The sequence below is a fragment of the Kitasatospora sp. NBC_00070 genome (assembly GCF_045041205.1).
Lineage (GTDB): Bacteria > Actinomycetota > Actinomycetes > Streptomycetales > Streptomycetaceae > Kitasatospora.
Window position 1 is genome coordinate 7,003,535 of the sequence record NZ_CP108247.1, and the last position, 114,330, is coordinate 7,117,864.

General features: G+C 73.6%; 95 protein-coding genes (1 of these 95 running past the window's edge). 53 read left to right on the forward strand and 42 right to left on the reverse strand.

Annotated features, from left to right (window positions below):
- Positions 1–56: 56 nt before the first annotated feature.
- The gene (locus OHV05_RS31685) at positions 57–836 is read right to left on the reverse strand and encodes a lytic transglycosylase domain-containing protein (protein WP_405020740.1); all 780 of its coding nucleotides are present in this window, start codon (positions 834–836) and stop codon (positions 57–59) included.
- A 622-nt stretch (positions 837–1,458) separates the two neighbouring features.
- Here OHV05_RS31685 and OHV05_RS31690 point away from each other — a divergent pair.
- Both OHV05_RS31690 and OHV05_RS31695 read left to right on the forward strand, forming a co-directional pair.
- Positions 1,459–1,650: a hypothetical protein gene (locus OHV05_RS31690; protein WP_405020741.1), complete on the forward strand. Its 192-nt coding sequence runs from the start codon at positions 1,459–1,461 to the stop codon at positions 1,648–1,650.
- Between the two features lie 44 nt (positions 1,651–1,694).
- A complete protein-coding gene (locus OHV05_RS31695; protein ID WP_405020742.1) occupies positions 1,695–2,078 on the forward strand; it encodes a VOC family protein in 384 nt (127 codons plus the stop codon).
- 18 nt (positions 2,079–2,096) lie between these two features.
- On the opposite strand, the gene OHV05_RS31700 is transcribed toward OHV05_RS31695, so the two are convergent.
- From OHV05_RS31700 to OHV05_RS31740, 9 genes are all read right to left on the reverse strand, one after another.
- Positions 2,097–2,993 (reverse strand): ABC transporter ATP-binding protein, encoded by an 897-nt coding sequence (locus OHV05_RS31700; protein ID WP_405021590.1) that lies wholly within the window; start codon positions 2,991–2,993, stop codon positions 2,097–2,099.
- A 62-nt stretch (positions 2,994–3,055) separates the two neighbouring features.
- Positions 3,056–5,896 carry a hypothetical protein gene (locus tag OHV05_RS31705; protein ID WP_405020743.1) on the reverse strand — a complete coding sequence of 947 codons (2,841 nt, stop codon included), beginning with the start codon at positions 5,894–5,896 and terminating at the stop codon, positions 3,056–3,058.
- Between the two features lie 79 nt (positions 5,897–5,975).
- Complete coding sequence (locus OHV05_RS31710; protein WP_405020744.1) at positions 5,976–9,305, reverse strand: FtsX-like permease family protein; 3,330 nt, start codon at positions 9,303–9,305, stop codon at positions 5,976–5,978.
- A 122-nt stretch (positions 9,306–9,427) separates the two neighbouring features.
- Positions 9,428–9,961: a hypothetical protein gene (locus tag OHV05_RS31715; RefSeq protein WP_405020745.1), complete on the reverse strand. Its 534-nt coding sequence runs from the start codon at positions 9,959–9,961 to the stop codon at positions 9,428–9,430.
- 105 nt (positions 9,962–10,066) lie between these two features.
- Positions 10,067–11,287: a beta-ketoacyl-[acyl-carrier-protein] synthase family protein gene (locus tag OHV05_RS31720; RefSeq protein WP_405020746.1), complete on the reverse strand. Its 1,221-nt coding sequence runs from the start codon at positions 11,285–11,287 to the stop codon at positions 10,067–10,069.
- A 31-nt stretch (positions 11,288–11,318) separates the two neighbouring features.
- Positions 11,319–12,431, reverse strand: a complete 1,113-nt coding sequence (locus tag OHV05_RS31725) for a beta-ketoacyl-ACP synthase III (protein ID WP_405020747.1) — start codon at positions 12,429–12,431, stop codon at positions 11,319–11,321.
- Positions 12,428–13,282, reverse strand: a complete 855-nt coding sequence (locus OHV05_RS31730) for an SDR family NAD(P)-dependent oxidoreductase (protein WP_405020748.1) — start codon at positions 13,280–13,282, stop codon at positions 12,428–12,430. Before OHV05_RS31730 ends, OHV05_RS31725 begins: the two co-directional genes overlap by 4 nt.
- A complete protein-coding gene (locus tag OHV05_RS31735) occupies positions 13,279–14,304 on the reverse strand; it encodes a 3-oxoacyl-ACP synthase III family protein (RefSeq protein ID WP_405020749.1) in 1,026 nt (341 codons plus the stop codon). The genes OHV05_RS31730 and OHV05_RS31735 overlap by 4 nt, the downstream gene beginning before the upstream one ends.
- Complete coding sequence (locus OHV05_RS31740; RefSeq protein WP_405020750.1) at positions 14,301–16,202, reverse strand: acyl-CoA dehydrogenase; 1,902 nt, start codon at positions 16,200–16,202, stop codon at positions 14,301–14,303. Before OHV05_RS31740 ends, OHV05_RS31735 begins: the two co-directional genes overlap by 4 nt.
- Positions 16,203–16,462: 260 nt before the next feature.
- On the opposite strand from OHV05_RS31740, the gene OHV05_RS31745 reads away from it, so the two are divergent.
- The 11 genes from OHV05_RS31745 (at position 16,463) to OHV05_RS31795 (ending at position 29,383) form a co-directional block, all read left to right on the forward strand.
- On the forward strand, positions 16,463–17,629 hold the full coding sequence (locus OHV05_RS31745) for a metallophosphoesterase (RefSeq protein ID WP_405020751.1): 1,167 nt from the start codon (positions 16,463–16,465) through the stop codon (positions 17,627–17,629).
- Positions 17,630–17,853: 224 nt separating this feature from the next.
- Positions 17,854–18,255 (forward strand): YegP family protein, encoded by a 402-nt coding sequence (locus OHV05_RS31750; protein ID WP_405020752.1) that lies wholly within the window; start codon positions 17,854–17,856, stop codon positions 18,253–18,255.
- Positions 18,245–18,634, forward strand: a complete 390-nt coding sequence (locus OHV05_RS31755; RefSeq protein WP_405020753.1) for a hypothetical protein — start codon at positions 18,245–18,247, stop codon at positions 18,632–18,634. The genes OHV05_RS31750 and OHV05_RS31755 overlap by 11 nt, the downstream gene beginning before the upstream one ends.
- 315 nt (positions 18,635–18,949) lie before the next feature.
- Entirely contained in the window at positions 18,950–19,978 is a 1,029-nt protein-coding gene (locus OHV05_RS31760) for a substrate-binding domain-containing protein (protein ID WP_405020754.1), read from the forward strand.
- 107 nt (positions 19,979–20,085) lie between these two features.
- Positions 20,086–20,721: a hypothetical protein gene (locus OHV05_RS31765; RefSeq protein WP_405020755.1), complete on the forward strand. Its 636-nt coding sequence runs from the start codon at positions 20,086–20,088 to the stop codon at positions 20,719–20,721.
- A gap of 199 nt (positions 20,722–20,920) precedes the next feature.
- Positions 20,921–23,428, forward strand: a complete 2,508-nt coding sequence (locus OHV05_RS31770) for a hypothetical protein (RefSeq protein WP_405020756.1) — start codon at positions 20,921–20,923, stop codon at positions 23,426–23,428.
- A 109-nt stretch (positions 23,429–23,537) separates the two neighbouring features.
- Positions 23,538–24,533: a phosphate ABC transporter permease subunit PstC gene (gene pstC / locus OHV05_RS31775; protein WP_405020757.1), complete on the forward strand. Its 996-nt coding sequence runs from the start codon at positions 23,538–23,540 to the stop codon at positions 24,531–24,533.
- An 18-nt stretch (positions 24,534–24,551) separates the two neighbouring features.
- Entirely contained in the window at positions 24,552–25,805 is a 1,254-nt protein-coding gene (gene pstA, locus OHV05_RS31780; RefSeq protein WP_405020758.1) for a phosphate ABC transporter permease PstA, read from the forward strand.
- Between the two features lie 62 nt (positions 25,806–25,867).
- Positions 25,868–27,586, forward strand: coding sequence for a substrate-binding domain-containing protein (locus tag OHV05_RS31785; RefSeq protein WP_405020759.1), 1,719 nt, complete (start codon positions 25,868–25,870; stop codon positions 27,584–27,586).
- Entirely contained in the window at positions 27,583–28,530 is a 948-nt protein-coding gene (locus tag OHV05_RS31790) for a class E sortase (protein ID WP_405020760.1), read from the forward strand. Before OHV05_RS31785 ends, OHV05_RS31790 begins: the two co-directional genes overlap by 4 nt.
- A 31-nt stretch (positions 28,531–28,561) precedes the next feature.
- Positions 28,562–29,383: a phosphate ABC transporter ATP-binding protein gene (locus OHV05_RS31795; protein ID WP_403030761.1), complete on the forward strand. Its 822-nt coding sequence runs from the start codon at positions 28,562–28,564 to the stop codon at positions 29,381–29,383.
- Between the two features lie 13 nt (positions 29,384–29,396).
- Here OHV05_RS31795 and OHV05_RS31800 read toward each other — a convergent pair whose 3' ends face one another.
- The 3 genes from OHV05_RS31800 to OHV05_RS31810 form a co-directional block, all read right to left on the reverse strand.
- Entirely contained in the window at positions 29,397–30,272 is an 876-nt protein-coding gene (locus OHV05_RS31800) for a lysophospholipid acyltransferase family protein (protein WP_405020761.1), read from the reverse strand.
- A 7-nt stretch (positions 30,273–30,279) separates the two neighbouring features.
- Positions 30,280–31,101 carry a GNAT family N-acetyltransferase gene (locus tag OHV05_RS31805; protein WP_405020762.1) on the reverse strand — a complete coding sequence of 274 codons (822 nt, stop codon included), beginning with the start codon at positions 31,099–31,101 and terminating at the stop codon, positions 30,280–30,282.
- Positions 31,102–31,240: 139 nt separating this feature from the next.
- Positions 31,241–34,894, reverse strand: coding sequence for a hypothetical protein (locus tag OHV05_RS31810; RefSeq protein WP_405020763.1), 3,654 nt, complete (start codon positions 34,892–34,894; stop codon positions 31,241–31,243).
- A 403-nt stretch (positions 34,895–35,297) separates the two neighbouring features.
- Between OHV05_RS31810 and OHV05_RS31815 the strand changes: the two genes are divergently transcribed.
- Both OHV05_RS31815 and paaI read left to right on the forward strand, forming a co-directional pair.
- Positions 35,298–36,212, forward strand: coding sequence for a GNAT family N-acetyltransferase (locus tag OHV05_RS31815; RefSeq protein ID WP_405020764.1), 915 nt, complete (start codon positions 35,298–35,300; stop codon positions 36,210–36,212).
- 45 nt (positions 36,213–36,257) lie between these two features.
- A complete protein-coding gene (gene paaI, locus OHV05_RS31820) occupies positions 36,258–36,719 on the forward strand; it encodes a hydroxyphenylacetyl-CoA thioesterase PaaI (RefSeq protein WP_405020765.1) in 462 nt (153 codons plus the stop codon).
- Positions 36,720–36,908: 189 nt separating this feature from the next.
- Here the strand turns inward: paaI and OHV05_RS31825 are convergent, their stop codons facing one another.
- The 10 genes from OHV05_RS31825 to OHV05_RS31870 form a co-directional block, all read right to left on the reverse strand.
- Positions 36,909–38,165 carry a phenylacetate--CoA ligase family protein gene (locus OHV05_RS31825; protein ID WP_405020766.1) on the reverse strand — a complete coding sequence of 419 codons (1,257 nt, stop codon included), beginning with the start codon at positions 38,163–38,165 and terminating at the stop codon, positions 36,909–36,911.
- Between the two features lie 33 nt (positions 38,166–38,198).
- A complete protein-coding gene (locus tag OHV05_RS31830) occupies positions 38,199–39,068 on the reverse strand; it encodes an SDR family NAD(P)-dependent oxidoreductase (protein ID WP_405020767.1) in 870 nt (289 codons plus the stop codon).
- Positions 39,065–40,357 carry an MFS transporter gene (locus OHV05_RS31835; protein ID WP_405020768.1) on the reverse strand — a complete coding sequence of 431 codons (1,293 nt, stop codon included), beginning with the start codon at positions 40,355–40,357 and terminating at the stop codon, positions 39,065–39,067. The genes OHV05_RS31830 and OHV05_RS31835 overlap by 4 nt, the downstream gene beginning before the upstream one ends.
- Positions 40,354–41,577 (reverse strand): phenylacetate--CoA ligase family protein, encoded by a 1,224-nt coding sequence (locus OHV05_RS31840; protein WP_405020769.1) that lies wholly within the window; start codon positions 41,575–41,577, stop codon positions 40,354–40,356. Before OHV05_RS31840 ends, OHV05_RS31835 begins: the two co-directional genes overlap by 4 nt.
- A complete protein-coding gene (locus OHV05_RS31845; protein WP_405020770.1) occupies positions 41,574–42,593 on the reverse strand; it encodes a RimK family alpha-L-glutamate ligase in 1,020 nt (339 codons plus the stop codon). The genes OHV05_RS31840 and OHV05_RS31845 overlap by 4 nt, the downstream gene beginning before the upstream one ends.
- On the reverse strand, positions 42,590–44,008 hold the full coding sequence (locus tag OHV05_RS31850; RefSeq protein ID WP_405020771.1) for a KamA family radical SAM protein: 1,419 nt from the start codon (positions 44,006–44,008) through the stop codon (positions 42,590–42,592). Before OHV05_RS31850 ends, OHV05_RS31845 begins: the two co-directional genes overlap by 4 nt.
- Positions 44,009–44,016: 8 nt before the next feature.
- Positions 44,017–45,723: a class I adenylate-forming enzyme family protein gene (locus tag OHV05_RS31855; RefSeq protein ID WP_405020772.1), complete on the reverse strand. Its 1,707-nt coding sequence runs from the start codon at positions 45,721–45,723 to the stop codon at positions 44,017–44,019.
- 163 nt (positions 45,724–45,886) lie between these two features.
- Positions 45,887–47,248, reverse strand: coding sequence for a flavin monoamine oxidase family protein (locus tag OHV05_RS31860; RefSeq protein ID WP_405020773.1), 1,362 nt, complete (start codon positions 47,246–47,248; stop codon positions 45,887–45,889).
- 11 nt (positions 47,249–47,259) lie between these two features.
- On the reverse strand, positions 47,260–47,547 hold the full coding sequence (locus OHV05_RS31865) for an acyl carrier protein (protein ID WP_405020774.1): 288 nt from the start codon (positions 47,545–47,547) through the stop codon (positions 47,260–47,262).
- Between the two features lie 58 nt (positions 47,548–47,605).
- Complete coding sequence (locus OHV05_RS31870; RefSeq protein ID WP_405020775.1) at positions 47,606–49,198, reverse strand: amino acid adenylation domain-containing protein; 1,593 nt, start codon at positions 49,196–49,198, stop codon at positions 47,606–47,608.
- Between the two features lie 477 nt (positions 49,199–49,675).
- On the opposite strand from OHV05_RS31870, the gene OHV05_RS31875 reads away from it, so the two are divergent.
- Genes OHV05_RS31875 through OHV05_RS31885 form a run of 3 tightly spaced genes read left to right on the forward strand, consistent with a single transcriptional unit; the run spans position 49,676 to position 53,571 of the window.
- On the forward strand, positions 49,676–51,049 hold the full coding sequence (locus tag OHV05_RS31875) for a hypothetical protein (protein WP_405020776.1): 1,374 nt from the start codon (positions 49,676–49,678) through the stop codon (positions 51,047–51,049).
- A 48-nt stretch (positions 51,050–51,097) separates the two neighbouring features.
- Positions 51,098–52,324, forward strand: coding sequence for an AAA family ATPase (locus tag OHV05_RS31880; protein ID WP_405020777.1), 1,227 nt, complete (start codon positions 51,098–51,100; stop codon positions 52,322–52,324).
- The gene (locus tag OHV05_RS31885; protein ID WP_405020778.1) at positions 52,321–53,571 is read left to right on the forward strand and encodes a DUF2201 family putative metallopeptidase; all 1,251 of its coding nucleotides are present in this window, start codon (positions 52,321–52,323) and stop codon (positions 53,569–53,571) included. Before OHV05_RS31880 ends, OHV05_RS31885 begins: the two co-directional genes overlap by 4 nt.
- A gap of 18 nt (positions 53,572–53,589) precedes the next feature.
- On the opposite strand, the gene OHV05_RS31890 is transcribed toward OHV05_RS31885, so the two are convergent.
- Entirely contained in the window at positions 53,590–54,342 is a 753-nt protein-coding gene (locus OHV05_RS31890) for a histidine kinase dimerization/phosphoacceptor domain-containing protein (RefSeq protein ID WP_405020779.1), read from the reverse strand.
- A 259-nt stretch (positions 54,343–54,601) separates the two neighbouring features.
- On the opposite strand from OHV05_RS31890, the gene OHV05_RS31895 reads away from it, so the two are divergent.
- Positions 54,602–55,729 carry a nucleotide disphospho-sugar-binding domain-containing protein gene (locus OHV05_RS31895; protein ID WP_405020780.1) on the forward strand — a complete coding sequence of 376 codons (1,128 nt, stop codon included), beginning with the start codon at positions 54,602–54,604 and terminating at the stop codon, positions 55,727–55,729.
- A gap of 290 nt (positions 55,730–56,019) precedes the next feature.
- Here OHV05_RS31895 and OHV05_RS31900 read toward each other — a convergent pair whose 3' ends face one another.
- Entirely contained in the window at positions 56,020–57,720 is a 1,701-nt protein-coding gene (locus tag OHV05_RS31900) for a flavin monoamine oxidase family protein (RefSeq protein WP_405020781.1), read from the reverse strand.
- Between the two features lie 201 nt (positions 57,721–57,921).
- Entirely contained in the window at positions 57,922–58,617 is a 696-nt protein-coding gene (locus OHV05_RS31905) for a TetR/AcrR family transcriptional regulator (RefSeq protein WP_405020782.1), read from the reverse strand.
- Positions 58,618–58,741: 124 nt separating this feature from the next.
- On the opposite strand from OHV05_RS31905, the gene OHV05_RS31910 reads away from it, so the two are divergent.
- From OHV05_RS31910 to OHV05_RS31935, 6 genes are read left to right on the forward strand one after another with little or no spacing between them, the layout of a single operon-like run.
- Positions 58,742–60,442, forward strand: a complete 1,701-nt coding sequence (locus OHV05_RS31910; RefSeq protein WP_405020783.1) for an amidohydrolase — start codon at positions 58,742–58,744, stop codon at positions 60,440–60,442.
- Between the two features lie 27 nt (positions 60,443–60,469).
- The gene (locus tag OHV05_RS31915; protein WP_405020784.1) at positions 60,470–62,092 is read left to right on the forward strand and encodes an ABC transporter substrate-binding protein; all 1,623 of its coding nucleotides are present in this window, start codon (positions 60,470–60,472) and stop codon (positions 62,090–62,092) included.
- Positions 62,089–63,063 carry an ABC transporter permease gene (locus tag OHV05_RS31920; protein WP_405020785.1) on the forward strand — a complete coding sequence of 325 codons (975 nt, stop codon included), beginning with the start codon at positions 62,089–62,091 and terminating at the stop codon, positions 63,061–63,063. The genes OHV05_RS31915 and OHV05_RS31920 overlap by 4 nt, the downstream gene beginning before the upstream one ends.
- The gene (locus OHV05_RS31925; RefSeq protein WP_405020786.1) at positions 63,060–63,920 is read left to right on the forward strand and encodes an ABC transporter permease; all 861 of its coding nucleotides are present in this window, start codon (positions 63,060–63,062) and stop codon (positions 63,918–63,920) included. Before OHV05_RS31920 ends, OHV05_RS31925 begins: the two co-directional genes overlap by 4 nt.
- Entirely contained in the window at positions 63,920–64,903 is a 984-nt protein-coding gene (locus OHV05_RS31930) for an ABC transporter ATP-binding protein (RefSeq protein WP_405020787.1), read from the forward strand. Before OHV05_RS31925 ends, OHV05_RS31930 begins: the two co-directional genes overlap by 1 nt.
- On the forward strand, positions 64,900–65,733 hold the full coding sequence (locus OHV05_RS31935; protein WP_405020788.1) for an ABC transporter ATP-binding protein: 834 nt from the start codon (positions 64,900–64,902) through the stop codon (positions 65,731–65,733). Before OHV05_RS31930 ends, OHV05_RS31935 begins: the two co-directional genes overlap by 4 nt.
- Positions 65,734–65,778: 45 nt before the next feature.
- Here the strand turns inward: OHV05_RS31935 and OHV05_RS31940 are convergent, their stop codons facing one another.
- Both OHV05_RS31940 and OHV05_RS31945 read right to left on the reverse strand, forming a co-directional pair.
- Entirely contained in the window at positions 65,779–66,387 is a 609-nt protein-coding gene (locus OHV05_RS31940) for an SGNH/GDSL hydrolase family protein (RefSeq protein WP_405020789.1), read from the reverse strand.
- A 77-nt stretch (positions 66,388–66,464) separates the two neighbouring features.
- On the reverse strand, positions 66,465–66,863 hold the full coding sequence (locus OHV05_RS31945) for a hypothetical protein (protein WP_405020790.1): 399 nt from the start codon (positions 66,861–66,863) through the stop codon (positions 66,465–66,467).
- Positions 66,864–66,997: 134 nt separating this feature from the next.
- On the opposite strand from OHV05_RS31945, the gene sigJ reads away from it, so the two are divergent.
- From sigJ to OHV05_RS31960, 3 genes are read left to right on the forward strand one after another with little or no spacing between them, the layout of a single operon-like run.
- Complete coding sequence (sigJ, locus tag OHV05_RS31950) at positions 66,998–67,942, forward strand: RNA polymerase sigma factor SigJ (protein WP_405020791.1); 945 nt, start codon at positions 66,998–67,000, stop codon at positions 67,940–67,942.
- Positions 67,918–68,067, forward strand: a complete 150-nt coding sequence (locus OHV05_RS31955; protein ID WP_405020792.1) for a hypothetical protein — start codon at positions 67,918–67,920, stop codon at positions 68,065–68,067. Before sigJ ends, OHV05_RS31955 begins: the two co-directional genes overlap by 25 nt.
- 60 nt (positions 68,068–68,127) lie before the next feature.
- Entirely contained in the window at positions 68,128–68,997 is an 870-nt protein-coding gene (locus tag OHV05_RS31960; protein WP_405020793.1) for a hypothetical protein, read from the forward strand.
- A 43-nt stretch (positions 68,998–69,040) separates the two neighbouring features.
- Here the strand turns inward: OHV05_RS31960 and OHV05_RS31965 are convergent, their stop codons facing one another.
- Positions 69,041–70,246 (reverse strand): MFS transporter, encoded by a 1,206-nt coding sequence (locus tag OHV05_RS31965; RefSeq protein WP_405020794.1) that lies wholly within the window; start codon positions 70,244–70,246, stop codon positions 69,041–69,043.
- 175 nt (positions 70,247–70,421) lie between these two features.
- Here OHV05_RS31965 and OHV05_RS31970 point away from each other — a divergent pair, with 175 nt between their 5' ends.
- Both OHV05_RS31970 and OHV05_RS31975 read left to right on the forward strand, forming a co-directional pair.
- On the forward strand, positions 70,422–70,763 hold the full coding sequence (locus OHV05_RS31970) for a hypothetical protein (RefSeq protein ID WP_405020795.1): 342 nt from the start codon (positions 70,422–70,424) through the stop codon (positions 70,761–70,763).
- Positions 70,764–70,845: 82 nt separating this feature from the next.
- Positions 70,846–71,628, forward strand: a complete 783-nt coding sequence (locus OHV05_RS31975) for a sporulation protein (RefSeq protein WP_405020796.1) — start codon at positions 70,846–70,848, stop codon at positions 71,626–71,628.
- Positions 71,629–71,648: 20 nt separating this feature from the next.
- Here the strand turns inward: OHV05_RS31975 and OHV05_RS31980 are convergent, their stop codons facing one another.
- Complete coding sequence (locus OHV05_RS31980; protein WP_405020797.1) at positions 71,649–71,876, reverse strand: hypothetical protein; 228 nt, start codon at positions 71,874–71,876, stop codon at positions 71,649–71,651.
- A gap of 170 nt (positions 71,877–72,046) precedes the next feature.
- Here OHV05_RS31980 and OHV05_RS31985 point away from each other — a divergent pair, with 170 nt between their 5' ends.
- Entirely contained in the window at positions 72,047–74,431 is a 2,385-nt protein-coding gene (locus OHV05_RS31985) for a helix-turn-helix domain-containing protein (RefSeq protein WP_405020798.1), read from the forward strand.
- A 15-nt stretch (positions 74,432–74,446) separates the two neighbouring features.
- Here OHV05_RS31985 and OHV05_RS31990 read toward each other — a convergent pair whose 3' ends face one another.
- Complete coding sequence (locus OHV05_RS31990; RefSeq protein WP_405020799.1) at positions 74,447–75,511, reverse strand: alpha/beta hydrolase; 1,065 nt, start codon at positions 75,509–75,511, stop codon at positions 74,447–74,449.
- Positions 75,512–75,703: 192 nt separating this feature from the next.
- Here OHV05_RS31990 and OHV05_RS31995 point away from each other — a divergent pair, with 192 nt between their 5' ends.
- From OHV05_RS31995 to bla, 3 genes are all read left to right on the forward strand, one after another.
- Positions 75,704–76,669: a hypothetical protein gene (locus OHV05_RS31995; protein ID WP_405020800.1), complete on the forward strand. Its 966-nt coding sequence runs from the start codon at positions 75,704–75,706 to the stop codon at positions 76,667–76,669.
- A gap of 107 nt (positions 76,670–76,776) precedes the next feature.
- The gene (locus tag OHV05_RS32000) at positions 76,777–78,507 is read left to right on the forward strand and encodes a serine/threonine-protein kinase (RefSeq protein ID WP_405020801.1); all 1,731 of its coding nucleotides are present in this window, start codon (positions 76,777–76,779) and stop codon (positions 78,505–78,507) included.
- Positions 78,508–78,611: 104 nt separating this feature from the next.
- Complete coding sequence (gene bla / locus OHV05_RS32005) at positions 78,612–79,568, forward strand: class A beta-lactamase (RefSeq protein WP_405020802.1); 957 nt, start codon at positions 78,612–78,614, stop codon at positions 79,566–79,568.
- Between the two features lie 82 nt (positions 79,569–79,650).
- On the opposite strand, the gene OHV05_RS32010 is transcribed toward bla, so the two are convergent.
- Positions 79,651–80,100 carry a hypothetical protein gene (locus OHV05_RS32010; RefSeq protein ID WP_405020803.1) on the reverse strand — a complete coding sequence of 150 codons (450 nt, stop codon included), beginning with the start codon at positions 80,098–80,100 and terminating at the stop codon, positions 79,651–79,653.
- A 262-nt stretch (positions 80,101–80,362) separates the two neighbouring features.
- Here OHV05_RS32010 and OHV05_RS32015 point away from each other — a divergent pair, with 262 nt between their 5' ends.
- The 3 genes from OHV05_RS32015 to OHV05_RS32025 all read left to right on the forward strand — a co-directional run bounded on the left by OHV05_RS32015 (position 80,363) and on the right by OHV05_RS32025 (position 83,265).
- Positions 80,363–81,322 carry a Dyp-type peroxidase gene (locus OHV05_RS32015; RefSeq protein ID WP_405020804.1) on the forward strand — a complete coding sequence of 320 codons (960 nt, stop codon included), beginning with the start codon at positions 80,363–80,365 and terminating at the stop codon, positions 81,320–81,322.
- Positions 81,323–81,394: 72 nt separating this feature from the next.
- Positions 81,395–81,862, forward strand: a complete 468-nt coding sequence (locus OHV05_RS32020) for a GreA/GreB family elongation factor (protein WP_405020805.1) — start codon at positions 81,395–81,397, stop codon at positions 81,860–81,862.
- A gap of 149 nt (positions 81,863–82,011) precedes the next feature.
- The gene (locus tag OHV05_RS32025; protein ID WP_405020806.1) at positions 82,012–83,265 is read left to right on the forward strand and encodes an MFS transporter; all 1,254 of its coding nucleotides are present in this window, start codon (positions 82,012–82,014) and stop codon (positions 83,263–83,265) included.
- Between the two features lie 174 nt (positions 83,266–83,439).
- On the opposite strand, the gene OHV05_RS32030 is transcribed toward OHV05_RS32025, so the two are convergent.
- Positions 83,440–84,282, reverse strand: a complete 843-nt coding sequence (locus OHV05_RS32030) for a helix-turn-helix domain-containing protein (RefSeq protein WP_405020807.1) — start codon at positions 84,280–84,282, stop codon at positions 83,440–83,442.
- A gap of 287 nt (positions 84,283–84,569) precedes the next feature.
- Between OHV05_RS32030 and OHV05_RS32035 the strand changes: the two genes are divergently transcribed.
- The 4 genes from OHV05_RS32035 (at position 84,570) to OHV05_RS32050 (ending at position 88,371) form a co-directional block, all read left to right on the forward strand.
- Positions 84,570–84,926: a nuclear transport factor 2 family protein gene (locus OHV05_RS32035; RefSeq protein ID WP_405020808.1), complete on the forward strand. Its 357-nt coding sequence runs from the start codon at positions 84,570–84,572 to the stop codon at positions 84,924–84,926.
- A gap of 159 nt (positions 84,927–85,085) precedes the next feature.
- A complete protein-coding gene (locus OHV05_RS32040) occupies positions 85,086–86,570 on the forward strand; it encodes an FAD-dependent monooxygenase (protein ID WP_405020809.1) in 1,485 nt (494 codons plus the stop codon).
- Between the two features lie 26 nt (positions 86,571–86,596).
- A complete protein-coding gene (locus tag OHV05_RS32045) occupies positions 86,597–87,862 on the forward strand; it encodes an amidohydrolase family protein (protein WP_405020810.1) in 1,266 nt (421 codons plus the stop codon).
- Positions 87,863–87,864: 2 nt separating this feature from the next.
- On the forward strand, positions 87,865–88,371 hold the full coding sequence (locus OHV05_RS32050) for a VOC family protein (RefSeq protein ID WP_405020811.1): 507 nt from the start codon (positions 87,865–87,867) through the stop codon (positions 88,369–88,371).
- Here the strand turns inward: OHV05_RS32050 and OHV05_RS32055 are convergent.
- Positions 88,339–88,947 carry a TetR/AcrR family transcriptional regulator gene (locus OHV05_RS32055; protein ID WP_405020812.1) on the reverse strand — a complete coding sequence of 203 codons (609 nt, stop codon included), beginning with the start codon at positions 88,945–88,947 and terminating at the stop codon, positions 88,339–88,341. The two genes, OHV05_RS32050 and OHV05_RS32055, sit on opposite strands and share 33 nt — an antisense overlap.
- A gap of 488 nt (positions 88,948–89,435) precedes the next feature.
- On the opposite strand from OHV05_RS32055, the gene OHV05_RS32060 reads away from it, so the two are divergent.
- Together OHV05_RS32060 and OHV05_RS32065 are read left to right on the forward strand one after the other, a co-directional pair.
- On the forward strand, positions 89,436–89,627 hold the full coding sequence (locus OHV05_RS32060; protein ID WP_405020813.1) for a hypothetical protein: 192 nt from the start codon (positions 89,436–89,438) through the stop codon (positions 89,625–89,627).
- A 293-nt stretch (positions 89,628–89,920) separates the two neighbouring features.
- On the forward strand, positions 89,921–90,889 hold the full coding sequence (locus OHV05_RS32065) for an AraC family transcriptional regulator (RefSeq protein ID WP_405020814.1): 969 nt from the start codon (positions 89,921–89,923) through the stop codon (positions 90,887–90,889).
- Between the two features lie 125 nt (positions 90,890–91,014).
- On the opposite strand, the gene OHV05_RS32070 is transcribed toward OHV05_RS32065, so the two are convergent.
- On the reverse strand, positions 91,015–91,665 hold the full coding sequence (locus OHV05_RS32070) for a TetR/AcrR family transcriptional regulator (RefSeq protein WP_405020815.1): 651 nt from the start codon (positions 91,663–91,665) through the stop codon (positions 91,015–91,017).
- Between the two features lie 117 nt (positions 91,666–91,782).
- Here OHV05_RS32070 and OHV05_RS32075 point away from each other — a divergent pair, with 117 nt between their 5' ends.
- The 3 genes from OHV05_RS32075 to OHV05_RS32085 all read left to right on the forward strand — a co-directional run bounded on the left by OHV05_RS32075 (position 91,783) and on the right by OHV05_RS32085 (position 96,135).
- Positions 91,783–92,478 (forward strand): hypothetical protein, encoded by a 696-nt coding sequence (locus tag OHV05_RS32075; RefSeq protein ID WP_405020816.1) that lies wholly within the window; start codon positions 91,783–91,785, stop codon positions 92,476–92,478.
- Between the two features lie 68 nt (positions 92,479–92,546).
- Complete coding sequence (locus OHV05_RS32080) at positions 92,547–93,539, forward strand: hypothetical protein (protein WP_405020817.1); 993 nt, start codon at positions 92,547–92,549, stop codon at positions 93,537–93,539.
- A gap of 265 nt (positions 93,540–93,804) precedes the next feature.
- Positions 93,805–96,135, forward strand: coding sequence for a cytochrome P450 (locus tag OHV05_RS32085; RefSeq protein WP_405020818.1), 2,331 nt, complete (start codon positions 93,805–93,807; stop codon positions 96,133–96,135).
- Positions 96,136–96,240: 105 nt separating this feature from the next.
- Here OHV05_RS32085 and OHV05_RS32090 read toward each other — a convergent pair whose 3' ends face one another.
- Complete coding sequence (locus OHV05_RS32090; RefSeq protein ID WP_405020819.1) at positions 96,241–97,041, reverse strand: exodeoxyribonuclease III; 801 nt, start codon at positions 97,039–97,041, stop codon at positions 96,241–96,243.
- 248 nt (positions 97,042–97,289) lie between these two features.
- Between OHV05_RS32090 and OHV05_RS32095 the strand changes: the two genes are divergently transcribed.
- Entirely contained in the window at positions 97,290–98,072 is a 783-nt protein-coding gene (locus OHV05_RS32095) for a GntR family transcriptional regulator (protein ID WP_403030637.1), read from the forward strand.
- Positions 98,073–98,159: 87 nt separating this feature from the next.
- Here the strand turns inward: OHV05_RS32095 and OHV05_RS32100 are convergent, their stop codons facing one another.
- Positions 98,160–99,320, reverse strand: coding sequence for an ROK family protein (locus tag OHV05_RS32100; RefSeq protein WP_405020820.1), 1,161 nt, complete (start codon positions 99,318–99,320; stop codon positions 98,160–98,162).
- A gap of 338 nt (positions 99,321–99,658) precedes the next feature.
- Here OHV05_RS32100 and OHV05_RS32105 point away from each other — a divergent pair, with 338 nt between their 5' ends.
- On the forward strand, positions 99,659–100,333 hold the full coding sequence (locus tag OHV05_RS32105; RefSeq protein WP_405020821.1) for a class I SAM-dependent methyltransferase: 675 nt from the start codon (positions 99,659–99,661) through the stop codon (positions 100,331–100,333).
- Positions 100,334–100,388: 55 nt separating this feature from the next.
- Here the strand turns inward: OHV05_RS32105 and OHV05_RS32110 are convergent, their stop codons facing one another.
- Positions 100,389–100,817 (reverse strand): GNAT family N-acetyltransferase, encoded by a 429-nt coding sequence (locus OHV05_RS32110; protein ID WP_405020822.1) that lies wholly within the window; start codon positions 100,815–100,817, stop codon positions 100,389–100,391.
- Between the two features lie 624 nt (positions 100,818–101,441).
- Here OHV05_RS32110 and OHV05_RS32115 point away from each other — a divergent pair.
- Positions 101,442–101,966, forward strand: a complete 525-nt coding sequence (locus OHV05_RS32115) for a hypothetical protein (protein ID WP_405020823.1) — start codon at positions 101,442–101,444, stop codon at positions 101,964–101,966.
- A gap of 47 nt (positions 101,967–102,013) precedes the next feature.
- Here the strand turns inward: OHV05_RS32115 and OHV05_RS32120 are convergent, their stop codons facing one another.
- From OHV05_RS32120 to OHV05_RS32135, 4 genes are all read right to left on the reverse strand, one after another.
- Complete coding sequence (locus tag OHV05_RS32120; protein WP_405020824.1) at positions 102,014–104,434, reverse strand: glycoside hydrolase family 3 C-terminal domain-containing protein; 2,421 nt, start codon at positions 104,432–104,434, stop codon at positions 102,014–102,016.
- Positions 104,431–105,273 carry a carbohydrate ABC transporter permease gene (locus OHV05_RS32125; protein ID WP_405020825.1) on the reverse strand — a complete coding sequence of 281 codons (843 nt, stop codon included), beginning with the start codon at positions 105,271–105,273 and terminating at the stop codon, positions 104,431–104,433. The genes OHV05_RS32120 and OHV05_RS32125 overlap by 4 nt, the downstream gene beginning before the upstream one ends.
- The gene (locus OHV05_RS32130; RefSeq protein ID WP_405020826.1) at positions 105,270–106,229 is read right to left on the reverse strand and encodes a carbohydrate ABC transporter permease; all 960 of its coding nucleotides are present in this window, start codon (positions 106,227–106,229) and stop codon (positions 105,270–105,272) included. The genes OHV05_RS32125 and OHV05_RS32130 overlap by 4 nt, the downstream gene beginning before the upstream one ends.
- Positions 106,230–106,318: 89 nt before the next feature.
- Positions 106,319–107,608 carry an extracellular solute-binding protein gene (locus OHV05_RS32135; RefSeq protein WP_405020827.1) on the reverse strand — a complete coding sequence of 430 codons (1,290 nt, stop codon included), beginning with the start codon at positions 107,606–107,608 and terminating at the stop codon, positions 106,319–106,321.
- 446 nt (positions 107,609–108,054) lie between these two features.
- Here OHV05_RS32135 and OHV05_RS32140 point away from each other — a divergent pair, with 446 nt between their 5' ends.
- From OHV05_RS32140 to OHV05_RS32155, 4 genes are all read left to right on the forward strand, one after another.
- Entirely contained in the window at positions 108,055–111,399 is a 3,345-nt protein-coding gene (locus OHV05_RS32140) for a discoidin domain-containing protein (RefSeq protein ID WP_405021591.1), read from the forward strand.
- Between the two features lie 89 nt (positions 111,400–111,488).
- Positions 111,489–112,880 (forward strand): DUF1996 domain-containing protein, encoded by a 1,392-nt coding sequence (locus OHV05_RS32145; protein ID WP_405020828.1) that lies wholly within the window; start codon positions 111,489–111,491, stop codon positions 112,878–112,880.
- 80 nt (positions 112,881–112,960) lie between these two features.
- The gene (locus OHV05_RS32150; RefSeq protein WP_405020829.1) at positions 112,961–113,500 is read left to right on the forward strand and encodes a hypothetical protein; all 540 of its coding nucleotides are present in this window, start codon (positions 112,961–112,963) and stop codon (positions 113,498–113,500) included.
- A gap of 55 nt (positions 113,501–113,555) precedes the next feature.
- On the forward strand, positions 113,556–114,330 hold the 5' portion of the coding sequence (locus tag OHV05_RS32155; protein WP_405020830.1) for a LacI family DNA-binding transcriptional regulator. 287 nt of this gene lie beyond the right edge of the window; the window shows 775 of its 1,062 coding nt (coding positions 1–775); its start codon is at positions 113,556–113,558; its stop codon lies beyond the right edge, outside the window.

Consider the following 114,330-nt stretch of genomic DNA (forward strand, 5'->3'; position numbering starts at 1 on the left):
CGCCGAAGGGCGGCCACACCCGGTGGGGTGCGGCCGCCCTTCGGCGTGGTCCGGTTCTAGTACCAGTTGTGGGACTGCCAGAAGCTCCAGGCGGCGCACGGGCTGCCGTAGCGCTCGTTCATGTAGCTCAGGCCCCACTTGATCTGGGTGGCGGGGTTGGTCCGCCAGTCGGCGCCGGCCGAGGCCATCTTGGAGCCCGGCAGGGCCTGGACCAGGCCGTACGCGCCGGAGGAGGCGTTGGTCGCGGTGACGTTCCAGGTGCTCTCGTGCTCGACGATGTTGCTGAAGCACTGGAGCTGGCCGGCCGGGACGATCTGGGCGGCGATCTCCTTCGGCGAGCCGGTCGGCGCGGCCAGCGCCTGACGCTGCTGGCTGCGCGAGGCGGCCTCGGCGTCGGCCTTCGCCTTGGCGTCCGCCTTGGCCTTCGCGTCGGCGGCGGCCTTGGCCTTGGTGGCGGCGTCCGCCTCGGCCTTGGTGGCGGCGTCCGCCTCGGCCTTCGCCTTGGTGTCGGCGGCGGCCTGGGCGTCGGCGGCCGTCTTGGCGTCCGCGTCGGCCTGCGCCTTGGCGGCGGCAGCGTCGGCGGCGGCCTTGGCGTCGGCGTCCGCCTGGGCCTTGGCGGCGTCGGCGAGCGCCTGGGCCTGCGCCTCGCCGGACTGCTGGGCCTCGGCGGCGGCGCTGGCGGCGGCCGAGACGGCGACCGACTGCGGGGCGGCGGCCTGGGCGGTGGGGGTGTCCTGCGGCAGCGCCAGGGCGAGGGCGGCGGAGCCCGCCACGGCCAGGGTGGCGACACCGGTGATGATCGCGTTACGGCGGTTCTTCAGCTGCTGGAACTGCATGGAGGGAACAACCTCTTCCGTCGGGCGGGGCCGGAACGAGGCGCACGGGTACCGCGAAGCGTGTTCGAGGTGAACAGGCCCGGGTGCCGTGGACTCGGACGGCCGGGACGCCCCGTGGTTGAGACGGGGCTGGCGGGGGAGGGCGGGCCGGCTCTGCAGGACCGGTTGCTGCCTTACGACCTGGACATTCTTGGCAGACCGCTCCGGCGGAGGCAACGACCCCTGGTACGACTGCCGGTAGTAGACACGGCAGTGCGCCCGGCCTCGGCCGGACGCTTCGGGCACCTTTACCCCACTGATACCCCGGGCAAACCCCTCGTCGGCGATCCCCGGCCTGACCAGGGGAGTTCCGCCCCGTCCAGGCGTCCGGGCGGCCGGTCGGACCGGGGTGAGCGCCTTTACCCCGCGTTTATCAACTATCGGCGGCAGTAGGTCGCGCCATCCCTGTGGGCGGGCTCACAGGAACCGGCCGGCGAGGTCGGCGGAGCGCGACCGGGCGGTCACCGGAAACCCCCGGTCGGCGCGGGCTGCGCCGACGACGCGCGGTCGGCGGAGCTTGGCGCCCGCCCGCGCTGCTGGGAGGATCGGCCGACCCGGTACGAACGAGACAGGGGTGGGGACGATGGGTTTTCTGGTGGTGGGCGCACTGGTGCTGGCCGTCGGCGGGTGCGTCTGCGTGGTGTGGGCCGACCGTGGCGGGCCCCGCTGGGTGCGGCTGGTGGCGCGGGCGACGGTCGGGGCCGGGGAGCTGGTACGCCGGGCCGGGCGTAGCCGACGGCGCGGCGTGAGCCAGGGGGACAGCAGCGGCGACTGAGCCGGTGGTGGCGGACGGGGCGGAAGTCGGGAAGGGTGGCGGGCATGGTTTCAGTGGTGCAGAACGTGGCGATCGACTGTGCGGACGCCTATCAGCTGGCCTGGTTCTGGAGCACGGTGACCGGCCGTCCGCTCGACCCGGACTGCCGGCCGGGTGACCGGGAGACACAGGTGCTGCTGGCGGAGGGACCGGTGCTCTACTTCAACCAGGTGCCCGAGGCCAAGCAGGGCAAGAACCGGATCCACCTGTGCCTGCGCCCCGAGACCTCGCGCGACCAGGAGGTGGAGCGGCTGCTCGGGCTCGGGGCCGGCCTCGTCGCCGACCACCGCCGACCCGACGGCTCCGGCTGGGCGGTGCTGGCCGATCCCGAGGGCAACGAGTTCTGCGTGCTGCGCAGCGCGTCGGACCGGGCCGCGGCGGACTCCTGACGCTCGGGCCGGTCGGTCTCAGCCGTCGTCCTGGCCGTCCGGCCGGTCGTGGTCGGGCCAGACCGTGATGTGGTCGTGCTCCAGCACCAGCCGGACCCGGTGCGCCAGGCCCAGCGACCGGGTGAACTCGCTCGGCAGCTGGAGCCGGCCGACCCGGTCCAGCACGGTGTACTCCTGGGCGGTGAGCCCGCCGTCGGTACTGCTCAGGGCCTGCTGCCGGAGTACCTCGGTGGAGGTGCGCCCGTCCCGGATCCGGACCGTGCGGCGGACCTGGTCGGCCACCAGCGGGTCGTGGGTGACGATCAGCACGGTGGTGCCCAGCTCGGTGTTGGCGGCGCGCAGGGCGGCGAAGATCTCCTCGGAGGTGGCGGTGTCCAGCTCGCCGGTGGGCTCGTCGGCGAGCAGCAGGCGTGGCCGGTTGGCCAGCGCGACGGCGATCGCCACCCGTTGCTGCTCGCCGCCGGAGAGCGCGCCGGGGGTGCGGTCGGCGGCCCCGGCGATGCCCATCAGGTCGAGCAGTTCCAGTGCCCGGGCGGTGCGCGCGCGGCGCGGCACCCCGGTGTAGCCCATCGGCAGCTGCACGTTCTCACGGGCCGTCAGGTACGGCAGCAGGTTGCTCGCGGTCTGCTGCTGGATCACCCCGACGGTTCGGCGCCGGTAGGCGGTCCGCTCACGCTGCCTGAGCCTGCCCAGGTCGGTGCCGGCCACCTCGACGGTGCCGGCGCTCGGGGTGTCCTGACCGGCCAGGATGCCGAGCAGGGTGGACTTGCCGGAGCCCGAGGCGCCGACCAGGGCCAGCAGCTCGCCCTCCTGCACGGTCAGGTCGAGCCCCTGCAGGGCCTGCACCTCCCCGCTGCCCCGGCGGGCGTTCGCGCTGGTGCGGTAGATCCGCACCAGGCTCTCGCACCGCACCATGGGCCGGTCGGCACGGGTCGTGCTCCCCGCCCCGGTCACGGGCCGTTCGATCGGACGGACAGTCACAGGGCCTCCCCCAGTCGTAGTACGGCGCCCAGTCCGCGACGCCGGCTGATCACCGCTTCCAGCGCGGCCGCCCCCAGCACCAGCACCGCCATCGCGGCGCCGAGCAGCGCGGTGGCGGTCCAGTCGACGTGGATGGCGGGCTCGAACGACCCGCCGGTCAGGGTCCGGAGCTGCAGACCGGGGCCGAGGGCACCGGGCAGCAGCAGTCCCAGCCCACTGCCGCCGACCGTCGCCGCCAGCAACAGCGGTACCAGTTGCAGCAGTTGGAGTCCCAGTACGGCGCGCCCGCCGAGCCCCAGGGTGCGCAGGTAGGACGTGGTGCGGGCGCGTTCGGTGGCGCTGAGCACCAGTTCGAGGGCGACCGCGCCGAGGGCGAGCAGCAGGCCGATCCCGGTGCTGACCTGGAAGGCCAGCCGGACCGAGTGGACCAGCCCGTCGCCCCGCAGCACGTCGAGCTCCTCGGCCCGGTCCCGGAACTCCACCGGCAGCTCGCCCACGCCGGCCGGGGCGATCCGCTCGGCGGCGGTCCGTACGGCGGCCGGGTCCAGCGGGGGCCCACCGGCGGCCGGGAAGAGCAGCAGGGCGGACCGGGCGCCGCTCGGCACGGGCAGCAGCTGCCCGGACGGACCGGTGAGCACCAGCAGGGCGCCCGGCTGCCGCCCGTCGCCGAGCACCGGCCCGAGCACCGGGTCGCGCAGGGCGTCGGCGGGCAGGGCCCCCACCAGGCGGACCCGGACCTTGGTGGTGCCCACGCTGGCCACCTCGAAGACGGTGTCCGGGAACGACCGGGCCAGAGCCGGGTCGGCCAGCGCGGTGAGCACGGGGTCGGTGCCGCTCGCACCGGCCGGCTCGACGGGCGCGTTCGCCTCGGTGGCGGCCAGCAGGGCGGCCGCCAGCGGGGAGGACGGGTCGGCGGCACCGAGCGCGGCCGCGTCCAGCACGACCAGGTCGGCGTCCTGGACGGTGGTGCCGTCCTCCTGCGCGGTGAGCTCGCCGGTCACGTCGGTGACGGTCAGTTGGCGGCCCACGGTCCGGACCTGTGACAGGTCGTCGGGCAGCCGGTCGCGCGGGCCGACCAGCGCGGCGGGTGCCCCGCCGGTCCGCCGGTCGGCGCTGTGCACCCGGTCGTCCGCCAGGGTGCGCGAGACCATGCTGCCGAACACCCCGCCGCCCATCGCCAGCACCAGCACCAGCAGGGCGAGCGCGGCCGCGCCGCTGGTGGCACCGGCCCGGGCCATGGCCACCAGCGGGACCAGGCCGGAGGAGCGGCGCGCCCAGCGGGTGGTCCGGAGCAGTAGCGGGGGCAGCAGCCGAAGCAGGGCCAGCACCGCCACCAGCGCCAGCAGGACCGGCACCAGGGCGAGTTGGAAGTCGATGCCGGAGCCGGCGAAGGCACCGCGGGTGCGCAGCGCGGCCAGCCCCGCCCCGGCCACCAGCAGGGCCAGGGCCTCCAGGACCAGCCGACGTGCGCGCGGCAGGGACCCGGTCCGCCCGACCGAGCCGAGCAGGACGGCTGCGGGTGCGCACCAGACCGCCAGGGCGGCGACCAGCACCGGCGTCCAGGAGCCCAGGTCGGCGTCGGCCGGCGCGAGCGCACGGCCGAGGGCCCAGCCGACGGCGACACCGGCGCCGACCGGGAGCGCGGCCTCCACCAGCAGGCGGCCCGCGATCCCGGTCAGCCGTGCGCCGCGCGAGAGTTGGAGGGCGAAGGCGCCGGCCCGGCGGCGCACGCCGAGCCGGGCGGCCGCGACGGCGGTGGCCACCACCACGGTGAGCAGCCCGACCAGGGCGAAGCCCTGGAGCTGCTCGGTGCGCCCGCGCTGGGTGACGAAGGCGTCCAGCTCCGGGGTGAGCCGGTCGGTGAGATCGGGCTTGGTCACCCGGTGACCGGCCAGCTGGCAGGTGTCGGCGGACCCGGTCAGGCACAGCCGGTGCGCGTCGGCGGCCCGCAACCCGGCCAGCGCGGACCGCTGTTCGGCGATCGCGGCCTGGGTGGCGGACCGTCCGGAGCGGTCGACGGCCACCGGCAGGTCCCAGGCCAGCTCCAGCGGCACGGTGCCGCGGCTCTCGGCCTGCTCGATCCCGCCGGAGCTGGTCAGCAGCTGGCCGTTCAGCTGGCGGCCGATGCGGGAGGTCACGACCACCGGGGTGACCAGCATCGGGAACTGCTGCCAGAGCCGGGCTGCGCCGCGGTCGGTGCGGAAGGAGCCCACCAGCACCACCGGGGTGGCCCAGCGCTCGCCGGTCAGGTCGAACCGCTGACCGATCGTCAGGCCGAGCCCGGCCCGGGTGGCTTCGGAGACCGCGACCTCGATCGGGGTGGTGACCTCCTCGCGCGGGACCATCGGGTCGGCGGCGGGCTGGCTCGGGGGGCGGCCCTGGAGGTACTCGACCGGGCCGTCCGGTCCTGGCTGGGCGTACGCCAGGCTGACCCGGGGCGGCAGGCCCTCGAAGGTGGGTACCCCGGGCCCGTCCGCCGTCGCGGTGGGGGTGGCGGCACGCGCCGCGGCCGAGCCGATCGCGGTGGCCAACGGCCGCTCGGCGGCGCCGCGCAGACCCTTGCCGATCTCGTTCACATCCTGGTCGAGGGTGCCACGGGGCACCGGGAACTCGGTGGCGCCGTAGGGCATCCGCTCGGTGCCGGCCCGGGCCGAGAGCAGCGGCCCGGACAGCTGGGCGCGGTCCAGCCGGTCCGCGAGGGTGTCGGCCGCCAGCCGGTCGAACCGGGGCGGCCAGCTCAGCGACAGGGCGGTGAGCAGGACGGCGAGCAGCGCGAGTACGGCCGCGACCGGCCAACCGATCCGCGCCTCGCGCCGGATCAGGCGCAGTGTCAGCATCTGGAGTTCCCCCTGTCGGACCGTCCGGCCACGCGTACGCCGCCGTCCCGGGTCGGCCGCCGTCGATTGCCCACCGGGCTCATCCGTCGTCCCCGGCCCGCAGCGCCCGGACCAGGTCGACCCGGGCCAGCAGTCGGGTGAGGACCAGCACCGCGAGGGTCAGCAGCAGGCCGCCGGCCAGCGCCGCGAGCGCGGCGGCGGGCCGTCCCGGTGCGGCGCTCAGCGCCGGGAAGAGCGCGCCCGCGCCGTCGTCCAGCACCAGGACCGGCAGCAGCAGGGCCGCCAGCAGCAGGCCCAGCAGGCCGCCGAGCAACACCGGAATCACGGTCACCGCCACCTGTTCGGCGCGCAGCGCGGCGGTCAGTTCGCCGCGTCGTACGCCCAGGGCGCGGAGCACCGCGAACTCCCGTCGGCGGGCCCGGACCGCGCCCACCGCGTGCAGGGTCAGGGCGGTCACCGCGAACAGCGGCGCGGTGACCAGCACCAGCAGCCAGGCGCAGCGCAGGCCGGCCCGGAACGGGTCGGCGCTCAGCTCGGCGGCGACCTGCCGGGCACTCTCCACCCGGCCGAGCCGGTCGCCGGCGGCGGCGGCCGAGGTGGCCGCCGGGTCGTCGCTGCGCAGCAGCCAGCGGATGCCGGTGGGCGGCGCCGTCCCGGTGGCGGCGTGCTCGGCGGCGACGGCGCGCAGGTCCAGCAGCAGGTGACCGAGGTCGCGCGGGTAGCCGGGCAGGGCGTCGATCTCCCCGGTGATCAGGATCGGCCGGGTGGTCGGTGCGCCGCGCTCCCAGGTGAGCTGGATGGTGTCGCCGACCCCGGCGTGCACCGCGTCGAGCAGCGCGCGGTCGGCGACCGCGGGCAGGGCGGGACGGGGATCCGCCAGGTCGCTGGTCCCGGGCTGTACGGCGAGGACCACGTCCAGGCGGGCCGGGTCGAGGCCGGGCGCGGGGTCCTGCGAGCGCAGCACCGGGTGCAGCAGGTCGGTGCCGTCTCCCTGCCAGGTGCAGGCACCGGCCCAGGCGTCCTCGGGGAAGCCGCCGACCAGGTAGGAGGAGGACCGGTTGCCGGGGCAGCCCATGGCGGCCGGCGCGCCGAAGACCGTGCCGGAGCGGAACCAGACCTGCCCCGGCGGGAGCGCGAGGTCGGTGCGCTGCCCGGCGGTGACGGCGCTGATCCGGGGGATGCGCAGGTCGAGGGTGGTCCGCGAGGCCAGCTCGGCGGGGAAGTGCACCCCGAGCCGATTGACCGTCAGCGGATGGGTGCGCCGCTCGGTGTCGGCCAGCGGCAGGGTCAGGGTGTGCGGGAGGCCGTCGGCGGGCAGCGGCACCGTCAGCCGGTCGGTCAGCCCGTGGGCGTCCTGGACCCAGACCTGCAGCAGCAGGCCGGCGGCCGGGACCGGCCGGTCGGTGGTGGCCAGCACGGCCACCTCCAGCGCGCCGGGCCGGCCCGGCAGCGGGAGCCCCTCGGCCGGTACGGCGGCCAGCGGGGCCAGCAGCTCCCGGGGCGGCCGGTCGGCCTGGTCCGGGCGCAGGACGGGCAGGCCCAGGGCCGTCGCGACGGTGGTGTCGACGGCGACCGTCTGGACGACCGTGCTGCCCACCAGGGCCGACTGCTCGGCCACGGGGGTGAGCCCGGTGACGCCCGGCAGGGCGGCCAGTGTGGCCCGGCGCTGCTCCGCCGCGCCCGAAAGACCGGACACCCGGACGTCCGCACCGACCGCGAAGGCGGCCCGGTCCCGGTCGCTGGTCGGCAGTGCGCCCAGCACCCCGGCGGCCAGGCTGCCGGCGGCCACCGCCAGCAGCGTCACCAGGACCGGGACCGCCTGGCGTCCGGCGGCGCGGCTCAACTGCCAGCCGCCGAGCGGCAGGACCAGTCCGCGGGCCCGGCCGGCCGCCCGCTCCAGCAGCCGCCCGACCAGCGGGAACAGCCGGAGCAGCAGCACCGCGCCGGCCACCGCCATGGTCATCGGGGCGAGCACCAGGACCAGGTCGACCCCGGCGTCGAACCCGCTGCCGGAGCTCTGCACCAGCAGGCTCCGGTAGTGCCGCAGTTGGAGGAAGGCGAGGCCCGCCAGGACGAGCAGCGCCAGGTCCGCGCCGGCCTGCTGCGGTCCCAGCCGGCTCGACCGGCGCCCGCGCAGCGCCCGCTGGGCGCCCGGGTCCAGCGCCTGCAGGGCGAGCGGCAGCAGCAGGGCCGCGCCGTGCACCAGGAGCGCGAAGGCGGCGCTCCACCAGGCGGACCCGGCGCCGTCCGCCGCCAGGCCGGACACCCCCGCACCGCGCAGCACCGCCGCGAGCAGCGGTTCGGCCAGCAGCAGCCCGGCGGCGGCCGCCGGTACGGCGGCCAGCGCCCACTCGGCGGTGGTCGCCGCGAGCAGCCGTACCGAGCCGGCTCCCCGGGAGCGCTGGAGCGCCCGCTCGGCCGCGAGCGAGTCGGCCAGCCGACGGGCCGTCAGGATCAGTACCACCGCCGCCAGCACGGCGAGCAGGGCGAGCGGCACGGCGACCTCGGCCCGGGCCGTCAGGGCCGGGACCACCAGGCGGTCTACCGCCTCGGGCAGGCCGCTGCGCGCCGTGGTGTCGGCCAGGGCCGGCGGGCCGCCGCGGTAGACCGAGCGGGCGGTGTCCGCACCGGCGAAGGCGGCCACCCGGTCGCGCAGCGCGGCGAGTTCGGACAGGCTCAGCCGGTCGGTGTCGGGCAGGGCCAGCCAGACCTGCAGCAGCAGGCCGTCGAACGCGGGCAGCGCGGTCAGTTGGGCGCCGTCGGCCAGCAGCAGGTCCGGGTCCTCGCGGTCGGCGCCGCCGAGTGCGGACCAGACCGCGGCGGCGGCCGGGTCGGGCCGGTAGACGCCGGTCACGGTGAGCCGGAGCGGGCCGCCGGAGACCGGGGCGGTGACGATCGTGCTGGCACCGGTGTCCAGGCCGAGCCGGTCGGCCGCCGACTCGGGGAGGGCGACCCGGAGTCCGTCACCGGCCCCGGGGGTGCCGGCGGCGGGCCAGCTGCCGCTGCGCAGTTGGGCGTAGCGGCCCGGGTCGGACAGGGCGACCGGGAGTCCGGGGAGCTTGCCGTCGGTGACCTGCCGGCGTCCGGCGGGCGGCAGCGGCAGGTTCACGGCGCTGATCGAGCGCAGTGCGGTCTCGGTGCGGAACGGGGTGCTGCCCATCGTCCGGACCAGCGCGGTGTGCACCGCCCGGTCGGCGGCGGGCAGGCCCTTGGCGGTCCAGCGGGCGTCCACCTCGACCGAGCGGGCGGCGTCGGCCGCCAGCCGTGCGCGCACCCCCGCCGTGGCCGCCGCCCCGGCCAGGCCGGTCACCGCGGCCAGCACCGCCGTCGCCACCAGAATGCTCACCGCGACGGACGCGAGCACCAGCCCGTGCCGTCCGAATCGGCGCCCGACCCCCGCCAGTGCCATCCGCTGCTCCCCTCAGTGCCCCCCACCCCGAAGGGTCACCTGCCGCGTGATCGATCTGCGGCACGGAACTGACGTTCTATCACAGTGACCACACTTTGGTCTGTACCAATCCGATGGGTGGATCAGCCACCGGCGACGGCGGTCACCAGGGCGGCGACCAGGGTCAGCACGGCGCAGACGCCCAGGGTGACGGCGGCTCCGACGGCGATCCGCTCGGGGCGGCGGCTCCGGGTGAGGGGCCGGGCCAGGCCGAGCAGCAGCCGGACGCCCACGGCCGCCGCCGCGAGGGCGGCGAAGGTCGCGGCGGCCCAGGTGACCGCCACCGAGGGATCGACCAGGTGGCAGCTGCGGCCGGTGCAGCGGACCGCGACCTCGCGGCCGAGCTCGACCCGGCTGCCGACCCTGGCCTCGGCGACCCACGGCGTGTCACCCTCCGGATGGAAGGTGCCCCGGCAGTAGCTGACGGTGTTGGGCTCCGCCGGGTCCAGCTCGCAGGAGGCGGCGACCAGCCGGCCCGGCGCGCCGTGCAGGCCCGCCGAGTACCCGAAGTTGCTCCCGGAGATGACGGCGCCCCACAGGCCGAGCGCGCACAGCGCGAGCGCCGCCGCCGCGATGCCGAGCGCGCGCGTCAGCGCCCGGCGGATGTCCGGGTCCATCCCCACCCCTGTCCTCGGCCGTCCTCGCCCCGGCCGGCGGCCGGCCTGACGGTCCGAGGGATGGGACGCGCCCACCGGCGCCGGGGTTCCGCCGTGGGCGGTGCGTCACCGGGTGAAGGCCAGCACCGTGTTGTGGCCGCCGAAGCCGAGGGAGTGGCTCAGCGCCAGGTCGATCCGCTGCGGGCGGGCGGCTCCCGCGACGATGTCGAGGCCGTCGGTGTCCTGGTCCGGTGCGACGAAGTTGGCCGTCGGCGGCGCGAGTTGGCGACCCACGCTGAGCAGGGTCAGCACGGCCTCCACCGCCCCGGCGGCGCCCATGGTGTGGCCGAGCGAGCCCTTGGCGGAGGTCACGGTGGGCCGGTGGTGCGGGTAGAGCCGACGGATGGCGGCGGCCTCGGCCCGGTCGTTCAGCGGGGTGCTGGTGCCGTGGGCGTTGATGTGGTCGACGTCGGCGGGGCCGGCGCCGGCCATGGTCAGCGCGGTGGTCACGGCCCGGCGCAGCGCGGTGCCCTCGGGGTCGGGGGCGGTGGCGTGGTGGGCGTCGCCGGTGGCGGCGTAGCCGGCCAGGGTGGCCAGTGGGCGGGCCTGTCTGGCCCGGGCGTGCGCCGCGTGCTCCAGCACCAGGACGCCCGCGCCCTCCGCCAGTACGAAGCCGTCCCGGTCCCGGTCGAACGGCCGGGACGCGCGGGCCGGGTCGTCGTGCCGGCGGGACAGCGCACCCATCTTGGCGAAGGCGGCGGCGCACAGCGGGGTGACCATCGCGTCCGTACCGGCGGCCAGCGCGAGGTCGCACTGGCCGGTGGCGAGCAGCAGGGCGGCGGTGATCACGGCGGAGGCCCCGGAGGCGCAGGCCGTCGAGGTGTGCAGGGACGGTCCGGTGATGCCCAGCCGCAGGGCGAGGTGACCGGTCGTCATGTTGGGGAGGAACCCGGTCATGGTCAGCGGGGAGACGCTGCCCGGGCCGTCCGCCAGCAGCCGGCCGTGCTGCGCCTCCAGGGTGGCCACCCCGCCGGCGGCGGAGCCGACCACCAGGGCGACCCGGGTGCCGTCCCACTCGGTGCTGGAGAGCCCGGCGTCGGCGAGCGCCTCCTGCGCGGCGGCGAACAGCAGCAGGGTGCTGCGGTCGTAGCGCCACGGCTGACGCACGGTCAGCTGCTCGGGCCCGAGCTCGGGCACCCGGGCCGAGAAGGCGACCGGGAGCCCGTCCAGCCCGGGGTCGGGGCGGGCGGTGGGGCGTCCGGCGCAGACGCCGGCCCAGGTGGCCTCGGTGCCGATGCCGGCCGGGGTCACCAGGCCGGTGCCGGTGACCACGACGGGGCCGCGCACTACCCGGCTCCGGGTGCGGCCGCCGGTGGGGTCAGCCGCCGGTCGACGCGGTCCATGTGTGACTCCTTGCCAGATCGGGGCTGCTGAGCGGGGTCTGACCGAGCTCCGGGACGGCGGGCAGCCGCCGGGGCACGGCGGCGGGCCAGTTGAGGGCCACCGAGCCCCATGCGAGACCGCCGCCGAAGGCGGTGAGCAGGCAGCGCAGGCCCGGTTCGAGCGCCTGCTGGGTGACGGGGTCCGCCAGCACCAGCGGGATCGAGGCGGCGGCGGTGTTGCCGAGCTCGCGGATGTTGCCGTGGCAGTGCTTCGGGTCGATGCCGAGCCGCTGCGCCACCGCGTCCAGGATGCGCTGGTTGGCCTGGTGGCCGATGAAGGCCCGGACCGACCCGGCCGGCCAGTCGGCCCGGTCGAGCACGGTGCGGGAGGACTCCACCATCCGCCGGACGGCGTGCGCGTACACCTCGCGCCCGCGCATCCGGAAGTACGGCTCCGCCGGATCGGCGCGGTCCCACCGGGGGTGGCGGGAGCCGCCGCCGGGGACGGTGATCAGCCGGTCCCCGGCGCCGTCGGTGCCCAGGTCGACGGCCACGATCGCGCCCGGTGCGTCCGCCGGGCCCGGGCGCAGCAGGACGGCGGCGGCCCCGTCGCCGAACAGGGCGGCGGTGTCGCGGTCGGTGGGGTCGACGATGGTGGAGTAGGTGTCGGCGGCGACCACCAGCGGTGCCCGGCACAGGCCGCCGCGCAGCAGGGCGGTGGCGGTGGCCAGCGCGTACGGGAAGCCGGCGCAGACGGCGGCCAGGTCGAAGGCGGGCACCGGGCCCAGGCCGAGCCGGTGGGCGATCCGCGGCGCGGTGCCGGGGAGCGGGTGGTCGGGGGTGCTGGTGGCCAGGATCAGCAGGTCGGGCGGTGGGCCGCCGTCGGACTCGACGGCGGCCAGCCCGGCCGCGGTGGCCAGGTCACCGGTGCTCTGGCCGGTGGCGACCCGGCGGCGGTGGACGATGCCGGTGCGGGTCCTGATCCACTCGTCGGTGGTGCGCAGGTCCCCGGCGGCGATGACGTCCTCGTTGTCGAGCACCCGGTCCGGCAGACAGGCGCCGATGCCGGTGACGACGGCGGTGGTCCCGGTGAAGTGCGGGCCGGTCATGACGGGACGAACGGCGAGGCCGGCTTGGGGATGCCGGCCAGCCCGCCGTCGGGGACGCTCAGCCCGCCGTCCACCACCAGGGCCTGGCCGGTGACGAACGAGGCGGCCGGGGAGGCGAGGAACAGCGCCACCCGGGCGACCTCCTCCGGCTCGGCCCAACGCCCCATCGGCACATGGCTCATCAGCCAGTCGGAGAGCGGCGCGGTGTCGGCCGCGAACTCCGTCATCCCGGTCCGGGTCCACCCCGGGCAGAGCGCGTTGACCCGGATGCCCTGCCGGGCCCAGCCGACCGCGAGGCTGCGGGCCAGCGAGACCTGGGCGGCCTTGGTGACCGCGTACGCCTCCATCATCGGGGCGCCGATCAGGCCGGCCACCGAGGACATCAGCAGCAGGCTGGCCCGGTCCGAGGCGGCCAGGTGCGGGTGGGCGGCCCGGCAGAGGGCCGCGGTGGCGTCGAGGTTGACGGTCATCACCGCGTCCCAGTGGTGCGGTTCGGAGATCTGAAAAGGCATCAGGACCGGCGCCAGGTCCTCGGTGAGCGGCAGGGTGCCGGCGTTGTGGACGATGACGTCGAGCCCGCCGAGCGCGGCGGCGGCCTGGTCCACGCAGGCGGTGGCGGCCCCCGGGTCGGCGAGGTCGCCGATGACGGTGTGGGCCTTCCGGCCACGCCGGTGGACCCCCTCGACCACCTCCTCCAGGGCGGCGGCGGTGCGGGCCGCGACCGCGACGTCGCAGCCCGCGTCGGCCAGGGCCAGCGCGGTGGCCAGGCCGATGCCCCGGGAGGCGCCGGTGACCAGGGCGCGGGCACCGTCGAGCCGGAAACTGTCCAGGGTGGTGACTACGGCACTCATGGGGTCTGCCTCTCTGTGGTTCCGGTCCACCGGAGCAGTGCGCTGCCCCAGGTCATGCCGGCGCCGAACACGGTGATCAGGACGGTGTCGCCCGGGCGGAGCGAGCCCCGGGCGGCGGTGGCGAGCGCGTACGGGGAGCTGGCGGCGCCGATGTTGCCCACCCGGTCGCCGACCACGATCAACTGGCTCTCGGTGATGCCGAGTTCGCGGGCCAGGTCGCGCAGCAGGACGGGGTTGGGCTGGTGGGCGACCACGCAGGCGAGGTCGTCCAGCTTGAGCCGGTTGCGGTCGAGGCTCTCGTGCACCAGCCGGGGGAAGACCTCCTTGATGAACCGGCTGACGGAGCGTCCGTCCATCCGGATCAGGTGGCTGCCGTCCCGCAGGGTCGCGGCGCTGGCCGGGTGGCGGCTGCCGCCGGCCGGGATCAGCACGTAGTCGGCCAGCGAGCCGTCGGAGCCGAAGTGGAAGTCGGTGAAGCCGCCCGGCGCGGCGACCGGCCCCAGCACCGCGGCGGCGGCGCCGTCGGCGAACAGCACGGCGGTGCCCCGGTCGGCCGGGTCGAGGAACTTGGAGTACGCCTCGACCCCGACCACCGCCGCGCACCCCCGGGTGGGGTCCTCGCGCAGCCAGTCGTGCGCCACCTTCGCCGCGAACAGCCAGCCGGAGCAGGCCGCGCTGACGTCCAGGGCGACCGCGCGGGTGGCGCCCAGCAGGCCCTGCACCCGGCAGGCGGTGGACGGGCCCAACTCGTCGGGGGTGGAGGTGGCGAGGACCAGCAGGCCGAGGTCGGCCGGGTCGATCCCGGCCTCGGCGGCGGCCGACCGGACCGCCTCGGCGGCCAGGTCGGAGGCGGCCTGCCCGGCGGCGGCCACGTGCCGGGTGGTGACACCGGTGCGCTCGCGGATCCACTCGGGGCTGACCCCGACGGCCTCGGCCACCTCGGCGTTGTCGCGGATCCGTGCGGGGAGGTAGCTGCCGGTGCCCCAGACGCCGATCCTGGGCGGGGTCGGGCCGGTGCTCACGCGGTGCCTCCCCGGTGCCAGTCGAGGGAGTCGGAGAGCGCGCCGGTGAAGTCGGGCATCCCGAGCGGGGACGGCACGACGCTCTGCGGGTAGGCGAACGCCTGCTCCAGCAACGGGAGTCGGGGTATCAGCCGGTCGCACAGCAGGTCGGCCGCGACCAGCAGCCGCTGGACCTCGGCCGGCCGCAGGGTGCCCGCCGCGAGCAGCGAGCCGGCCAGCCGGCGGGCGCCGGCCACGCCGTAGAGGCCGGCCAGCGCCGACAGGGCGGTCGCGCTGTCCGGGTCCCGCTCGCCCGCCCGGGTCACGGCGCCGAGCAGGTCCTCGGCCACCAGCCGGGCGGCGTAGGTCTCGCCGAGCTCGCCCGCGTCCGCCAACAGCGGGTTCCAGCGCGCGAACTCGTCGTCCGGCCCGTCCGGCCCGTCCGCCCCGTCGGCCCGCTCGTCCCGCCGCGCGCGCAGCCGCACCGTCAGCCGGTGCTGGTGGGCGGCGAGCACGGCGGGCCACCAGCCGGGTTCGCCCGGCGCGGAGGTGACCCGGGGCGGGGCCGGCGCCGGGGCGTCCTCGGCCAGGGCGCGGCCGAGGTCGAAGAGGATCAGCTGACTGTCACCGCCGGCCGCGTCGAAGGCGTACGGGAAACCGTGGTACGCCACCAGCCAGTTGCCGTCCAGGTGCCCGGAGAACCCGCAGTGCCGCTGGCAGTCGGCCACCACCCGGGCCGCCGCGCGGACGGTGTGCGCCTTGTACGCCGAGAGCGGGCGGCTGACGGCGGTCCAGGGCGCGAAGGTCATCGAGCCCTCGCCGTCCGGGCCCCCGTCGGTCCGGCCCGGCCCGGTGCCGGACCACACCTCGAGGGCCCGGGAGGCCGCGCAGGTGAGGGCGAACGCCTCGGCGAGCGCGCCCAGCACCCCGTACTGCTGGGTGCGGTAGGCCAGCAGCGGGCGGCCGGGGGCCAGCCTGCTCTGGGTCCGGCGGCCGGCCGCGTAGCGCACGGCCAGCACCGCCGACTGCCGGGCCATCGCGGCCAGGCCGGACGGCAGCGCCGCCCACAGGGTCTGGCCCACGCAGAGCGTGCGCTGCAGGCGCAGGTCCGGGCTGCCGAGCGGGTCGTGGAAGGTGCCGTCCGCCGCGATGGCGGCGCTGTCGCGCAGCCAGTGCCCGTACGGGAGGCGGACGCCGTGGAACCGGAACTGCGCGTAGTTCAGCGGCAGTGCGCTGAGTTCGACCCCGGTGGACATCTCGACGCCCGGGCGAAGCCCGTCGTGGTCGGCCAGGTCGACCACGAAGGAGAACACCCCGCAGTCGGCGCCGCCGACCACCAGCCGGGCCAGCATGACGGCGATCAGCGGGCCGCCGTCCGCCGTCCCGCTGGTGAACTTGGTCGCCGCCCCGTCCGGCGTGCCGATCACGAACTCCCGGGTCACCGGGTCGAACTCGGCGGTGGTCCGGGTGTCCAGATGGCTGTTGGCCTGCCCGACCTCGGTGATCATGTAGACCCCCCTGGCCCGGCCCGACTCCAGTGCCTCGAAGTGCGCCTTGAGCAGGTCGGGTTCGGGGGCGAGCAGTTTCATCGAGCTGAGCACCAGCAGGTACTGGTACGCCAGCACCATCGCCATCGAGGGCTGGGACGCCGCCGTCCAGGCCAGTACCGCCCCCAACTGCTCGGGCGCGTCCAGCAGTTCGCGACCCGGTGGGACGGCCCCGGCGATCCGCAGCAGCCGGCGCCTGACCTGTGCCTCCCGGCCGGCCGGATCGGGGGTGGCGGGCATCGGGTCACCGTGCAGGGCCTCGCCCAGGGCGTGCAGGAGGGCGGGGGGTACCCGGCCGTGCACCAGTTCCTCCAGGGCGCTGAGGCCGGCCGGTGCGAGTGGCGGGGGAGATGACGTGCGGTCAGTGGGCATGGCGGAGCTCCAGAAGGGTCTCGGCACGGGACTGCGGAGGGTCGGCGGCACGGGCAGCGCGGAGCCTGCCCGGCGCGGGACTTCCTCGGGTGGGAGAGGAGGCGCTCGGAGGAACACTTCGAGACTGCCCGGTCCGGTGGGGCGCAGGCCACCGGCCGGGGCGGGTGGTCTGTTGAACGCCGCCCCGTGTTGAAGGCCGTCCGAGGGGCGGGTGACCACCCCGGTGCGGGGAGGGTCCGCCGATCTCCGATACTGGGTCGGTGATCATCGTGCCGATCCTGCTGACGGTTCTCGCCCTGCTCGTCCTGGTGCACCGGTACCTCTGGCGGCGGCTGGTCCGCGACGTGTCCGCGCCCGGCGGGTGGTACCGGCGGGTCGGGACGGCGCTGGCGGTGCTGCTGCCGCTGCTCTCGGTCGGTGCGGTGGCCGGCGGCCGGCTGCTGCCGCTGGCCGCCGAGCGCTGGCTGGCCTGGCCGGGGTACCTGTGGCTGGCGGTGCTGCTCTACCTGACCATGGCCCTGCTGGTGGGCGAGCCGGCCCGGGTGGTCTGGCTGCGGATCGCGGCGGCCCGGGAGCCGAAGGCGGCCGACCGACCTGAGGACCCGTCACGGCGGCTGTTCGTGGCCCGGACGGTGGCGATCGGCGCCGCCGGGGCGGCCGTCGCGGTGGTGGGCAACGGCGCGTACGGGGTGCTGCGCGGGCCGCGGCTGAAGCAGCTGACCGTCCCGCTGGCGAAGCTGCCCCGGCGGGCGCACGGTTACCGGATCGCGGTGGTCAGCGACATCCACCTCGGCCCGATCCTGGGCCGCTCGCACACCCGGCGGATCGTCGACACCATCAACGGCACCCAGCCCGACCTGATCGCGATCGTGGGTGACCTGGTGGACGGCACGGTGCCCGAACTCGGCCCGGCCGCGCTCCCGTTGCGCGAGCTGCGGGCCCGGGACGGCGCGTTCTTCGTGACCGGCAACCACGAGTACTTCTCCGGCGCCCAGCCGTGGGTGGAGTTCGTCCGCTCGCTCGGGGTGTTCCCGCTGGAGAACGACCGGATCGAGCTGCCCTGGTTCGACCTGGCCGGCGTGAACGACCTCGCGGGCACGGCCGAGGGCCAGGGGCCGGACTTCGAGCAGGCGCTCGGCGACCGGGACCGGCTGCGGGCGGCGGTGCTGCTCTCGCACCAGCCGGTGACCGTGCACGACGCCGTCCGGCACGGGGTCGACCTCCAGCTCTCCGGGCACACCCACGGCGGGCAGCTCTGGCCGGGCAACTACCTGGCCGAGCTCGCCAACCCGACCGTGGCCGGTCTGGAGCGGTACGGCGACACCCAGCTCTACGTCACCCGGGGTGCCGGGGCCTGGGGCCCGCCGGTCCGGGTCGGCGCCCCCTCCGACATCACGGTGCTGACGCTCGCCGCGCGGTCGGCCTGACCTGGCCCGCGCCCGATCCGGCGTCAGGGGGCAGGTCAGGCGGGGGAGTTGACGGATGTCGCTTCTGTCACCGACCCCTTTCGGCCGTACTTCGTGAACGAGGGAGAACATCGCGGCCAACAGCCCTGCCGAAGGATGATTGTCCCTTCAATGACTCCCGTGTGCACACGTAGCTTTGGGGTGCGCTGCCGGGGCGGCTCCGGTGCGAACGGGGAGGCACTCGGATGGCAGGGCAGCGGGTACGCGACGACGGGGTGGCCGAGCCGGTCCGCCGGGGATCGGTGCAGGCCGAGCGGGACGTGAACGGACGGTACCGCTGGTCCCTGAAGGCTCCGAACGGCCGGATCGTGGCGGTCTCCGCCTCGGTGTACGAGACCCCGGAGCAGGCCCGGCAGGTCTTCGAGGGATTACGCGGGGCGGCACCGGGCCTGGTGGTCCGGATCACCCACGTGCGGGACGGGATCGGCTGGATCTGGGTGGTGCCGGGACCGCGCGGGGTGCCGGACGCCCGGTCGCACCGCACCTACGAGCGCTACGCCACCTGTCAGAACGCCTTCCGTCGCTTCGTGGCGCTGCTGGAGCGCTCGGAGGGCGTCGAGATCTCGGTGCCGCGCGATGGGTTCTGACACCGGGTCGGGCCCCCGGAGAGGCCCGAGACTGGTCACCGTCCGGTTGGGCGGCGGGCGGGTCGGCTGGCTGCTGGCGGCCGCGAACGGCCGGCAGCTCGCCAGGTCGGCGGTGACGTACCGGAGCGAGGCGGAACTCGACGAGGCGGTCCGGCAGTTGTTGGTGGAGCGGGCCGCGCTGCGCTACCTGGTGCAGCAGGGCGGCGACCGGTCCTGGGGCTGGTCGGCGCTGCTGCCGGTGCGCAGCTCGGGGCAGGTGACCGGCGAGGCGGTGGCCCGCAGCGCGCGGGGCTATCTGCGCCAGGACCAGTGCCGGCAGGGGATGGCGAGCTTCCAGTCGATGCTCCAGCAGCTGCGTGCGGTCCGGGGCGCCGGGTGACCGGGAGGTTGCCGATCCCTCCCCGAACCGCCACCTGGAGAAGAACGGTCCACTCGTGAAGAGAAGTTGACAGAGTCGTGGTGAAGCCGAACCCACCCGGCCCGGCCTCGGGCTAAACCCCGGGGCCGGGCCGGATTCGGGTCGGCGGGCGGAACCGGCCCGGTCCGGAGGGACCTTCCACCGGCACGTGCCACCCGGCAAGTATCGGAGCCGCCGGACGGACGGCCGCCGAGTGCGGACGCCGCCGGTGCTCCCGACCGGGCCCCGGGCCGGGAGCGGATGAATTGATGCTCGCTCCTACCGGAGGAACACCAAATGCGTCACACCGCTGCCAAGCTGGTCGCCGCCGTCGCGGTCACCGCCGCCACCGTCCTCGCGGCAGTTCCCGCCCAGGCCGCCGACCCGAGCCCGATCCCGAACGCCGTCGACATCGTCGGCACCGGCTCGGACACCACCTCGACCTACCTGTCGCAGGTCTCGGCCGACTACAACGCCTCCATCGCGGGCGCTCCGGCCAGCACCCCGCGGCTGTACAGCTGGGAGCCGCTCGGCACCTCCCCGATCACCCCGAAGACGGGTGGGGCCAGCATCGCCCGTCCGAACGGCTCCGGCGCCGGCATCACCGCGCTGATCAACAACACCTCCGCCACGGTCGACTTCGCCCGCTCCTCGCGTGGCCGTCAGGCCAGCGACCCGGCCTCCATCCTGTTCGTGGCCTTCGCCAAGGACGCGGTGACCTGGTCCGCCAAGGCGACCGGCGGCCACGCTCCGGCCAACCTGACCACCGCCCAGCTCAAGGGCATCTACGAGTGCACCATCACCAACTGGAGCGCCGTCGGCGGCACCGCCGGCACCATCAAGCCCTTCCTGCCGCAGAACGGTTCGGGCACCCGCACCTTCTTCCTGCAGGCCATCGGTGGCGCCACCCCGGTCGTCCCGGGCGCCTGCGTGACCAGCGGCCCGCAGGAGAACACCGGCACCACCGCGGTGCTGGACGATGTCGACGCGATCTTCCCCTACTCGGTCGCGCACTACATCTCCCAGGTCTTCGGCGGCCACAGCACGGCCACCGACGCCCCCGGCCCGCTGACCCTGCGCAACGTGAACAGCGTCGTGCCGGTCAACCCCACCACCCACGTGATCAACGCCCCGTTCGCGGGCAGCGCCTACGGCCGCGTGATCAACAACGTCGTCCGGACCAACGACTGGAACACCGCCGGTGCCTACCAGACCACCCTCAAGGGCATCTTCGGCCCGGCCGGCTGGATCTGCACCCACCCGGCGACCATCACCAACTACGGCTTCCTGACCCTGCCGGGCACCGCCTGCGGTACCACCAGCTGATCACCACCCCGCACCACCCGACGGCCGAGCCCGCAGGGGCCCGGCCGTCGGCCTGCCCGGCCCCGCAGTGCCCTCAGCAGAACCGCCCGCACCCGAAGGAGCACGCCATGAACCGCCTCCGTACCCGTCTCGCCCTCGCCGGTGCCGCCGCGCTGGCCGCCGTGACCACCTTCTCCGGCCTGACCGGTACCGCCGTCGCCACCGAGGTGCAGGCCGCCCCGGCCACCCAGGCCCAGACCGCCCCGGTCACCTCGATCGGCACCGCGCTGATCCGCGAGGACAGCGACTTCCTGCGGCGCAGCGCCGAGGCCGGCATCTTCGTGGTGCCGCTGCCGCCGGGCACGGTCGGCTTCGACCCGGCCGCGGGCTTCTCGGGCACCTTCCCGGTCACCGGTGCGACCGGCGTGCTGCGGGAGTACTACGGCAACGTCCAGCTCGGCGGCAGCCTGCTGGCGGTCAACGTCCGCACCGGCCGCACGGTGCTGTTCCAGCAGCTGGCCTTCGACGTCGACAACTGGCAGCTGACCGGCGTGCCGCTGGGCAGCACCGCCCCGGTCGGTCTGCTGGAGCCCACCGAGAGCTCGCTCGTGGTGAACGGCGCCGTCAACTCGCTGACCTCCACCGGCCTGGCCGTGAACGCGTCGGGTGCGCAGTACCTGGACAGCAAGCTGGCCACTTCGTTCTTCGCGGCCGGCAGCCAGATTGGCTCATTCGCGCTGAACTACACCCAGCCCGCCGCCTGATCCGTCGTGCCGGAACGGGCCCGTGACGCCATTTTCGGTGTCACGGGCCGTCGGGCATTCCGGTACTGCGCTGGCAAGTTGGGGCCTTATACATCTGAATGGTCATCAACTGTCATATCCACATGGGGAAATACCGAAGTCTCGATCCCGGTGGGTCCGGTTTCGGACAGCGGTGATCGGATCAGCGAAAGGACACCCCATGAGGCTCCGCAGACCGGGCAACCCCGCGCGTCGGCGGCTGGCGAAGATCTTTGCCGCCGCCACCGTCGCCTGGGCGGCGGCACTCACGATGGTGGTGCTGCCCGGAGCCCTGGGCCCGGCGCCCGAGGCGCACGCGGCCGGTGGCGTGACGGTGCCGGGTCCGCCGGTGTGGAACCCGGCGGACTGGACCACCGGTGAGCGGGGTTCGGTCACCCTGGACACCACCGGCAACCTGGGCAACGAGCGGGTCCGGGTCCGCTGGGCCGGCTTCACCCCGAGCGCGTTCACCTGGGGCGACCCGGTGGACGTCGCGGTGGTGGGCTCCACCCAGATCCTGTACTCGGTCCGGGTCTACCAGTGCCGGGGCACCGACCCGAAGCCGACCGACTGCTACGGCAGCACGGTGTACAACGGCGATCAGGCCAAGGGCTTCGAGCAGGTGATGGCGCAGGGCGCCACCACCCCCGAGTTCCCGAGCAACATGGTGATCGCGGCGACCAGGCCGGACGGCACCGGCGAGGCCGAGATCGAGCTCTGGACCTCGCAGCAGAGCCAGACCCTGGGCTGCGACGCCGCGCACGCCTGCTCGCTGGTGGTGGAGCCGCAGTACGGCGGTGACGCGATCGGCGCCTACCAGAGCCCGGCCGGCACCATCAACTGCGACGACCACTCGGGCGACAACGACGGTTTCTTCAACACCGCCTCGGACGGTTCGTTCTGGAAGAACGTCGGCACGCCGTACAACACCGGCGAGACCTGCGCCTGGAACCAGCGGGCCGTGGTGCCGCTGCACTTCGCCGCCACGCCCAGTGACTGCAAGGCCGGCGGCGACGCGTTCGCGATGGCCGGTCTGGAGATGGCCAACCGGGCGGTGCAGCAGTGGCGGGCCGGATTCTGCGGCGGCGACCAGCCGCTGAACCTGGGCTACGTGTTCGGCGGGGGCGAGCCGCAGGCCCGGGCCGCCTTCCTGGAACGCCGGGGCGCCGACGTGGCGTTGACCGCGCGACCGGACCGGAGCCCGGCCGCGCGCCCGTACGTCTACGCGCCGCTGGCCACCACCGCGATCTCGGTGGTCTATGTGATCGACGACGCCACCAGCCGCCGTCAGATCCGTCAACTGAAGCTGAACGCACGGCTGTTGGCGAAACTGCTGACCCAGTCCTACGACCTGCAGTACGGCGCCTCGATCCCCTCGGTGGACGGCAACCCGAAGTGCGTCTTCCTGGACCCGGAGTTCCTCAAGCTCAACCCGGTGGACGCGGTGAACGGCCCGGTCTGGCCGGACTGCGGTTCGGGCGGGAACAAGGCCGAGACCACCCCGATCGTGATCGGCGGCACCTCCGACCTGGTGTACCAGCTGACCGCGTGGATCGCCGCCGACCCGGACGCGGCCCAGTTCCTCGGCGGTGCGAAGGACCCCTGGGGCATGCGGCTGAACTCCTACTACCTGCGCTCCAGCTTCGCCGGCTACCCGGTCGACAGCTTCGTGCCGCAGGACTTCAGCGGCCCCGGCAACTGGAAGCAGTACGAGTGGAACCCGCTCAGCGGCGGGCTCGGCGCGGTGTCCCGGAACGTGCTGGAGAACCGGGCCACCTGCAGTGACCCGAACATCGACAACACCGGCGCGCACCCGAAGTGCGCACCGGAGCCGATCGGCCAGCGCGCACTGTTCGCCGTGCTGGACGCCGGCCAGGCCAAGGCGTACTCGCTGCCCGAGGCCGCACTGGCCAACCCGGCCGGGGAGTTCGTCACCCCGTCGACCGGGGCGCTGCAGGCGGCGGTCGCGGTGATGCCCACCGATCCGGTCACCGGCACCCAGCAACTCCCGTACGGCGATGGCGGTTCGGCCTTCGCCGGGGCGAAGGCGGCCTACCCGCTGACCGCCGTGCAGTACGCGATGCTGCCCACCAGCGGTCTGGACGGCGGCAAGGCGGCGGCCGTGGCCAAGTTCGTCCGGCAGGCCACCGACCTCGGCGGCGGGCAGATCTACGGCACCGCGCCCGGACTGCTGGCGCCCGGCTTCCTGGCGCTGACCGAGGCCCAGTCCGCGCAGGCGAAGGCCGCGGCCGGTCATGTCGGCGCGCAGGACTCGGCGCTGCCGGGCAACCAGGTCACCTCGAGCGATCCCGGTGGCACCAGCGGCGGCGGCTCCGGCGGCACCACCACCGGTGGCCAGTCCGGCTCCACCGGCGGGAGCGGTTCCGGCGGCAGCTCCGGTGGCGACAGCACGGCCGGCACCGGCGGGACTTCGGGTGCGGCAGCGGCTGCGGGCGGTCCCGCCCCGGTGGCCAACCCGGCCCCCTCGAACTCCCCGATCGCGGTCGCCCCGGTGGCGGCCGGCCGCCCCGGGCAGGACCGGGCGGGCGCGGCCCGGCTGATGCTGCCGGTGCTGCTGGTGATCGGCGGGGTGCTGCTGGTGGGCGGCCCGACCACGCTGCTGCTCAGCGGCACCGCGGCCGGTGGGCGGATCGCGGGCTGGTTCCGCCGGCTGTTCGGCCGGAGCTGAGACCGGTCGGGCCGGTCCGGGCGAAGCCGCCCGGGCCGGCCCGGAAGCGGGCCGAACCATGCTGCCCGGAAGCCCAGTTGACCGTCCCGAACGCTGCGGAGAACCCGTCATGACAGCAACCCTCCCCGCCCCGGCGGACCTCGAAGACCGACCACGGCGGATCAGCGCGCCGGTCTCCCGGGGTGACCGGGTGTTCCGGATCCTGCTGACCGCAGCGGGGCTCTCGGTCTTCCTGATCATGGGCCTGATCGCCTTCTTCCTGCTGCTGCGCGGCGGACAGGCGCTCCGGGTCACCGGCTGGTCCTTCTTCACCGAGCAGCGCTGGAACACCGCCGCCTACCAGTTCGGCATCGCGGCGGTACTGCCCAACGGCGTGCTGATCGCCGTGGTGGCGCTGCTGATCGCGGTGCCGGTGGCACTCTGCGCGGCCGTGTTCATCTCCGAGTACGCACCCGTGCGGGCCCGGAAGGCACTGATCGCGGTGGTCGACCTGATGGCCGCGATCCCGAGCATCGTCTACGGCCTCTGGGGCCTGTTCTTCCTCCAGCCGAGGATCATCGGCCTGTCCCGCTGGGCCTCCAACCACCTCGGTGACACCCTGCCGTTCCTCAAGGTGCGCACCGGCGACGTCGGGGCCTCCTACACCTCCTCGACCTTCATCGCGGGCGTGGTGGTGTCGCTGATGATCATCCCGATCGTCACCGCGCTCAGCCGGGAGGTGTTCTCGCAGGCGCCGCAGGGCGAGCGGGAGGGCGCGTACGCGCTGGGCAGCACCCGCTGGGGGATGGTGCGCACGGTGGTGCTGCCGTTCGGCAAGGGCGGCGTGATCGGCGCGGTGATGCTCGGCTTCGGCCGGGCGATGGGCGAGACCATCGCGGTCGCGCTGATCATCTCGCCGGCCTTCGTCTTCAAGGGCCACCTGCTGGAGAACGGGGCGAACTCGATCTCGGCGCTGATCGCGCTGCGCTTCGGCGAATCCGACGAGCTGTCACTCTCCGCCCTGATGGCGGCCGGACTGGTGCTGTTCGCCCTGACGCTGCTGGTCAACGTGGTGGCCGGCGTCATCATCAACCGCTCGCGCTCCGGCGCGGCGACCTCCGACTGAGCACCGAGGACACGGCCGATGACCGATATTGCCGAAGACACCAGCCCCTCCCTGACCAAGGCCGCCGAGGAGCCCGAGACCCGGATCAGGTTCGGCGGCGTCACCCGGGCCGATCTGGCCACCGCCGTCGGTGCCGCCGGCGGATCGCTGGGGCTGGACTGGCTGCTGTACGAGCGGATCCTGCCGTTCAGCGGTGCGTTCGGCTTCCTGCTCAGCTGGTACCTGCTCTTCCTGGCCTTCTACGGCGGCGCCGTCGCCGTGCAGTGGAACGGCCGGCTGGTGCGCGAGCGGCTGGTCGCCGCGCTGGCCTGGAGCTCGGGCGCGCTGGTGCTCGGGACGATCCTGGAACAGCTCGGGTTCCTGCTGGTGCACGGGATCACCGCCGCCCGGCACGCGAACTTCTTCACCCAGTCGATGGAGACCACCGCCGCACTCTCCCCGATCACCTCGGGCGGCGCGCTGCACGCGATCATCGGCTCGGTCGAACAGCTCGGCCTGGCCACGCTGTTCTCCGTCCCGCTGGGCATCGCCGCCGCCGTCTACATGTCCGAGGTGGGCGGCCGGTTCGCCCGGCCGGTGCGCACCCTGGTCGAGGCGATGACCGCGCTGCCCTCGATCGTGGCCGGGCTGTTCGTGCTCGGCGTGGTGATCCTCACCTTCGGGATGGAGCGGTGCGGCTTCGCCGCGTCGCTGGCGCTCACCGTGATGATGATGCCGATCATCACCAGGGCGGCCGAGGTGGTGATCCGGCTGGTGCCCGGCACCCTGCGGGAGGCGTCCTACGCGCTCGGCGCCAGCCAGTGGCGCACGGTCTGGAACGTGGTGCTGCCCACCGCCCGGCCCGGGCTCTCCACCGCCGTGGTGCTCGGGATGGCCCGTGGCGTGGGCGAGACCTCGCCGGTGCTGCTCACCTCGGGGCTGACCGCCTACTTCAACCTCGACCCGTTCCACGGCCAGCAGGTCAGCCTGCCGTTGTACATCTGGAACTACGTCCGCCAGCCCTACGAGGACATGGTGGCCCGGGCGTTCGCCGCCGGGCTCACCCTGATGGGCGTGGTGCTGGTGCTCTTCCTCGCCGCCCGCGCCCTCGGCGGCCGCCGCCCCGGCGAGCTGAGCAGCCGTCAGCGCCGGCTGATCAGCCGGGACGCCGCCGCGCGGCGCCGCCCGGCCCGGCCCGCCGTGGCCCTGGCCCGGGTGCAGTCGCCCGCCCCGGACGTCGCCGTGGCGCGACGTCAACCGAACGCCCCGGAGATCGCCGTGGTGCGGCCATGACGCGCCCCCGGCGGTTGTCCGACCCCGCTCCCGTACCGACCGACCACCCCAGAGGAGTCCCCATGCCGTGGGCATCCGCTCACCGGCCGCAGCGGTCCGCCGCCCTGCTGCTCGTCCTGTTGCTGCTCGCCGCCTCGGCGGCGCTCGGCCGGGCGACCCCGGCGTACGCCGCGACCTCGCTCAACGCGGACGGCTCCAGCTGGGCCGGACCGGCCATCGACCAGTGGCGCCAGGACGTGGTGCCGCAGGGCATCCAGATCAACTTCAACCCGGTCGGCTCGGCCGCCGGACGGAAGAACTGGGCGGCCGGGCTCAACGACTTCACCGCCTCCGACGTGCCGTTCCGCTCCAAGCTGGACACCGGGGCGAGCGGCGCGGTCGGCGGCTCGGGCGCGGCCGGCGCGGAGCGGGCGGTGTACGGCTACTCCTACGTGCCGATCACCGCGGGCGGCACCGCGTTCATGTACAACCTGGTGCTGGCCGGGAAGCGGGTCACCGACCTGCGGCTCTCCTCGGACACCCTGGTGAAGATCTTCACCAGCAAGATCGCCTTCTGGGACGACCCGGCCGTCACCAAGGACTACGGCCGGGCGCTGCCGCACGTGCCGATCACCCCGGTGGTGCGCTCCGACGGCTCCGGCGCCACCGCCCAGTTCACCCGCTGGATGCAGCACACCCACCGGGCCGAGTGGGAGGCGTACTGCACCGGGATCAACAGCGTCACCTGCGGCGACTACACCGAGTTCTTCCCGACCTCGGGCCGGATGGTGGCGCAGAACGGGTCCGACGTGGTGGCCAACTACATCAAGTCCCCGTCCGGTCTCGGCACCATCGGCTACGACGAGTACGCCTTCGCCAAGCGCAGCAACTGGCCGGTGGTCAAGGTGCTGAACGCCGCCGGGTACTACACGCTGCCGACCGCCTCCAACGTCGCGGTCGCGCTGACCGCCGCGAAGATCAAGGGAGTCGACGACCCGACCCCGCCGACCGACCCCAACTTCCTGCAGCAGAACCTGGACGACGTCTACAACATGGCCGACAAGCGGGCCTACCCGGTGTCCAGCTACAGCTACCTGATCGTGCCGCGCCAGGGCGTCGCCGACCCGGTGCCGCCGCGCTTCAACGACGCCAAGGGCAACGCGCTGAGCCGGTTCATCTCCTACGTGCTGTGCGCGGGGCAGGGCCAGGCCGACAGTCTCGGCTACTCGCCGATCCCGCGCGGCCTGGTGCGCGGCGGGATGCTCCAGGTCGGTCACATCCCGGGCAACGCCAGCCCGGTGAACGCCGACACGCTCGCCAACTGCGCCAACCCCACCTTCAACAGCGCCGGTGAGCTCACCGTGCTGGCGAACGCCCCGCAGCCGAGCCCCTGCGACAAGCTCGGCACCCCGCTGGACTGTGTGGTCAAGGACGGCCAGCCGGTCAGCAGCGGCAGCGCCGGCGGCAGCAACTCCGGTGGCACCAAGGGCGGTTCGACCGGCAGCGGGACGACCGGCGGGACCGGTGGCACCGGCGGTGCGGCCGCGGCCGGCGGCACCGCGGCCGACCCGAACGCGGCACCCCCGGCGATCGACCCGCAGACCGGTGAGGTGGTCGGAGCGGGCGGGGCCGGCGGTGGCGGCGGCAACCTCCAGGCCAGTGTGGTGGAGGTCGGCAACCGCAAGGACGAGTGGCTGCTCAGCACGCTGACCGCGATCGAACTGCTCGCCCTGGTCGCCGTGCCGCCGCTGCTCGGCGGCTGGCTGGCGGCCCGGCGGCGGAACCGGGGAGTGACGCGATGAGCGCACCGACCAGTGTGCCACCGACGGTCAGGCCCGAGCCGGGACCTGACGCCCCGGCAGCCGCCGCGCCGAGGGACGCCGGACCGCCGCCCGCCGCGCCGAAGCGGGCCGCCGTCCGCCCGCCGCTCGGCACGGCCCGGCGCCGGCTGGTCCAGGCGGGCTGGGCGACCACCTCGCTGGCCGTGCTGGTGATCGGCTTCGGGGCGTTCCTGCCCACCCTGTCCGGGCTCCAGGAGCAGCACGCGCAGGCCGCCGCGTACAAGACCCTGCGCGAGCAGTTCGGCACCGCGGTGGCCCCGACCGGGCCCACCGTCGACGGTGCACCGGTGGCGATGATCGACATCCCGGCGCTCGGCCTGTACGAGACGGTGGTGGTCGAGGGCACCACCGGCCGCGACCTGATGCGGGGCCCCGGCCACCGGCGGGACACCGTGCTGCCGGGCCAACAGGGCGTCAGCGTGCTGTTCGGCCGCCGGGTCAGCTTCGGCGCCCCGTTCGCCCGGATCGCCGAGCTGCACGAGGGCGACCGGATCGACGTCACCACCGGCCAGGGGAAGTCCAGCTACGTCGTCAACGAGCACGGCGAGGGCGGCAACCCGCTGACCGACCAGGCCGAGAACCGGCTGGTGCTGGTCACCGGTGACTCGGACTGGATCTCCTCCTCGACCGTGATGGTCGGTGCCCGGCTGCTCGGCGAGCCGTACGCCGACGCCGGCACCCGGGGCGCGCTGCGCCCCACCGACAAGGCGCTGGCCGCCGACCGGTCCGCGCTCTCGGCGCTCCAGCTCTGGACGCTGGGCCTGCTCGGGTGCGTCACGCTGACCACCCTGGCGGTCCGGCTCTGGCACCGCTGGGCGGCGTACCTGTGCTCGGCACCGGTGCTCGGCGCGGTGCTCTGGAGCTGCTACGAGAACGCCGCCGCCCTGCTGCCCAACCTGTACTGAAGCGCCCAACCTCTACCGAAGGACCATCGGGATGACCGACGCCATCGACACCGCCGTACTGCCCAGGACCGACGACTCGCTGTACGGCATCGAGACCCGGGGCGTCTCGGCCTGGTTCGGTGACCACAAGGTGCTGGACCGGGTCTCGCTGAGCATGACGGCCGGTCAGGTCACCGCCCTGATCGGCCCGTCCGGCTGCGGCAAGTCCACCTACCTGCGGATCCTCAACCGGATGCACGAGATGGTCCGCGGCGCGGGCCTGTCCGGTGAGGTGCTGCTCGCGGGCACCGACATCTACGCCACCGGGCGGCGGCCCGCCGACGTCCGGCGGCGGATCGGCATGGTGTTCCAACGGCCCAACCCGTTCCCGGCGATGAGCATCTACGACAACGTCGCCAGCGGCCTCAAGCTGGCCGGGATCAAGACCGACCGCGAACAGCGGGACCACCTGGTGGAGAGCAGCCTGCAGGCCGCCGGCCTCTGGCAGGAGGTGAGCAACCGGCTGCGCTCGCCCGGCGGTTCGCTCTCCGGCGGGCAGCAGCAGCGGCTCTGCATCGCCCGCTCGCTGGCCGTCTCGCCGGACGTGCTGTTGATGGACGAGCCCTGCTCGGCGCTGGACCCGACCTCGACCCGGCGGGTCGAGGAGACCATCGCCGAGCTGCGCGGCCGGCTCACCATCGTGATCGTGACGCACAACATGCAGCAGGCGCAGCGGGTCTCGCAGTCCTGCGCGTTCTTCCTGGCCAGCCACGACACCCCGGGCCGGATCGTCGAGGCAGGCCCCACCGACCGGCTGTTCGGTGCGCCGGCCGACCAGCGGACGGCGGACTACGTGAACGGCCGGTTCGGGTAGGGCGTGTCCTCGGTCAGCGCCAGGCGGCGGTCCCGGCGACCTGCGGACGCTGCCGGGCCGGGACGTGCGGGCGGTCGACCACGTGGTCGACCTCCGGGCCGCTGCCGACGGCGGCCTGCGCCCGGCGGGCGAGCAGGCGGCGATCGGTGCCGTGGTCGGTGGGCATCGGGGAGTGGAAGGTGACCTCGGCGACCAGGCCCCGGGCGGCCACCACCCGGCGGATGGACGGCAGCAGTTCGTCGTCACCGACGTAGGCCGGGGCGGTGCAGAGCCGGCCGTCCGGCTGCCGGTAACGGATCGTCACGGGCTGGACCGGGGCCGCCGCGTCGATCGCCGCCTGGAACGCCGCCGGGCGGAACTTCCCGCCCGCCTCGCCGCACCAGGTGCTGCCCTCGGGGAACGCGGTGATCGGCCGCCCGGACCGCAGTACGGCGGCCATCTCGGCCACTCGGTCCGGGAGTTGGCGCAGGTTGTCGCGGTCGATGTAGACCGTGCCGCCCCGCCCGGTCAGCGGGCCGAGCACCGGCCAGTCCCGGACCTCGGTCTTGGCCAGCATCGGCCCGGGCCGTACGGCGGTGAACAGCACGATGTCCAGCCAGGAGATGTGGTTGGCCACCCGCAGCGCGGAGCCCGGGGCGGGCACCCCGACGACCCGCAGGCGGACGCCCATCGCGGTCAGCAGCGACCTGGTCCAGAACCGGAGCGCCGCGTCCCGGAGCCGGGGCGCCCGGTCCCAGCCCCGGACCAGCACGACCACGGCGATCCCGGTCAGCAGGACGCCGAAGCTGCCGGCCCCGCGCAGCAGGCGCAGCGGTGCGGGCACGGTCGGCCCGGGGTCGGCGAGACAACTCTCCGGCGTGCAGGGGGCGGTGGGGAGCCAGCCGCTCACGGCGCGGTCACCCGCCCGCGCCGGCCGGGGTGCCGGCCGAGAGGAAGTGCCGCAGGTAGCGCGGGTCGGTCCGCTCCAGCGAGAGCAGCACGTACAGGTCGGCCACCCCGAAGTCCGGGTCGTACGCGGGCTCGCCGCAGACCCAGGCGCCCAGCCGCAGGTAGCCGCGGAGCAGGGCCGGGATCGTGGTCCGCTCGGGCCGCACCACGCCGGTCGGGTCCCACGGGCGGTGCGGGGTGACCCGGTACTCGGCCGGGGCCAGGTGACGGGCCGTCATGGCGTCCCAGACCCCGGCCGCGGTGGCGCCGCCGTCGGCCAGCGGGACGGAGCAGCAGCCGGCCACCCAGCTGTTGCCGGTGTCGACCAGGTAGCGGGCGATGCCGCCCCACATCAGGTTGATCACGGCGCCGTTGTCGCGGTGCCGGATGTCGATGCAGGACCGGCCCACCTCGACCAGGCCGGGGCGGACGGCCGCCAGGTTGGTCAGGTCGAACTCGGTCTCGGAGTACAGCCGCCCGGCCCGGGCCGCCGCCTCCGGGCGGAGCAGCCGGTAGGTGCCGACCACCTCGCCGGTCTCGTTCTCGCGCACCAGCAGGTGGTCGCAGAACTGGTCGAACGGGTCGATGTCCAGGCCGGGCACGGGGGTGTCCAGGACGGCACCCATCCCGCCGGCGAAGACGTCGTGGCGCAGTCGCTGGGCCGCCCGGACGTCCGCCTCGTCGGAGGCCAGCGACACCGAGTAGGCGGGGGCGGCGGTCGGGTGGGCGGCGGGTCGCGTGACGGTGGGGCGGGTCACGGTGGGGGAGCTGAGCGCGGTACCAAGGGCCATGACGGGGTTCTCCCAGGGCTTGGGTCGAGCGTGGCGATCGGTGCTGCCCTATGTCTCTCCAGATTGGTTGGCGTTCGTATGACCAGCCGGGAGAGTGGAGATGTGGACCTGTTGAATGCACCGGTGTCGGCGGCCCGTTTCAGCGGCCCCGGTCGGCCGTCCTGAGAGCCAACACCCGGGCCAGTGCGAGGAGTTCGCGTACATCTGGGTCCTCGGAGCCGCCGCCGGCGGGCGCGCCGAGCACCGCCGACTCGGTGGCGGAGAGGGCGCCCGGCGGCCGGTGCAGCAGCGCGCCCGGGTGGTGCAGGTCGTGCAGCAGACCGGAGCCGTCCGGCGCGCCCGAGCCCGCCACCGGGCGGCCCGCGTACGCGACGTACCGGCCGTCCGGCGAGCAGCGGAGCACCCGGGGCCACTCGACCAGCTCGGCCAGGTGCGGCGGCACCGGTACCGGGGCCAGGGTGAGCTGGTCGTAGAAGTGCACCCGGCCCTCGCTCGGGGCCAGCCCGCCGACCACCTGCCAGGCCGGGACGGCGAACAGGTTGCGCAGCCGAGGGGTGTCCCGCCGGACGGTCGGCCGGGGTTCGGCGCCGGCCAGCTCCCAGAGCGTCAGACCGCCCTGGCGGCCCGAGCCGAGCAGGCGGTCGGGCCCGGCGAAGGTCAGGTCGAGCAGCCGGCCGGGCTCCTCGGGGACACCGGCCGTGCCGAGCACCGCCCGCAGGCCGGTGTCGGCGAGGACCAGCCGCCGGCCGTCGGAGAGCACCAGCAGGTCACCGCCGGGCGCGACCGCGAGCAGCTCGGCGTTGGCCAGGCCCCAGGGCTCCAGGCCGACCTGCCGCAGCTCCGAGCTCCCGTCGTCCACCAGCGCCCCGGGGCTGAGCCGGAGCCCCGCCACGTACCCGGTGCCGGTCGGCACCAGCCGGGCGGCGGCCACCGCGAAACCAGCCGCCAGCAGCTGCGGACCGGCCGCCGAGTGCCGGACCAGCTCGAAGTGCGGGTCGTCCCCGCCGACCCGGCGGGCGGCCACCACCTGGCCGGGGCCGAGGCAGACCACGGAGGAGTGGCCCGCCTCGCCCAGGTGCAGCGCGGTCCGGCGGTCGGTGCCGAGTTCGAGGGTCTCGATCAGCTCCTGCCGGGTGCCGTGGCCGGGGGTGGCCAGCGCCAGCGCGGGGCTGCCGTGGGCGAACGAGACGTGGTCGGCGTCGAGCAGGCGCAGCCCGGCGGGCAGCCGGACGGTGGCCGGCCCGACCGCGCGGGCGGCGGCGGCAGCCACCCGGTGGGTGTCCAGCGCGGTCAGCCGGCGCAGCAGCTCCCGGTCGGCGGCGGCCGGTGGGTGCCAGTCGGCGGCGAGCAGCCGGGCCGCCAGCGGGGCGGCGTCCACCACCGGTGCGGTGCAGGCGAGTTCCCAGTAGGCGGGCCAGTCCTGCTGCCGGGCGAGCTCGGCGGCGCGCACCTCCACCGGGACCGGCGGCGGGGACCAGAGCCCGCGCGCCGCCGGGGCGGGGCCGGCCCGCCGGTCGGCCGCCCGCAGGGTCTCCCGCTGCCCGTCCAGCGCCTCCAGCAGGGCGGCCCGGTACGTGGCGGGGGCACGCTGGGCGAGCCGCTGCCAGAGCGCCACCGCAGCCGCCCCGGCCCGCACGGCCTCGCCCGGCCGGCCGGCCGCGGTGAGCAGTCGGCGGAGTTCGCCGAGCGCGGCCGCCCGCTCCTGGTCGTCCGGCCCCTCGTCGACGGGCCCGGGCTCCGGGCAGAGTGCCACCAACTCCTCGGCGGCCCGCACCGCCTCGTCCCGACGCCCGGCCCGGGACAGGTCGTCGCGCAGGCCGAGCAGCGCCCGGGCCAGGTCGCCCCGGTGGCTGGCCGGGTCCTCGGCCGTTAACTCCCGCCAGTGTGCGACCGCCTCCCGGGCCGGGTCCAGGTCGTCGGCCGCGCCCAGGCCGCGCAGCGACAGCCCGGCCGCCGCGCTCAATGCCGCCGCCAGCCCGGCCCGGTGGGACCGGTCCTGCGCCACCAGCCGGCGGTAGCGCTGGACCGCCTGCCGGTTGGCCCGGTGCGCCTCGCCCCACCGCCCGGCGCGCTCAAGCAGCGTGCTGTGCGCGGCCAGCGCGGCGGCCAGCCCCGGTTCGAAGTCGGCCCGCCGCCCCAGCAGTTCGACCGCCCTGGCCTGGGCGGCGACCGCCTCGTCCAGCCGTCCGGCGACGGCCAGCCGGTCCGCCAGCGCGGCCAGCGACCGCGCCAACCGGTGCTCGTACCGGGCGGGTTCGGCGGCCACCAGGTGGCCGAGCAGCTGCACCGTCCGCCGGGCCGCCTCCACCGCCTGCTCGTCCCGGCCCAGCGCGCCCAACTGCTCGGCGTGCTCGGCGTGCAGGCGGGCGTGGGCCGCCGGATCGTCGGTCCGGCCCAGCCGGTGCGGCAGCAGACGCACCGTCAGGGCGGCCCGGCCGGGGACCAGGTCGGCCGGAGCCGGGGACGGTATCGCGGCGAGGATCCGCTCCAGCAGCGGTGGCTCGATGCCCGGGAGCGCGGCCAGCGCGGTCAGCCCGGGGCTGCCGGCCGCGACCGCGACGGCGGGATCGGCGGTCAGCAACGGGAAGAGGCAGTTCGGCCCGACATGCGGCCAGCGGGCCGCCGTCGCCGCCAGCACGGTGACGGCCCGGCCCGGCCGCCAGCCGCCCCGGGTCAGCACCGCCGCGATCGCCGGGGCCCAAGGCTGCGCCGGGTGGTCGGCCGGATGGCCGGGCAGGGTGAGGGCGAGGAAGTCCTCGGCCAGGCGGTCCGGGGCCAGCGCGGGCAGCACGGTACCGGGGACGGGTGGCGGGTAGCAGGTGGTGTGGTCGGCGAGCAGTGCGGCGGTCGGCTGCTCCAGGCCGAGCGACTCGATCAACTCGGCCCCGGTGTCCGGGGACTGCGGGCCGACCAGGGTGGCGGCGAACACGGTGCGGTTCATTACCCAGGGCGGGGAGCTGAACCCCCCGGGTCTGTGCTCCCGGTGCAGCCGGGCCCAGTTGAGCTGCTCCCGGTCGAGCAGGTGGACGGACAGCCCGGCCGGCTGGGTCGGGGCCCGACGACCGGTTGCGTACGCGTCGACCGTGACCAGCGCGGCCATCAGGACGGCCAGGGTGAGCCCGAAGTCGGGGTGGTCCAGCGCCACCGGATCGGCGGGCGGCCGGACGCCGTACCGCTCGGCGAAGGCGTCCACGGCGGCGCGGAACAGCGCGGGCCGGTCCGCCGTCGGGAGCGGGGGCAGAGTCCGGCGGGTGGTGTCCGGGAAGGCGGCCCGGAGCACGGTCGGCGCGTCGGCGCTCCGGGCGAGCAGCAACACCCGGGTCGGCAGGCCGCGCTGACGCAGCAGCGCGTTGCCGAGCAGCAGGGTGAGCCGGACCGGCGTCCAGTGGTCGGCCCGGTCGACCAGCAGCAGCAGGCCGACGGCGCCGGCCACCCGGAGGTCGGTACCGCCGGGGGGTGCCGGGAGGCCGTCGGGGCCCTCGTCGGCCGTGACCACCTGCCAGCCCGACTCCGCGAGCTCCCCGGCCAGCCGGTCGGCGATCCGGCTCTTCCCCTGCCCGCCCGGGGCGTGCAGCCAGCGGGCCGCCGCCGGCGGCCCGACCGCGCACCAGTCCCGCAGCTCGGCCAACTCCCGCTCCCGGCCGGTGAACCCGACCACGGCCGAGCGGGCGTCCAGCAGCCGGCTCGGCTGCTCGCCGAGCCAGACGTGGTCCAGCGGGGCCGGTGGACGCCAGCCGGCCAGCCGGTACAGCGGAACACCCTCGGCCGAGACGTGGAGGTCGGCGCCGAGCACCCCGTACGCCGTCCCCCCGGCCGGCGCACCCCCACTTCCGGCACGGTGAACCAAGGACGATCCGGACCCTCCGGTGATCGGGGGGCGGCGTCGCGACGCCGGGGCACGCACCTCGCCGGCTTCTCGTCGGTCGCCGATGCTCCGCATGGACTTCCTCCTCGGCGCCGCCGAGGCACGCACCCCGACGCCGCTCCTTCACCCACCCACCGATCACCGGAGGGTCTGACATCTGGGCCCCGATCAGATGTGCACGTGCGACCCGGACCATGCTGCCACCCGGCCCCCGCCGTCGCAGGCGAATGGGACGCCTGGTGCAGGGCGGGTGCACGATCGGTGTACGGCGACCGCCCGGCCGGAGTCGGCGGGTGGACAGCGGCGGTGCCGATGGCAGAGGGTTCACCGCATGTCAGACCACTTCCCGCAGGGCCTGCCCGCCGGCTACCGCACCCGAGCCGCCACCGCCGCCGACCTCTCGGCGATCCACCGGTTGGTGGCGGACTGCGAGCGGGCGCTGTACGGAGTCGCCGAGACCGACCTCGACACCGTCGCCGCCGACCTGGCCCGTCCCGGGCTGGTGCCGGAGCTGGACACCGTGCTGGTGCACGGCCCGAGCGGTGAACTGGCCGGCCGGGCCTGGGTGAACCGCCGCTCCGAGGTCGACGTGCACCCCGCCCACCGGGGCCTGGGCATCGGCCGTTCCCTGCTGGCCTGGGTCGACGAGCGGGCCCGCCGGGCCGGCACCGAGTGGGTGGCGCAGACCGTCCCGGACGGCGACCTGGCGGCGGTGGCGCTGGTGCAGGCGGACGGGTACCGGCCGATGGTCACCGCCTGGCTGCTGGGCATCGAGTTGCCGACCGAGCCGGTGGTCCCCGAGCCGGCACCCGGCATCACGGTGCGGTCGTTCCGGCCGGGCGACGAGCACCCGGCCCACCTGCTGACCGAGGACGCCTTCGACGAGTGGCAGTCCCGGCGGAAGTCCTACCAGGAGTGGGCACTGCTCGCCGTGGAGCGCAGCAGCTTCGCCCCCGCGATGTCCTCGCTGGCCTTCGCGGACGGCGAACTGGTCGGCGCGGTGCTGGCGTTGGACGTGCCGGGCGCCGACGAGGGGTACGTCGAGCGGGTCGCGGTGCGCGCCGACCAGCGCAACCGGGGGATCGCCCGGCTGCTGCTCCAGCACACCTTCCGGGGCTTCCACCGGCAGGGCCGGCGGGGCTGCACGCTCTGGACGCACTCCGACACCGGGGCGCTGACGCTGTACCAGCGGGTGGGCATGACGGTCCGTCGGAGCTCCACCGTGCACAGCAAGGCACTCGGGTAGCGGCCGTCATGGTTGCCGGGCCGTCCGGGGGGAAGGCAGGAGATCATGGGAACACTTGTCGGGCCGGACGTGGCGGCCCATCCGAGGATCGTCGCGCTGTACGAGCGCGACCAGACCTGCCAGACCCTGCGGATAGCCCTCGACGAGGTGTCCACCGGCCGGGCGCTGATGCGGATGCGGGTGACCGCGAGCATGGTGAACGGCCACGGGATGGCGCACGGCGGCTATCTGTTCCTGCTGGCCGACGCGGCGTTCAGCTACGCGTGCAACAGCTACGGCCCGGTCACCGTGGCGCAGGCGGCCCAGGTCACCTTCCTGTCCCCGGCGGCCGTCGACGACGAGCTGGTGGCCGAGGCGGTGGAGCGGGCCAGGTCCGGGCGGACCGGGGTGTACGACGTGACCGTCCGTCAGTCCACCGGCAGAGTGGTCGCCGAGTTCCGCGGTCAGAGCGTGATCCTGGCCGGTGAGACCGGCCGGCACATGGAGGGCGGCGTCGCGGGTCGATGACTCTCGCCCAGACGGCTTCTCCTCAGTCGCCAGGGCTCCGCCATGGCTCCTTCGTCGGCACCGCCCGGACTCGGCCCTCGACCCGCTCCTTCCCCCACCCTCCATGTGCCGGCCGGTCTGAACCACTGGACGACTGACCCGGTCGCCGCCGGTCCCGCCGGGGGCGGGGCGGGCGGCGACCGGACCGGCTCAGGCCGGCGGGCGCTCGTCCAGGACCTGCTGGAGCTTGCCGGTGCGCGGGTTGGTGACCAGCTCGGAGGTCGGCACCCACTCGATGCCGAGCGGGTGGATGGCGCCGTCCGCCACCTCCGCCGGGAAGACCGGGCGGGCGGCGTAGACCGCCTCGACCATCCGTTGCTCCAGGTCGGCGGGCGGCTCGTTGACGTACCCGAGCCGGAGGATCAGGCCGTCCCGGCCGTCCCACCGGCGGTGCACCATCTGCATCCCGACCATGTGCTGGTCCCGGTCGGCCTCGACCAGCACCGCGCGGATGTCCTCCAGCGGCATCGCGATCGTGCCGACCCGGCCGCCCTCCATCGACCGGCCGAGCAGCCGGAACCGCTGCCGCTCGGGGTCGACCCACTCGGCGCGGTCGCCGGCCGGGTAGCGGAGGACCGGCATCAGGGTACGGAACAGGTTGGTGACCAGCAGCCGACCGGGCACGCCCGGGGTGGTGATCGGCTCGCCGGTCACGTCGTCGACCAGCTCGACCAGGGTGCGGTCGGGGAACGCCTCGTGGACGCGGACGTCGTCGCCCGGCACCGGGCGGCCGACCAGTCCCGCGTCGATCGAGGCGTAGCCGACCGAGGCGACGGCCGCCTTCGGGAAGGCCCGGGACAGGATCGGCCGCAGGTCGGTGAAGAGCAGGTCACCGCCGAACAGCAGCAGTTCGACCGAGTCGGCGACCTGGCCGCGCTCCACCAGGTACTCGGCCACGGCGGCCAGCTTCATCGGCACGCCCGCCAGCACGTTCACGCCGAAGGTGGCGATCAGGTCGACGATGTACTCGCTGGAGGCGGCGGCGCCGACCGGCAGCCGGACGTTGTCCACCGGGGCGTGGTGCAGGGCGTTCTCGATGTACAGGAACCCGCCGTAGAGTTCACCGGCCCAGAACAGGTTGGCCACCCGGTGACCGGGCTTCAGCCCGGCCCGGACCATGCCCGCGCCGAACGCGGTCACCGAGTCGGCGTGCTCCGCGCGGGACCAGACCGAGAGCTTCGGGACACCGGTGGTGCCGCCGCTCTTGTAGACCCCCGCATCGGTCAACGGCCCGGTCAGCAGCCGGTTCTCGGGCCAGGTGTTGGCCGCCCAGAAGGCGGCCTGGTCGATGATCGGGAGCTGGGTGAGGTGCGAGACCACGGCGGGGACGTCGCGGTACGCCTCCGCGTAGAACGGCGAGCGGGTCCGGGCGTGGTCGACCAGCTGTTGCAGGGACAGCGCGGGCACGGTCACTCCTGTTCGGTCGAACGGGCTTGGGGATCAGGGGAGTTCGGGGCGGGCGAGCCAGCTCCGGGCCAGCGTCTGCACGGTCGAGCCGTCCCGGTCGGCGAGCTTGTGGTCCAGGTGGCCGGCCGCCCAGTCGTTGGTCGGCACCCGGAACGGCGGCCGGTCGGCGCGCAGGGTCCGCACCACCACCTCGGCCACCTCCTGGGCGGACTGGGCGCCGGAGGTCCAGCCCTGGCTGCCCAGCGAGGCCACGTAGTCGGCGAAGGTCGGCGCGTACGGGCCCGAAGCGGCCTCCACCGTCCGGCGGTTGACGTCCGGGAAGATCCCGAACGTGGTGCCCCGGACGAAGCCGGGCACCACGATCGAGACCAGGACGCCGTGCGCCTCGGCGACCGGGGCCAGGCTCTCCATGAACCCCTCGACGGCGAACTTCGCGGCGCAGTACGCCTCGTTGAAGGGCTGGCCGACCACGCCGTGCACGCTGCCGATGGTCACCAGCCGGCCCCCGCCGGCCCGGAGCAGCGGCAGCGCGGCCCGGCTGACCTCGACCACGCCGAAGAAGTTCACCTCCAGGTTGGCCCGGAGCGCCGCCGCGCCGGACATCTCCAGGGTGGGGTCGAAGTTGGAGATCCCGGCGTTGTTGACCACCGCGTCCAGCCGGCCGTACGTCCGCCGGACGCCGTCGACGCAGGCGGCGACGGACTCCGGGTAGGTGACGTCCAGGCGCCGGACGTCCAGCGTGACCCCGGCCTCCCCGGCCGCGGCCAGCAGCGCCCCGGCCCGGTCGGGCTCGCGTAGGGTGGCGACCGTGGTGTAGCCGGCCCGGGCCGCCGCCACGGCGGTGGCCAGGCCGATGCCGGAGGAGCAGCCGGTGATCAGCACGATCCCGTGTTCGGCCGTCATGACGCGTTGTCGGCCAGCGCCGGGGCGGCGTCGGCCGCCGCCTGCCGCTCCCGGGCGGCCGCGTCGAGGCGGGACTGGACGCCGAGCGCGGGCAGGAACGAGCAGGCCGCCAGCAGGGTGCCGCCCACCATGGTGACCCGGGCCGCGTCCAGGATGCCGAGCGGGCCGGTCAGCAGGGTGACGGCCACCCCGCCGACCAGCGCGGCCAGCGGGATCACGCCCCAGGTGAAGGTCCGGAACGCCGCGTGCATCGCGCCCTGGTGCTGGGCGGACATCCGGGACTGCCGGATCGGCGCGCTGCAGACGTTGATGCAGGACATGAAGAAGCCGTAGCAGCCCATCGTCGCGGCGATCACCGGGCCGGTGGGCAGCGCGGGGGCGGCGAGCACGCCGAGGCCGACCAGGCAGTGCAGCAGGAGCGCCCAGGCCAAGGTCCGTCCGGTGCCCAGCCGCTCACTGATCTTCGGGGCGACCACGGCGCCGACCAGCGCGCCCACCGCGGCGACCGACATGGCCGCGCCGAAGACGGCGACCGAGGCGCCGAGGCCCCGGTAGGCGAGCACCGGCAGCACGGTGACGAAGATCGGGCCGCCGCAGTTCAGCGTGACCGCCGCCAGCACCACCCGGCGCAGCACCGGGTCGGACCAGTTCAGCCGGAAGCCGATGGTCAGCCGCTCCCAGACCGAGCCGGTGGCGACGGTCCGTTCGCCCCAGGACGGCATCGAGCGGAAGCACAGCGCGGAGACCAGGTAGCTGGCCGCGTCCACCAGCAGGGCGGCCACGCCGAGCGCGCTGTACAGGCCGGCCGCGATCGAGGGCCCGGCCACCTCGGAGACCGAACGGCTGCCCTCCAGCCGGGAGTAGGCGCGGACCAGGTGCTCCTGCTCCACCACGGCGGGGACGGCGACCAGGTAGCCGACGGTGAAGAAGATCGTCGCGCCGCTGATCACCGCCACGCAGCCGAACAGCAGTGGGGTGGACAGCAGGTCCAGCCAGTAGGCCAGCGGGATCACCGCCACCGCGAGCAGCCGGACGAAGTCGCAGACCAGCATCGTCCGGCGCTTGTCCCAGCGGTCCACCAGCACGCCGGCCACCGGTCCGAGCAGCGGGATGCCCAGGTACTGGGCCATCGCCACGATCCCGACCTGGAGCGCACCGGCGTGCAGCACGAAGATCATCACGGTCGGCACCACGAAGACCGTGATCCGGTCGCCGACGGTGCTGATGGTCTGGCCGAACCAGTACAGGTTGAAGCCGCGTCCCAGCGAGAGCGGCCGGTGTGGTTTCACGAGTCCTCCCGGACCACGAGGTTGGCGGTCTTGCCGGTCCGGTCGTTGCTGATCAGCGCGCCCACCGCGCGGACCCGGAAGGACTCCGGGTCGTGCTGGAAGGCGGTGCTCAGGGTGAAGGTGGCGGACAGCAGGTCGGCGCGGATCCGCTCGACGTCCGGGGCGGGGCCGCCGGTGAGCAGCAGCAGGTCGACGCCGGTGGCCCGGCCGCCCTGTTCGGTGAGCACGAACTGGGCCCGGGTCACGCCCGGTTCGCGTTCCACCCGCCCGATGATCTCGTCCACGTGCAGACCCAGACCGCGCACCTGCACCACGCTGTCCCGGCGGCCCAGCACCCGCATCGACCGGCCCGGCCGGCCGCACGGGCAGCTCACCAACTCCCCGGCGTCGCCGGTCCGGTAGCGCAGCACCGGGTTGAGCATCTCCGGGTTGAGGGTGGTGAAGTCGAGCAGCCCGTCCGGGTCGACGTGCACCAGCTGCTCGGGCAGGGTGTGGAAGGTGTCCTCCGGACAGTCCGGGGTGTTGGTGCCCACCACCCAGGTCTCGGTGCTGCCGAACATGCCCCAGCGGCGCGCCTGCGGGGCCACCGCGGCCATGTCCTCGTCCAGTTGGGGCTGCCAGGCCTCGCCGAGCCAGAGCACCTTGCGCAGGGCCGGCAGCTTCACCCCGGCGGCCCGGGCGCTCGCGAACCACAGGCGCAGCACGCTCGGGGTGCCGCCGATCGCGGTCACCCGGCGGGTGGCGAAGAACGCCAGCCAGTCGGCGTACTCGTCCCTGGTGACCGAGCCCACCGAGAGCACCTGGCACCCGGACAGGTCGGCCAGCGCGGCGACCAGGAAGTGCGCGCCCCACATCCGGCCCGCACCCCAGGCGTTGACGAACACGTCGTCGCGGTCCAGTGGCCGCCACTGCGCGTACACCCCGGCCATGTAGAAGCCGGTCGGGGCGTAACCGACCTTCGGCGCACCGGTGCTGCCGCCGCTCTGGAACAGCCAGGTGGCGCCGACCTCGGCCTTCGGCTCCAGGTGCGCCAGCGCGGTGTTGAGGTCGTCCTTCATCATCGGCGGCAGCGCCGCCAGGTCGCCGAGCGTGCGCAGCCGGTCGACCCCGGTGTAGCGCTGGGCCAACTCCGGTACGGTCCGCAGCAGTTCGAGCGAGTTCCGGGCGACCCGGAGCTGCGGCTCGGCCGCCTCCGGGGTGAGCGAGAACGAGTCGGTCATCGGGTGCCCCCCTCGGGGTTGCGGTTGGCCCACCACTTGGCGTGGGCGTCCCGGTAGGCGGTGAACCGGGCCCGGGTGATGCCCCGTTGGACGGTCCGGTCCGGATCGTCCAGGTCGGGGGCGATCACCCCGTCGGGCTCCAGCTCGGAGAACCAGAACCGCTCGCCGTCGTGCAGGAAGTCCACGCAGAAGTACGGGATCGGCAGCCGCTCGGCGAAGTAGGCGGTGGCCGCCGCCAGTTCGGCCGGGATCTCGGCGAACTCCATGGTGCCGCCCCGGCTGGCGTTGGCCACCGGCGAACCGGCCTCCGGGGTCCGCTTCAGCACGGCGTACGGCTTGCCGTCGATCACGTAGACCCGGTAGTCGACCGTGCCGTCCCCGAGGTAGGGCTGCACCACCAGTGTGGTGTCACCGCCCTGGGCCAGGCTGGCCAGGCCCCGGACGTCCTCCGGGCCGCGGGCCAGGTTGATCCCGCCGCCACCGCACCAGCCGGCCGGCTTCACGATGGCGGGGTAGGTCATGTTCGCCAGTGCCACCTCGTAGAGGTGCTTGCCGACGTCCCGGCCGGTGCCGATCCGGACGGTCGGGATCGGCGGCACCGGGGAGCCGTTCAGGTGCAGGACGGTGGCCAGCTTGTCGTTGCCGATCAGCGACACCTGCGGCGGGAAGGGCAGGTGGAAGCCGGCCTCCTCCAGCACCGCGTACAGCGCGTACTGGTTGAAGATGTCCATCGACTGGTAGGGCAGCGAGTAGAGCGCGGTGACGAACAAGGTGTCCTGCGGATCGACCAGTTCGTCGTCCACGTAGACCCGGGGTGCGCCGCGCACGGTGCCGTCCACGGTGACCGCGTCGGGGGAGTGCCTGGTCCAGCTCATCCCCTGCTGCTCGGCGACCTCCTCGTAGAGGTCCCAGAAGTAGTGCTTCCACATCGCGCCGGTCCGGGTCGACTCCCGGTCCGGGAAGATCCAGCACATCCGGCGCAGCCGGCCGGCGTCGTTCTCAGGAGTGGGGTTCACCGAGGGTCCTTCCCAGGGATTCGGGAGCACGAGCCGCCGGGCTGCCCGGACCACCACCGGCGGCCGGGCTCCGGGAGGGTGTCCAGCGGGTCGTAGTAGGGGTGGCGCCGGTCGAGCGGTGCGGCCGGGCCGGCGTCCCCGGCCTGGCGGACCTCCCGCTCGGTGCGGTAGTTCTTGGTCCAGTACGAGATGCCGCGCACCCGGTCGTAGGCGACCGCCTGGTGCACCCAGCGCTTGCCGACGTCCGGTACGTCGCAGACGATCCGGGGCGTGGCGTAGCCCGGCAGGTAGCCCATGATCGCCTCCTGGAGCAGCTGGGCCTCGTGCATCGAGGTGCGCCAGTGCTCGGAGTTGGGGATCATGTCGCACAGGTAGAAGTAGTACGGCAGGATGTTCGCCTCGCCCTGGAGGGCGAAGCAGAGGTCGAGCAGGTCGGCCGGGGTGGCGTTCACCCCGCGCATCAGGACGCCCTGGTTGCGGACGTCCCGGACGCCCACGTCCAGCAGGGCCCGGGCCGCCTCGGCGACCAGCGGGGTGACCGACTGCACGTGGTTGGCGTGGGTGTGCACGGCCAGGTTGACCGACCGCCGGGCGGCCAGCGCCGCCACCCGGCCCAGCCCCGCCAGCACCTGCGGCTGGAGCCAGTGCTGCGGCAGGCCGACCACCGCCTTGCTGGCCAGCCGGATGTCGCGCACCGTGCCGAGGTCCAGCAACTGGAGCAGGAAAGACTCCAGTTGGGGCCACGGCACATTGGCCAGGTCACCGCCGGAGACCACCACGTCGCGCACCGCCGGGGTCCGCTTGAGGTAGTCGAGGATCTGTTCCTGCCGGTCGGCCGGCCGGAGCACCAGCCGGGTCTTGGTGAGCTGCGGGGTGGAGTTGCCGACCAGGTCCATCCGGGTGCAGTGCCCGCAGTACTGCGGGCAGGTGGAGACCAACTCGGCCAGCACCTTGGTGGGATAACGGTGCGTCAGGCCCTCCACCACCCACATCTCGGTCTCGTGCAGCGAGTCCCGTTCGGCGTTCGGGTGGCTCGGCCAGCGCGGGTGCCGGTCGGTGCGCACGGGCAGCATGTAGCGGCGGACCGGGTCGGCGAAGAACGCCTCGGTGAACGCCCCCGGTTCGGCCGGGGTGTGCGGCGCCATCGTGTTGAGCATCTGCGGGGGCAGCAGCATCGACATCATCGCGTACCCGGCCTGGTCGGCGGCCAGCTCCTGGTAGAACAGGTCGGTGAGCAACTCGCCCATCACGGCGCGCAGTTGCCGGATGTTCTTGACACAGTGCGCCCGCTGCCACTGGGCGTCCCGCCACTGTTGCGGCGTGACGTGGCGCCAGCCCGGCAGCCGACGCCAGTCCGGCTCGGCGAGCGGCGTCCGGACGTACTGGTACGGCTGCCGGATCGTCTGGAGACCCATCGGGGGTTCTACCGTCCGGTGAGCAGGGTGGCGAAGCGGGTCCGCAGTTCGCGCTTGAGCACCTTGCCGGTGGGCCCGAGCGGGAAGTCGGCCGGAGTGCGGGCGATGCTCACCCCGGCGAGCCCGGTCAGCCCCGCCCCGGCCAGCGCCTTGTTGGCGGCCTCCTGGACCTCCTCGGCGGTGCACTGCTCGGCCTCGGTCTGCAACCGCACCACGGCGAACGGGTGTTGGCCCGTACCGGCGGCCCCGGGCAGGCCGATCACCGAGCAGTCCTGCACCAGTTCGGCGCAGTCGGCCAGCAGCACCTCCTCGATCGGCAGGCTGTAGACCGGGCCGCTCGCGGTGTCGATCACGTCCACCGTGCGGTCGAGGTGGTAGAAGTTGCCGTCGGCGTCGCGCCGGGCCAGGTCGCCGGTGAGCCAGTGGCCGGCCAGCTCGAAGGTGCCGGTGAGCTTCGGGTTGTTCCAGTACCCGGGGGTGCGGGAGGGGGTGATCACGCCGAGCAGGCCGACCGTGCCGTCCGGGACCTCCGCGCCGTCCTCGTCCAGCACCGCGGCTCTGGTCACCACCTCGAGCGGCTTGCCGACGCACCGGTCGTTGCGGGTGCTCTCCACCGTGGTGACCTGGCCGAACAGCGCCATGCCCATCTCGGAGGAGCCCAGGCCGTCGATGAACTGCGAACCGGCCAGCGCCGGTTGATCGGCCGCCTCGCTCGGCAGCAGCCAGGGCTTGATCAGCCCGGCCGGGCGCTCGCCGAGCCGGACCAGCCGGCGGATGTGCCCGTAGTGCGCGCTGTCGCCGGTGTTGAACCAGGAGTGCACCCGGGCGGCGCCCTCGACCGGCAGCTCGCCGGTGGCCAGCTCGACGAAGGTGCGCGGGAAGGAGGCGACCATGGTGGGCCGGAACGCCCGCATCACCGGCTCCACCGTCACCCGCCGCCAGTCGGACATCACCACGGTCGGCAGACCGAGCAGGGTGGCTGTGAGGAAGTAGCTCAGACCGCCCGCGTGAGTGTGCGGCATCAGCGACATCAGGCGGTCGTAGGACTCGGCGGGGAAGCGGACCATCCGCGGCTGCTTGCCGTCCCAGAACTGACGGTGCGCCAGCATGGTGGACTTCGGCGTCCCGGTGGTGCCGGAGGAGTGGATCAGCGCCACCACGTCCTCGGCCGCGTGCCGGTACGGGTAGACCTCGGGGAGCGCGGCCGACTCGGCGTCGAACGCCTGGATCTCGGCCGCCATGGCGATGAAGCGCGGCCGGGAGCGCGGGGCCTCCCGGTAGGCGGCGGCCAGCCGGGTGGGGTCGTCCGCGACGATGCCGACCACGCCGACGTGGTCGAGGTAGCGGACCATCACGTCGTGCCGCATGGCGTCGTTGACCAGGGCCGGGACGGCGCCCAGCGCGGTCAGCGCGAAGAAGTGCAGCAGCGGCTCCAGGCCCTCGCCGACCACCACGCCGACCGGCTCGCCGGGGCGGACGCCGTTCGCCCAGTACCACTTGGCGTAACGGTCGCGCAGTGCGGCCAGGTCGAGCAGGCTGTGCCCGCGCAGCACCACGGCGCCGCGATGGTCGGTGTGGTGGCTGTAGGCGAACGGGACCGCGCGGTGGGGGTTGACCGCCAGGGCGTGGTCCAGGAAGTTGCCGGCCCCGAGGGTGGGCTCGGTCATCAGCTGCTGCCGGGCGGCGAGGGGTGCGATGGAACTCTGTTCGCTCATGGCGGTCTCCCGGTGCGGGTCGCCCCGGCGCGCGCTCTTGTGGAACGGCTGCCGGGTGAACTGGTCGAGGGGGTCTGGTGCTCGGCGGAACGGGGTGGTTCAGCGGAACGGAGTGGTTCGGCGGCGCAGGATGGTCCGTTGAAGCGGGTGACGCGGGCGGGCGCTAGCGACGGGCGAGGATCTCCGCGACCACGCGGTGGCCGGAACGGATGGCGCCTTCCATCAGCCCGAAGTACTCGGTGCTGGTCTCGGTACCGGCCCAGTGCACCCGGTGGTGCGGCGTGGTCAGCGTCGGGCCGAGCGCCGACCAGTCCCCGGGGCCGAGCAGCGCGGCGTAACAGCCCCGGCTGTACTGCTCGTTGACCCAGTCGGTGAGCCGGAAGCCGATCGGCTCCGGCAGCATCGGGAACAGCCGGGCGGCCTGTCCGACCGCCGCCGAGCGCTGCTCCGCCGGGGTCAGCGCCGCGTACCGGTGCGCCTCGGCGCCGGTGACGAAGCCGGTCAGCACGCCGACCCCGCCCTCGGCCGGTGAGTCGTCCACGGTGGAGAGCAGCGGCCCCTCGGCGTTGACCGACCAGCCGGAGAGGCCGTGGTCGCGCCAGAGCGGCGCCGGGTAGACCAGGTTGACCTTGACCGCGCAGCCCCGGGCGGTCCGCCCGGTCGCCCGGCGGACCGGCAGGGCCGGCCGGTGGTCGACGGCGTCGGCGAGCAGCGGCGGCAGCGCCAGCACCGCCAGGTCGGCCCGGTACTCGCCCCCCGGCGTGCCGACGGTGACCCCGTCCTGGTCCTGATGGACCGTCAGGACCGGTTCCCCGAGCCGGACCCGGCTGCCGAGCCGGTCGGCCAGCAGGTCGCACGCCTGGTGGGCGCCACCGGCGATCCGGTCCTGCTGGGCACCGCCCTCGAAGGCGTTCAGGTAGCGCAGACCGCCGCCCGAGCGCAGGTAGAACGCCAGGTGCAGGACGGAGACCTCGGCCGGGTCGGCGGCCATCATCTCGCCCAGGAAGAGCGGGAAGAACAGCCGGGCGTCCGGGTGGGTCAGGTGCTGATCGGCCCAGTCGGCGGCGGTCAGGGTGTCCAGCCGCGCGGCGTCCGGGGTGAGCCAGGGGGCCTCCGGCCGTACGGCGGTGGCGAGTTCGTCCAGCAGCTCGAACAGGTCGCCGAGCGCCACGGCGTTGAGCGGTGGGAACCGGCCGTCCCGGGTGGCCTGTTCGGCGCCGAGGGCGAAGCGGCTGGCGCCCTGCATCGTGGTCGGCGTGGTCTTGAGGCCCAACTCGGATATCAGGGCCAGCAGTTCGGTGTGCCGGTCGCCCAGGTAGGCGGCGCCGGCGTCGACCCAGGCGTCCGGTCCGACCCGGAGGCCGTGGGTACGGCCGCCGACCCGGTCGCGGGCCTCCAGCACGGTGACCTCGATCCCGTGTGCCGCCAGCCCGGTGGCGGCCGTGAGCCCGGCCAGTCCGGCCCCGACCACGACGGCGCTGGTGGCGCCCGGGCGGCCCTCGCCGACCGGGAGGCCGTCGCTCATCGGGCCGTCGCTCATCGGGCGGCCGCGATCCGGTCGGCGAGGCCCTGCGGGGTGGGTGCCAGGACGAAGTCGTCGAAGGTCAGCTCCACGCCGTGGCCCCGGGCGATCGCGCTCAGCACCCGGGTGGCGATCAGCGAGTCGCCGCCGAGCAGGAAGAAGTCGGAGTCCGGCGCGACCTCGGTGCTCTCCAGTACCCGACGGAAGATCGCCACCACGCTCTCGACCTCGGTTCCTGGGTCCGTCCCGGGATCGCCGGGCGTACCGCCCGGGGCGGTGGAAGTGGTGGTGTCAACGCTCATCGAAGGTCTCCTTTGACCTGTCAGCGGGCCTTGCCGGTGGGTGTGTCGGTGCGCTGTGTCAGTGCGCCGCGTGGCGCAGGTGCGAGCCCGCGCGGTCGACCTTTCCGGTTGCGGTGAGGACGAGTCGGGGGACGACGGTGATCCGGCTCGGCACCAGGTGGCCGGGCACCCGCCCGCGCAGATAGGACCGGACATCGGTGTCCAAGGTCCCGGCTGCGGCGGTGGTCCTGGGGACCAGGTAGGCGACGAGGGCGGACCGGCCGGCCAGCGTGGTGCCCACCACGGCCACCGCCTGGACCCCGGGGTGGCTCGCGATGTGGGCCTCGACCTCGCCCGGATCGACCCGGATGCCGCGCACCTTGATCTCGTGGTCGAGCCGGCCCAGGTGGGTGAGCAGGCCGTCCGGTGTGCTGCTCACCCGGTCGCCGGTGCGGAACCGCCGCTCGCCGTCGACCAGGGTGAACCGGGCTTCGGTGGCCTCGGGCAGCCCGAGGTAGCCGAGCGCCAGCGCGGGGCCGCCGATCAGCAACTCGCCCCGCTCACCGATCTGTTGGACGACGTGCGGGAGGGCCCGCCCGATCGGTGCCGGGGTGCCGGCCGCCCAGTCCCACCCGGGGGAGGGGGCCTCGGGGCCGTGCAGGTCGACGGCATGCGTGACCAGGGTGGTCTCGGTGCAGCCGTAGGTGTTGAGCAGCCGGATCCGGTCGGTGTCCAGCCGGCTCCAGTCGGCCAGCCGGGCCGGGCTCGCCGCTTCGCCGCCGATCACCAGCAGGCGTACGCAGTCCGGGAGGGCGAGCCGGTCCTCGGTGAGGTGCAGCACCAGCTCGTGCCAGAAGGCGGTCGGCAGGTCGAGGACGGTGATCCGCTCCCGTTCGACCATCCGCAGGAACCGGGGGAACGAACCCGAGTGCGCCTCGCGGTCCAGCACCAGGGCGGCACCGGCGGTGAGGGTCGGCAGGATCTCCTCGAAGCAGGTGTCCCAGTTCAGCGAGGCGAACTGGAGGACCCGGTCCTCGGGGGCCAAGCCGAACAGGTGCCGGAGCGAGTGGACGGCGGCGGAGATCGCCCGGCGGGGCGTGACGACGGGCTTCGGCTGCCCGGTCGAGCCCGAGGTGAAGAGGACATAGGCGGGTGCGTCGGCGGCCGGCGGCCGGAGGTCGGCCGTCGCCGCCGGGTGCTCGGCCGGCGTCTCGAGTCGGCTCAAATCGAGCTGTCTCAGGCCGAGTTGGTCCGCCGGTCCGGGATCGGCACCCAGCACGGTGCGGCAGTCGACCGCCGACAGCATGGCCTGTCGCCGGTCCGCCGGGAATGCCGGATCGACGGGGCAGTAGACCCCGCCGGCGGCCAGCACACCGAGCAGACCGACCACCGTTTCCGGGGTGTGCGTCGCCTGCACGGCAACCACGCCGGGATTGGAACCCAGTTGTGCGGCAAGCGTGTTCACCAGCTCGTCGAGCCGGCGGTAGCTGACGGTGCGTCCGTGGTGGATGAGTGCCGGACGATCCGGGAAGCGAAGAGTAGTTTGCCTGAACGCGTCAAAAAGGTCGGAACCGACCTCGCTGGCGCCGCGATTATTTGACATGCCCGCCCCAGGTAATGCTTCGCGAGCGCCCATTCGTGCTCGGCGATCCGGGACTCTACCTTCGAACATGTGTCGCCACAATGGTTGTTGAGGCTGTTTCCTCAAGGCCGCGTGGCGGACCCGTGAACGGGCCTGGCCTGCTCGGGAGGGTGGAATACCCCTGCCGCCGACTCCGCCTCGTGCGCGCCCGGCTGCATTGCGTCATGGCCCGGCGGACATACCGCCGCAGCGCTCCGTATGCGGAATTCACCGGCGGTCGACGTGCCGGCGGAAATGGCCGAGAACTGACACCTCGGCACCAGCTTCGCCGGTCACGGTAGTTCAACTTCCTTTACCCGCACCGGAGTCGGGTGTCCGGTTCCTGACGGGCCGGGCGAAGTCGGCGGGTGTTCCGACCCGGTTCGGCCGAGTACGCGGCGGAACGCCCGTCCCGGGGTCACCGGAAAAAGGTCCTGGCCGTTCGGAAGGCGGGGAGCTAGGGTCATCCGCGATGACTACTCACTCCGTTCAGAGATCGGGGGTCCCGTCCGCGCAAGGTGAGTGCTGATGCTCACTCGGATCGCGAATGGGGATTCCCGGCTGTCCCGCTGGCTGCGCGTGCGCGAGTTCGCTGTGCCGCCCGCGATGATCGAAACCGCCACCGCCCGCCGGCACGCCGGGGACTGGGCGGGTGCGTGCACCGCCGCAGGCGTCGACCTCGACTTCGGCCTGCGCGGCCTGACGCACCGTCACGGCCGCGAGCTCGCCTCCCAAGTACGGTCGGATCTGCGCCGGTTGGCACCGGATCTGCTGCGCTGGCACCTGCCGAGGATCGCCCCGGACGGGCTGCTCCGCCCGGGGCTGACCATCGCGCTGGCCCGGTACCGGACCGACGGGCGTCACCCGGTGCACCTGGTGGTCCGGACCCCGCCCGCCTGGGCGGACGCCGGCCAGCGGGTCAGCCTCGGGGTCTGGGACGGCTCCCGGGCCGCCCCGACCTCCTGGGGCCCGCCGCACCCCCGCCCGGACCCGCGGTTCCGCCTCGACCTGCACCGTCACCTCTGGGACGCGTGCCGGGCCGGTGAGCTGCGCAGCCGCTCCGGAGCCGACGGTGGTCCACCGGCGACTCCCGAGCTCACGGCCCTGGTGCCGCCCGGCTACTCGTGCGCCGTCGACCGCTGGGCGGCCGAGGCGGCCGTCCTGCTCCGGGCCGAGGGCCGGTCCACCGGCGCCGTCGGTGTCCGGCTCGGGGCCCGGCACCGGCTGCTTCTGGAGCTGGACGGAGCACAGGGCGCGACCCTGCGGCCCGCCGTCGCGTCCCGGGAGCGCGGGGCACCCCCGCCGCCCGTCCTGCCCGACGCGGCGACCTGGACGCTGCCCGACCTCGACCTGCTCCGGGCCGGACTGATCGAGGCCGACCGCCTGCACCCGCTGGTCGCCTCGGCGCTGGTCCCCGACCACCCGCCGACCGCCCCGTCCCACCGGCCGGACCCGGCGGGGCAGCCACAGCTGGTGGAGTGCCGGGGAGCCCGGCACCGGATCGGCCTGGTCGACGGCGTCCTGTCCGCCCTCGACCACGATCCGGCCGAGCTCCGGCGTGAGGAACTGCTGGTCGCACTCTCCGGCACCCCGCTGCCCTGCCTGCGGGCGATCGACCTGGCGCACCGTCACCCGGACTGCCTGGTCGGCGTCCGCGAACGCCTGGACCACGGCGACATCGCCGGCGCGCTCACGGTGGTCGAGGGCCTGCTCGGCCCCAACGCCCTGCTGCGCAGCGGCGACCTGCGGGACGAGCTGGAGACCGTCGCGCAGCGGCGGATCAGCTACGGCCTGTTCCGGGCGGGCCTGGCCGGACCCGGTGTCGGGCCGCTGCGCGGCCGGACGGACGGCCGCCGCACCGCCATGCGCCGCTCGCACCCGCGCCACGCGCTGAACCACTGAACCCCCGGGACCCCGTCCCGCACTTCGACAGACCACAGGTGATCAGACATGTCCACGTACTCCCAGCTCACCCAACTCGACGTCGCAGCAGAGCTGTTGACCCTGCTCCGCGACTCCACCACCGAACCCCGCCCGGACGTCCAACTGGAGGCGCTGACCCTCACCGTCGCCGCCGACCTGCCGGTGCTGCTCTGGGGCGAGCCCGGTATCGGGAAGACGGCGGCGATCACCCAGCTGGCGGCCTCGCTGGAGCTGCCGCTGACCACGGTGATCGCCAGCGTGCACGAACCTTCCGACTTCTCGGGGCTGCCCGTTCTCGGCCAGGACCCGGCCGAGCAGGGCGTGCCGATGGCGCCGCCGGACTGGGCCGTCCGGCTGGTCCGGGCCGGCCGAGGGCTGCTCTTCCTGGACGAGCTCTCCACCGCGCCGCCCGCCGTCCAGGCCGCGCTGCTTCGCCTGGTGCTCGAACGGCGCATCGGTGCGCTGCAACTGCCGCCCGGGGTAAGGATCGTGGCGGCCGCCAACCCGCGCGCCTCGGCGGCCGACGGCTGGGAGCTGAGCCCGCCGCTGGCCAACCGGTTCGTCCACCTGCAGTGGACCCACGACCACGAGGTGGTGGTGCGCGGCCTGGGCGGTACCTGGCCTCGGGCCACCCTGCCCCGGCTCGATCCCGAACGGCTGGCGACCGCAGTGGAGTTCGCCCGCCGGGCGGTCTGCGGTCTGCTTGCCGCCCGGCCCACCCTGGTGCACCGGCTGCCGTCCGGCGAGACCCGCCGCGGCGGTCCCTGGCCGTCGCCCCGGAGCTGGGAGATGACGCTGTGTCTGGTGGCCTTCGCGACGGCGGCCGGTTCGTCCAGGGAGGTGCTCTCGCTGCTGGTCCGTGGGACGGTCGGGGACGGCCCGGGGCTGGAACTGCTGGCGAGCCTGGACCGGTTGGACCTCCCCGATCCCGAGGAACTGCTCGCCGACCCGGCCGGTGCCGAGCTGCCCGAGCGGGGCGACCTGCGGCAGGCGGTGCTCGACGGCGTGGTGGCGGCGGTCCGCAACCGGCCGGAGAAGGGCCGCTGGGACTCCGCCTGGGCCCTGCTGGTCCGCGCGTTGGAGACCGGTGCGCCCGATCTGGTGGTGGTCCCCGCGACCACCCTGGCGGCGCTGCGCCGGGAGGACTGGGACGTGCCGCCGGCGATCGAGCGGCTGGCCGGGGTGGTGTCGCTCTCCCAGCGGGCCGACCGGACGGCGGCCCGGATCGCCGTCGGCGCGCAGGCGGGCCGGTGACCACCGTGCCTGAGCTCGACCGGGACAAGCTGTTCGCCGCCCGGCTGCACGCCGCCCGGGCCCGGCCGTACCTGGCGACGGCGCTGTTCGCGCTGCACGTGGTGCCCTCGCGCCGGGTCCCGACGATGGCCGTCGACCGGCACTGGCGGTGCTACGTCTCGCCCGCCTTCGTGGCCCGGACCCCGGAGGAGGAGCTGGCCGCGGTCTGGGTGCACGAGGTCTCGCACCTGCTCCGGGACCACCACGGGCGCAGTGACCGGTTCGCCCGCGAGCGCGGGCTGAGCGGCCCGGCGGAGCGGCTGCGGATGAACATCGCCGCCGACTGCGAGATCAACGACGACGCGTACGGTGACGGTCTGGTCCGCCCCGAAGGCGCTTTCGTGCCGGCGGACCTGAGCCTGCCCGAGGGCGAGCTGATGGAGGAGTACCTGACCCGGTTCCGGCTCGGCCCGCTGACCAAGCAGCTCGCCTGGCTGGACTGCGGCAGTGGCGCCGATGGGCTCGAGCGGGATTGGGAGACCGGTCCGGACGGCGCGCACGGACTCAGTCCGCAGGAGCGCGACGCGGTCCGGTTCCGGGTCGCGCAGGGCATCAGCGGCCGGCCCGGGGACGCCCCGGAGGGCTGGCAGCGCTGGGCCGAGGAGGCGTTCCAGGCTCCGCAGCAGTGGCGGGAGCTGCTGGGGGCGGCGGTCCGCTCCGCCGCCTCCGGTGCCGGCGCGGACGACTACAGCTACGGCCGCCCGGCGCGGCGCTCGGCCGCAGTTCCCGGCGCCGTTCTGCCGAGCCTGCGCCGCCGCCCGCCCCGGGTGGTCGTGATCATCGACACCTCCGGCTCGGTCAGCGACGCCGAACTGGGCAGCGCGCTCCTGGAGGTCGCCGCGATCTCCCGGGCCGTGGGCGGCCGGCGCGACCTGGTCAGCGTGCTGTGCTGCGATGCGGCGGCCGGGACGGTGCACCCGCTGTGCCGGGCCGAGGGCATCCCGCTGACGGGCGGCGGCGGTACGGATCTCCGGACCGGCTTCGCCGAAGCGCTCCGCACGGGGCCCCGGCCGGACGTAATCGTGGCCCTGACCGACGGTCAGACACCCTGGCCCGACAGGCGGCCACCGTGCCGCACCGTGGTGGGCCTGTTCCCCCGGCCACGGACGGCCCGGTCGTGGGACGAGGAAGACCCCGACTACGTACCGGACCCGCCACCCGACTGGGCCCGGGTGGTGGAGATCGGGTCGGCACCCGGTGGCCGGTGAGCCCCGGCGGCGTCGGAGTCAGGAGCTCAGCACCCGCTCCAGGCGGGCGAGTTCGGTCAGCACCCGGCGCCCCTGGTCGCCGATGCCGTGCACCGCCTCCCCGGCCAGGCGGGGGTTGACCGGCAGGACGTACCGGGCGCCGCCGGCCTGGACGGTCATCGCCGTCAGGTCGTGCGTGATCACGTCGTGCAACTCCTCGGCCATCCGGGCGCGGACGGCCTCCCGGGCCAGTGCGGCGCGGGCCGTCGCAGCCCGGTCGGCCAGGGCGGCCAGCTCCGCGCGACGGGCCCGGGACCACAGCCCCCAGGCCCAGCAGAGCAGGAAGGGGACCGGGTACGTCACGGAGACCAGCAGCAGCTGCCCGGCCGAGAAGGAGCCGAGACCGCCGTCGGCCAGCCCTCGCGCCACGGCCAGCGGCCCGACCGCCAGCGCCCCGGCCAACGCGGCCAGCGCCACCCGGGGTGACCCGAAGCAGCCGGCCCAGCGGGCCAGCACCAGGCAGCCGACCTGGAGCGGGCCGGGCCCGGCGCCCACCGCCAACTGCCCGAAGCCCAGGGCGATCCCGCCCAGCACGGCGAGGCCCGGGTGCCGGCGTCGGACCAGCATCAGGACGGCGAACCCGCAGCCGACCGCCAGGCAGCCGAGCTGCGGCGGCCCGACCGGCCCCGGCCGACCGGCCGCCGCCCACCAGCCCAGCAGGAACAGGCCCATCGCCCAGGCGCCGTCACCGATGCCGGGACGGCGGAGGAACCACGCGTGGAGTCGGTACACGTCGTCAGCGTAGGCAGCGGGCCGCGGTCGCCGAGTCGGCCGCAGTGCTGAGCCGCCCTCCTCCTCCGGGGGTACGGATCCTCCGGGGTACGGAGCGGGGCACCGCCGGCGCCGGCGGAGCACACCGCGCCCCGTCGGGCAAGACCCGGCGCAGAACGTCCGATTATCGACCATGCGGGGAACACGAACTGATCGTCCGTCGGTTGACGGAGCGGCGGGCCACCGGCCCGTGTGATCCGCTACCGAGCAGGAGACCACCGTGCGCATTCTCTTCACCGGCCCGGCCGCTCCCAGCCACCTGTTCCCGATGGTGCCGACCGCGCAGGCGTTGCGGGCCGCCGGGCACGAGGTGCTGTTCGCCAGCCCGAGGCCGATGGACCAGCTCCGGCAGGCGGGCTTCCCGATCGTCGAGATCGGCGACGGGCGGGGTCTGCTGGAGTCCTTCCAGGCGGTCAGCGGTGAGCAGCCGCGCTACGCCCGGCCGGATCTGACCGAGGACCAGCTCCTCGACATCGGTGCCCGCGCCTTCGCGCACGCCTCCCGGGCCACCGTGGACGGCCTGCTGACCGTGGCGGGGGAGTGGGAGGCGGACCTGCTGATCCACGACTCCTGCCTGGCCTCGGCCCAGTTGGTGGCGGCCAAGCTCAAGATCCCGGCGGCGCTGCAGAACTTCGGCGTCAGCTCCGGCCTCGAGATGGCCGCCCGGCTGGCCGGTCACTTCACCGAGGTCTACGAGGCGTACGGCGTGGCCGGCCCGGCCGAGACCACCCCGCTGAACATCGTGCCGGCCTCGCTCGGCGGGGACCAGGGCGGACTGCGGATGCGCTACCTCCCGTACAACGGCGGCGGGGTGGTCCCCACCGACCTGCTGCGCCGGGGCACCCGGCCGCGGGTCGCGGTCACCCTGGGCACCGTGATCGCCGGGGTGGACGGGGTGCAGGCGATCACCCGGCTGATCGAGGCGGCCGCCTCGGTGGACGCCGAGTTCCTGCTCGCCGTCGGGGACGCCGACCTGAGTGATCTCGGTACGCTTCCGGCCAACGTCCGCCCGCTGCCGTGGGTCCCGCTGGCGGAGCTGCTGCGGGTCTGCGACGCGGTGGTCCACCACGGCGGCTCGGGCAGTTCGCTGACCGGACTGCAGGTCGGCATCCCCCAGTTGCTGCTGCCGCAGGGCGCCGACAACTTCAGCACCGCCGACACCTTCGCCGCCACCGGCGCCGCCCTGCAGGCCCGCTCCGGCGAGGTCGACACCGCGCTGCTGGTCCGCCTGGTCACCGACCCGGCGCTGCGCGAGGCCGCCGTCCGGCTCCGGGCCGAGAACGACGCCCTCCCCACCCCGGCGGCGCTGGTCCCCGCCATCGAGGCCCTGGCGACCGCCGCCCGCTGAGACCGCCCGGGAGCTGTCACGTCGGCGGGCGGGGGGTGTAACCCTCGCCCCGGTCGGAGGGGCGGTCCGGACGGCAGCCGGCGGTCGGCAGTGGGTGCGTCCGCCGTCCGGCCAGGGTGGCGGATCTTCGACGGCGTAAGGGCAGACGGAACCACACCGCGCTGAGGGCGGCGCTCAGTTGAGGGCGCATGGCCGTCACCCTAGGGTGACGGCCCCACCCCGGGGCAACCGAATTCGGTCCGCCCCGTCGCGGTGCGGCCCGGGCGGGGCCGCACCGCTCTGACGGGTGGTCAGATCTGTGCGGTGATCTCGCCGGCCGCGCGGGCGCCGGAGGCCACCGCGGCGTTCAGGGTGGCGTTGTCCACGTCGGTGTGCTCGCCCGCGAAGTGGATCCGGCCCTCCTGGACGGCCTCGTAGCCCGCGAACGAGGTGTACTGGCCGACCTTGTAGTAGTGGTAGGCGCCCAGGTGCCAGGGGTCGAGCGACCAGTGGTCCTCGTAGGCCCGGCCGTTGTAGGCGGCCGTGGTGCCGGGGAGGACGTGCTCGATCTGGGCCAGGAAGGAGTTCACGTCGGCGGCCGGGGCCGGGCCGTGGGCCGCGCCGGTGAGGCGGTCCCGGGCGCCGTCGCCGCCGGGGAAGTTGACCAGCAGGGCCGGGGCGCCGGTCTCGCCCGACTGCACCGAGCCGTCCCAGGCGGTCTGGTAGCCGAGCGGGCCGGTGTTGGAGATCCCGTTGCAGCCGAGCGCGGGCCAGGTCTTCCTGGTCAGCTGGGTGACCAACTTGCCGTTCTGGCCCATGCCCTGCTGCCGGATCGCGGTCAGCTTGAGCGGGGACAGCTGGGCCCTGGACAGGTCGACCTTGCGCAGCATGCTGAACGGCAGCGCCAGCACCAGGTGGTCGGCCGGGACCGAGACGGTGCTACCGCAGTGGTCGAAGGTGCAGGTGTAGCTGCCGTCGCCGTTCCGGACCACGGCGATCAGTTCGTAGCCCTGCTTGACCGCCCCGGCGGGCAGCTGGCCGACCATGCCGGTCACCAACTGGTCGTTGCCGCCGACCAGATGGTACTTCTCGTCGAAGCCGCCGCCCGCGCCGAAGACGCTGGAGGCGCCCAGGAAGCCGATCATGTTCAGCGCGGAGGACTGGCCGGGCTCGCCGCCCGACTGCAGCTGGAGCGACTGGATCAGCTGGCCGAGCCGGGAGTTGGCGGGGAGGCCGATCTCGGCGAGGTAGTCCAGGCAGGAGAGCTGGTCGAGCCGACGGGCCTCGGCGGTGTGGTTGTCGTAGCGCGGGGTGCCGATGGCCCGGTAGGAGGCGCTGAAGGCGTCGAAGGCGCCGGCCGCCCAGTCGTCCTGCTGCTGCTCGCCGTTGTAGAGCGAGCCGTTGACCCAGCCCGCGTAGTCGCCGGAGTCCAGCGCGCCGCCGTTGGCGTACTCGCGTTGCAGGCCCAGGCTGTTGGCCAGGTTGAGCACGGCCTTGTCGGTGGAGCTGATGAACGAGCCGCCGTGCTCGCTGACCTGGCCGCCGGCGAAGAAGCCGCGCAGCGACCAGCAGCGGCCGCCGAGGTGGGTGGTGTCCGCCTCGTAGACGGTCGCGGCGATCGGCCTGCCCCGGTTCCACAGCTGGTGGGCGCAGCGGAGCCCGGCCAGCCCGGCCCCGACGATCACCACCCTGGGTGCGGTGGCCGCGGCGGCCCGGGACGGGGCGAGCAGCCCGGCTGGCACGGTGGCGGCGGCGAGTGCGCCGGCGCTGCCCAGCAGCCGGCGGCGGCTCAGCCCGGGCTCGGTACGGGCGGCCTGCTCGGCCTGCTTGACCTGCCGGGCCTGCTCGGCCTGTGCGCCGACGACCTCGGCGACGGGCATCCGGCGGCGACGGGCCTCGCCGTGCGCGGCGAAGACCGCCCGCAGCGGAGCGGGCAGGCCGGCCCGGTCGCCGCCGGGGGAGCCGGGGGAGCCGGGGCGGGTCGAGGGCAGGCCGGTGGGTACGCGGTCCATGTGGTGCCTCTTCTCGGAGGGATGACTTCCCTGCGGCAGACGTGGGGGTGCCGGCAGGTGCAGACAGATCGGAGAGGCTCGCGCGGCGGCATGGCGCCCGACGCGTTTTCGAGTTGATGGGCAGTGAAGCGCTCGCGCAGCACTGTTGTCAACGGTGTTGCGCACCCTGCCGCGGGCCCGGCTCCCGGGCCGGGCCCGCCGTCACGCCTCCCGGGCCGCTGCCGCCCGCTGCTCGATCGCGGTGATCAGGGCCTCGACCCTGGCGTGGAAGATCTGATCGTGGGTCACCTCGGCCAGCTCCCGGCCCAGCCCCGCGATGTTCGGGAAGCCCTCGGCGTCGACCAGGCGGTACTCGCGGCTCCAGGAGGACTCGTCACCGGCCCTGACCTCGGGATCGAAGAGCAGGTAGGCGGCCCGCTGGCCGACGTAGGCGAGCAGCGAGTCGCCGACCATCCGGTAGTGCACCGCCGCGTCGACGCCGTCCAGCCCCGCCTCCCGGACGGCCCCGAGGATCAGCTCGACCACCCGGAACTCGTTGGTGCGCCGGGTGGTCCGGCTGGCCATCGCCGAGCTGACGGCCGGGTACTTGAGCGCGACGGCCAGCGAGCCGTCGGCCAGTGCGCGCAGCCGTCCCTTCCAGTCGAGCCCGGCCGGGATGCTGTCCAGCACCTCGCCCAGGGTCCGGTCGGCGACGGAGAGCAGCAGCTCGTCCTTGTCGCGGTAGTGCCGGTAGATCGCGGTCGGGTCGGCGCCGAGCTCTTCGCCGAGCCGGCGGACGGTGAAAGCGTCGGCACTTCCCCGGGCGGCGATCCGCAGACTGGCGTCGATGATCGTCTCGGGGGTCAGCTGGGCGCCAACGCGCTTGCTGCGGGCAGGAGTCACAGGTGGCTTCGACATGGTGCCCACAGTGTATCGATGTGCCCACGAGTTGGCGCAACACCGTTGACAACAGTGTTGCGCTGCCGTTCACTCCTCCTCAACAACACGCCGTGCGGGCCAGCCCCGCCGAGGGGGAGTTCCGTTGACGACACAGGGCACACCAGGGCAGCACGGGCAGCGGGCGGACACCGTCTTCGTCGGCGGGCGGGTCTTCACCGCCACCGGCCCCGAGCCGATCGAGGCGGCGGTGGCGGTGGCCGACGGCCGGATCGTCGCGGTGGCCGACGAGGCGGCCGTCCGGCTGCTGGTGGACCGGGACACCGAGGTGGTCGACCTTGCCGGCGGCCTGCTGGTGCCCGGCTTCCAGGACGCCCACGTGCACCCGGCGGTGGCCGGGGTGCAGATGCTGCGCTGCGACCTGTCCGCCGAGCGCTCGGTCGAGGGCTACCTGGCGGTGGTCGCCGCCTACGCCGAGGCGCACCCCGACAAGCCGTGGATCTGCGGCGGCGGCTGGTCGATGGACGTCTTTCCCGGCGGCGTCCCGACCCGGGCGATGCTCGACGCCGTGGTGCCGGACCGGCCGGTGCTGCTCACCAACCGGGACGGCCACGGCGCCTGGGTCAACACGGCGGCACTGCGGCTCGCGGGCGTCGACCGCGACACCCCGGACCCGGCGGACGGCCGGATCGAGCGGGAGGCCGACGGCAGCCCGGCCGGCACCCTCCAGGAGGGTGCGATGGACCTGGTCGCCGACCACGTCCCGGTCGCGACGCCGGACGAGGCGCACGCCGGACTGCTGGTGGCCCAGGAGCATCTGTTCTCGCTCGGGGTGACCAGCTGGCAGGACGCGATGATCGGTGCCTTCCCCGGCAACCCCGACAACTACCCGGTCTACCTGCGCGCGGCGGCGGACGGCTCGCTCAAGGCCCGGGTGGTCGGCGCGCTCTGGTGGGACCGCGAACGCGGCCTGGAGCAGTTGCCCGAGCTGGAGGAGCGCCGCCGGGGCGGCCGGGTGGGCCGGTTCGCCGCCACCACCGTGAAGATCATGCAGGACGGCATCGCGGAGAACTTCACCGCCAGCATGCTGGAGCCCTACCTGGACGGCTGCGGCTGCCCGACCCAGAACACCGGGCTGACCTTCGTCGGCCCCGAGGTGCTCACCGAGGCGGTCCGCGCGCTGGACGCGGCCGGCTTCCAGGTGCACTTCCACGCCCTCGGCGACCGCGCCGTCCGGCAGGCCCTGGACGCGTTGGCCGCCGCCCGGGCGGCCAACGGCCCGAGCGACAACCGCCACCACCTGGCGCACCTCCAGGTGATCCACCCCGACGACCTGGCCCGGTTCGCCGAGCTCGGCGCGGGCGCCAACATCCAGGCCCTGTGGGCCGCCCACGAGCCGCAGATGGACGAGCTGACCATCCCGTTCCTGGGCCCCGAACGCGCCGCCTGGCAGTACCCGTTCGGCGACCTGCAGCGGGCCGGAGCCCAGTTGGTGGCCGGCAGTGACTGGTCGGTGAGCAGCCCCAACCCGCTCTGGGGCATCCACGTCGCGGTCAACCGGGCCGTACCGCTCGACGCCCCCAACGCCTCGGACGACCACAAGCCGCGCGAGCCGTTCTACCCCGAGCAGGCGCTGACGCTCGCTCAGGCGCTGACCGCCTACACCGCCGGCAGCGCCTGGGCCAACCACCTGGACGACGTCACCGGAACGGTCGAGGTCGGCAAGTACGCGGACCTGGTCGTGCTGGACCGCGACCCCTTCGAGCACCCGGCCGAGGAGATCGGCCGCACCCGGGTGCTGCGCACCTACCTGGACGGCCGAGCGGTCTTCACCGCCACCTCCTGACCGCCCCTCCCCCCACGAAGGACCCCCATGAGACCTCGCAGCCTCCTCGCCGCCGTCACCCTGGCCACCGCCCTGGCCGTCAGCGGGTGCAGCGGCACCGCCAAGCAGGCCGACGGCACCGGCGCCGGCTGGCAGTTGACCGACACCACCCCTGCGGCCGCCGGTGAGCTGGACTCGTTCACCTGGTCGCTGTTCGGCGAGCCGACCACGATCGACTACGCCTACGCCTTCGACTTCCCGCCGAACCAGATCCTCGCCAACGTCTGCGAGAGCCTGCTGCGCTGGAACCCGGACCTGACCAGCTCGCCGAACCTGGCCAGCTCGTACAGCAATCCGACGCCGACCAGCTGGGTCTACCAGATCCGGCCGAACGTCAGGTTCCACGACGGCACCGTGCTCACCGCGGACGACGTGGTCGCCTCGCTCCGGCGCAACCTGGACCCGGAGGTGGGCAGCGTCTGGGGAAACCAGTACCGCAACGTGGAGACGATCGAGCGGACCGGTCCGCTGGAGGTCACCGTCACGCTGAAGGCACCCGACTCCACCTTCAACAAGTACCTGGGCGCCGGCCCCGGCGTGATCGAGTCGGCCGCCACGCTGGCCAAGGCGGGCAAGGACTACGGCAGTCCGGCCGGCGGGGTGAACTGCACCGGGCCGTTCTCCTTCGACACCTGGACCTCCGGGCAGTCGCTGACCCTCAAGCGGTTCGACGACTACTGGAACCCGCAGCTCAAGGCGAAGTCCGCGCAGGCGAAGTTCGTCTTCCTGGCCGACCCGACCACCCGGGTGAACGCGTTCCGCACCGGCGAGGTGGACGGCGGCTGGATGGTGCCGGCGGGCGCGTACGCGCAGTTGAAGTCCACCCCGGGCGGCGCGCTCTACTTCGGCCAGAACACCACCGTCGCCACCGAGGTGGTCAACAACCTCAAGGGCCCGCTCGGCGACGCCCGGGTGCGGCAGGCGCTGCTGATGGCGGTGGACCGCAAGGGCATCGTCAAGGCCGGGGCCGGTGGGGTCGGCGAGGTGGCCAACTCCCTGGTGACGGCGAACAACTGGAACGGCGCCCCGGGCGCGGCCGACCTGCTCAAGGCGCTGCCCGACTACCCGTACGACCCCGCGAAGGCCAAGGCGCTCGCCGCCGAGGCCGGGGTGAACGGCCAGAAGGTGGTGATCGCCACCAGCCCGCTGGACTCGCAGACCACCATCATCACCCAGGCCGTCGCCCAGGCCGCCACCGCGATCGGGCTCAAGCCCGAGATCGACACCATCGCGGCGGACAAGTACACCGCGCTGTTCACCGACGCGGCCGCGCGCGAGGGCATCGACCTGTTCCTGACCTTCTGGTACACCTCGATCACCGACCCGCTGGACATGTACAGCTCGCTGCGCACCGACGCGTTCAGCAACTACGGCGGCTGGTCCGACCCGAAGTTCGACGCGGCCGTGGACAAGGCCGTCGGTGCCTACGACCCGGCCGCGCACGCCGCCGCGACCGGGGAGGCCCAGCAGATCGCGATGACCCAGCTGCCCTGGCTGCCGCTGTACACCGAGCCGGTCAGCGTCTTCCTCGGCAAGAAGATCACCGGCGTCAAGCCGTCGATCGCCTACCTCTACTACCCGTGGGCCGCCGAGATCGGCGCCAAGGGATGACGCCCGCCTCCGCACTCCGGGCGGCCGGGTCGGCGGCGCGCAGGCTGCTGGGGATGGCGGTGACCCTGCTGGTCACCTCGTTCCTGGTGTTCTCCTCGCTCTACCTGGCCCCCGGCGACCCGGCGAGCTTCCTGGTCAAGGGCCGCAGCGCGAGCCCGCAGGAACTGCTGGCGATCCGTCAGCAGTACGGCTTCGACGACCCGTTCCCGGTCCGCTACTGGCACTGGCTGGAGGGCGTGCTGCACGGCGACCTCGGCCGGTCGTACCTGTTCCACCAGAGCGTCGGCGAGGTGCTGGCGGCCCGGCTGCCGGCCACCCTGCTGCTGGTGGGGGTGGCGGCACTGCTGATCGCCGTGCTGGGCGTCGGCGCCGGGATCGTCGGCGCGCTGCGGCGCGGCACCCGGACCGGCTCGGCCGTGCTGCTGCTGGTGACGGTCGGTGCCGCGGTGCCCTCCTTCGTCGCCGCGATCGTGCTGCGCTCCGTGCTCGGGGTCCAGCTCGGCTGGTTCCCCACCATCGGCAACGGCACCGACCTGCTGGACCGGCTGCACCACGTCGCGCTGCCCGCGATCGCGCTGTCGGTCACCTTCATGGCCCTGGTCACCCGGGTCACCCGGTCCTCGATGCTCGACGAACTGCGGCGCGAGCACGTCGAGGTGGCGCTCAGCCGGGGCCTGCCCCGGCGGACCGTGATCCGGCGGCACGTGCTGCGCAACGCGCTCGGCCCGATCGTCACGGTGGGCGGCCTGCTGGTCTCGGGGATGCTGGTCAGCACCGCGATCGTGGAGACCGCGTTCGGCATGTCGGGCATCGGCTCGCTGCTGGTCCAGTGCGTCGACCAGCTGGACTTCCAGGTCGTCCAGGCGATCGTGCTGCTGGTGGTGGCGGCCTTCGTGGTCGTCAACACCGTGGTGGACCTGGTCCATCCGCTGATCGACCCGCGCGTGCGCGCGGCCGGAGGAGCCCGGTGAACATCTCGACCTCCCCGCTCGGCGGCCCGCTCGGCGCGCTGCGCCGGATCGGCGGCGGCCCGCTGGCCGGACTGAGCACCGTGCTGCTGGCCCTGTTCGTGCTGGTCGCGGTGTTCGCACCGTGGCTCGCCCCGCAGGACCCGACCTACGGCGAACTGGGCAACAACTTCGCCGGTCCAGGCCCCGACCACTGGCTCGGCACCGACGGCGGCGGGCACGACACCTTCTCGGCGCTGATCGAGGGGACCCGGACCAGCCTGGTCGGCCCGCTGGCCGTGGTGGTGTTCGCCACCCTCGGCGGCATCGCGGTGGGACTGTTCACCGCCTGGCGCGGCGGCTGGGTCGACACGGTGGTGGGCAGGGTGCTGGACGTCCTGTTCGCCTTCCCGGCCCTGCTGCTGGCGATCCTCGCGGTCGCGCTGTTCGGCAAGGGGCTGACCGCCCCGGTGTTCGCGATGGCGATCGCCTACCTGCCGTACACCGCCCGGCTGGTGCGCGGCCTGACCGCGCAGGAGAAGGTCCGGCCGTACATCGCCGCCTACCGGGTGCAGGGCCACTCGGCAGTGTTCGTCGCGCTGCGCCGGCTGCTGCCCGGCATCATGCCCACGGTGCTGGCCCAGTCCACGGTCAACTTCGGCTACGCGCTGCTCGACCTGGCCGCGCTGTCCTTCCTCGGGCTCGGCGTCCAGCCGCCGACCCCCGACTGGGGCGCCATGATCAACCAGGGCCAGGCCGCCGTCCTGCAGGGGGAGCCGCTGTCCGCGATCGTCCCGGCCGTCGCGGTCGTGCTGGTCGTGGTCGCCTTCAACGTCGTCGGGGAACACCTCGGCGACCGGCTCGCCGGGAGGGAATCCTGATGCCGATTCTTGAGTACGAGGCGCTCGACGTCGCCCTGCCGGGGATGGCCCGGCCGATCCTGGACGGCGTCAGCCTGAGCGTGGCCGAGGGCGAGGCGGTCGCGCTGGTGGGGGAGTCCGGATCGGGTAAGTCGGTGACCGCCCGGGCCGCGCTCGGCCTGCTGCCGGCCGGCGCCCGGGTCGGCGGCCAAGTCCGGGTCGCCGGACATGAGTTGATCGGCGCGGACGCCGACACCCTGCGCGCGGTGCGGACCGGCGAGGCGTCCATGATCTTCCAGGACCCACGGGCCGGCATCAACCCGGTGCGCCGGGTCGGCGACTTCCTCACCGAACAGCTCCGGCTGGTCGGCGGCCGGTCCAGGGCCGAGGCGGAGCGGCGCGCGCTCGAACTGCTCGGCGCCGTCGGCCTGCCCGACCCGCCCCGGCACCTGCGCCAGTACCCGCACCAGATGTCCGGCGGCATGCTGCAACGCGTCATGATCGCCGGGGCGCTGACCGCCGAACCCCGCCTGCTGCTCTGCGACGAACCCACCACCGCCCTGGACGTCACCACCCAGGCCGAGATCATGGCGATCCTGCGCCGGCTGCAACAGGAGCAGGGCCTCGGCCTGCTGCTGATCACCCACGACCTCGACCTGGCCGCCGCCACCTGCGACCGGATCTACGTGATGTACGCCGGGCGGATCGTCGAGACCGGCACCGCCGCCGAGCTGCTGGCCGCGCCCCGACACCCGTACACCGCAGGGCTGTTGGGCTCCTCGCCACCACTGCACGGCCCGCTCTCCCGGCTGCTGCCGATCCCCGGCACGCCGATGAGCCTGGCGCAGAGCGCACCCGGCTGCGCCTTCTTCGACCGCTGCCGGTTCGCCCGGCCCGGGCGCTGCGACCAGGCGGTGCCCGCGCTGATCCCGGTGGGGGCCGCGCTGGTCGCCTGCCACCGGGTGGACGAACTCGCCGACCCAGCCGCCCAGGAGAACCGTTGACCACCGACCCCGGCCCGCTGCTCCAGGTGAGCGGCCTGCGCAAGACCTACCCCTCCGGCGGGACCCAGGTGGTCGCGGTCGACGACCTGTCGTTCGCGCTGCGTCCCGGCGGCGCTCTCGGCATCGTCGGGGAGTCCGGCTCCGGCAAGACCACCACCGCCCGGATGCTGGTCGGCCTGGAACGGCCGGACCAGGGCGAGATCCTGGTCCAGGGCACCCCGCTGGCCGCCCGGGTGCGCGGGCGGGCGGCCCGGCTGGCCCGGGCCAAGGCGGTGCAGATCGTCTTCCAGGACCCGTACCTCTCGCTGGACGCCAGGATCGGCATCGGCGCCACGGTGGACGGCGTGCTGCGCCTGCACGGCTCGCACTCCGCCCCGGCCCGGGCGGCCCGGGTCCGCGAGCTGCTCGCCCAGGTCGGCCTGGGTGACCGGGAGGCCGCCGCACTGCCCCGCCAGCTCTCCGGCGGCCAGCGCCAACGCGCCGCCATCGCCCGGGCGTTGGCCGTCGAGCCCGCCGTCCTGGTGCTGGACGAGGCGGTGTCGGCCCTGGACGTCTCGGTGCAGGCCCAGGTGCTCAACCTGCTCGCCGACATCCGGCGCGACACCGGCATCGGCCTGGTCTTCGTCAGCCACGACCTGGCCGTGGTGCGGTACGTCTGCGACGAGGCGCTGGTGATGTACCGCGGCCGGACCGTGGAGCACCAGCCGGTCACCGACCTGCTGACCACGCCTCAACACCCGTACACCCGCCTGCTGTTGGCCTCGGTCCCGCACCCCGGCTGGGACCCCGAGGCGATCGGCGGGCAGCGCCGGGAGCTCGCGGCCGGGTAGCGGTGCGGAGCCCCCGGCCGGGGGCTCCGCAGCTGCGGTGACGAACTAGACGTCCGTCAACTCGCCCAGCCCCAGCGTGCGCAGCGTGTGGTTCGCCATCTGCAGGTGGCCCACGGCGTTGGGGTGCGCCGGGTCGTCCAGCCAGGGGATCGGGTCGGCGCCGGCGGGGAACCGGGCCAGCCAGTGCGCCTCGTGGTCCACCAGCAGGGCGCCCGTGTCCCGCGCGATCTCCCGGACGGCCCGGCAGTAGGCGGGCAGTTCGGCCCGGGCGGCGCGGCCGCTCATGCTGGTCAACACGGGTGTGTGCAGCACGATCTGGGCCCCGTCGGCCCGGGCCACGATGGCCCGCAGGTCGGCGTGGAAGACGTCGAGCCCGTCGAGCCCGGCCCGCGCGTCGTTGGTGCCGAGCGAGATCGACAGCACGTCCGGGGCGAACCGGCCGATCAGGTGGTCGTAGCTGCCGAGCACGTCCCTGGCGCACCAGGCCGAGACGCCGGAGTTGACGACGATGTCGGTCAGCCGGTCCAACTGCCAGCGGATCCGCTCGTGGAGGTGCTCCACCCAGCCGCGTGCGCCGTAGGTGTGCTGCACGGCCTGGGTGATGCTGTCACCGGCCGCCACCCAGGTCATCGGCCTCGCCGACAGCTCGATCACGTGATCATCCCCTGCTCCTCGGGGTGCGCCCGGTCCGGCGCACGGAGGTCATTCGATCATGACGGTACGAGCGGGGGCTACGACCGGGCGCGGTCCGGCCGCCGGGCGGAGAGCTGCAGGCCCAGGTCCAGCAGGCTCAGGCCGAACATCAGGACGCCGAGCGGCAGGTGCACCGACGGTACGTGCGCGACGCCCAGGACGACCTGGAGCGAGGCGAGCACCAGGAAGCCGGTGGAGTACAGGACCGGCCGGGGCGACCCGCCGCCCGGCTTCCAGGCCAGCACCGCGGCGAGCACGTAGAGCATCGACGCGCCGTACATCACGCGTGCGCCGACGCTGTGCAGCGTCTCGCCGTAGGAGGTGGAGAGCAGCAGCCCGGCGGTGCTCGCCTGGAAGAAGATGGCCAGGGTCTGCAGCGCGACCGAGACCTGCACGAAGGTGGCCCGGGTCGGTCCGGCCGTCGTCTGGGCGCCCATGATGCGGTCCCCCGTTCTGCCTCGCGGCGGTGGATCAGTAGTGTCTCGGTAGTCCGACGACGCAGGCCCGTGAAATGTCAGGCGAGGCGTCGGGAACCGGGGCGGACGAGCAGAGCCAGGGGAGCAGTCGCAGCATGAGCACCACCACCGAGGCAGGGCACGACCGTCCGGAGCCGGACCTGAGCGTGATCGTCGGCGAGCGGCGGCACCTGACCAACCTCGCCTACCGGCTGCTGGGTTCGCTGGCCGAGGCCGAGGACGCCGTGCAGGAGACCTACGCCCGCTGGTACGCGATGTCGGGGCCGCAGCAGCGGGCCATCGACTCGCCCGGTGCCTGGCTGACGACGGTGGCCGGCCGGATCTGCCTGGACCAGCTCGGCTCGGCCCGGGCCCGGCGCGAGCGGTACGTCGGCGAGTGGGTGCCCGAGCCGCTGCCCGACCGGACGGAGTGGTTCAGCGGCCGGGAGGGCGGAGACGGCGCCGACCCCGCCGACCGGATCACCCTGGACGAGTCGGTGAACATGGCCTTCCTGGTCGTGCTGGAGTCGATGACGCCGGCCGAACGTGTGGCGTTCATCCTGCACGACGTCTTCCGCTACCCCTTCGGCGAGGTCGCCGAGATCGTCGGCCGGACACCGGCCGCCTGCCGGCAGCTGGCCTCCTCGGCCCGCCGTCGGGTCGCCGACGCGCGGGTTCCGGCGGTGCCGGTGGCCGGGCAGGCCGGTCTGGTACGGCACTTCAAGGAGGCGTGGGAGGCCAGGGACATCAGGGCCCTGGTCGGCCTGCTGGCCCCGGACGCCACGATGACGGCCGACGGCGGCGGCCTGGTCGGTGCCGCACTCCGTCCGGTCGAGGGCAGCGAGCGGATCGCCCAGTACCTGATCACCATCGCCGACCGGGCGCCCGGGCTGACCCTGCTGGAACGGACCGTCAACGGCCTGCCCGGCCTGGTCGCCCAGCACTCGGGCAGCACCGTGACCGTGGCGGCAATCGGAATCGCCGACGGCCGGGTCGCCCGGATCTGGGCGGTCCGCAACCCGGAGAAGCTCGGCGCGTGGACCGTGGACGGCGCGAGCTGACCCTGCGCCAGATCCTGGCGGTGGACCGGGGTGGCCCCGATCAGCAGGCCCGGGTCACCCGGGAGGGCGAAGGTCGGGCGCCGGTCGGCGCCGTCGGCACGGTCCGGGTGGGCCGCCGGGCATAGCTTCGTGGACGAACGTGGACGCCGACCCGCGGCGTCCGCGCCCGTCCTGATGGAGACCCCATGCGGATCCCCGCCACCCTGGCCGTCGCGCTGACGGCCGCTCTCGTCCCCGTCACCGCCCTGGCCGCGCCGTCCCCGCAGCCTGCTCCGCCGTACGCCCGCGACCTGGCCGTGACGGTCGCCGCGCCCGACCCGGCCGCGCCGCCCGGCGCCACCGTGCCGTTCACCGTGGTGGTCTGCAACCACGGCACCGAGACGCCGCAGACGCCGGCCACCCTGGTGGTCAACGGGCCGCCGGACGAGGGCATGCAGCTCTCCCCGGAGTCCGGCGAGGCCACCGACGGCGGCTGGAACTGGATCCGGCTCCCGGTCGCCCAGGGGCTCCAGCCGAACCGGTGCAGCTACGTCAAGCTGCGCTCACGCACCATCAGCGGCCTGCCGGGCCCGAAGAGCTACCCCGGCGGCACCGCCGAGGTCAGCTGGGACGGTGAGCAGAACCCGGCCGACAACCTCGCCGGCTGGACCTCGGAGATCTCCGCCCCGGTCACCGGCGCCCACCTCTCGCTGGCCCGGCCGCCGCTGCCGGCCGCCCCGGGCAACCCGGCCGACTTCGAGGTCGAGGAGCGCAACCTCGGCCCGTCCACCGACTACCCGTGGCGCGGCCGCCTGGTCGCCCAACTGCCGCCGGGCTCGACCTTCCTGAGCTCGGCGCCGGAGTCGCAGCCGTGCGAGTTCTCGGTCGACGGCACGACCGCGATCTGCCCGGACTCCGTCGGCAGCACCTGGGCCTGGCTGAACCGGGGCTTCGCCGTCCGGGTCAGCCCCACCGCCCCGCACGGCAGCACGGTCACCGCCACCCTGACGTACGAGGCGCCGGCCGACCCCGCGCCGCACGCCTTCGTCCTGAAGGTGGACATCCCGGTGCTCTGACGTCCGGCCCGCCCGCCCGTCGCCCGGGCGGGCGGACTCTCCGTCAGCGGGCCGGCCGGGCGCGTTCCACCGCCGATCGGGAGAGCACCGTGACGGCGAGCGAGACCGCGGCGACGACCGTGATCACGACAGCCGGGGCGAGGTACTGGGCGGCCCCGCCGGCGAGTGCGGCACCGAGCCCCTGCCAGGTCATCCGGCCCGCCGACTCGACCCCCTGGACCTGGCCGCGCACCGGATCGGGGGTGAGCGCCAGCAGCTGCTCCTGCAACGGGAGGGTGGCCGCGAAGCCGGCACTCGCGACGAACACCGCGACCGTCAGCACCACCGTCGGCGGGTGCAGTACGAACAGCAGGTACGGGACGGCGAGCAGCAGCCGCAGGGCGAAGGCGGAGCGCCGTCGCTGCTCGGCGGTGAGCAGCCGGCCGACGGCCAGGTCGCCGAGCAGCATTCCGGCCGATCCGGCCGCCAGCAGGGTGCCCGCCCGGTCCGGCGCGTAGGAGAGGAACAGCGCCTCGCAGCCGACCACGAGACCGTTGGGGATCCAGAGGTTCACCAGCAGCACCCGCTGCCCCGGGGACGAGAAGAGCGCGACGTTGGTGGTCCAGGTCTGCCGCAGCCCGGGGCGCCGGGTCAGCCGGATCGAGTGCTCCCGGACGGTGGCCGCCACCACGACCAGTCCGAGCGCGGTCAGGACCGCGGCCAGACCGAAGACCTGGTAGGGACTCAGCTGCCGCAGCAGCACGGCCCCGAGGGCGAAACCGACCACGGCCGTCCCGCCCGAGGTGATGTTCATCAGCGAACGGGCCGGCGCGTAGGCCGAGTCCGGCACCACCTCGGCCAGCAGCCCCATCCGGGTGCCCGTCCCCAGCGACTGGAAGAAGCCCAGCACCAGCAGCAGCCCGAACCGTCCGGCCAGCGGCAACCCCGGTATCGCCTGCGCGGCGACGCCGAGCAGCGTGAGGCAGTGGAGCACGACGAGGGTACGGCGCGGGCGCCGGCCGTCCGCCACCGACATCAGCGTCAACGCCCCGAGCACGGCGGCGAACGTGGCGCCGTACATGCTCACGGCCGTCAGGAACGGGGAGTGGGTCTGCCGGCCGACCAGGGTGCCGAGGGCGAAGCCGGACAGGGTGGTGGCGCCGCCGGTCAGGGCGAAGCCGGCGTACAGGCCGGTGAACTCGGTGATGCGGAGCAGGTCACGGTAGCCGGTGACGGCGGGCGCCACGGGCGCAGAGGTGTGGGAGGACATGAAAAAAGCCTCCGCGCACCCACAACCAGGGCACTCCGAAGGCCAACACCCCCATTCTAGCACGGCCTCGGCGTGCTGCCGCGACAACAGTGCGGCGGGTGACCCGAATTGACGGGAGGTCCGGCAGGACTCCTCGGTATCGTCGGGAGCCGGAGTCGGTGACGGGGGGTCGGCGATGATGTACGGGTATGCGGGCGACTGGTGGGCGGTGTTCTTCGTCCCGGTGGTGCTGTGGGCGCTGGGCGGGCCGTTCGTGATGGCCGGGCTGGGGGTCTGGAACGCCCGGCGGCCCGGGTGGAAGCCCCGGCTGACGGCGGTGCTGGTGCCGGCCGTGCCGGTGGTGACGCTGGCGGTCGTGACCGTCCTGCCCACCGACACCTGGGACGAGGAGACCTGGCTGGAGGACCTGCTGGGTTTCCTGATCGGGTACGTCGGGCTGATCACCGTGCTGCCGTGGCTGCTCGGCTTCCTGGTCGTGCGGGTGACCCGGCTCCGGCGGGCCCGCCGCCGTAACTGAGCCACCTCGGGACTGGCCGTCGCGGGTCCGGACCGGCATCGCTACCCTGATCAGCGGTGTTGTGCCGACGAAAGGAACTGCGATGGGATTCAAGCGTTTGCTGGCCGGGCTCGGCGCCGGGGGCGCCTCGGTCGAGACGGTCCTCGCGGACCCGAACGTGCTGCCCGGCGGCACGTTGCGCGGCGAGGTCCGGATCCAGGGCGGCAAGGTCGACCAGACGATCGAGGGGCTGACCCTCAGCCTGCAGGCCCGGGTGGAGGTGGAGGGCGGCGACAGCGAGCACCACCAGGACATCCGCTTCCAACAGCACCGCCTGGGCGGGGCGTTCGAGCTGAAGGAGGGCGCGCTGCACGTGGTGCCGTTCGCCTTCCAGGTGCCGTACGAGACCCCGGTGACGGCGGTCGGCGGGCAGCAGCTGCGCGGCATGGTGCTCGGCGTGCACACCGAGCTGGCGATCGACCGGGCGGTCGACGCCGGCGACCTGGACCCGATCGCGGTGCACCCGCTGCCGGTGCAGCAGGGCATCCTGGACGGCTTCGGGCGGCTCGGGTTCCGCTTCAAGGGTGCGGACCTGGAGCGTGGTCAGATCCGGAACACCCGTCAGCGGCTGCCGTTCTACCAGGAGATCGAGTTCTTCGCCGCACCGCAGTACCCGGGGCTGACCCAGGTCGAGCTGTCCTTCGTCGCGGACGAGCACGCGGTGGACGTGGTGCTGGAGATGGACAAGCGCGGCGGCCTGTTCACCGAGGGCTCCGACACCTTCCGCTCCTTCACCGTCCCCCACGGCGAGGCGGCCGGCACCGACTGGGCCGACTACCTGCACCAGTGGCTGCACTCGGTGGGCGGCCGCCGCGGCTGGCTCTGACCCATCACCGCCGACAGTCCCTAGCGGCGGCAGGAGGCGGCCAGGATCAGGACCATCACCAGGAGCCCCACCAGCTGGGCGCAGCCGACGGCTCTGTTCGGGTTCCTGCGGTCGGTCTCGACCTGGCCGCCGGGGAAGATCTCGGGGTGCCTGGCGGCGTAGTGCTCGGTCTGCTGCCGCTCGACCTGGGACTCGGTGAGCCACCCGGTCCGGAATCCGCACTCGCCGCACCAGTAGCGGTAAGCCATGTCGACTCCTCATGTCCTGTGCGGGACGCCGCCCCCGACGGGCGGTGCCGGCCGGTCGGTTCCGATCGTGGGGTCCCCGCCGTCCGGTGGACAGGACAGCGGACCGGCCAGCTGTGGCCGGTGGTCGGATAGGCTCTGCGGAGGCCGGGTTCGTGGGCGAAGGGGGCTACGTGACAGACCAGTTGGGCACGCTGCTGCGCAGGCTCAGGGCCGAGGCGGGGCTGACGCAGGAGGAGGCGGCCGAGCGGTCCAAGCTGAGCGTCCGCACCATCCGCCGGCTGGAGACCGGCACGGCCACCGATCACCGGCTGGGGACCGTGAACCAGTTGGCGGACGCCCTGGAGGTCGGGCCCGAGGACCGGCAGCGCCTGGCGGCCCTGCTGGCGGGGGCCGCCGGTGCGCCCGGCCCCGACCCGTCGGCACCGGTCACCGAACCGCTTCCCGGCCCGCCGCCGCCCGTCCGCGGTGCGCTCGCGGAGGCCGCCGGGGAACTGGCCCGGGAGGTACGCCGCCGGTGGCAGCGCGAGGAGGAGCACCGCCGGGTGCAGGACCCGTTCCCGCTGCCGGTGCGGTGGCGGACGGCGCCCCCGGACCTGACGGACCATGAGGAGAACATCCAGCGCCTGCCGGCCGGTGCCGGGGCCGGTGCTTCCCGGGTGGATCTGACGGGTGATCTGCGCAGCGTGGCCGAGGTCTACCGGGGCGTTCCCTCCGGGCGGATGGTGATCCTGGGCCGGGCCGGCTCGGGCAAGTCGATCCTGACGATCCGGTTCCTGCTGGACCAGCTGGCGGCCCCGGCCCCCGCCGACCGGGTGCCGGTGATCTTCAGCATCGGTTCCTGGGACCCGACGGCCGACGGGCTGCGGGACTGGCTGGTGGACCGGCTGCTCCGGGACCACCCGTACCTGACCCGCCGGGTCCCCAGCGGTTCGACGCTGGCCGCGGCCCTGGTCGACGCCGACCTGGTCCTTCCGGTGCTGGACGGGTTCGACGAGATCGCCGAGGGCCTGCGCAAGGAGGCCCTGGAGGCGCTCAACGGCGTCTCGATGCCGCTGGTGCTGACCAGCAGGCGGGACGAGTTCGCCGACGCGGTCAGCGCCGCCCGGGCACCCCTGCTCTGGGCGGCGGGCGTCGAACTCACCGACCTGACCCTGGACGACCTGGCGGCCTACCTGCCGCGGACCGCCCGTCCGGCCGCGCACGGCACCGGCGGACCCGGGGCGGTGTGGGACCTCGTACTGAAGGAACTGCGCAGCGGAACGAGCCGGGGGAGCGTGAACCTCTCCCGGGTGCTGAGCACCCCGCTGATGGTGGTGCTGGCCCGCACGATGTACAGCGAGACGCCCGAGCTGGATCCGGCGGAACTGCTGGACACCGCACGGTTCCCCACCGCGCACGCCCTCGAACAGCACCTGCTGGCGGGTTTCGTGCCGTCGGTCTACCGGCGCCGGGCCCCCGACCGCGCCGACCGGGGGCGGCCGCGGAACTGGGACCCGGCGCGCGCCGAGCGCTGGCTCGGCTACCTGGCGCACCACATGGCCCGGGCCGACCGGGAGCAGCAGGACCTGGCCTGGTGGCGGATCGGCGACTCGCTCGGGCGCTCGACCCGCCTGCTGGCCGTCGTGCTGGTCTCCGGCCTGTGCGTCGCGGTGTCCGGCTGGGTGGTGGGCCTGTTCGCCTATCAGGTCACCTCGGGGGACATGCTGTTGGTGGGCGCCCTGATGGGACCGACCGCCGGCCTGGCCTTCGGGTTGGTGCACCTGGTCGTCGGCAGGTTCGGCCGCCGGGCCTTCGAGCCGACCCAGGTACGGCTGCGGATGCCCGGCGCGGGCAACGGGATCGGCCGCAGGCCGCTGCGCACCTTCGCCGCCCGGTTCACGACCGTCCTGCTGGGCGGGTTCGTGATCGGTGTCGGGTGTGCGTGCGCCCTGACCCTGGACCGGGTGTTCTTCATCGAGCTGCCGGTCACGGCGGAGCTGGTCGAGGGCACGCTGATCAACATGCTGGCGTTCGGCCTGATCTTCGGGTCGAGTGCCGGGCTGGTCTTCGGGCTGCTGGCCGCGCTGGAGGCACCCCTGGACATCGCCTCGGCGGCCACCCCGGGCAGCCTGCTGTCGTCCAACCGGGCCACCGTGCGGCGGCAGACCCTGGTCCTCGCACCGCTGCTCACCCTCACCGTCGCGTTCGGCGGGCGGATCGTCGTCAGCCTGCTCCAGCCCCTGGTCGGCCCGCTGAACTGGGGGCTGGACGACGGGCTCTTCATCGGGGCGGTGGGCGGGCTCGGCGGTGCGCTCTCGTACGCGCTCTCCTTCACCGCCTGGGGCCAGTGGGTGACCCTGTCCCGGATCTGGCTGCCGCTGACCGGCCGGCTGCCCTGGGACACGGCAGCCTTCCTGGAGGACGCCTACCGGCGCGGGGTGCTCCGCCAGACCGGCGCGGTCTACCAGTTCCGCCACATCCGGCTGCAGCACCACCTCGGTCAGCTGTTCCGCCGGAGCGAGGCCGGCTATGCGCCGGCCACGCTCCGGCGGAACGTCGAGGGGTGGGCCGACTGACCGTCGGACGCCGGGTCAGGCGGTGGCGAAGGCCCGCTCCAACCGGGGCATGTAGTCCACCAGGTCCTGGGCCCAGCAGCCGCTGTTGTGGTCACCGTTGCACTGGGTGCCCCAGCCGGCGCCGTTGCCGTAGGCCACGTAGTAGTAGGGCATCCCGAGCGCGTCCAGCGAGTCCTTGACGTGCTTGTTCGCCCCCTCGACCCAGAACTCCAGGCTGAGCGGGTTGCCGCCGCCGCTGCCGGTGTAGATCGAGATGCCCATGCCCGCCAGCCTGCTCACGTGCGAGGCGGGGTCGGCCTCGTTCCACAGCCGGTCGATGTTGAACACGGGGTAGGGCGAGCCGAACAGGGCGTCGCTCGACACGGCGGGCGTGTAGGCGCCCTGGCAGTCGCCGGAGCTGCAGAAGCCGCCGGGGGCGTTGGTCAGCGAGGCGACCACGGCCATCCGCAGGTCCATCGAGGCCGCCGACAGGTCGATGTCCCCCGACAACGAGCCGACCTGGCTGAACAGTTCGGGGCGGCGCTGGGCGTAGTGCATGGCGCCGAAGCCGCCCATCGAGATGCCGGCGACGGCGCGGCCCTGCTTGGTCGCGACGGTGCGCAGGTTGGCGTCGATGAACGGGATCACCTGGTCGAGGTGGAAGGTCTCCCAGTTCTGCGCACCGGCGGGGGTGTTCTGGTCGCGCCAGTTGGAGTACCAGCCGCGCGCACCGCCGTCCGGGACGACCGTGATCACCGAGGAGCTGTGCAGGGCCGGGTAGGTCTGGTTGACCGGGCTGTCCGGTGAGCCGTGCAGGAAGTACAGCACCGGGTAGCGCTTCGTCGGGTTCGACCAGTAGCCGTCCGGCAGGATGATCTTGATGGGGTGCGGCTTGGCGACCTGGGCCGTGGTCACGGTGACCACGAAGTCGGTGGCCGTCCCGGTGGAGCCGACCTGGGTCAGGCCCTGACCGTCCGTCAGGACCGGCGGGGCCGACGGGTCGGCCTGCGCGGACGGCGCGGCCAGTGTGATCACGGCGAGGGCCGCGGCGGCGACGACCGCCTTGGCCCGCAGGCGCCAGCCGGGCAGTGGTGAACTCATCGAGGGTCCTCCGGAGTGGGGTGGACTGCTGGGTGGCCCGCCCAGGGGGCCGGGCGATGACCATCTGATCGCATGCGTCCCGAGCGGCGCCACCGTGGGCCCCGGCCCAGTTGGGCCATTGGCGTATACAGGCCAACCGGCGGGTAACCTGTGCGGGCCGACCCGACCGGGGGCGACGACGATGGGGGTGCCGTGTCCGACGCGCTGGATCCGGACTCCGACGGCGGCCGGGTCTACCGGGCGCTGGTCGGTCACCCCCGTTCGGCCGCCGACGCCCTGACGGACCGGACGGGCCTGAGCGGGGCAGCCGTCCGGGTGGCGCTGGACCGACTCGCCGCCGAGGGAAGCATCGTGACGGCGGACCAGACCGGCCGCACCTGGGAGGCGCTGCCGCCCGCGCAGGTGGTCGACGCGGTGCTGCACCGGGACGCCCTGCGGCACGCCGATCTGCGCTGCGCCGGCGCCGAGTTGGAACGGCTCTACCACTTCGCCAGGACGGAGGAGGGCTGCTACGGCGCCCTCGAGGTGGTCGAGGACACCGCCCGACTGCTGGCCGCCGTCCGGCAGTTGCAGCAGGCCGCCCGGCACCGGGTGCGGGTCATCGACATGCCGCCGTACGTCGGCTCCGCCGAGCACTATCTCCGGCAGGAGGTCCTGCAGCGTGAGCGGATGGCCGCCGGGGTGGGCTATCGGACCGTCTACTACGAGGCCGCCTTCGCGGACCCGGTGGTCGGCCCCAACATGGCGCGGATGATCGAGGCCGGGGAGCAGGCCAGGACGCTGGCCGAGCTGCCGATGAAACTCGTCATCGGGGACGACGACCTGGCGATCGTGACGCTGGACGCCGACCACCGCCCCGGCGTCGTCGCCCTGCTGATCCGGCCGTCCGGCCTGCTCCGGGCGCTGTCCAACGTGTTCGAGATCCTCTGGAAGCTCGCCGTGCCGGTGTCGGCGGCGGGCACCGCCGCACAGATCGACGGCCGCGACCGCCGGATCCTCTCGCTGATGGCCAGCGGCGCCACCGACGACGCGATCGCCCGCCGTCTCGGCCTGGGCCGCCGCACCGTGGTCCGCCGGGTCGCCGCCCTGCAGGCCGGGCTCGGAGCCACCACCCGCTTCCAGGCCGGCGTCCAGGCGGCCCGGCGCGGCTGGCTCTGACCGGGGCCGACGGCCACCGGGGCGCGCCGGGGCGCGTCCGGCGGGAGACTGGGGGAGACCGGGGGGAGCGGCTCGGGGACGCCATCGGGGACGGACGGTGGTTCGGCATGAGTTCTCAGGAGGGCGGCAGGCCCGACGCCGACCGGTTGATCGCCGGCCGCTACCTGTTGCAGGAGCAGCTCGGGCGCGGCGGAATGGGCACCGTCTGGCTGGCCCGGGACACCAAGCTGGAACGCTCGGTGGCGATCAAGGAACTGAGCGTCAGCGGCATCGCCGAGGCCGAGCTGCCCACGCTCAACTCGCGGATGCAGCAGGAGGCCAGAGCGGCCGCGAAGATCAAGCACCCCGGGGTGATCACGGTCTACGACGTGCTGGAACAGGACGGGCGGCCGTGGATCGTGATGGAGCTGATCGACGGCCGTTCGCTGGCCGAGGTGATCGACTCGGAGGGCACCCTGCTCCCGCGCGACGCGGCCCGGGTCGGCGAGCAGGTGCTCGCGGCGCTCGACCAGGCGCACCGGCACGGCGTGCTGCACCGGGACGTCAAGCCGGCCAACGTGCTGCTCGAACGCGGTGGCCGGGCGGTGCTCACCGACTTCGGCATCGCCCTGCTGGAGGGCGCCCCCGGGCTCACCAGGACCGGTGACATCGTCGGATCGCCGGACTACGTCGCCCCGGAGCGGGTCAGCGGCCACCGTCCCGGCCCCGAGTCCGACCTGTGGTCCCTGGGCGCCACCCTGTACGCGGCGGTGGAGGGCCAGTCCCCGTTCCACCGCACCACGACCATGGGCACGCTCCAGGCAGTGATCGCGGACCCGCTCCCGGAGCCCCGGCACGCGGGGGCGCTCGCCCCCGTCATCGAGGCGCTGCTGCGCAAGGACCCGGCCGAACGCCCCACGGCGGAAGAGGCGTTGGGCCTGCTCACGGAGGCCGCCGCATCCGGCGCGTGGGGTGTCGGGCGGACCCAGCCGCACGCCCCGACCCAGACCACCCCGCCGACACCGATCCCGATCCCCGTACCGGTCCCGCCGGTCCCGCCCGTCCCGGCTCCCGTCCCAGGTCCGTCGACCCCGGCGCCGAGCCCGCCGTCCCCGGCCGGGGACGGGCGGCGGCGACGGGCCCTGCTGGTCGTCGGCGGTGCGGTCGGGGCGGCGCTGCTCACCGGTGGCGTGGTCTTCGCGGTGGTCAACAGCGGCTCGCCGGCCCCGACCCCGGCCGCGATCGTCACCTCCTCGGCGGCCGCTTCGCCGGTCTCGCAACCGCCGTCGACCCAACCGCCGACGACCCAGGCCCCGACCACGCAGGCGCCCAGCCCGCAGCCGCCGACCTCCCAACCCCCGGTCAGCACCGCCACCGTGGCCTCGCCGACCACGCTCGGGCAGACCGGGCAGCCGGTGCAGCCCGCGCCCGCCGGATTCCGCTGGGTGGACGATCCGGCCGGCTTCCGGGTCGCGGTCCCGCTGAACTGGACCAGGAGCGAGACCGGCGGCCAGATCGACTACTCGCCCGACGGCGGGCTCCACCTGTTCCGGGTCGGCGTCGGCCCGGGCGCGACGCAGAGCCCCGAGGCGCACTTCCTGGAGCTGGAACTGACCGCCGCCCGGCAGTCCGACTACCAGCGGATCACCCTGCAGTCGAACGTCTACCGGGGCACCGAGGGCGCCCTGTGGGAGTACACCTGGACCGACGCCAAGCGCGGCCCCCGGCACGCGGCCGACCAGGCCTTCGTCGCGCCAAACGGAACCGAGTACGCGGTCTACCTGGCCTCCCCGCCAGGGGACTGGAACACCACGCGGCAGCAGTTCGCCACGGTGCTGAACACTTTCGCGCCTCGCTGAGACCCGGTGTTTCGCAGATTCCGTGTGCAAAGGTGCGTCTACGGTGAATCCGGCGGACAGCGGCGAACCACCCGAGCCGGCGAGGCGTCCCTCTCCTCCGAAGGATGATCGTCACAACGGAGGAGGAAGCAATCGTGGGGACCTTCGAAGGGCGCCCGAGCCGTCGTGCGGTGCTGGCCGTGGGAGCCGGGACGGCGCTGGCCGTCGCGGTGCCGGTGAGCGGGTCGGCCCGGGCGGTCGGCAGCACGTCACCCGGTGCGGACCGGGTGATCCGGGCACTGGCCGAGCTGGAACGGGAACACGGCGCCCGGCTGGGGGTGTTCGGGCGGAACACGGCCACCGGCCGGACGGTGGCCTACCGGGCCGACGAGCTGTTCCCGATCTGTTCGGTGCACAAGACGATCACGGCGGCCGCGGTCCTGCGGGACCTGGACCGGGACGGCGAGTTCCTCGCCAAGCGCATCCGGTACACCGAGCAGGAGGTCAAGGACTCCGGCTACGCCCCGGTCACGGGCACGCCGGAGCACCTGGCGAACGGTATGACCGTCGCCGAACTCTGCGCCGCCACCCTCGACTTCAGTGACAACGCGGCCGACAACCTGCTGCTCCGCGAGCTCGGCGGCCCGACGGCGGTGACCCGCTTCTGCCGGTCCATCGGCGACGGCGTGACGCGGCTCGACCGCTGGGAGCCCGAGCTGAACACCGCCGAACCGGGGCGGGTGACGGACACCACCAGCCCCGCCGCGATCGGGCGGAGCCACGCGAAACTGGTGCTCGGGGACGCGCTCGCGCCACGGGACCGACGGCAGTTGACCGCGTGGCTGCTCGCCAACACCACCAGCGGTGCCCGGTTCCGCGCCGGGCTGCCCGCGGACTGGGCGCTCGCCGACAAGACCGGTACGGGGTCGTACGGCACCACCAACGACGTCGGCATCGCCTGGACCCCGGACCGGCAGCCCGTCGTGCTGGCCGTCCTGTCCACCAAGCCGGACGCCGCCGCCGAGGCGGACGAGCCGCTGGTCGCCCGCACCGCCGCCCTGCTGGCGGCAGCTCTGGCCTGACCCTCCGGCGGTACGGGGACGAGGGCTTCACGCCCGACCCCTGCCCGCAGCCGGTACAGCCCTTCGTCTTCTAGCGCCGGGCTCAGGCCGGCGGGTCCTGGAGGCCGTCGATGCGCAGGCCGGCCAGGCGGACCTGGTACCAGACGTCCGTGGTGGAGCCGTCGCGCCACTTCTCGGTGAGGATCACGGTGCTGTGGCCGGCCCCGCTGCCGGCGTAGGCCACCGACCAGTCGTCGGGGACGTTCTGCGCGCGGAACACCGGGTCCGCCTGGTGGTCGTCGGCCCACCGGTCGAGTTCGGTGTTCAGACCGGGCGTCAGGAACTCCTGCCGTACCTCGGTCGGGTCCTGGTTCGGGTTCTGCCCGAGGACCGCGTCCCGGTACTGGCCGAAGAACGCGTTCACCTGCTTCTCGGCCCTGGTCTGAAGGCCCGCCTGTGCCTGCGAGGGGGCGGACAGCAGCGCGGAGCCGGTCAGCAGAGCGGTCGTGCACGCGGTGACCACGGCACCGCGCAGCTTCGTGGAGTGGGACATCGACTCTCCTCCATGATCGTCGGCACTGACGGGGCGTCAGGCCGTCCGCGCGTAGTGAATCATCCGTAGGGGAACCATCCGTGCAGGCGCACGCGGAGCGGTCGGTTCTGCCGCGCGGCGGTGGCCGTCGGGCAGGGCGCGCGGCGCGGTCGCCCGGCGTCGGGGCGCGGCGCGTTGCACTCGCTGGGCCCGGCGGCGCGTGGCAGGGTGCACAGAGTGGCGGGCCCCATCCCCAAGGCCGCCACCAGGAGGGACGACCCCGTTGGACACCCTGCCGCAGCCCGTGCTCAGCCCGCTGACCGCCGCCTCGCTCTTCCTCGTGCTCACCGTCGACCCCGGCGGCGAACCGGTGGTCCGCGAGCTGCTCGCCGACCTGGCGGGGCTGCAACGGGCGGTCGGGTTCGGGCACCCGGACGGCCGGCTCAGCGTCGTCGCGGGGATCGGTTCGACGGTCTGGGACCGTCTGGTCGACGGGCCGCGGCCGGCGGAGCTGCACCCGTTCGAGGAACTGCACGGCGACCGTCACCACGCCCCGGCCACGCCGGGCGACCTGCTGTTCCACGTCCGGGCCACCCGGCAGGACCTCTGCTTCGCCCTCGGTGCGGAGATCATGACCCGGCTGCGGGGCTCGGTCGCGGTCGCCGACGAGGTCACCGGTTTCAGCTGTCTGGACCAGCGTGACCTGCTCGGTTTCGTCGACGGCACCGAGAACCCGGTCGGGCCGGACGCCGCCGACGCCGTGCTGATCGGCGGCGAGGACCCGGACTTCGCCGGGGGCTGCTACGTGGTCGTGCAGAAGTACCTGCACGACCTCGACGCCTGGAACCGGCTCCCCGTCGAACAGCAGGAACAGATCATCGGCCGCCGCAAGCTCGGCAACACCGAGACCGGCACCCCCGGCTCGCACGTCGCCCTGAACACCATCACCGACCCGGACGGCACCGAACGGAAGATCCTCCGCGACAACATGCCCTTCGGCAGTCCCGGCAGGTCCGAGTTCGGCACCTACTTCATCGGCTACGCGCGCACGCCCGCCGTCACCGAGGAGATGCTCCGGCACATGTTCCTCGGCGACGGCCCCACCAGTCACGACCGGATCCTCGACTTCTCCACGGCGGTCACCGGGACGCTGTTCTTCGTGCCCCCGGCCGGCTTCCTGGAGGACCTGTCCCGGGAGGACGAGCTGCCGAGCACGGCCGAGGGAACGGTCGGTGCGACCTGAGAGACCGTCAGGCGCCGTAGCAGTCCACCCGATGCCGTCAGCCCGTCCACCAGCCGAACCCCGGGAGCAGCAATGAGCAGCGGACCCGCACCGATCAGCGCCGAGGCCCGCCGGGCCCTGGAACAGGAACTCGCCGACCTGCGCGCCGAACGCGGGGCGGTCGCCGAGACCCTGGGGAGCACCGACCCGGTGGGCGATCCGGCCGATCAGGCGGACGAGCTGCAACGGGCCACCGAGGTGGCCCGGCTGGACTCGCGGATCGACGAGATCACCGCGCGGCTGCGGGACAGCGCCGAGGCCGGGCCGCCGCGTACCGACGTGGTCGGGGTCGGCAGCACCGTCACCGTACGGTTCCCCGACGAGGGCGTGCAGACCGTCCTGATCGGTGAGGTCGCGGTCGGCTCGGCGCACACCCTGGTCACCGCCGACAGTCCGCTCGGACTGGCCCTGCTCGGCCGCCGGGCCGGCGACGCGGTGAGCTGGCAGGCCCCCGACGGACCGGCGACGGCGGTCGTGGTCTCGATCGGGGACGGCGAGTAGCAGGCCCGGGCGCTGCGTGATCGGCCGACAGCTCCGCCCTGCTTGCCGGTGCCCGCCCCGGGGAATCGCCTTGCGCCGCCCTGTCAGTTTCCGGTAGGAACTTACCTGTTGAAGTGAGTTCCTAATCAAAACTGACTGGAGCCCCGCACTTGCCCGCCCCTTCCGCGCCCGCACTCTCGGCCCAGAGAACCGCTCCCGTCCCGGCCCCCTCCACCGCCTTCTGGCGCTACTGGGCCGCATCCACCGTCAGCAACACCGGCAGCGCGGTCACGGTGATCGCCCTCCCGCTGATCGCGCTCACCGTCCTCGACGCGACCGCGCTGCAGGTCACGCTGCTGGCGGCGGCCGGGCAGATCTCCTGGCTGCTGCTCAGCCTGCCCGCCGGAGTGGTCGCCCAGCGCATCGAACTCCGCCGCCTCCAGGTCACCCTGGACCTGCTCCGGTTCGTCGCCCTCGGCTCGATCCCGCTCGCCTGGTGGCTGGGGAGCCTCGGCTACCCGCACCTGCTCCTCGCCGCCCTCGTCACCGGCGCGGCCACCGTCCTCTACGACATCGCCAACTCGACCTTCCTGCCGGCCGTCGTCCCGTCCGGGCAACTCACCGCCCGCAACAGCCTGATGTCGGGAACGCACGCGGTCACCCAGACCGCAGGCCCCTCGGCCGGCGGGCTCCTGGTCCAGGCGGCCGGCCCGGTCGGCGCGCTGCTCGCCGACGCCGCCAGCTACCTGACCTCCGCGCTGGTGCTGCGCACCCTGCCCGCCACCCGGCCGGCCGAGCGCCCGAAGGAGGGCACGGCACGGCTGATCGCCGAGGGCTGGCGCTACGTCACCCGGCACCCCGTGATGCTGCCCTGCATGCTGTGGGCCACCGCCGCCAACTTCGCCTGCGCGGGCTTCGCCGCTCTCACCCCGCTCTACCTGGTCCGCGAGGCGGGGCTGCCGCCGGCCCTGCTCGGCCTCGTCCTCGCGGCGGACGGCCTCGGGGCGCTGGCCGGCGCTGCCCTGGCCCCGTGGGTCTCCCGCCGGTTCGGGACCGCCCGGGTGCTGCTCGCGAGCACGGTCACCAGCGCCCTGTTCCTGTTCCTGGTGCCGCTGACCACGGACACCGGCACCGTGTACTGGTTCGCCCTGGGCAGCTTCGGCTTCGGGCTCGGCATCGTCATCGGCTCGATCACCACCCGCACCCACCGCCAGACCGACTCCCCGCCCGAACTGCTCTCCCGGGTGATGGCCACCGTCCGCTTCGTCTCCTGGGGAGTCCAACCGCTCGGCGCCCTGACCGCAGGCGCCCTGGCGACGGCCGCCGACCCGCGCACCGCCCTCTGGGCGATCTGCGCCACCGCACTGCTCCCACCGGTCGTGCTGCTCATCAGCCCCGTCGCCCGCCGCCGCGACCTGTCCTGACGACCCGCCACCCGGACCACGACGGCTGGACGGCGAGCCCCGTGACCATCCTGGCGGGGATGCGGTGACCGCCCACCCCGGTGGTCCGGTCGGCCGCGCTCGACGTGGGCCTCGGCGCACTCGGCCGCGAGCCCCGGGGTGGTCGTCGGGTAGTCGATCCGAGAACGCATCACCTCAGCGGCGCTCCGTCGGTTCTGATGCGAGCACCGACATCGAGGCGCCGAGGAGGGCGAGGGAGTCGGCGTCCGTGCTGCCCGGTTCGGCGGTGCCGATCAAGAGGTGCTGACCGGGGGTGCTCTGGACGTCGAAGGACTGGTAGGTGAGGGTGAACCGGCCCACGGCCGGATGGTTGAAGGTCTTGGGTCTGAGGCCGAGTGAACTGACGCCGTGACCGCGCCACATCTGCTCGAACTCGTCGCTGCCGCTGAGCAGTTCCCTGATCGTGGCGGTCATCCGGGAATCGTCCGGATGCTGTCCGGCAGCCAGGCGCAGGGCTTCGACCGAGCATTCCGCGATGCTGTGCCAGTCCGCGTAGAGCGTTCGGGCCGCGGGGTCCAGGAAGAGGGAGCGCAGTACTTGGCGGCGGTCTGCCAGGGGTGAGAGAAGCGCATCGGCCAAGGCGTTGGCCGCGAGCACTTCGAGGCGGCGGTTGACGACGTACGCGACCGCGGACGGGAAGCCCTCCATGAGCCGGAGCAGGGCCGGGGCCACTTCGTCCGACTCGTCGGCGGCCTCGGCCGTCGGGAGGAGGCGGGCGAGGCGGTAGGCGTGCCAGTGGGCGTCGGCGTTCAGGCGGAGGGCTCGCGAGATGGCGTCGACGACCTGCCCGGAGGGGTTGCGTTCGCGCCCCTGTTCCAGCCGGGTGTAGTAGTCGGCGCTGACTCCGGCCAGCACGGCGACCTCCTCGCGCCGGAGCCCGGCGACCCTGCGGTGTCCGTAGGTCGGCAGGCCCACTTCCTCGGGTTTCAGGAGGGACCGCCTGGCTTGGAGGAATTCGCCGAGTTCGTACCCGCTCATGCCTCGATCGTACGCGGCGGGTTCCTGGGAGTGGCGCACCCAGGAAGCTCCGCCCTGCCTGCCCGGGGCGATCGCCTCCAGGATCAGAGTCTGGGTGGACGAGCACCCGGTCCGGCCTCCGCCGGCTGCAGCGAAGGGGTTCTCATGACCGTTCCGTCCGTTCCGGTGGGCAAGGTCGTACCGATCACCGGGGCGAGTAGTGGGATCGGTGAGGCGGCGGCTCGGTGGCCGGCCGCGTCGGGGCACCGGGTGATGCCGCTCTCGCTGCTCGACCAAGGAGACCGGGCATGGTGACGAAGCATCAGGTGGAGGCGTGGGTCGAGGCGTACGTGCAGGCGTGGACCTCCAACAGCCGGAAGGACATCGCTGCGCTCTTCACCCCGGCGGCGGAGTACCACGAGTGGCCGTACGTGACCGACTGGGTGGGTCGCGAGGCGATCGTCCAGGGGTGGCTGGGCCGGGCCGGCTGGCAGGAAGGGGGCTGGACCTTCGAGTGGTCCCTGCTCGCGATCAACGGGGACACTGCGGCGATCGAAGGCACCGGGCGCTACACGGAGTTGGGCACCTTCGCCAACCTGTGGACGGTGACTTTCGGCGGTCGCGGCAAATGCGCGGTGTTCCGGATGTGGAACAACGAGGTCTGACGCCCGGTGCGCGCCGACGTCCGCAGGGCCAAACGGAAACGGTCGTTGGCGTAATGCCTCCCCGGGTGCTAGCGTCGCATTGAAACGAAAACGTTCGTTTCTCTTTGATGTGGCGGGCCTCCTGAGGCCTTCGCGGGGCCCGCACCCCGAGGAGGCGTCATGCCTGCGTCGCGCATCTCCACCCCCCTGCCGCTCCGCACCGACGTTCTGATCGTCGGCGCCGGGCCGGTGGGACTGACCCTGGCCGTGAGCCTGCGGCAGCTTGGCGTGGACCACGTTCTGATCGACCGGGACGGCGGGCCCCGGACCGGGAGCAGGGCGGCGGCGATTCAGCCCCGCTCGCTCGAGTACCTGGAACGGATCGGCGTCGCCGAGCGGCTCCTGGCGGCGGGGGAGCGGGGGCAGGGGTTCCGCGTCCACGACCGGGAGCGCACGTTGTTGCACGCCTCCTACGCGGGCCTGGACACGCCCTACCCCTACGTCCTGCTCGCCTCCCAGCAGACGACGGAGGAGCACCTGCTCCGACGCCTGGGGGAGCTCGGTGGCGGGGTGCACCGCGGCCACAGGTTCCTCGGCTTCACCCCCGACTTTCCCGGGGTCACCGCCGTGATCGCCGGTCCGGACGGCTTGTTGCGATCGGTCTCCGCGCGCTACCTGGTGGGCTGCGACGGTCTGCGCAGCGCCGTGCGGACAGCTGCCGCGATCGGCTTTCCCGGCGAGGCCCCGGAGCAGTTGTTCGCCCTGGCCGACGTCCGCCTGGACGCCGGTGCGAGCGGCCTCGGGGCGGCCGACACCACCTTCTTCCTTTCCTCCGCCGGGATGCTGCTCCTCTCTCCGCTCGCCGACGGGCAGCACCGCATGGTGACTCCCGCCGCGCCGGGGTCGGCCGCGCCCCGCGCCGTGGACATCGAGCGGCTGCTCTCCGAACGTGGGCCGACGGAAGCACGGATCCGAGTGGCTGCGGTGATGAACGCCTCCACGTACCGCGTCCAGGAACGGGTCGCGGAGCGGTTCCGCTCCGGCCCGGTGTTCCTGGCCGGGGACGCCGCGCACACCCACAGCCCGGCCGGCGGCCAGGGCATGAACGCCGGCATCCAGGACGCCGGCAACCTGGCCTGGAAGCTGCACGCCGTCCTCACCGGCGCAGCCCCCGCCGAACTGCTGGACAGCTACCACGACGAACGGCACCCGGTCGCATCCGAACTGGTCGCCTTCACCAGCCGGTTCGCCAAGATCGCCACCCTCCGGGACCCGGCCGCCGGGCAACGCCGCAACGACCTCCTCGCCGCAGCCGCGGCCACGTCGGGGATCGTCGGCTGGGTCGCCGCCAAACTCGCCCAGCTCGACATCAGCTACGCACGGGAACCCGACCGCGGCTCCCCGCGCGTGGGGGACCGGATCTCGCCTCTGGCAGTCCGGCAAGCGGGCTTGCGCTGGACGCTGGCCCTGCCCGGGCGGAGCGGACCGAAGGACGGGCGGCAGTGGGACACCGTCCTGTCCGTGTGCCACGCACCGGGGCTACGAACTCCCCTGCTGGTGCGCCCCGACGGCTACCTCGCCGCGCACGGCGTACCGGCCGAACCGGCCCAGGTTCTCGGTCAGTTGGCCCAGTACCTGCCCCTGCCCGCTCCGTCCGCCCGATGACCCGGCTGTTCAAAGGAGACAAGGACATGTCGACTTCTGCTTCCGTCCCCACCCTCATCCGCAACGTCGCCGTCTTCGACGGCACCGCGCTCCACGCACCCCGGGACGTCCTCATCGACGGTTCCGTGATCGCCGCCGTCGGCCTCGCCCTCGGTACACCGGCCGGAGCAACAGTCGTCGACGGCCGCGGCCGCACCCTGCTGCCCGGGCTGATCGACGCCCACACCCACACGGGCGACACCGAACAGCTGCGGCGGGCACTCCTCTTCGGGATCACCACCGAGCTCGACATGGGTGGTACGCCCTCGGTCGCCCGCGCGGTGCGGGAGGCCGCGCGCGAGCGCGACGACCTGGCCGACCTGCGCATCGCGACCACCGGAGCCACCGCCCCCGGCGGCCACCCGAGCCAGTTGGTCGAACTCGGCCTGATGGAGCCCTTCCCCACCCTCGCCGGTCCCGAGGACGCAGACGCCTTCGTGGCGGCGCGGGTCGCCGACGGGGCGGACCATCTCAAGATCTTCATCGAGGACGGCACCGCGATCGGGACACCGATGCCCGTGATGTCCCCCGAGACGATCCGTGCGCTGGTCCGGGCCGCACACGAGCGGGGTCTGCGCACCGCCGCCCACACCCTCACCCGCCGCTCCGCCCGGCTCGCGATCGACTGCGGCGTCGACGGCCTCGCCCACGCCCCCGCCGACGGGCCTTCCGACGACGCCCTCGTGGAAGACGCCGCGGCCCGGGGTGTGTTCGTGATCCCCACCCTGGCCTCACTGACCGGCATGACCGACAACCCGGCCGAGTACGCCCTCATCGACGACCCGAGGTTGCGGCCCTACGCCGACCCCCGGTGGCTCAAGGAGATCGAGCGCATGCGCGCCGACGGCCCGGGCGGAGTGCGGGTGGGACCGGTCTCGGTCGACGCCCGGTACGCGGCCGACGTCGCACTACGGATGTTCCGGGCCGGGGTGCCCCTGCTGGTCGGCACCGACGGCACGGGTGGCGAGGGCCACCCCACCACGCACGGCATCAGCTACCACGGTGAGTTGGCCCTCCTCGTCGCGGCCGGACTCACCCCGGCCCAGGCCCTCACCGCCGCGACCGCGGCCCCCGCCGACGCCTTCGGCCTCCACGACCGCGGGCGCATCGCCGCCGGACTGCGCGCCGACCTCCTGCTGGTGGAGGGAAACCCCCTCACCGACATCACCGCGGTACGGGACGTCGCCGGCCTGTGGCGGCGCGGCGTCCCCGTCGACCGCACCGCCGCCCTCCTCGCGGACGGGCTGGTCTGACCATGAGCACCCCGACGACCACGTCGAAGGCCCCGGCACACCAGGGCCTCCACCACCTCAAACTGTGCGTCAGCGACCTTGAGCGCAGCGCCCGTTGGTACGGATCGGTGCTGGGCGCCCACCGCGTCACCGAGCTCGACCACCGCCGCCCCGACGGCACCCTGTTCTCGGTCGTCCTCGACGTGCCCCACCTGCCCTGCCGGCTGGAGCTGCGCCTGGACCCGGCGACAGCCCGTGCCCTGGACGGGAACGAGCTCCTCACCCTGGCCGTCGAGGACCGCGCCGCCGTGGACGAATGGATCGCGCACCTGGACGGCCTGGGGGTCCGCCACTCACCGCCGGTCGTCGCGATGGTGGGCTGGGTGCTGGTCGTCCCCGACCCGGACGGCCTACGCCTGCGGTTCTACACGAGCGAGCCCCACGGGCTCGACCCCTCGCGCGTCGAGTACGACTCCTCCTGGCTGAGCACCGGCACGTCAGCTGGTCCAGGAGGCCGAGCCCAGGGATGACAGACCGGCGATGAGGTGCTCGGCGGACACGGGCGCCACCAGGTGTCGGCCGACGAGAAGTCCCGGCATGAGCGCCATCAGGACCGTCGCGATCCCCCGGGGATCGGCGTCCCCGGGGACCTGGCCCTCCTCGCACCACCGCCGGGCCAGCTCCTCCAACTGCCCTTGTACGCCGAGGTAGAAGGCCCGGGTGCGTTCCTCCAGGCCCGGCCTGCGCAGGGCCTCCCCCCACGACTGGATGGCGATCCGCGTGAGGTCGTACTCCGACTGCGCGTCCCGATCCCGAACCTCACCCACCATCGCCGCCAGCACCTCGGCGGGTGACGCGGTGGGACGCTGGGCCAGCAGTCCGTCGAACAGGCTCCGCACCAGGGTCATGGCCTCGTCCGCGGCCGCGTCGATGAGGTCGTCCTTGCTCCGGAAGTACCGGTAGACGGCGCTGGAGGACATGCCGGTGGCGGCGATCACGTCGTCCATGGACGTGGCGTGGAAGCCGTTGGCGGAGAAGCAGGTCCAGGCGCTGGTGAGGATGTGACGGCGCCGCTCTTCCCGGCGCTCGTCCGTGAGGCGAGGCATCCCCCCACCCTAAACGAGAACGGTGGTTTCCGTTCGAGACATGCGAGCGGGCGACCCCGCGTCGGATCGGCCACCGGAGCGGCCCCGCGTCCGGGCTACGGGGCACACAGTTCGCCCAGTTCGTTGGCGTCCCGCTGGAGGGCCCGGGTGCCCGGGCTGCCCCAGGGGTGGCTGTCGAGGAAGTGCTGGGCTGCGGCGCGCACAGCCTGCCAGCCGTTGGCGTTCGTGGGGGCACCGGCGCTGTTCAGGTCCGCCGTCGGGTCTCCGGGTCGAACTCGGCGGCGTCGTAGGACCGCGGGTTCAGAATCACCGGCTGAAGCATGCGGAACCACCTGTTTCGTTGCGTGGCCGGGATTCGCCCGGCCGGCCTGGACTCTCGCGCACCCTTTGCGGACGTTGGAGGATTCACGCCTGCTGTCCCTGCTGCCTACCGTGGTGAGGCAGGACATCGAGCACCACCTCGGGGATTCACAGGCAGGAGCAGGACGATGCGCAAGCAACTGATCGCGGCCACGATGACCGCACTGTTCGTGGTCGGCGGGCTGGCGGCGGCCCCCGGTAGCCTCGCCGCGCCGTCGGCGGCACCGGCCGCCACGCACGCCGTGGCGACCGGCCGGACCTCCCACTCCACGTCCCACGACACCCTCGTGCCGCTCATCTGCTCCCGGGCCTGCCACTGACCCCGCCCGCAGGAGGACGGCTTCGCCCGGCCCTGCCCGGACACCTTCCGGGGAGGGCCGCCGGGGTCGCCACTCGGCGGCGACCGCGTTCCCCCGTCCGGGTGGAACGCGGCGCGACCCCGGGATCCGCTCATGAGCACGACCTCCTGCCAATGAGGACCGGCCGTACGGCCGCCGACGGCGCCGGTCCCGGACGCGGTCCGCCCGGTGAAGCGCCGCCCGACTCATCGTGACGGGTGATCAGGACCAGGTGAATGCTTGCCCGTTCGCGCGACTTGCGCGAGAGTCCGCCCATGCCCGCACCGCTCTCCGCACCCCTCCCCACGCCTGCCGCCTGGGGAGATCCCATCACCGAGACCCTCGAACTCACGGACGCGCGCTGCGCCTTGTCCCGCGGACTCATCGCCGCCGGGGACTGGGCGCTGGCCTTTCCGGCGCCGGGTCGACTCAAGATCCAGGCCGTGATGCAGGGTGTCGTCTGGCTGGTGATAGAGGGTGTCGAGCACCCCGTCCGCCTGGAGGCCGGCGACATCGCCGTCTTCGCCGGTGACCGCCGGTACACCCTGGCGAGTGACCCGGCCGTGCCGCCGATCGACGCGCTGCCCGTGCTCCGGGCGACCACCGAGACCTTCTTCCACGCCGGGGACGAAGGGCGGGACGCCGTCACGATCGGCGGCCACATCGACCTCAACACCACCGGCAAGGACCTCCTGCTGAGCGCCCTTCCGCCCTTGATGCACGTCAGCGCCACCACGGCCGAGGCACCTGCGGCCTGCTGGCTCATGGACCAGACGCTCCACGAAATGCGGTCGGACGCCCCCGGGGCCGCCTTCGCGGCGGAACACCTGGCCCAGCTGCTCTTCGTACAGGTCCTGCGCGTCTTCCTGACCGACGCGAACGCCGACGCCTACCCGGTGGGCTGGCTGCGCGCCCTCGCCGACGACCGCGTCGCCCCCGCCCTGCGCCTCATGCACGCGGACCCGGCCCGCCCCTGGACCCTGACCGAACTCGCCCGCGCGACGGCCATGTCCCGCACCAGCTTCGCCCAGCGCTTCAAGGAGGTCGCGGGCGTCCCGCCCCTCACCTACCTGTGCACCTGGCGCATGCGCCTGGCCCAGCACACCCTCCGCCGGGCGGACACCCCCGTGGCGGCCATCGCCTCCGCCCTGGGCTACGGCTCCGAGAGCGCCTTCAGCAGCGCCTTCAAACGCACCACCGGAGTGGCCCCGCGGCACTACCGGGAGGCCGCTCGGGCGAGCTGAGAGGGCAGGCCGAGCCGACCGCCGGCGTCCTGCGGCCACTGCGCGACCCGGGCACGGCCGAACTCGACGACAAGCAGGTGCAGGTGACCTCTGCGGGGTGGGAGGCGTGCGGCAGCGCGCCCGGCTCAGGTCGCGGCGTCGCGGCGCCGGTCGGGGGTGAGGAGGTAGGCGATCGCCATCTCGCCGAGCTCGTCGGCGTACCGGCGCCTGGCCGCTTCGCCGGTGGCGGCATCGGGGCGTACGGAGTTGTGGAAGCAGGCGCCGAGGATGGCGCGGGCCGCGGTGTCGAGAGCCTGCCGGGGTTCGGAGCGGCGGATCTGGTCGGTGTAGGGGGCCGCGGCTTCGAGCAGGAGGCGGTGGAGTTCGGTGATGGTACGGGCCCCGCGGTCCAGTGACCTGGTCCCCCGCGTACGCAGCAGCACGGGGAAGAGGCCACTGCTGTCGGCGAAGGACTGCAGCAGGGCGTGCGCGTAGGCGTCCATGACACCCGAGAGCGAGGGCTCGGCCGCACGCAGTTGCCCGGCCACGTAGTCCTCGCGGCGCTCCAGCATCCGCTCGGTCAGGGCGGTGATCAGCTGCTCTCTGTCCTCGAAGCGGCGGTAGATCGTCCCGACGGCGACGCCGGCACGCTGGGCGACACCGGCGATCGTCATCTTCTCCAGGCCGGAATCGGAGGCGATCTCCTCGGCTGCCTGCAGGACCCGGGCCAGGGTCGCGGCGCTTCGGGCCTGCTGGGGTTCCCGGTAGGTCGCTGGGCGCTGCGGCTCCTCGGTCATGCCCCGCATGGTATCCGCAGCGCCCTCAACTGGATCTCTTGACAACCGGTGCACTCCTCGGCGTAACCTCTCAATGCGAACGTGAATTCACATTCGCATCCTATCGGAGGTTCGACCATGCCCGACAACCAGACCACTCCGCCCGTCACCGTGACCCTTGAGGCCGGACCCGCCGGCGCCGGGAGCATCGACGACTTCGAGCTCTTCTACGCCCGCCGCGCCGTCGACCGCTTCCGGACGCTGCTGGGCCGCCAAGGGCTCCTCGACCTCCTGGCCGCGGACATCGAGACGGGCAACGCCTTCCTGCGCGAGAGCGCCCTCGCCTCCGATGGTGCCTTCAAGGGGGGCACCACCGTGCTCGCGGCGAAGGGGCTGACCTCGGGTGAGTTCCTGGCCTGGATGGACGGGGCCTTCGCCGGTGACGAGAAGCCGCTTCTCGCGGCGCACCCCGAGCACTACGTGATGGGCACCGACGAGATCGGCGCGCGGGTGGTGGAGAACATCGGCCCGCACGTCGCCGACTTCTACATGGGCGGCTGGGGCACCGACGCGCTGGACTGGGCCAAGGACGCGGCCGAACTCCTCCCGGAGTCGGAGTTCCCGCGCAAGATGTCCTCGAACCTCTTCCTGGCCGATGGCACCGTCGTCGGGCGGGCACTGATCCAGTTCGGCGACACCACCGACGGCTTCACCGCGAACCTGACGGTCTACTTCCCCGTCACCTGCCCGGACGAGGTCCTGGAGCACCACCTGCGGCACTACGCCGTCGAGTTCAGGAACTGGATCGTCGCCGCCGCGGCCGCCCGCGCCTGACACACCCTGCCGCAGGACGAGCAGAGCCCTCTTCGCATCCTCCGAAGAGAAGAAACGAAAGACCCATGATGTCAAAGCACCCCCTGTCCGCCACCGGACGCAAGCTGACCCTGGTCGTCCTCGGCCTGGCAGCCCTGATCACCACCATGCTGTGCGCCTTCGCGCTGCCCTCGCTCCACAGCGGCCCGCACCGCGTCCCCATCGGCGTCGCCGGTCCCGAAGAGGCCACGAAGACCCTCCGACAGAGCACCGACGGCGACGCCTGGGACATCCGCAGCTACCCGACGACCGAAGCACTCCAGGCCGCGGTCAAGGACCGGGACGTATCCGGCGGCCTCGCCGTCACCGGCCACCAGGTCGACATCTACACGGCCACCGCCGGCGGCCCCTCCGCCACCGGCGCCCTCACCGCGCTGGGCCACAGCGTCGCCACCCAGCAGTCCACCCGGGCCACCGTCCACGACCTGGTGCCCTTCACCGAGAACGACCCCCGCGGCGCCGGAGTGACCGCCGCGCTCCTGCCCATGATCTTCGGCGGCATCTTCCCCGCCCTCATCCTCAGCAGCGCCTTCCCGGGCCACCGCGGACTGCGCACCCGCGTCGCCGGGGCCCTCCTGTTCTCCGTCGTGGCGGGCGCCGCCATCGCCGCCGTCCTCCAGTTCGCCACGCACTCCGTCGACGGGAACTACTGGCTCACCGCGGCCGGCCTCGTCCTCGGCACCGCCGCCCTGTCCACCACCCTCCTCGGCCTCCAGGCCCTCCTCGGGATGGCCGGCTTCGCCCTCGGCGGCGCGCTCATGATGCTCCTGGGCAACCCGCTCTCCGGCCTTGCCACCGGACCCCACTGGCTCCCCACCGGCTGGGCCACCCTCGGTCAGCTCCTCCCCCCGGGCGCCTCCGGCAGCCTCCTACGCGCCAACGCCTTCTTCGACGGCTCCGGCGCCGGACTGCCGGCCCTCACCCTGGCCGTCTGGGCCGGCATCGGCATCACCCTCGCGCTTCTTGCCGACCGGCGCGGCAGGCGCCCCGCCACCGCTCGCTCCGAAGCAGCAACCGCCTGACACCGTCAGATCGACGAGCGAACGCCCAGCCCGCCGTCCGGCACTGCTGTGCGGGAGCCCGGTCACGGCCCACCGATGTGGCGGACTCTCGCGCAGGAAGCCCGGACGGTTGCGCATTCCGGCCTGACAGCGGGCAAACCTAGCCTGGTTCTCTGTGGGCAACGGCAACCGGCCAACGGGCCGCCGGAGTGCCCGCTCGCCCCGCCACCACCGCGTCGGCGCCTTCGAACCGCTGCGGGAACGCGCAACCCCTGAGGACGAGAACGTGACTACGGACGCCCCCGCTCACCTGCCGCCCCGAACGGTCACCACCGCTCCCGGGTGCCTGCCCCTGGTGGGGCACTCGCTTGCCCTGCTGCGCGACCCGATCGGCGTACTGCAGTCGATCCGGCCCCTGAGCGACCTGGTGGAGATCCGGCTCGGCACCCTGTCCGTGTACGCCGTGAACTCGCCCGCGCTCCTGCGGGAGATGCTCGTGACGGACGCGGTCTCCTACCAGAAGGGCCGCTACTTCCAGAAGTCCCGCCCCTTCCTGGGCAACGGACTGCCCAACTCCGAGGGCGACTTCCACCGCCGCCAACGCCGCCTGATGATCCCCGCCTTCCACCGCGAGAAGCTCAACTCCTACACCGGCGTCATGCGCCTGAGCGCCACCACCTACTCCGAGGCCTGGACACCGGACAGCACGATCGACGTGGCCTCCGAGATGTACGCGATCGGCAGCGAGGCCGTGGCCAAGGCCCTCTTCGGCAGCGCCCTGGGCAACGAGGAGGTACGCCTCATCCGGCGCTGGCTGCCCACCTACGTCCACGAGCTGATGCGCCGTGTCGTCTCACCCGTCGACTGGCTCGACCGCCTCCCCACCCCCGGAAACCGCCGCTTCCGGGAATCGGGCACCCAGTTGCGCAAGGTCGTCGACCGGCTGATCCGCGAGCGCCTCGACGACGGAGAACCCCGCGCGGACCTCCTCGGCATGCTGATGGCCGCCCGCGACGCCGATACGGGCGAGCCGATGAGCCCGGACCAGCTCCACGACGAGGTCATGACCGTCATGGCCGCCGGGATCGAGACCGCCTCGACCAGCCTGACCTGGCTCTTCCACGAGGTCGGCTCCCGGCCCGACATCGAGCGCAGGCTGCACGCCGAGCTCGACGAGGTCCTCGGATCGAGGCCCGTCACCTTCGAGGACCTGCCGAAGCTCGTCCTCACCCAGAACCTGGTCAGGGAGACCCTCCGGCTGCGCAGCCCGGCCTGGATCCTGATGCGCCAGCCCGCCCGCCCCGGCGTCGTCCTCGGCGGAGTGGAGATCCCCGCCGGGACCGAGCTCCTGTTCAGCCCGCTCACCATCCACCGCGACCCCGGCCTCTACCCGGACCCGATGGAGTTCGACCCGGACCGGTGGCTGACCGCCGACCCGCGCGGCTGGGCCTTCCTGCCGTTCGGCGCCGGGCCTCGCAAGTGCATCGGCGACCACTTCGCCCTCACCGAGATGGCTACGGTCGTCGCCACCGTCGCCGCCCGCTGGCGGCTGGTCCCGCTCTCCGAGCGGCCGCCGCGCGAGGTGCCCGGCGCCGTACTGGTCCCGAGCCTGTTGCAGATGTCCCCGCAGCCCCGCGCCGCGCAGACCCGCAGCGGCGGCACCCGGAGCGACGCCGGCCTCCAGCTCCCGTTCCCCGCGCGGATCAGCCCCGACGCCGCACGCGCGGCCGCCGAACACCTCCAGTGGCCGCGGTCCTTCGGCCTGCTCCCCACCGACACGGCCGCCGAGCGCCACGCCCGTGGCCACTACGCCGAACTCGCGGCCCGCTTCCACCCGGCCGCGACCGGCCCGGACCTGGCCCTGGGCGTCGACCAGATGAGCTGGTTCTTCTGCTTCGACGACGCCTTCGACGGCCCGGCCGGCCACCACCCCGAGCAGGCCCGTACCGTGGTCGACGCGGTCGCCGACACCCTGGACCAGCCCCCCGCCCCCGACGCTCCACCGCTCGCCCGCGCCTTCCACGACCTCTGGCTGCGCAGCCGCGAGGGCATGTCACCGCCCTGGTGCGAGCGGGCCGCCACCCACTGGCGGGCGTACCTCTACGGGCACGTCCAGGAAGCCGCCAACCGGCACTCCGGCACCCCACTGACCGTGGACGAGTACCTGCGGCTGCGCCGCGACACCATCGGCGTACAGCCCACGCTCGACCTCGCCGAGCGGATCGGCCACTACGAACTGCACGCCGACCTCTTCACCTCGGACACCGTGGCCGCCCTGCGCACCCTGGCGGCCGAGATCGACTCCCTCCACAACGACCTCTACTCGCTGGCCAAGGAGGACGCCGGTTCGGACCCGCACAACCTGCTGCTGATCCTCCGGCGCGCGAACGGGGCCGAGCACGACGCCTGCGCCGGCGTGATCGGCATGCTGCACGCCCGCATCGCCCGCTTCCGCGACCTCGAAGGCGAACTGCGCACCCTCGACGGCACGGCGCACCTCGGCGCCCACGACCGTAAGGCCCTGGACCGCTACCTCCGCGACGCCCTGCACACGGTCATGCGTGGCCCCTACGACTGGGCCCCACGATCCGGGCGCTACGGCACCGGCCCGGAGTGACCACGGGGTCGGTCCCGAAGCCCGCAAGTACGTAGCTCAACTGGCCCTGTCCACAGGCTCGTTATGAATCCATCCGAGGTGCGGTCGACGAGTCGGGGAGTCCGCTCACCCGAGGTCGAAGACGGCCGTCACCGGTGCGTGGTCGGACCAGCGCTCGGCGTGGGAGGCCGCGCGCTCGACGTACGCCTCGACGCAGCCGGCTGCGAGCCTCTGACTGGCCATCAGATAGTCGATCCGCCAGCCGGTGTCGTTGTCGAAGGCGCGGCCGCGGTAGGACCACCAGGAGTACGGGCCCTCCTGGTCGGGGTGCAGGGTGCGGACCACGTCGACGTAGCCGACCTCGTCGAGGACGCGGGTGAGCCAGGCGCGTTCCTCGGGGAGGAAGCCGGCGCTCTTCTGGTTGGCCTTCCAGTTCTTCAGGTCGGCCTCGCGGTGGGCGATGTTCCAGTCGCCGCAGACGACCACCTCGCGGCCCTCGGCCTCGGCCCGCTTGCGGAGGTCGGCGAGGTGCACCAGGAACTCGGCCATGAAGCGTTCCTTCTCGTCCTGGCGCTCGGTGCCGACTTCACCCGAGGGAAGGTAGAGACTGGCCACCGTCAGACCCGGCAGGTCGATTTCGACATACCTGCCCGAAATGTCGAATTCGGCCGAACCAAAGCCGATCGCGGTCCGGGTGGGCTGTTCGCGGGAGAGGATCGCCACGCCCGCCCGGCCCTTGCTGGCGGACGGCGCCCAGACGGCGTGCCAGTCGGTCAAGTCGCGCAGCTCGGCCGGAAGTTGGTCATGCTCGGAGCGGACCTCCTGTAGGCAGATCACGTCCGCCTCGGTGGCCGACAGCCACTCCAGCAGGCCCTTCTTGGCGGCCGCCCTGATGCCGTTCACATTCACCGTCGTCACGATCGTCACCCGGGAAGGGTATCGGGCCCACCTTCAGGCGTGACGCAGGCCGGGTGGATTCGCATCGTGAACGACCTGTGAAGCCTTGTTCCAACCTCGTCAAGCGACGCCATTGGTCTTGACCATCTCGGCGGCCACCCCCTAGGGTCCTTACTGCAAAGACCTTTAATAAAGAAGGACGGATAAAGCCCGCCCCTCCCACCTGCCGGAACATCGGGCGTGGGGCCGGCCCGGCGTCCTTCAGGGTGGAGGACACGGTGGGGCAGGGACAGCTCGCGGCAGTACCGGAGCCGAAGTACTGGCACCTGCGTACGGTGCTGGTGCGCACCATCGACGCGGAGTTCTCCACCGGCCAGATCCTGCCCAACGAGCGGGAGTTGGCCTCGCGCTTCGGCGTGGCCCGGGCCACCCTGCGGCAGGCGCTCGACCAGCTGGAGCTGGAAGGGCGGCTGGTCCGCCGGCGCGGCATCGGCACCCTGATCGCCGCCCCCCGGGTCGGCGTCCCGGTCAGCCGGCGCGAGGAGGGGTGGCCCGGTGCCGCCCGCAGCCAGTCCTGGCGGAGCGTCGACTGCGTGAGCTCCCCGGCCTCGGCCCAGATCGCGCTGGCGCTCGGCATCGCGCCGGGGGAGACGGTGCACACCGTCCGCCGCCTGCGGCTGGTGCAGGGTCAGATCATGGCCACCGAGTCGCTGCACGTGCCGGATGCGGTGCTGCCGCAGCTGCCCGCCGTCCCGCGGGTGGTCGGCGGCGAGACCGAGCCGGCCCGTTCGGTGCTCCGTCAGCTGGAGCGGCTCGGCATCGACGGCGAGTCCCGCTCGGTCGAGCTCGGTGTCGCCGAGGCCGACCAGGCCGCGCTGCTGGAGCGTCCGCCGGGCACCCCGGTGCTGATCGTCACCACCCAGTACGCCTCGGCCGGCCGCCTGGTCGCCGTCGCCGTCTCCACCTACCGGGCCGACACCTGCAAGCTCACCTTCGGCGAGACCGGCCTGGTCGAGGTCACCCCCGTCGAGGCCCAGCAGCCGGTCGGCGCCGCCTCCTGACCACCTGGCGAAGCCCCCGACCCGCGGCGAATTCCACGGGTCGGGGGCTTCGTCGTGGCCGGCCCGGACCGCCCCGGCGGGGGCGGGTCAGCGCGCCGAGGCGCCGGGGGAGTCGACGGCGAAGAGCTGCTCCTCGACGGTGTCCAGGGCGATCCGCAGCGCGCCCATCGCCACCACCTCCTCGCCCAGGGCGGCGAGCGCCACCTCTGGTGCCCGGAGGCAGTACAGCTCCAGCTGCTCGCGCAGCGGTTCCAACACGCCGTCAAGTCCGGCCGCCCAGCCGCCGACCACCACGATCTCCGGGTCGAGGGCCAGCACCAGCGCGGCGACGTCGTGCACCAGCCGCCGAAGGAAGCGGTCCATCGCGACCTGGGCCACCTGGTCGCCCTCGCGGGCCAGGCGCAGCACCCGGGCGACAGCGGCCTCGTCCAGCGGGTCGAGCGGTTTGCCGGTGGTGGAGAGCAGCCGCTCGGGGGTGGCCTCCTGGCCGAGCAGGTGCAGCGCGCCGATCTCGCCGGCCGCGCCGCCGAAGCCCCGGTGCAGCCGTCCGTTGATCAGTGAACCGGCGCCGGGGCTGAGCCCGGCCATCACGAAGACCAGGTCGCCCTTGCCGACCGCGGCGCCCTGCCAGTGTTCGGCGATGGCGGCCAGGTTGGCGTCGTTCTCGATGATCACGGGGCAGCGGAACGAACGGCGCAGCCGGGCGCCGAGGTCGAGGCCGGTCCAGCCGGGCATCGCGGTGCCGAGCCGGACGGTGCCCTCGCGGTCGACGATGCCGGGGCTGCCGACCGCGACCGCCCAGAGGCTGTCCCGGGAGACGCCGGCCTTGCGGAGCACCTCGGCGACGGTGGTGCGGGCCAGGGTGAGCCGCTCCTCCGGATCGAGGGTCTCGGCCGCCGACCTGGCGTGGCTGCCCAGCACCCGGCCGGTCAGGTCGGCCAGGATGACCCGGATCTCGTGCACCCCGATCTCGATGCCGAGGATGTGCCCGGCCTCCGCCCGGAACCTGAACCAGCGGGCGGGGCGGCCGCGCTGACGGCCGTTGTCCTGGGACTGCTCGACCTCGGCGACGAGTCCGGCCTCGATCAGGCCCTCGATCACGCCTTCGACGGTCGGCCGGGAGAGACCGGTGTCGCCCACCAACTGGGTGAGGGTGACCGCCTGTCCGTCCCGGAGCGCCCGCAGGGTCACCGCGGCGTTGATCCGACGCAGCAGCGAGGAGTCTCCTCCGGTGAGCCGATCCGCCAAGTCGCTGCCCTTCCGCAGATTCGCGCGACAGCACTGGCGCGCGTACCGAGTGCGCGAGACCAGCCTGCGTGCCCCCGCGTGATGAGCCGACCGGGTTGCGCGACACGGGGTACGGGCGCCGGAGGGCGTGAGCCGGATGCTACTCGGCGGCCCCCCGAGTCGCGAGCATTTCCGCAGCTCATCACCGGTTCGGTATGAAAACGGTACGTAGCCCCGCCGGTCGGGGGGCCTCTCCTCGCCAACCGGACGGGCATGTTCCGCACCGGACCGGCCGCCCGCCGAAGCGTGGGAACCGGGGATGACTCCCGGTGCACTAGGGTCGCCCCACAGTGACAAACATGGAGGCGGACCAGGTGTTGAGCACGCAGATCGGCGTCACGGACTTCGTGAGCGCGAACACCTCCGTCGGCCCGGTCCCTTTCGTCCCTGAAGTGCGGCTGCACCTGGCCCCCGAGGCGATCGCCCTGTGGGAGCGGATGGAGGAGAGCAGCGGTCGGTCCGACACCGCTCCGCCGTTCTGGGCCTTCGCCTGGGCCGGCGGCGTCGCCGTCGCGCGGTACGTGCTGGACCACCCGGAGGTGGTGGCGGGCCGTACGGTGCTGGACATCGCGGCCGGGTCGGGACTGGTCGCGGTGGCTGCCGCGAAGGCCGGTGCCCGCGCTGTCCGCGCGGTCGAGATCGACCCGTACGCCGTCGGGGCGATCGAGTTGAACGCCCGGGCCAACGCGGTGGCGGTCCAGGCGGACTGTGCGGACCTGCTGGACGGTGACGGTGCGCCGGCGGACGTGGTGCTGGCCGGCGACGTGTTCTACGAGCGCGCGATGGCCGCCCGCTTCCTGCCGTTCCTCGAACGGGCCCGCCGACGTGGAGCCGTGGTCCTGGTGGGCGACCCGGGGCGGGCCTACCTGCCGGCGGACCGGTTCCAGGCGGTGGCGCGCTACGACGTGCCGGTCTCCGCCGACCTGGAGGACCGGCCGATGAAGCCCACCACGGTGTGGCAGCTGCTCTCCTGACCACGCCGGGCCCGGAAGCACCGGAAGCACCGGCGGCCGCCTGGTGGTCGAGTGCTCAACGCGCCGTCAGCGGCTTGGTCCAGCGGCGCCAGCGGTCCTCGCGTTCGTACCCTGCGGCGGCCCAGGCATGGTGGGCGCGCCGGTTGTCCTCCAGGACCATGGCGTCGCCCCGGCGGCCCCCGAGGGCGACGAAGCGGTCCTCGGCGGCGGCCAGCAGTGCCTTCGAGATGCCCTGCCGCCGGTGCGAGGGCAGCACCGCGAGCCGGTAGAGCGAGGCCCGCCAGCCGTCCCAGCCGGCGATCACGGTGCCGACCACCAGCCCGTCCAGCTCCGCCACGATCAGGGCCTCGGGGTCACGCTCGATCAGCCGCGCGACGCCGGCCTCGTCGTCCGTGATGCTGGTGCCCTCGGCGGCGCGGGACCAGAAGGCCAGCAGGCCGGGCACCTCGGAGGGGACGGCGGGGCGGATGGTGATGTTGTCCATGGCGTCATGTTCTAGCAGCGGGCGGCCACTTCGGCCGAGCAGGTTTCTCACTCCGCGAGACGGGACGCCGGGGACGCCGGACGCTCGCGCCGCAGGAGGGCGGTGGTGGCGGTCAGGGCGTGTGGAACAGCACTTCGGGAACGTCCGCCGACGGGCCGTCCAGGATCGGCTGCGGGCGGCCCTTGAGGTGCAGGTCGAGGAAGGCGCCGACGTAACGCCTGGTCAGCTCGGCGGAACGGGCGCCGGTCGGTGGGGAGGCGTCGGTTCATGCCTCCGAATCCAGGGTGGGTCGACTGACGGTACGTCAGCTCGGCGGAGGAGCGAGGTCATGCGCGGGGAGGAGGGTCTCCGTCCGCCTGTGGGTGGACCCCGGGCCCCGCCGCCGGACCGGATCAGGCGGTACTCCCCGTGCTGAGCCGGGCGGGTGAATCCTGACGGCACCCGGGTGACCCTCCGACCACCCGCAAGGGCTCTCCCGGTGTGCTCGGGAGCAGGGATTCGCTTACGCACCAAGGCCGGTGGAGGCGGGCCGGGTGCCTTGAGCGGGTGTCTGCGGTGACCCGTCCGACGTGGTCAGATTCCTTCGGTCTCGGGCGAATGGCCCGAAGGTTCCGAGGAGGCTCCATGCACCGTCCCCTGCCCACCAAGCGCACGCTCGCCTTCGTCCTGGCCGGGACGGTGGTCGGCGCCGCGATCGCGCTGGGCGGGCCGGCCCTGGCGGACGGTCGGGCGCCGGGCGGCAGCCACCGCACGAACCGGGCCGCCCCGCCGCCGGAGCTCATCATCGACGCCCCGACCAGCGGGAAGGTCGGCGAGGGGGCGCAGGCGCTCGGCAACGCTTTCGGCAGTCAGGTCACCATCAAGGCGGCGAAGGACGAGAGCGTGATCGGCACGGCCTACTCCGCCTGCGTCACGGAGGAGATCGGCACCGAGCAGGACCAGGTGTTCTGCACCATCGTCCTCAAGTTCAAGGACGAGAACCAGATCGCACTGTCCGCCGTGGTGCCCGTCCCGCACGAGGGGGTCAAGGCCCAGACGTTCGACGCCGTCGTCACCGGCGGCTCCTTCGTCTACGAGGGCATCTCCGGTAGCGCCCACTTCGAAGTCCGCAAGGAAGGCGGCGGCTACGACCTGACCTTCAGCGGCTGACCCTCCCGCGACACGGTGCCCCGGCCCAGAGCGGGCCGGGGCACCGGTCAGTGCACGGTGAGAGCGCTCGAGAGCGGCAACTCCCCGGCGGAGGAACCGACCAGCACCGTGTAGGCGCCCGGCTCGGTGGCCCAGGAACCGTCGGCGACCGACCAGTGCTGCACGGCGCGGGCCGCCACCGGCACCGCCAGCTCGACCCGTTCGCCCGGTGCGGCCGTCACGGCCGCGAAGCCGGCCAGCCAGCGGACTGGGCGGCCCACCGCGCTGTCGGGCCTGGCCAGGTAGAGCTGCACCACCTCGCGGGAGGTGCGGGCGCCGGTGTTGCGCACCGTGACCCGGGCGGTGAACGGCTCGCCGGGCCGGACCTGTTGGGGCAGCTCCAGCCCGAGGTACTCCCAGTTGCCGTACCCGAGGCCGTGGCCGAACCAGTAGGCCGGCTCGGCCCCGGCCCGCAGCCAGCCCCGGTGGCCGACGTCCAGGCCCTCCCGGTAGTCGAGCACCCCGTCGACCGGCCGGGTGTCGAGCACCGGGACGTCCGCCTCGGTGCCCGGCCAGGTGGTGGGCAGCCGCCCGCCGGGCTCGGCCCGGCCGAACAGCAGCTCGGCCAGCGCGTCGCCGCCCTCCTGCCCGGGGAACCAACTCAGCAGCACGGCGGGGACCTGCTCGCGCCAGGGCAGCAGCACCGGGCCACCGGAGTTGACCACCACCACGGTGGCGGGGTTCACGGCGGCCACCGCCGACACCAACGCGTCCTGCTCGCCGGGCAGTCGGAGGTCGGGGCGGTCGAAGCCCTCGGACTCGTACTCGGTCGTGGTGCCCACCACGACCACCACCGCGTCGGCGTCCCTGGCCAGTTCGACCGCCGCCGCCAGCTCCGGGCCACCGGGCGGGTCGGCGGCCAGGCTGAGCGCCCGGCCGTGCGCCGCCTCGACCGTGCGGCGGGCCAGCAGGGTGACCTCGCCGCCCGCCGGCAGCTCCAACTCCACCTGTCGGTACGACGGGGAGACGTGCAGGTAGGTCGGGTCGTCGGACTCGGGGACGACGTACTCGTCCACCAGGACGCGGTCGTCGGCCCGCAGCAGGATCTGCCCGAGGCCGATCACGCCGAGCCGCCAGTGGCCGCCGACCGGCGGGCGGAACACCGCGCTGACCTCGACCGTCTCGGCCGTGGTCAGATCGGTGCCCACCGAGGGTTCGAGCACCCGGCCGCTGAGCCGGTGCTCGGTGTGGAGCTCGCCGTCCTCGGCGTCCAAGTAGCGCACCAGCAGGCCCGGTTCGCCGGTGCGGGGGTTGCGACAGTCGGCCGCCTCCAGCGGGGTGGGGCGGGTGCCGGTGCGGACGCCCGGCAGGTGGAGCAGCTCCACGTCGGGCGGCAGCGCGGCGCGCAGTCCGGCCAGCGGGGAGACGGTGGCGACCGGGAACACCTCGGCGCTGCCGCCGCCCTGGGCCCGCGCGGTGGCGGCGTTCGGGCCGAGCACCGCGATCCGGCGCAGCCGGGCCGGGTCCAGCGGGAGCAGCCCGCCCTGGTTGCGGAGCAGCACCGACCCGGCACCGGCCGCCCGTCGGAGCAGGCCCCGGACGGCGGGGTCGGTCGGGGTGGGCCGGGGTGCGGGCGAGGGGTCGAACGCGCCGACCCGGTGGGCGAGTCGGAGGTAGCGGCGGACCTTGTCGTCGATCACCGACTCCGGGATCAGGCCCGCCTCCACGGCGGTGACCAGGCGTTCGCCCCAGTGCTCGTTCGGCCCGGGCATGGCGAGGTCGATCCCGGCCGCCCCGGGGCCCTCGGTGGAGCGCACCGCACCCCAGTCGGAGACCACCAGGCCGTCGAACCCCCAGGCGCCCTTGAGCGGTTCGGTGAGCAGCGGACTCTCGCTCATCGACGCGCCGTTGACCCGGTTGTAGGCGGACATCACCGCCCACACCCCGGCCTCGACCACCGCCTCGAACGGGGCCAGGTAGACCTCGTGCAGGGTCCGCTCGTCCACCCGCGCGTCCAGGGTGAGGCGTTCGGTCTCGGAGTCGTTGGCGACGTAGTGCTTGGCGGTGGCCGCCACCCCGCCGCTCTGCACGCCCCGGACGTAGGCGGCGCCGATCCGGCCGGTGAGCAGCGGGTCCTCGGAGAAGCACTCGAAGTGCCGCCCGCCGAGCGGGGAGCGGTGCAGGTTGAGGGTGGGGGCGAGCAGCAGGTGGACGCCCTTGCGGGTGGCCTCGGCGGCCAGCAGCGCGCCGAGCTCCGCCACCAGCCGCTCGTCCCAACTGGCCGCCAGCGACGTGGCGGAGGGCAGCAGCAGCGCGGTGTCGGTCTCGTCCCAGCGCTCGCCCCGGACGCCCACCGGGCCGTCCGAGGTGACCACCGGGCCGAGGCCGAGGTCGGGTTCGGCGCTGGTCCGGAAGGTGCCGCCGCCGGAGATCAGGCGGACCTTCTGCTTGAGGTCGAGGCTGGCGACCAGGCGGTCGATGGCGGTCATCCCTTCATGGCTCCCTGCATGATCCCGTCGATGATGTGACGGCCCATCACCAGGAAGGCCGCGATGACGGGGAGGCTGGCGACCAGGGCACCGGTCAGGACGAGGGAGTAGTCCCGCAGGTAGCCGCTGGCGAGTTCGGAGAGGGTGAGCTGGATGGTCGGGTTCTGCTGGGTCATCACGACCGTCGGCCAGTAGAAGTCGTTCCAGGTGGCCATGAAGGTCAGCATGCCGAGCACCGCCATCGCGGGCCGGGCGGCGGGCAGCACCACGTGCCGGTAGAGGCCGAAGGTGCGGCAGCCGTCGATCCGGGCGGCGTCGAGCAGTTCGTCGGGGACGGCGCCGAGCAGGTACTGCCGCATGAAGAACAGCCCGAAGGCGTTGGCGACGGCCGGGACGATCAGGGCCTGGAGGTGGTCGGCCCAGTGGAACCAGTTGGCCATCATGACGTAGAGCGGGATGATGCCGAGCTGGGTCGGCACCATCATGGTCGCCACCACGGCGGCCAGCAGCGGACTGCGGCCGGGGAAGCGGAGTTTGGCGAAGGCGAAGCCGGCCAGCGTGGAGGTGAGCACCACGCAGACGGTCACGGTGCCGGAGACGATCAGCGAGTTGGCCAGGGCCAGGCCCATGTCGGTCTGCTCGAAGGCCCGGCCGATGTTGCGGAACAGGTTGCCGCCGGGCAGCAGCACCGGGGGCACCGAGTTGATCTCGGTGTTGCTCCGGGAGGCGCCGACCACGGTCCAGTACAGCGGGAAGACCGAGAGCAGCACCGCGACGCCGAGGACGGCGTACACCCAGGCCCCGGCGCCGAGTTGGCGGTTTCGGGCGGCGCGGATCATTCGGCGTCGACCCCTTTCAGGCGGCGGGCGGCGAGCAGGTTGACGGTGACGATCACCACGATCAGCAGGAACATCGCCCAGGAGACGGCGGCACCGTAGCCGTACTTGAAGCGGCCCCAGAACTGGCTGTAGGAGTACAGCGCCAGGGTCTGGAACTGGTGCTGCGAGCCGCCGCTGGTCGGGTCCTGCTGCTGGCTGAACAGCATCGGCTCGCCGAACAGCTGGAGCGCCCCGATGGTGGAGACGATCACGGTGAAGAGGATGGTGGGCCGCAGCATCGGGACGGTGATCGAGCGGAACTGCCGCCAGCGGCTCGCCCCGTCGAGGGCGGCGGCCTCGTAGAGCTCGTACGGCACCGACTGCATGGCGGCCAGGTAGATCAGCGCGTTGTAGCCCGTCCAGCGCCAGGTCACGATGGTGGCGATGGCCGCCCAGGAGGACAGGGTGCCGGCCTGCCAGTCGATCCGGTCCACGCCGAACGCCCCGAGCACCCAGTTGACCAGGCCGAAGTCGCGGCCGAAGAGCTGGACGAAGATCAGCGTGACGGCGGCCACCGAGGTGACGTTCGGCAGCAGGACGCCGAGCCGGAGCAGGGTGCGGCCGCGCAGCCGGTGGTTCAGCAGGTGGGCCAGGCCGAGCGCGAAGAGCAGTTGCGGGACGGTGGCGAGCACGCCGATGCCCAGGGTGTTCCACAGCGCGTTGCGGAAGAACGGGTCCTCCAGCAGCTTCCGGTAGTTCTCCAGGCCCACCCACCGGCCCTCGCTGCCCGGCACGTCCGCCCGCCACCCGGTGAGCGAGACGTAGCCGGTGTAGAGCAGCGGGAAGAGGCCGAAGACGGCGAAGACCAGGAAGAACGGGGCGATGTAGAGGTAGGGCGGGACCACCCGGTCGAGGTGGCGGGCCGGTCTCGCCCGGGCGGCGCGCACGGGCCGGGCCGCGGTGGCCGGTACTGCCATGGATCCGGACTCCTGACGGTGCTGGGCGGTACCGGCACCGGTGTCAGGGCCGGTGCCGGTACCGCGGTACGGGGGGAGGTGACGCGAGGTCAGCCGGTGATGTTGGCGATGTCGGCCAGGGCCTTCTTCCAGGCCCCGGCGGTGTCGGTCTTGCCCTGCTCGACGGAGGTCAGCGCGTTGCCCAGGGCGGTGCCGATCTCGGCGCCGTGGGCACCGAGCGGCTGCGGCTTCAGGTCCTTGGCGGACTGCGAGAAGATCTTGCCGGTGGGTGCGTCGTTGAACAGCGGGTCGGTGTGCCCGGCGATCTCCGGCTGGCTCCAGAGGGCCTGGTCGGAGGGGAAGTAGCCCTTCTCCTTGAACAGCCAGGACTCCTGCTCGGGCGCGGTCAGCCACTTGGCCAGCTCGACGGCCGCGTTCGCGTGCTTGCTCTGCTTGGGCACGGTCAGGTACGAACCGCCCCAGTTGCCGCCACCGCCGGGGATCCGGGCGATGTCCCACTTCCCGCCGTCGGCGGGCGGGTTGGCCTTGAACTCGTAGCTCATCCAGGCCGGGCAGGCCACGGTGGCGAACTGGCTCTGCTGGAAGCCGGTGTCCCAGGCGGGGGTGAACGCCTGGATACCGGCCGACTGGCCGTCCTGGACGGCGGCGGCCACCGAGTCGAAGGCGGCCTTCACAGCCGGGTTGGTCTCCACCACGGGCTTGCCGGACGCGTCGTAGAACCCGACCGGCGCCTGCGCGACCACGGCGCTGAACAGGTTGCCCGCGCTGTCGAACCAACGGACCTTCTTGTTCGGGCTGTTGGCGAGGAACTGCTTGCCGGCGGCGGTGTACGCGGGCCAGTCGGTCATCAGCGCGGCGACCTGCTCGCGGTCGGTGGGCAGCCCGGCCGCCCGGAACAGGTCGGTGCGGTAGCAGAGCGCCATGCCGCCCATGTCGGTGCCGAGGCCGAACAGCGCGGAGCCGTCCTGGCTGGAGGCGGGCGCGGTCTTGGACGGCACCCACTGCTCGCGGTTCACGCCGTGCGAGAGGAAGTTGACGAACCTGTCGGCCTGCGGCTGGAAGCCGGCCACCTGGCCGATCTCGATGCCCTCGACGTCGGCTGCGCCGGAGCCGGCCAGCAGGTGGGCCCGGAGGTTCTGGTGGTGGGCGCCGAGATCGGCCCGGTTCTCCTTGATGGTGATGTTCGGGTGCAGCTCCTGGTAGCGCTGGTACAGGTCGGCGTACCCGAAGTCGGAGAACAGGTTCACGGTCAGGGTGATCTTGGCGTCCGGGTCGTCCGAGGCCGAACCGCCGCTGCTGGAACAGCCGGTGGCGATCAGCGGCAGGGTGAGTGCGAGGGCGGCGGCCAGGCGGCGGGGTCTGGCGGTGCGGCTGGGCATGGGTGGATCTCCTGGGTGACGGCCGGGCGGGGCACGGCGGTGGAGGGATGCGTCGGCCGGGGCACGGGCAGGCGGACCGGATCAGCGGGAGAGCGCTCTCCCATGGGGCTGGAGCCTGGACCCAGCCGAGAGGGAAGTCAAGGGGGTCGGTCGAAGTCGGCGTCAGGCACCGGGTGCGACAAGGTGCTTGACACAACGGAAACACCCGCGCAACCATCTCAACGCCAGGAGAGCGCTCTCCCAGAGCGGACGCCCGACCCAGCCCTGCCGACGCCCGCCACCCCTCGGGCCGGCGGCAGGCGCGGTCCGGGTGCCCCCCTTCCGCACTGCTCACCTTGGAGATTCCTGCCATGTCCAACTCCACTGTCCAGCAATCAACTTCGCCACCGATCCGGTGGCGCTCGGTGGCCGGCCCGGTCGCGCTGGCGCTGATCGCCGCGCTGCTGATGCTGTTCCCGACCACGGCGGCCCAGGCCGCACCCGCCCTGCTCTCCCAGGGCAAGACCGTGACGGCCTCCTCGGAGGAGAACTACGGCACGGCGGCGGCCAACGCGGTGGACGGCAACGCCGGGACGCGCTGGTCGAGTTCGAACTCCGACCCGCAGTGGATCCAGGTCGACCTGGGCGCCGCGGCCACCGTCAGCCAGGTGGCGCTCCAGTGGGAGTCGGCGTACGGGAAGGCGTACCAGATCCAGCTGTCCACCGACGGCAGCACCTGGACCACGGCGTACTCGACCACCACCGGCGCCGGTGGCACCGAGACGCCGGCCGTGGCCGGGACCGCACGGTACGTCCGGATGAACGGGACGGTGCGCGGCACCGGATACGGCTACTCGCTCTGGGAGTTCCAGGTCTTCGGGACGGCCGGCGGTGGCAGCGGTTGTGGGACCGCGAACGCCGCGCAGGGCAAGGCCGCGACGGCCTCCTCGGAGGAGAACTACGGCACGGCGGCGGCCAACGCGGTGGACGGCAACGCCGGGACGCGCTGGTCGAGTTCGAACTCCGACCCGCAGTGGATCCAGGTCGACCTGGGTTCGGCCCAGCCGGTCTGCCAGGTGGTGCTGCAGTGGGAGTCGGCGTACGGGAAGGCGTACCAGGTCCAGCTGTCCACGGACGGAACGAGCTGGAGCACGGCGTACTCGACGACGACGGGTGCCGGTGGCACCGAGACGCTCACCGTCTCGGGGACCGCGCGGTACGTGCGGATGAACGGCACCGCAAGGGGGACCGGTTACGGCTACTCGCTCTGGGAGTTCCAGGTCCGGACCGGCGCCGGCCCGAGTACGCCCCCGACCACTCCGCCGCCCACCACCCCGCCGCCGGGCAACTGGACCACGCTGTGGAACGAGGACTTCACCGGCGGGGCCGGAAGCGGCCCGTCGGCGGCCGACTGGATCGTCCAGACCGGTACCAACTACCCCGGCGGCCCGGCCAACTGGGGCACCGGTGAGGTGCAGACCGACACCAACGCGCCCGGCAACGTCTCGCTCGACGGCACCGGGAACCTCAACCTGACCGCGCTGCGCAACGGCACGGCCTGGACCTCCGGCCGGATCGAGAGCCGCCGCTCGGACTTCACCGCCCCCGCCGGCGGCCAGTTGCAGATCTCGACCACGGTCAAGCAGCCCAACCCGGCCAACGGACAGGGCTACTGGCCCTCGTTCCGGCTGATGGGCGCGGGTAACCGGGACAGCTTCACGGCCTGGCCCGGCGCGGGCGAGATCGACGTGCTGGAGAACGCGAACGGCCGCAGCCAGCTCTCCGCCACCCTGCACTGCGGCACCGCCCCCGGCGGCAACTGCAACGAGTACAACGGGATGACCAGCGGGCCGGCGAGCTGCACCGGCTGCCAGACCGGCTACCACACCTACTCCGCGATCATCGACCGGAGCGTCACCGACGAGGAGATCCGCTGGTACCTGGACGGCCGGCAGGTCTGGCGGGTCAAGGAGTCCCAGGTGGGCGTGACCACCTGGCGCAACGCCGTGCAGCACGGCTTCTACCTGGTCTTCAACCTCGGGATCGGCGGCGGCTTCCCGAACGCGGTCTGCGGCTGCACCTCGCCCGGCGCCGACACCTCCTCCGGCGGTGCGCTGAGCATCGACAAGGTGACCGTCTCGCAGACCACCGGCACCGCCCCGGCCCCGCTGACCGACCCGCCGGTGCCCACCGGCGCCTCCACCGTCAAGGTGACGGGCGGTCAGGGGAACTGGCAGCTGACCGTCAACGGCGCGCCGTACCAGGTCAAGGGCATCACCTGGGGCCCCGCCAACAGCGCGGCGGACGCCTACGTCCGGGACCTGAAGTCGATGGGCGTCAACACCCTGCGCACCTGGGGCACCGACGCGGGCAGCAAGCCGCTGCTGGACACCGCCGCCGCGCACGGCCTGAAGGTGGTGAACGGCTTCTGGCTCAACCAGGGCGCCGACTACGTCAACGACACCGCGTACAAGACGACGACGCTGGACCAGATCAAGCAGTGGGTGACCACCTACAAGAGCCACCCGGGCGTGCTGATGTGGGACGTCGGCAACGAGGTGCTGCTGACCACCCAGGACCACACCTACAACGCCACCACGGTCGAGCAGCAGCGGGTCGCCTACGCCAAGTACGTCGAGGAGATCACCAAGGCGATCCACGCGATCGACACCGACCACCCGGTCACCTCCACCGACGCCTGGACCGGCGCGTGGAAGTACTACAAGGACCACACGCCCAGCCTGGACCTGCTCGCGGTGAACTCCTACGGCTCGGTCTGCAACGTCAAGTCCGACTGGATCAGCGGGGGTTACACCAAGCCGTACATCATCACCGAGTCCGGCGAACCCGGTGAGTGGGAGGTCCCGAACGACGCCAACGGCGTGCCCACCGAGCCCAGCGACATCGCGAAGCGGGACGCCTACCTGGCCAACTGGGCCTGCATCAGCGGCCACACCGGGGTCTCGCTCGGGGCCACGGTGTTCCACTACGGCACCGAGAACGACTTCGGCGGGGTCTGGTACAACACCGTGCCGAGCGGCTGGAAGCGGCTCAGCTACTACTCGGTGGCGAGCGGCTACGGCGGGAACCCGGGCGGCAACCGGCCGCCGGTGATCTCCGACCTGTCGCTGAGCAACACCGCCACCGTGCCGGCCGGCGGCACGTTCACCGTCGCGGCCAACGCCACCGACCCGGACGGTGACCTGATCCGGTACCAACTCCTGTACTGCGCCAAGTACCTGGGCGGCGGCACCGGCTTCCAGCAGGTCGGCTTCACGCAGACCGCCGACGGCCGGTTCACCGTCACCGCACCCAAGACGCTCGGCGTCTGGAAGGTCTACGTCTACGCGTACGACGGCCACGGCAACGTCGGCATCGAGACCAAGTCGTTCAAGGTGGTCGCCCCGCCGGTGAGCGGGACCGATGTCGCGCTCGGCAAACCGACCACCGCCTCCACTTACCAGGCGGTCGGCAACGGCGCGCCCTACCTGCCCTCGTACGCCACGGACGGCAACTGGGGCAGCCGGTGGGCCAGCGAGTGGGCCGACGGCCAGTGGCTCCAGGTCGACCTGGGCCAGGTCACCGACCTGCGGCACGTGCAGCTGGGTTGGGAGGCCGCCTACGGCAAGGCGTACCAGGTGCAGAGCTCGAACGACGGCACCAACTGGAGCACGCTCTGGTCCACCGTCAACGGGAGCGGCGGCGTGGACGACTTCGACGTCACCGGCTCGGGCCGCTACGTGCGGCTGAACATCACCCAGCGGGGCACCGCGTACGGCAACTCGCTCTACGAGTTCGCCGTCTACTCCTGAGCTCCGCGGGCCACCGAACTCCCGGGGCCGGTCCTCGACTCCGGCCCCGGGCGATCCCCCCACCCGCTTCGTTTGACCTGGAGGGTCAGATGAGAACTCGTTACCACCCCCGAGGCAGACCACGCCGGACGGCGTTGCTGGCCTCGCTCGCCATCCTGCTCTCGCTGCTCGGTCTGGGCAGCGCCACCCAGCAGGCGACCGCCGCGGACAGCCTGATCTCGCAGTCCCGGCCGGTGGTCGCCTCCTCGATCGAGACCACCGCGACCCCGGGCGGAGCGGTCGTCGACGGCGACGGCTCCACCCGCTGGGCCAGCGAGTGGAGCGACCCGCAGTGGATCCGGATCGACCTGGGCGGCAACGCCTCGATCAGCCGGGTCGAGCTGCAGTGGGAGGTCGCGTACGCCGGCGGTTACCGGCTGGAGGTGTCCCCGGACGCCGTCAACTGGAGCACGGTGTACTCGACCGCCAACGCGACCGGCGGCAACCAGACCGTGAACCTGGCGGCGACCGGCCGGTACATCCGGCTGTTCGGCACCGCCCGGGCCACCGGGTACGGCTACTCGCTGTACGAGTTCAAGGTGTTCGGCTCGGTCCAACTCGGCACCACGGGATACGTGTTGGCGAATCCGCAGGTGACCGGTGTGAGCCCGTCGACCAAGGTGCCGCCGAACACCTACTTCCACGAGTTCCAGGCGAACTGCTCGGTGACCAGGAACCTGCCGGACGACCCGATCGTCTTCCCGGGCCAGGCCGGCGCCTCGCACATGCACACCTTCCTGGGCAGCACCGTGACGGACGCCAACTCCACGCTGGCCTCGCTGCAGGCGGGTTCGACCTCCTGCGTGGCGCCGGGGGACAAGTCCGGCTACTGGATGCCGACCATGTACAACGGCAGCACGCCGGTGCAGCCGGTCGGTCCGCAGGTGATCTACTACAAGACCGGCGTGATCGACTACACCAGTGTGCGGCCGTTCCCGCCGGGCCTGCGGTTCGTGGTGGGCAGCCCCACCGCGTCCGCGACCGAGTTCGCCACCAACCCGGGTTACGTGGCGGGCTGGGAGTGCGGGGACAGTTACCGCAACATCGACCTGCCGGTCAGCTGCCCGGCCGGGACCCAGATCAACCTGCGCTACCAGGCACCGAGTTGCTGGAACGGTCTGTACCTGGACACGCCGGACCACAAGAGTCACATGGCCTACCCGATCAACGGCATCTGCCCCACCTCGCACCCGGTGGCGCTGCCGATGATCGAGTTCAAGATGGCCTTCCCGGCCGGCAGCGGTGACCTCAGCCAGCTGCACCTGTCGAGCGGACGGGGCTTCTCCTTCCACTACGACTTCTTCAACGCCTGGGACGTGCCCACGCTGGCCGCCCTGGTGAACCACTGCGTCATCGGTGGTCTCCAGTGCGACGCGCGCGGCTACGACGAGACCCAGCCCGGTCGGGGCGCCGCGCTGAACGCGCAGTACCAGCTGCCCTGACCGACCCGCTCCGGCGCCGCGCCGGTGACCGTCCGTGGGTCACCGGCGCGGCATCGTCCTTCTGTCGCAAGGGAGTTCCGATGAAGAACCGGTCCGTCGGATGGCTGCTGATCGGGCTGGTCCTGACCGGTTGCGGCGGGACGCCGGCCGCTCCGCCGTCGTCGCCGTCCCGGTCGGCGCCCGCCCTGGCGCAGGGGCCCTCCGACGAGGCCAGGCTGGTCTGCACGGGGCGGACCGCCGAACACATCTCCGGCGCGCTCGGGATCGCCGCGCGCAGCCCGCTGCAGCCGACCTGGACCGAGGGTGTCTACGCCTGCGACTACGTCTACCCCGACGGTTCGACCATGCGACTGGCCGTCAAGGACCTGCCCGACGCGGCCGCGACCACCGCGTACTTCGAGGCCAAGCGGGTGGTGGCGGGCGAGGTGACGCCGCTGGAGGGCATGGGGGAGGGCGCCTTCGCCCGGGCGGACGGCTCGGTGGTGGTGCGCAAGGACGACAACGTGCTGGTGGTCGACGTGACCGCGCTGCCGGCCGCCTTCGGTGCGCCGCCGCGCTCGCGGGCGAACGTCGCGCGGACCGTCGCCACCACCGTGCTGATCTGCTGGGTGGAGTACTGAGGTGAGTTCGGAGAGCAATGGGAGAGCGCTCTCTCGGCGTGCTATAAACGACCCCATGAGCAGAGCCCTACCCTCGGCGGCCGATCGCAGGACGGCCACCCTGGAGGACGTCGCCCGGGTCGCGGGCGTCTCCCGCGCCACCGTCTCCCGGGTGGTCAACGGTGTCCGCAACGTCGACCCGGACCTCCAGCAGACCGTCCGGGACGCGGTCGCCGCCACCGGGTACGTGCCGAACGGCGCGGCCCGCTCGCTGGTCACCCGCCGGGCGGGCGCCGTCGCCCTGGTGGTCTCGGGCACCGGGGCCGCGGTGGACGACGAGGAGTCGACCCGCAGTCAGGTCTTCACCGACCCGTTCTTCGGCCGGGTGGTGAGCGGGGTGTTCAGCGCACTCCGCCCGCTCGGTGTGCACCCCGTGCTGATGCTCGCCGACGACACCGCCGCCCGGGAGCAGGTGCTCGGCTACCTGCGCCAGGGCAACGCCGACGGCGCGCTGGTGGTCTCCACCCACGCCGAGGACCCGCTGCCCGCCCTGCTGCTCGCGGCCGGCCTGCCCACCGTGCTGTTCGGCCGCCCGGCCGAGCCGCTGCCGCTCAGCTGCGTGGACGTGGCCAACCGGGACGGCGGCCGACTGGCCGCCGAGCACCTGGCGGGCCGGGGCAGCCGACTGCCCGTCACCATCGCGGGCCCGGCCGAGGTCCCGGCCGGGCGGGACCGCCTGGCCGGCTTCCGGGACGAGATGGCCCGCCGCGGCCACCCGTACGTACCGTCCGCCGAGGGCAACTTCACCCAGCTCGGCGGCGAACAGGCGATGATCCGGCTGCTGGCCGAAC

Bases quoted from the DNA above. Each gene is read 5' to 3' on its own strand.
- OHV05_RS31685 (WP_405020740.1), bottom strand. From the start codon at position 836: ATGCAGTTCCAGCAGCTGAAGAACCGCCGTAACGCGATCATCACCGGT.
- OHV05_RS31690 (WP_405020741.1), top strand. From the start codon at position 1,459: ATGGGTTTTCTGGTGGTGGGCGCACTGGTGCTGGCCGTCGGCGGGTGC.
- OHV05_RS31695 (WP_405020742.1), top strand. From the start codon at position 1,695: ATGGTTTCAGTGGTGCAGAACGTGGCGATCGACTGTGCGGACGCCTAT.
- OHV05_RS31700 (WP_405021590.1), bottom strand. From the start codon at position 2,993: ATGGTGCGGTGCGAGAGCCTGGTGCGGATCTACCGCACCAGCGCGAAC.
- OHV05_RS31705 (WP_405020743.1), bottom strand. From the start codon at position 5,896: ATGCTGACACTGCGCCTGATCCGGCGCGAGGCGCGGATCGGTTGGCCG.
- OHV05_RS31710 (WP_405020744.1), bottom strand. From the start codon at position 9,305: ATGGCACTGGCGGGGGTCGGGCGCCGATTCGGACGGCACGGGCTGGTG.
- OHV05_RS31715 (WP_405020745.1), bottom strand. From the start codon at position 9,961: ATGGACCCGGACATCCGCCGGGCGCTGACGCGCGCGCTCGGCATCGCG.
- OHV05_RS31725 (WP_405020747.1), bottom strand. From the start codon at position 12,431: ATGACCGGCCCGCACTTCACCGGGACCACCGCCGTCGTCACCGGCATC.
- OHV05_RS31730 (WP_405020748.1), bottom strand. From the start codon at position 13,282: ATGAGTGCCGTAGTCACCACCCTGGACAGTTTCCGGCTCGACGGTGCC.
- OHV05_RS31740 (WP_405020750.1), bottom strand. From the start codon at position 16,202: ATGCCCACTGACCGCACGTCATCTCCCCCGCCACTCGCACCGGCCGGC.
- OHV05_RS31750 (WP_405020752.1), top strand. From the start codon at position 17,854: ATGGCAGGGCAGCGGGTACGCGACGACGGGGTGGCCGAGCCGGTCCGC.
- OHV05_RS31755 (WP_405020753.1), top strand. From the start codon at position 18,245: ATGGGTTCTGACACCGGGTCGGGCCCCCGGAGAGGCCCGAGACTGGTC.
- OHV05_RS31760 (WP_405020754.1), top strand. From the start codon at position 18,950: ATGCGTCACACCGCTGCCAAGCTGGTCGCCGCCGTCGCGGTCACCGCC.
- OHV05_RS31765 (WP_405020755.1), top strand. From the start codon at position 20,086: ATGAACCGCCTCCGTACCCGTCTCGCCCTCGCCGGTGCCGCCGCGCTG.
- OHV05_RS31770 (WP_405020756.1), top strand. From the start codon at position 20,921: ATGAGGCTCCGCAGACCGGGCAACCCCGCGCGTCGGCGGCTGGCGAAG.
- pstC (WP_405020757.1), top strand. From the start codon at position 23,538: ATGACAGCAACCCTCCCCGCCCCGGCGGACCTCGAAGACCGACCACGG.
- pstA (WP_405020758.1), top strand. From the start codon at position 24,552: ATGACCGATATTGCCGAAGACACCAGCCCCTCCCTGACCAAGGCCGCC.
- OHV05_RS31785 (WP_405020759.1), top strand. From the start codon at position 25,868: ATGCCGTGGGCATCCGCTCACCGGCCGCAGCGGTCCGCCGCCCTGCTG.
- OHV05_RS31790 (WP_405020760.1), top strand. From the start codon at position 27,583: ATGAGCGCACCGACCAGTGTGCCACCGACGGTCAGGCCCGAGCCGGGA.
- OHV05_RS31795 (WP_403030761.1), top strand. From the start codon at position 28,562: ATGACCGACGCCATCGACACCGCCGTACTGCCCAGGACCGACGACTCG.
- OHV05_RS31805 (WP_405020762.1), bottom strand. From the start codon at position 31,101: ATGGCCCTTGGTACCGCGCTCAGCTCCCCCACCGTGACCCGCCCCACC.
- OHV05_RS31815 (WP_405020764.1), top strand. From the start codon at position 35,298: ATGTCAGACCACTTCCCGCAGGGCCTGCCCGCCGGCTACCGCACCCGA.
- paaI (WP_405020765.1), top strand. From the start codon at position 36,258: ATGGGAACACTTGTCGGGCCGGACGTGGCGGCCCATCCGAGGATCGTC.
- OHV05_RS31830 (WP_405020767.1), bottom strand. From the start codon at position 39,068: ATGACGGCCGAACACGGGATCGTGCTGATCACCGGCTGCTCCTCCGGC.
- OHV05_RS31840 (WP_405020769.1), bottom strand. From the start codon at position 41,577: ATGACCGACTCGTTCTCGCTCACCCCGGAGGCGGCCGAGCCGCAGCTC.
- OHV05_RS31850 (WP_405020771.1), bottom strand. From the start codon at position 44,008: ATGGGTCTCCAGACGATCCGGCAGCCGTACCAGTACGTCCGGACGCCG.
- OHV05_RS31855 (WP_405020772.1), bottom strand. From the start codon at position 45,723: ATGAGCGAACAGAGTTCCATCGCACCCCTCGCCGCCCGGCAGCAGCTG.
- OHV05_RS31860 (WP_405020773.1), bottom strand. From the start codon at position 47,248: ATGAGCGACGGCCTCCCGGTCGGCGAGGGCCGCCCGGGCGCCACCAGC.
- OHV05_RS31865 (WP_405020774.1), bottom strand. From the start codon at position 47,547: ATGAGCGTTGACACCACCACTTCCACCGCCCCGGGCGGTACGCCCGGC.
- OHV05_RS31870 (WP_405020775.1), bottom strand. From the start codon at position 49,198: ATGTTCGAAGGTAGAGTCCCGGATCGCCGAGCACGAATGGGCGCTCGC.
- OHV05_RS31875 (WP_405020776.1), top strand. From the start codon at position 49,676: ATGCTCACTCGGATCGCGAATGGGGATTCCCGGCTGTCCCGCTGGCTG.
- OHV05_RS31880 (WP_405020777.1), top strand. From the start codon at position 51,098: ATGTCCACGTACTCCCAGCTCACCCAACTCGACGTCGCAGCAGAGCTG.
- OHV05_RS31900 (WP_405020781.1), bottom strand. From the start codon at position 57,720: ATGGACCGCGTACCCACCGGCCTGCCCTCGACCCGCCCCGGCTCCCCC.
- OHV05_RS31905 (WP_405020782.1), bottom strand. From the start codon at position 58,617: ATGTCGAAGCCACCTGTGACTCCTGCCCGCAGCAAGCGCGTTGGCGCC.
- OHV05_RS31915 (WP_405020784.1), top strand. From the start codon at position 60,470: ATGAGACCTCGCAGCCTCCTCGCCGCCGTCACCCTGGCCACCGCCCTG.
- OHV05_RS31920 (WP_405020785.1), top strand. From the start codon at position 62,089: ATGACGCCCGCCTCCGCACTCCGGGCGGCCGGGTCGGCGGCGCGCAGG.
- OHV05_RS31930 (WP_405020787.1), top strand. From the start codon at position 63,920: ATGCCGATTCTTGAGTACGAGGCGCTCGACGTCGCCCTGCCGGGGATG.
- OHV05_RS31945 (WP_405020790.1), bottom strand. From the start codon at position 66,863: ATGGGCGCCCAGACGACGGCCGGACCGACCCGGGCCACCTTCGTGCAG.
- sigJ (WP_405020791.1), top strand. From the start codon at position 66,998: ATGAGCACCACCACCGAGGCAGGGCACGACCGTCCGGAGCCGGACCTG.
- OHV05_RS31960 (WP_405020793.1), top strand. From the start codon at position 68,128: ATGCGGATCCCCGCCACCCTGGCCGTCGCGCTGACGGCCGCTCTCGTC.
- OHV05_RS31965 (WP_405020794.1), bottom strand. From the start codon at position 70,246: ATGTCCTCCCACACCTCTGCGCCCGTGGCGCCCGCCGTCACCGGCTAC.
- OHV05_RS31970 (WP_405020795.1), top strand. From the start codon at position 70,422: ATGATGTACGGGTATGCGGGCGACTGGTGGGCGGTGTTCTTCGTCCCG.
- OHV05_RS31975 (WP_405020796.1), top strand. From the start codon at position 70,846: ATGGGATTCAAGCGTTTGCTGGCCGGGCTCGGCGCCGGGGGCGCCTCG.
- OHV05_RS31980 (WP_405020797.1), bottom strand. From the start codon at position 71,876: ATGGCTTACCGCTACTGGTGCGGCGAGTGCGGATTCCGGACCGGGTGG.
- OHV05_RS31990 (WP_405020799.1), bottom strand. From the start codon at position 75,511: ATGAGTTCACCACTGCCCGGCTGGCGCCTGCGGGCCAAGGCGGTCGTC.
- OHV05_RS32000 (WP_405020801.1), top strand. From the start codon at position 76,777: ATGAGTTCTCAGGAGGGCGGCAGGCCCGACGCCGACCGGTTGATCGCC.
- bla (WP_405020802.1), top strand. From the start codon at position 78,612: ATGATCGTCACAACGGAGGAGGAAGCAATCGTGGGGACCTTCGAAGGG.
- OHV05_RS32010 (WP_405020803.1), bottom strand. From the start codon at position 80,100: ATGTCCCACTCCACGAAGCTGCGCGGTGCCGTGGTCACCGCGTGCACG.
- OHV05_RS32020 (WP_405020805.1), top strand. From the start codon at position 81,395: ATGAGCAGCGGACCCGCACCGATCAGCGCCGAGGCCCGCCGGGCCCTG.
- OHV05_RS32030 (WP_405020807.1), bottom strand. From the start codon at position 84,282: ATGAGCGGGTACGAACTCGGCGAATTCCTCCAAGCCAGGCGGTCCCTC.
- OHV05_RS32035 (WP_405020808.1), top strand. From the start codon at position 84,570: ATGGTGACGAAGCATCAGGTGGAGGCGTGGGTCGAGGCGTACGTGCAG.
- OHV05_RS32040 (WP_405020809.1), top strand. From the start codon at position 85,086: ATGCCTGCGTCGCGCATCTCCACCCCCCTGCCGCTCCGCACCGACGTT.
- OHV05_RS32045 (WP_405020810.1), top strand. From the start codon at position 86,597: ATGTCGACTTCTGCTTCCGTCCCCACCCTCATCCGCAACGTCGCCGTC.
- OHV05_RS32050 (WP_405020811.1), top strand. From the start codon at position 87,865: ATGAGCACCCCGACGACCACGTCGAAGGCCCCGGCACACCAGGGCCTC.
- OHV05_RS32055 (WP_405020812.1), bottom strand. From the start codon at position 88,947: ATGCCTCGCCTCACGGACGAGCGCCGGGAAGAGCGGCGCCGTCACATC.
- OHV05_RS32060 (WP_405020813.1), top strand. From the start codon at position 89,436: ATGCGCAAGCAACTGATCGCGGCCACGATGACCGCACTGTTCGTGGTC.
- OHV05_RS32065 (WP_405020814.1), top strand. From the start codon at position 89,921: ATGCCCGCACCGCTCTCCGCACCCCTCCCCACGCCTGCCGCCTGGGGA.
- OHV05_RS32070 (WP_405020815.1), bottom strand. From the start codon at position 91,665: ATGACCGAGGAGCCGCAGCGCCCAGCGACCTACCGGGAACCCCAGCAG.
- OHV05_RS32075 (WP_405020816.1), top strand. From the start codon at position 91,783: ATGCCCGACAACCAGACCACTCCGCCCGTCACCGTGACCCTTGAGGCC.
- OHV05_RS32080 (WP_405020817.1), top strand. From the start codon at position 92,547: ATGTCAAAGCACCCCCTGTCCGCCACCGGACGCAAGCTGACCCTGGTC.
- OHV05_RS32105 (WP_405020821.1), top strand. From the start codon at position 99,659: ATGGAGGCGGACCAGGTGTTGAGCACGCAGATCGGCGTCACGGACTTC.
- OHV05_RS32110 (WP_405020822.1), bottom strand. From the start codon at position 100,817: ATGGACAACATCACCATCCGCCCCGCCGTCCCCTCCGAGGTGCCCGGC.
- OHV05_RS32115 (WP_405020823.1), top strand. From the start codon at position 101,442: ATGCACCGTCCCCTGCCCACCAAGCGCACGCTCGCCTTCGTCCTGGCC.
- OHV05_RS32120 (WP_405020824.1), bottom strand. From the start codon at position 104,434: ATGACCGCCATCGACCGCCTGGTCGCCAGCCTCGACCTCAAGCAGAAG.
- OHV05_RS32125 (WP_405020825.1), bottom strand. From the start codon at position 105,273: ATGATCCGCGCCGCCCGAAACCGCCAACTCGGCGCCGGGGCCTGGGTG.
- OHV05_RS32130 (WP_405020826.1), bottom strand. From the start codon at position 106,229: ATGGCAGTACCGGCCACCGCGGCCCGGCCCGTGCGCGCCGCCCGGGCG.
- OHV05_RS32135 (WP_405020827.1), bottom strand. From the start codon at position 107,608: ATGCCCAGCCGCACCGCCAGACCCCGCCGCCTGGCCGCCGCCCTCGCA.
- OHV05_RS32140 (WP_405021591.1), top strand. From the start codon at position 108,055: ATGCTGTTCCCGACCACGGCGGCCCAGGCCGCACCCGCCCTGCTCTCC.
- OHV05_RS32145 (WP_405020828.1), top strand. From the start codon at position 111,489: ATGAGAACTCGTTACCACCCCCGAGGCAGACCACGCCGGACGGCGTTG.
- OHV05_RS32150 (WP_405020829.1), top strand. From the start codon at position 112,961: ATGAAGAACCGGTCCGTCGGATGGCTGCTGATCGGGCTGGTCCTGACC.